The sequence below is a fragment of the Streptomyces griseiscabiei genome (assembly GCF_020010925.1).
GTDB classification, from domain to species: Bacteria; Actinomycetota; Actinomycetes; order Streptomycetales; family Streptomycetaceae; genus Streptomyces; species Streptomyces griseiscabiei.
The window spans coordinates 57,672-173,014 of record NZ_JAGJBZ010000001.1; the positions used below are offsets into that span (position 1 = coordinate 57,672).

Genomic DNA, 115,343 nt, shown 5'->3' on the forward strand with positions numbered 1-115,343 from the left:
CTCCCCAAGCGTCGGGTGACGTCCCCTGGCCATTCAAGGCGCAGTGTTTATGCATCGCTTTTTCGGTGCGGCGCCTCCCGCGCGCCACGGGAGAAACAGGTCAGCGTGCCCGAGGGCCGCAGACCGGGAACAAGCGCGAGGTGCGGCGATGCGCACAACGCCTGCGCGCGTGCCGGTCATCTGCCGGTCGCGGCCGCCCACCGGACACCCGCACCGTCCAACCGGCCCGGAACCGGCAGCAGATCCCACACCGGGAACCACGTGGCATCGCTCGTGTCCGAGCCCTACCGTGCGTCCAGGGCTGCCTGTTCTCGCCGACCGTCGGCGACGGCCGGCAATCTCCGGGGCGGCTCTCCGCCCCGGCCGAGATCGTCCCCGACGTCCTCAGTGACCGCGACATCCCGGTCCTGGGCAACGTCGAGGTCGGGCACGCAGGACCGAATGTCGTGGCCGGTCGGCTGTGCTCCCGCACCAGTCGGCCGACGGAAACCGGCGTCAGCCCGATACGGGCATACGCGGGCATATGCGGGCAGATACGCTCTTTCGACGCGGAAGTGGAGGGTGGTGCTTCACCCTGCACCCGCACAGTGGAGAATCGTCGTCATGAGTGAGCAGGTCTACTTCCAGGTTTCCGCGAACGGCGAGTCCCTCGGCCGCATCGTCTTCCAGCTGTTCGACGATGTCGTGCCGAAGACCGCACGGAACTTCCGCGAGCTGGCCACCGGCCAGAACGGCTTCGGCTACAAGGGCTCCCCCTTCCACCGCGTCATCCCCGAGTTCATGCTGCAGGGCGGTGACTTCACCAACGGCAACGGCACGGGCGGCAAGAGCATCTACGGCGAGAAGTTCGCCGACGAGAACTTCCAGCTCAAGCACGACCGTCCGTTCCTGCTGAGCATGGCCAACGCGGGCCCGAACTCCAACGGCTCGCAGTTCTTCGTCACCACCGTGCTGACCCCGTGGCTCGACGGCAAGCACGTCGTCTTCGGCGAGGTCGTCGAGGGCCAGGACATCGTCAAGGCGATCGAGGCGCTCGGCAGCCGCAGCGGCAGCACCGCCAAGAAGATCGTCGTCGAGGAGAGCGGCATCGTCTCCCCCGCCTGACATCCCCTCGCCCCGGCCGCCCGGACAAGCGCCGCCGACCTTCACGGGTCGGTCCGCTTGTCCGGGCGGACTGCCACGGTCCGTCCGTCCTCGCAGAACGGGCCGGGAAAGAGCCGGGAAGGGCCCAGCGGCTCATCAGACCGGAGCAGACCGCTCCCGTCGCTCATGGCCTCGCCCGTCGGCAACACATCACCACGTGGCACAGATCCCATGCCGTCCAAGCCGGCGATGGCCACTCCGAGTACAGCGGGGGCCGGTCGGTGGGCCTTGGTGGGCCATGGTGGGCCATGGAGAAAACGGCTCGCGAGGCTCGTCGGACGGATGACAGGGTGCGGCGCATGGCCCCCCTGTTCCAGATTCGTGCCGACTACGACGCCCACACGATCGTGGTCTACCAGGCGTATGCGCCCGCCATCGCCGACGCGGCACTGCGGGCGGGCCGCTTCGTCGCGCCGTTCTCGTTCCACAGGATGACGTGGATCAAGCCGTCGTTCATGTGGCTGATGCACCGCAGCAACTGGGCTCGCAAACCGGGCCAGGAACGCGTGCTCGCGGTGCGGATGACGCGCGAGGGCTGGGAGGAGGCCCTGTCCCGGGCCGTGCTCACGACCACGGACCGGGCGGTGGTCGCGCAGGCAGCCGTACATGTGCAGTGGGACCCGGAGCGCTCGCCGCGCGGAGCGGCGCTCAACCACTACAGCATCCAGGTCGGTGTCGGCCGCCAGCTGACGCGCACGTTCAGCGACGACTGGATCGTCGGCCTCACCGACCTCACCCCGCAGGTCCACAAGGCTGCTTCCCTGGTACAGCGTGGGCATGCCGCGAAGGCTCGGCGCCTGTTCCCGGCAGAGCGCGCCTACCCGCTGCCCCGGGCACTGGAGAGCCGCCTTTCCCCGACGCGCGGCACTCACTGAGCAGCTGTGACCCGCGCTGTTCAAAGGGGGCGTTCAGGTGAGGAGTTCGGCGAGTCGAGCCATCTCGGTCGGCGGGTCGATCACCGGTTGGATGAGGAGTTCGTCGACGCCTGCCTGCTCAAGGGCGGCGATGCGGGTGCGGAGGTCTTCCCGGGTACCGACGAGAGCCAAGGTGTTCATCAGGGAGAGCAGGACCAGGTCCCGGTCCTGCGGTGCGATGCGTTCGAGGTAGTTGGGGTAGAGCTTGGTGTACCGGTCCGGCGCGGTGGCGGTGGTGCCGCGTCGGTCCAGGAGTTGTCGCACCGCATGGCGTTCGTCGGGGCCGAGTTGTGCCGCGACCGCCGGTGTGTCGGCGGCGAAGTCCAGCAGCGACAGGACGAGGTGGCCGGTCGCGTCCCGGGCCGCGTCGCTGTCGGCGTCCTCGTCGTCGCGCAGCAGGTGGAGCGCGGTGACCACGTAGGAGTCCGTGGAAGAGTCCATGTCCGTGGAGGAGCCGGAGCCGTGGAGCGTGGTGGGGGCGGCTCGGCGGCGGGCGTCGTGCAGTGAGTGCCAGGCGGTGGGGTCGAGCAGGCCGAAGGAGATGAGGCCGGCGCCCCGGCGGCCGGCGACGGCGGCGGCTCTGGGCCCGAGCGCGGCCACGACGAACTCGATCGGGTCGGTGGTGTTCACATGCGCCCCGGCGTGCAGGAACCGGATGTCGCGGACCCGGTCGCCTTCGCGGTACTCGGTCGAGCGCCCGGCACACAGATCCTGCAGTGCCGCGGTGAAGGCCTCCAGCGCGGCCACCGTGGTCGGCGGCATGCCCAGAGTGCGCCGCGCGGTGTTCCCGGTGCCGATCCCGCAGATGATCCGGCCCGGTGCCAGGGCATTGAGGCCGGCGAATCCGCTCGCCGCGGCCGGGGCCGAGCGCAGTAGCGGTGAGGTCACGCCGATACCGAGCCGGATGCGACGGGTGGCCTTCGCACACAGGCTCAGGGCCACGAAGGGGTCGCCGTGGACCATCGGGGTGTCGTTGACCCAGAAGCTGCGCAAGCCCAACTCCTCGGCCTGTACGGCGAGTTCCTCCACCCCGGGCTGCGCGGCCACCACCACACCCGCGCGCATCAAGCCTCCCGAGTACGGGGATCGGATCGAGCTTGCTCATGCTGTCAGGTCCCGAGGCCGAAGCCCATGGGCCGCGACGGTGTCGGCTGAACCACCGAAGCACCGCTATGTGCCCCGCATATGGAGGGGCAGCTCCGGTCAGCCCCGCCGGACGGGTGGCCCGTACCCGCGTCATCGGCGGGCGAGACCGGGATCAGTCCCTATGCGGCGCGGGTGCGCGCACGTCCCGCACCGGTCTGCGGTCGGCGTGCGGCGCTGACACGGTAGGTGGTCTTGGCCGGGTCGGTGACGGGCTCGCCCAGCGTGATGCGTCCGGTGGAACGGAGTTCCTCGCAGACGTCGGTCGGCAGAGCGGCGTAACAGCCGCCCCGGCCGGTGGCGGAGTCGATCGCACGCCAGTAGCCGTAGCGCAGCCGCCCGCCCGGGTGTGCGGTGACGAACACCGGGGTGCGGGAGTCCGAGACGAGGCGCAGCACGTCGGCCGCGGACCCGCCGCGCGGGACCGGTACGAGGGAGGGGGCGTGGGCGTGGGGCATCGGCACGGCCTTTCGGCAGGAGGAACGGACACCACGCGCCCCGACCGGGCCCGGTGTTGATCTTGCGGTACTCATTCTTGCGTCCGCCACTGACAACGCGTCCGTGCCGCCTGTTTCCCTGGGCGGCACGGACGCTGACGCGGGGTCGTACTCCCGAGTCGTCTCAGTGGTCAGTGGTCGGCTCAGCGACTCCGTCCCCGCAGACGGCCCAGCAGCCGCCGTGCCTGGGCCCGGCGCCGCGGGTCCGCGGAGGCGCGGCGCACCTGCTCCACAGCTCGCCGCCCCTGCGGACTCCTGCCGAACTGCCTGATCCTGTCCAACATGCCTGCCACGGCGTCCTCCCCGATCGGCCACACCAAGGCCCCTCCGGCGAGGACCTGGTACGTACGCGGTTACCCCGGCCTCGCCGTCCCACCCCCACCTCGTGAGCCCTTCCTCTGCGTGGGCGTGGGTTCGGGGGTGGCGGCCCTCATCGGTGTCTGGTGCCGTCGACAAGGGTGAGCCGCGTCGCATCGAACCCGGCGAGGCTTGCTATGCAACGAGTTGCATAGCACGATCGGTGTCCATGGCGCTCGAACACGCGATCCTGGTGTCGCTCTTGGAGAAGCCGGGATCCGGCTATGAGCTGGCCCGGCGTTTCGAGCGGTCCATCGGCTACTTCTGGACCGCCAGCCACCAGCAGATCTACCGCGTGCTCAAGCGCATGGAGAACGACGGCTGGGTCGACGTCCGGGATGTCCCGCAGCAAGGCCGGCCGGACAAGAAGGAGTACTCCGTCGCCGATCTCGGCCGGGCCGCGCTGTCCTCGTGGCTGCACGACCCGATCGAGCCGGACAGCGTCCGCCACGAGCTGGCGGTGAAGATCCGGGGTGCCGCCTTCGACGACCCTGCCGCACTGATCCGCGAGGTGGAGCGGCACCGGCAGGCCCACCGGTCCCGCCTGGAGCACTATCTCGCGGGCGAGGAACGGGACTTCACGGGCCCCGAGGCGAGCACGGCCGCCGCGCGGACCCCGCTCGATCCGGAACGAGAGCTGCAGCACGTCGTCCTGCGCGGCGGCATCGCGTACGAACGCATGATGATCGGCTGGCTGGACGACGTGCTCACCACGTTGGCCCGGTTCGACCCGGGCCACTGACCGCCGCCACACCCCAGTCCCCCGCCGTCACACCTGACTGTTCCCATCCACCCGCCGGCCGAAAGAGACCTCACCATGGCTGACCAGCTGCTCTTCAACCCGCGCACCTACGACCCCGCGCACTTCGACCCCGAGACACGCCGTCTGCTGCGTGCCACCGTCGACTGGTTCGAAGAGCGTGGGAAGCGGCGACTGATCGAGGACTACCGGACCCGGGCCTGGCTCGGGGACTTCCTCGCCTTCTCCGCGAAGGAGAACCTGTTCGCCACCTTCCTGACGCCGTCCGCCGCCGGGGAGGGAGAGCCGGACAAGCGGTGGGACACCGCCCGTATCGCCGCGCTCAACGAGATCCTCGGCTTCTACGGACTGGACTACTGGTACGCCTGGCAGGTCACCATCCTCGGCCTCGGCCCGGTCTGGCAGAGCGACAACGCCGCCGCCCGCGCCCGCGCCGCCGAACTCCTCGCCCAGGGTGAGGTGTTCGCGTTCGGGCTGTCCGAGAAGGCCCACGGCGCCGACATCTACTCCACCGACCTGCTCCTGGAGCCCGACGGCGACGGCGGCTTCCGCGCCACCGGCTCCAAGTACTACATAGGCAACGGCAACGCCGCCGGACTCGTCTCCGTCTTCGGTCGCCGCACCGACGTCGAAGGCCCCGACGGTTACGTGTTCTTCGCCGCCGACAGCCGTCACCCGAACTACCACCTGGTCAAGAACGTCGTCGACTCCTCCAAGTTCGTCAGCGAGTTCCGCCTGGAGGACTATCCCGTCACGGCCGCGGACGTCCTGCACACCGGCCGGGCCGCCTTCGACGCCGCCCTCAACACGGTCAACGTCGGCAAGTTCAACCTGTGCACCGCCTCGATCGGCATCTGCGAACACGCGATGTACGAGGCTGTCACCCACGCCCACAACCGCGTCCTCTACGGCCGTCCCGTCACCGCCTTCCCGCATGTGCGCCGCGAGTTGACCGACGCGTACGTCCGGCTCGTCGGCATGAAGCTGTTCAGCGACCGTGCCGTCGACTACTTCCGCTCCGCCGGTCCCGACGACCGCCGCTACCTGCTCTTCAACCCGATGACGAAGATGAAGGTGACCACGGAGGGCGAGAAGGTCATCGACCTCATGTGGGACGTGATCGCCGCCAAGGGCTTCGAGAAGGACAACTACTTCGGCCAGGCGGCCATCGAGATCCGCGGTCTGCCGAAGCTGGAGGGCACGGTCCACGTCAACCTGGCGCTGATCCTGAAGTTCATGCGCAGCCACCTCCTCGACCCGGCCGGGTACCCGGCGGTGCCGACCCGTCTCGACGCGGCCGACGACGACTTCCTGTTCCGTCAGGGCCCGGCTCGCGGCCTCGGCTCGGTGCGCTTCCACGACTGGCGCCCGGCCTTCGAGACGTACGCCCACCTCCCCAACGTCGCCCGCCTGCGCGAACAGGCCGACGCGCTCTGCGAGTTCGTCGCCACGGCCGGCCCCGACGCGGACCAGAGCCGCGACCTCGACCTCGTCCTCTCCATCGGTCAGCTCTTCGCCCTCGTCGTCCACGGCCAGCTCGTCCTGGAGCAGGCCACCCTCACCGGACTCGACGAGGACGTCCTCGACGAACTCTTCGCCGTCCTCGTGCGGGACTTCTCCGGGCACTCCGTGGAACTGCACGGCAAGGACTCGGCGACCGAGCAGCAGCAGGAATGGGCGCTGGCCTCGGTCCGCCGCCCGGTCGTCGACACGGCACGCACGGAGCGTGTCTGGCAGCGGGTCGAGGCGCTGTCCGGCGCGTACGAGATGGCCCCGTAGGGCGCGCCGTACGCATCACCGGTGGCTGGGTCGGGCGGGACCGGCCCGGCCCGGCCACTGGCAGTTCGGGCAAGTGGCCTGACACGGTAGGCCGTCGGTGTGGGTGCGGTGGCCTTCCCTTTCGGTGTCAGGTTCGGTGTCAGGCGGAGACCCGAACCGGATTGCCCCGCGCCCGTCTGCCCGACGGTTCGGTCAGGGCCGGCAGCACTTCTTCCACGGGCAGGCATCGGCCGGCCGTCATCGGATCTACTCGTCATCGGATTCACTCGTCGTCGGCGGCCATGGTCGGAAGCCGCCCTGTCCGACTACTCGCCGGTGGCGCCGTCGGCGAGTTCGCGGACCACGTCGAGTTGGCCGACATGGCGGGCGTACTCCTGCAGCATGTGGAAGAGGATCCAGATCAGGGCCGGGTGGTGGTCAGGAGGGTTGAAGCCGCCTCTGCTGCGTGCGGCTTCCTGTAGTCCGGCGGCCGCCACAATCTCTCGGGACCGTGCGCACTCGTCCAGGAAGAGGGCTCGGATCGCCTCTGTGGACTCCTCGGCTCCGACCTGCCACTTGTGGGTGTCGGGGTCTTCCTCGCCCCAGATGGGATCCACTGGTTCGGCGGCGAACCCCCAGCGGAACCAACGCCGTTCCACGAGCGCGAGGTGTTTGAGGAGGGCGAGGGGGACCCAGCCGGATGGGAGTCTGCTGGTGCGCAGATCCTCCTCGGACATGCCGTCGAGCTTGCGCAGCAGGGCGGCACGGTAGTAGTCGAGGTAGGCGACCGCCAGTTCGCGAGGATCGGTCAAGTGGTCCGGTGGCTCGGCTGCGGACTCAGGGGAAACGACCATGCGCCGGACGGTAGCGTCGCGCGGGCTCGGCGGACCACTCGATATCGCCGCGAGGGCGGGCGTCGGGTCAGGTGTGTGCGATGTTGCCGACCGCGGTGCGCAGGTCGTCCTCTCCGGGGCGCAGCGGGGGCAGGGGGGTCGCGTTGGCCGGGTTCAGGGAGTCGAACAGCAGGGCGATGAAGCGGGCCCGCATCGAGGGTGTGGTGCCGGGGATCGCGAGCCCGGCGACGGCCATGACCAGAAAGCGCGGGATGTCTTCCGCGGTGAGGTCCTGGCGGACCTCGCCCTGTCGCTGCGCGCGAAGCAACAAGGGGTGCAACGACTCGCTGAAGCGCTGAACGGCGTCCACGGCGACGTCGGAGAAGTTGCTGGCGAAGGTGACCAGCCCCTTCTCCTCGGTGATCAGGTCGAGCAGGCGCGTGGCGATGTCCTGGAGCGACTGGCGGGGGTGGGGGGCCTCGGCGGCGTGGTCGATGAGGGGGAGCAGGTCGGTTTCGAGGATGTCGTCGAGGACGGCCCGGACGATGGCCTCGCGGTTGGGGAAGTGGCGGTAGAGCGTGGCGATTCCCACGCCGGCCTCGGCCGCGATCTGCTCCAGGGAGGCTTCGCCCGTACCGAGGACGGTCCGTCCGGCGGCAATGATGCGCTCGATCGTGGAGCGTGCGTCCACTCTGCGTCGCGGGGCCCGGTCGCCCTTGGTGCTGGCCATCTGTGGCTCCTTCCTGGTCTGCGCCGAAGCCTATCCGCCTGCCGAGTGACCGATAGCCATCTATCGCTTCGATAGTCACCTATCATTTTAATAGTAGCCTCTCACTTCGTACCGGTGCGGCCTGCGGGGCGCACGAGGACGCCTGACGATGGGAGAGAGCTGTGTCCGTTCTGCTGTATCGGCTGGGAGGGTTCGCCTACCGCAAACCCTGGTACGTCATCGGGGGCTGGCTGGCCGTGGTGGCTGCCGTGGCGGGGCTCCTGGTGGCCGCTCCGGTCAAGTTGAGCAGCGAGGTCCGCATCGACGGCACCCCGTCCCAGCAGGTCGTCGACGATCTGGCCGGCTCCCTGCCGGAGGCGTCCGGAGGGCAGGGCATGCTGGCTTTCAGGGCGCCGGACGGTGCCCGGATCGGCGACGAGAAGGTCCAGGGTGCTCTGCTGGCGGCCGTGGACGCCGTCTACGGCCACGACCACGTCGTCGATGTCCGAAAGACCCTCGCGAAGGAAGCCGCGAAGGGCGACAGCAGCCCGCTGTTGCGGGCGCAGGCGGCGGTTGCCCAAGCCGCGGGACAGCCGTCGCCCGGCAGGACACCTGTCCCGTTGCAGGTGGACGGGCAGCCCGTGCCCGGCATCGTCGTGTCCGCCGACGACTCCGCCGCACTGATGCAGTTCCAGTTCGACGAGCAGACGTACGAACTGCCCTCCGGGACCATCGACAGCACCGTCGAGGCCGCCGAGCGGCAAGCCGCCCGCGGCGGCCTCGAAGTCCTGCCCTCCGCCTCGATGATGGAGATTCCGGAGGTCGTGGGCGTCGGAGAGATCGTCGGCGTCGCCGTGGCGGCCATCGTCCTGCTGGTCACCCTGGGGTCGGTCGTGGCGGCGGGTCTGCCCCTGGCCATCGCCCTGGTCGGCGTCACGGTGGGCGTGGGCGGAGCCTTCACCCTCTCCACCGTCTTCGAGATCCACTCGCTCACCGCGGTCCTCGCCCTGATGCTGGGGCTGGCCGTCGGCATCGACTACGCCCTGTTCATAGTCAACCGGGAACGCCGCCTGATCCTCGACGACGGCCTGGACGCGTACGAAGCGACCAGCCGCGCCATCGGCACCGCCGGAAGCGCGGTCTTCTTCGCCGGCAGCACCGTCATCATCGCCCTCACCGGGCTCCTGGTCGTCGGGATCACCCTGCTCAGCACCATGGCGATCGTCGCCGCCGCCACGATCGGGATCGCCGTCCTGCTCGTCCTGACCCTGCTGCCGGCCCTGCTGGGACTGGTCAAGGAACGCGTCTGCCCCGCCCGCACACGGCACCGGGTGGAGCGGGCGGCCGACACCGAGCACCCCTCCCCCACACGCGCGACCCGGTGGGGAACCCGTCTGATCCGCCACAAGTACCCGGCGCTCGCGGCCGCGTTCCTGATCCCCGTGATCCTGGCGGTGCCCGCCGCCGACATGAGGATGGGCCTGCCCTCCGGCGCCAGCTACAACTCCGACACCGCGCAGCGCCAGAGCTACGAGCTGGTCAGCGAGGCCTTCGGACCCGGCTACAACGGCCCGCTCATGATCGCCGTCGACTCCGACACCGAGGGACGTCCGCTCACCCCGGCGACCCTCACCACGGTCACCGCCGGTCTCAAGGACGTCAGGGGCGCGGCCGCCGTGTCACTGGCCGGGATGAACAACGCCGGGACCACGGCCATCCTCGTACTCGTTCCCGGCAGTGGCCCCAACGACGACGCCACCAAGGACCTCGTCACCGCCGTACGGGACGAGAGCGCGCAGATGAGCGAGGCCACCGGCACCAGGATCGGCGTCACCGGCTTCACCGCTCTCGCCATCGACGTCTCCGACCGGCTCGGCGATGTCCTGCCCCTCTACGTGGCCACCGTTCTCGGGCTCTCCCTGATCGTCCTGCTCCTGGTCTTCCGCTCCGTCATGGTCCCCGTGACGGCGACGCTCGGCTTCCTGCTGACGATCGCGGCCACGTTCGGTGTCACCACGGCCGTCTTCCAGTGGGGCTGGCTGCAGGCCCTGATCGGGCTCGATGCCACGGCGCCCGTCGTCAGCCTGCTGCCCATCATCATCACCGGCGTCCTGTACGGGCTGGCCATGGACTACCAGATGTTCCTGGTCACCTCCATGCGCGAAGCGCACGTCCACGGCGCCACCCCGCTGAACGCCACCGTCAACGGCTTCGCACGCGCCGGCTCCGTCGTGGTGGCGGCGGCCACCATCATGGTCTCCGTCTTCGCCGGGTTCGTCTTCAACGCCCACCCCATGATCAAGCAGGCCGGGTTCGCGCTCGCCGCCGGCATCCTCATCGACGCCTTCGTCATCCGCATGACACTCATCCCGGCCACCATGGCGCTGGCCCGGGAGAAAGCCTGGTGGCTGCCCGCCTGGCTGGACCGGCTGCTGCCGGATCTCGACGTGGAGGGCGACAAGCTCGCGCAGAAGATCCCGCTCCCCCACCCCGTCGCCGTCCAGCCGCACGCCGCCTCGGCACAGAGGGCCGACATCACGTCGTGAGACCACCCAAGGGGGAGCGCGGAGCGCCCTGGACCGGGTCTCGCCGTCGGCCTTCTGCGAGGCCACCCCTCAGCGCACGCCTGCCGCGTCGAGCAGGGTGATCACCGTGGGCGCGATGAGACCCGTCAACTCGTCCGCGCCGATGCCCGCGCGGGCGCTGGCACCGTCGAAGACCAGGCTGAGCTGCCGGGCCAGCAGAGCGGGGTCGCCCGCCCCGCCCTGCTCGGCCTCGGCGCGGAAGAAGGAGGTCAGGTTCTCCTTGACCCCGTGGGCGACCCGGCTCGCGGGGTGGCTCTGGTCCTTGAGCTCGACCTGCGCGGCCAGGAAGGGGCAGCCGTGGAACTCGGGCGCGCGCGACTGTGATTCCACCTGCTCGAAGACATGGAGGATCCGCTCCCTGGGCGAACGGTCGTCGTCCGCCGCGGGCAGGAGCGCCGCCGCGTAGGTGGAAGTGCGCCGCTCCAGGCTCGCCGCGAGCAGTTCGTCCTTGCTCTGGAACAGCTGGTACATGGAGCGCTTCGACACTCCCGCCGCCTTGCACAGCGCCTCGACGCCGATACTGACGCCCTCTCGGTAGGTGAGCGCGGCCGCGGCGTCCAGCAGTCGCTCCCTGGGGCTTTGCTTCACTTCGGTGGTCATACCGCGAGGTTAACCCAGAGGGAAGCAAATGAAAACCGATCGGTTTCCACCGACGGCTCGACGTTCACGGCGTACGTCGCTCCGGGTCGGCGGACGCGGAGCGACTCGCCGGGGGCTGCCAGCCGCCGGCGACCTCCTTGACGGGCTTGTGGGGGAAGCGCCGCCGGGCGTACTCCTGCGCGGGCGAGCCCGGCAGGACGTAGAGCGTCTCCTCCTTGCCCTGGAGCGGTCGCAGCACGGTGTCCATGAACGACTTGCGGTCGTCCAGGTACGGGCCGAGGACGTCCTCGCCGGCGGGGCAGACGGCCAGACAGTAGCCGGACTTGTAGCCGGGCGGTGAGGACAGGCTCTGCCACATGGAGGCGCTCTCGGAATCGGTGACGCGGGAGCGGTAGTCGGCGGCGTCCTCGCTGTCGGCCACGGTCTGCGCCCAGTCGGTGAACCCGCTCATGAACTCACGGTAGTTGTGCGTGGTGCAGGCCAGCCCGTCGAAGGCGCCGTCCTTGGCGATGGCGCCGACCGGGCAGGCCGCGACGCACAACTTGCAGTCGATGCACGGGTTGTAGTCCAGCGCCTGTCCGTACTCGCTCACCTCCGCGTCCACCAGGACGGTGACCAGCAGGACGAAGCTGCCGAACTTCGGGTGGATGACGTTGCGGTGGAGTCCCATCACGCCGAGTCCGGCGGCCACCGCGACCGTCTTGTGTGCCACCACCCAGATCCGCTCGTGGGGGAAGCGGTCCATTTCCTGGGGGAAGCCGACGGACGGGTTGAGCGCGCGGTAGCCGGCGTCCTGGAGTGCCCGGGTGACGCCGCGGGCGGCGTGGTTGGCCTGTTCGTCGGCCTGGTGGAACTCCTGGTTGGCCACGCTGCGGGCCGGGGAGCGGCAGTTGTCGCGGTTCATCCGGACCGCCATCGCGATCAGACTGCGGGTGCCGGGCAGCGCCGACTGCGCGTACTCGCGCTCGCCGGCCAGGTCCGGGTGGTCCAGGCTCACCGCGGCGGCGTCGTCCGCTCCGACCGCCAGGCACAGCTCGCGCAGCCAGGCCGCGTCGATCACTCCGGGCGGGCGGCCCGGGGCGCCGGTCGCGCGCCGGGCGAGTACGGCCTGTACGGAGGGGTGGGCGGCGAGCTTCGCCGGAAGCCTAGGCGGCGGGGTCGTCGGTTGCCCCTCGGCGTTGCGCGCGGCGGTCATCCGTACTCCTCGGGGTTCGGGGCACCGGCTCTCCCGCACAGAGAGAAACCGATCGGTTTCACCACCGTAAACCGATCGGTTTCTGCACGCAACCCGCGAGACTCCCGCGGTCGCCGGACCCCCCGCAAGCGGCACAGGGCAGGGGCGTGACGGCCCTTCAGGTCCGCCGGTCGCCGGTCGCCGGTCGCCGGTCGCCGGCCGCCGGAAAGTCGGGGGCGCGCGGCGCGTCAGCGCATGCCCGCCGCATCGAGCAGGACGGCCACGGTGGGAGTGACGAGCCCGCCCTGCGTGTCGGCCCTGACTCCCGCGCGGGCGCTGGCGCCGTCGAAGACCAGGATCAGCTGACGGGCCAGCAGGTCCGGGTCGCGCGCCCCGCCCTGTTCGGCTTCGGCACGGAAGAAAGCCGTCAGGGTCTCCTTGACCCGACGAGCCACCCGGCTCGCGGGGTGGCCCGGGTCCTTGAGCTCGATCTGTACGACGAGGTACCGGCAGCCCTGGAAGTCGGGCGCGCCCGCCTGCGCCTCCGCCTGCTCGAAGACGTGCAGGACCCGCTCACGGGGTGGACGTTGGTCGTCCGCCACAGGAAGGAGTGCCGTCACATAGGCGGAGGCGCGTTCCTCCAGGCTCGCCGCCAGCAGGTCGCCTTTGCTCTCGAACAGCTGGTACATGGAGCGCTTGGACACTCCCGCCGCCTTGCACAGCGCGTCGACGCCGATGTTGACGCCGTCTCGGTAGGTGAGCGTGGCCGCTGCCTCCAGCAGCCGCTCTCGGGAGCTTGGCATTGCTTCGGTGGTCATACTGCGAGGTTAACTCGATTCCGATCCACTGGAAACAGATCGGTTTACGGATGGACGCCGCGAGGAAGCGGTGGAAGCCCGGCGGCGCCTCGAAGGGGGTGGAACCCCCGATGGCCGATGTGCCCACCGGCCTCGGTCCACCGGCCGCGGTCCACCGGCCGCGGTCCACCGAGGTCGGTCCACCGGCGTCGGAAGTTCAGCCCACATCGTGTGCGTGCCCTCTCCCGGCGATGACCGGCGCGCAGGGCATTTCGTGCCACGCCGGATGCGGGCTCAGTGGGCGATCACAGGCTCGCCCTCCGACGGCGCGAGAGCCGAATTCGGCATCAGGAACAGTGTGAGCACCGCGCCGACCACGAAGATCCCGGCGCCCCACGCCAGGGTGGCCGTGTAGCTCTCGACCCCGGCCTGGGCCATGGTCAGCGCGCTGGGCCTGTGCGAGGACAGGTAGTCGGTCGCGGCCGTCGAGGCGACGGTGGTCAGCAGCGCCGTACTGATCGAGCCGCCCACCTGCTGACTGGTGTTGATCAGCGCCGAGGCGACGCCCGCGTCCTCGTGGTGCACGCCCGCGGTCGCGCCCTGGAAGGAGGTGGTCATCACCGCACCGATACCGAGCCCCAGCAGGATCATGCCCGGCATGATGTCGGCGACGTAGGCACTGTCCAGCGTGAGCCGCGTCAGCAGGGCCATACCGGACGCGGAGATCAGGAAGCCGGCGCTGACCACGGCCTTCGGGCCGACCCTGGGCAGCAGCAGTGCGGGCACCGTGGTCGACGAGGCGACGATGCCCGCGACCATCGGCAGGAAGGACAGACCGGCCTCGATCGGCGAGTAGCCGATGCTGGCCTCCAGGTAGTAGGTCAGGAACAGGAAGATCGAGAACATCCCCATGCCCAGGACGAACACGGCCAGGAACGCACCGCCCCGGGTCCGGTCCAGCACGACGCGCAGCGGCAGCAGCGGATGCGCGACCCTCGACTCCAGCCGGGCGAACACCGCGAGCAGCACCACGCCGCCGATCATGGAGCCGAGGGCGACCGGGTCGGTCCAACTGGTGGATTCGACGTGCGCGAAGCCGTAGACAATGCCGAACAGCGCGGCGCTCACCACGACGGTGCCAGGAACGTCGATCTTGGGTCGCTCGGTGACCGCGGGCTTGGCCAGCAACAGCAGCGCACCGGCCAACGCGACGCCCGCGAAAACGACGTTCACGTACATCACCCAGCGCCATGACGCCCATTCGGTGAGCATGCCGCCGAGCAGGAGTCCGACCGCGGCGCCCGCACCGGACAACGCGCTGAAGATGCCGAACGCCTTCGGCCTCTCGGCCGGGTCGGTGAAGGTCACGCTGAGCAGGGAGAGCGCCGCGGGCGCGAGCAGCGCGGCGAAGACACCCTGGGCCACGCGTGCCGCGACGAGTATCTCGAAGCTGCCGGCCGCGCCGCCGACGACGGACGCGGCCGCGAAACCGATCAGGCCCGTCACGAAGGTCGTACGCCGGCCGAACAGGTCACCGAGTCGGCCCCCGAGCAGCAGCAGACTGCCGAACGCCAGGGCGTACCCCGTGATGACCCACTGCCGGCTGCCGTCACTGAACCCGAGGTCGTGCTGCGCCTCGGGGAGCGCGATGTTCACGACGGTCGCATCGAGCGTCACCATGAGCTGCGCCACGCCCAGCACGACAAGCACCCACCAGCGCACGGCATGTGAGCCGCGGCGGCCCGAGTCTGTTTTCCGGGAGGCGGGCGCTCCGCGGTCGAAGGTGGTACTCACTTTTCCCCTTAGTCGCTGGTCATGGGCCGACCATCAGTCGGAAACCGATCTGTTTCCACTTAGGTAAACAGATCGGTTTCCGCTGCGCAAGTGACGCCGGGTGCGGGCCCGGACGCACGGAACCCTTCAACTCCCCCGAGCGGAAACGGATCCGCTTCCACGCCACCGCCTCGATGAGCTTGCGCTCGGAAACCGATCGGTTTACCTTGATGGAACCGATGGAACCGATCGGTTTCCAATATCTGCGTGGAGGTAGTCATGACGACTTTGAAGGCCGCGAACGTCTTCGTCACCGGTGGCAGCCGGGGCATCGGCAAGGCGCTGGTGGAGGAGCTGTACGCGCGCGGCGCCGCCAAGGTCTACGCCACGGCCCGCGACCCGCGCACCGTGACGCACCCCGACGCGGTACCGGTGGCCCTGGAGGTCACCGACCCGGCCTCGGTGGCGGCCGCCGCCGCTCAGGCCGAGGACGTCATCGTACTGATCAACAACGCGGGTGCCTCGGTCGGCGCCTCCTTCCTCGACTCCCCGGTGGACGACGTACGCAGCGAGTTCGAGACCAACTTCTACGGCCCGCTCCTGCTCACCCGGGCCTTCGTGCCGGTGATCGAGCGCAACGGCGGCGGCCACATCCTGAATGTGCACTCCGTGCTCTCCTGGCTGGCCCTCGGCAACTCCTACAGCGCCTCCAAGGCCGCCCTGTGGTCGCAGACCAACTCCCTGCGCCTGGAGCTTCAGCCGCGCGGAATCGCCGTCACCGGACTGCACATGGCGTACGTCGACACGGACCTGGCGGCGGGCGTCGACGCGCCCAAGTCCGACCCGCGTGCCATCGCCTCGCTCGCCCTCGACGGCATCGAGTCGGGCGCGTACGAGGTCCTCGGCGACGACCTCACCCGCCAGGTCAAGGCGGGCCTGGCCGGAGACCTGGCCGGAGACCTGGCCGGGCTGTACGCCCAGCTGGCCAAGTAGAAAAGGAAGACAGAGACAGATGTCCAGCCAGGAACCGCGTCCCACGATCCAGATCCCGGGGACCACCAGCCACACCATCGCTCCACGCGCGGGAGGCCACGGCGGCGAGGGGACACTGCGCTACCTCAAGGCGGGGACCGGAGCGCCCCTGGTCCTGCTGCACACCGTGCGCACCCAGGCCGAGCACTTCCGGCTCCTCGTCCCGCTGATCGCGGACCGGTACACCGTGTACGCCCTCGACCTGCCGGGGATGGGCTACTCCGAGATCGTGCCCGGGGCGTCGTACGACGAGCCCGCCATGCGCGCCGGCGTCGAGCGGCTCCTCACCGAACTCGACCTCCACGACGTGACGCTGGTCGGGGAGTCCATGGGGGCGGTGCTCGCCCTGACCACCGCGGCCGACCTTCCGGAGCGCGTCCGGCGCGTCGTCGCGGTCAACACCTACGACTTCCCCGGCGGCATCGCCCGCTCCAGCCTCCTCGCCCGCGTGGTGGTCAGCGGTGTCCTCACGCCCGGCGTGGGCCCGGTGATCGCCGGGGTGGAGCCCAAGCCCGCCCTCACCAAGATCTTCCAGGGCGGCCTGGGCGACAAGAGCGCGCTGCACGAGGACTACGTCGACGAACTGCTCCGGGTGGGCAAGCGTCCCGGTTACCCGGCCGTCGCCCGGGGTGTGTACCAGGCCCTGCCCAGCCTCATCGCGGCCCGCTCCCGCTACCCCGAGGTCAAGGCACCCGTCCACCTCGTCTACGGCGAGAAGGACTGGTCCCGCCCCTCGGACCGGGAGGCCAACAGGAAGCTGCTGCCCGCCGCCGAGTTCACGCAGGTATCGAGGGCCGGCCACTTCATCGCCCTGGAACGGCCCGATGTGCTGGCCGACTTGCTCAACTCGGTGGCGTAGGCAGAGGCGGGGCACCTGACGGGGATCCGGATCGACATCGACGGGCTCGCCGAGATGTGTGACGGCACGGGGATGGGCAGCTGTCCCTGGCGGTCGCGGTCCTTGTTCCGCCGCTCTTCACGCGGCGCGAACGGCTCCCTCGGCCTGATCGGTGTCGGCTACTACGGCGGCACGCAGTGGATTGCCCGTCCCGCTGAGCGTTGCCGGGGCTGAAGCAGGTACTTCGGTCAGGGCGCGGTATGCGTCTGCCGAGCGCCGTCACTGCCGGTCCTGGGCCGGTTGCCGCGAGGCGGCGGGGCCGGACGCCGACGCCGGTCGGCGTGAGATGGCAGCGATGTGCCAGGCGGCGGAGTACAGCAGCAGGGCGACCGTGAACGAAGCGCCCGCTCTCTTGGCGGCTCCGGTCAACACGCCTTCGGCGAGGGTCCCCCACGGGGCTCGGACCGTCCTGGAGGGATAGGTGGTCTCGCTCGCGCCGTCGCCCAGGTCGACGGTGGTCGGTCGGCTGTAATCCACTTCGGTGACATGGCGGTAGGCGTTGAAGTCGGCACGGGCGTCGACGGCGCCGCCCAGCACGGGTGCCGCGACCAGCAGGGCCACCGCACTCCACCGCGTGACGGGACCCAGGCGGGCCACCGTGTCGGTGCCGGTGCCTCCGTGGGTGCGCAGCCGGGCCCGGCGCCGCCAGAGATACCGGCCGACGGCCGCCAGGCCGAAGGCGGTGCTCGCGTACTGCAGGAGTCGGGCGACCGTCAGGCCTCCGAGGACCGAGGCGCGCAGCGGCTGTGCGTGCGCGACCAGGAAGCCGTCGCCGTGGGTGAAGGAGTCCCAGGCGAGGTGGGAGGCGATACCGATCAGGGCGGAGAGCAGTAGCCACAGGATGTGGCGGGCCTTGGCCGGGAGGCCGGTCCTCCGTTCGGGTTCAGGAAGGCGGAGGCCGGTGGGGAGCAGTGCTGTGATCGGCGCGCGCAGCATCCGGTAGGCGGCGACCAGGCCGAGCGCGAGGGGCAGGCAGACCGCCGGGCCCACGCCGGGCGAGTGGGTCTCCGAGGCGTTGAGGAACGGCCCGTACCAGTCCTGGGGGCTCGTCTCGGACACGCCGAGGGCGCCCAGGAAGTACGGGACGTCGGGTGCCATGGCACCCGCGACCAGAGACGCCGGAACGAAGGGCCGGCGCATCAGCGGCAGCACTGCCGCGGGGTGGGACAAGGTGAACGGCAACTCGATGATCTTCTCTGCTCGGAAGGGACACCGGGCAGGGGTGCGCGTCGCGCCGCGGGCGCCCTTCGCCGAGGGCACCCGATATCGCGCGGCCGGCCCAGACAGCACTCCCGGATAGAACACCGGAGAGAGTATTCATCTCAACGGAGTATCGCAAGGTGGGCGCGGCACGGCGAAGCCGGCCGCCCGTCGGCGGGCGGCCGGCTCGGAAAGGCGGGATCAGTCAGCGTCGGTGGCGCACTGCCTGGACCAACGCGGTGAGCCCGGTCACGACCGACAGCAGGAGAAGGGTGCCGAGGACGGGCGGCCGGGGGTCGCCCCAGGCGGTCGCGTAGGAGTGGGCGACCAGGGGCGGACAGGCCACGGCCATCGCACCCATCTCACGCAGGCCCGAGGAGCGCGCACGGAGGGCGAGGACGGCCCCTGTGCAGGCAAGGACCAGCATCGGCCAGGCACCGTAGTCCGTGGTCACACCGAAGGCCCCCGTATAGGCACCCGCATGCACGACGACGATGGGAAACCAGCCCGCGGCGGCCATGGCGCCGGCCGCCGCCGACAGTCGCCTGTCACCGCGTCGATCCGGCGGACAGGCGAGGACGACGGCCACGGTCAGCAGCGCCACGACCGGAGTGAGGGCCCCGTCGTCGTGCGCGGGTGCGCCGGCAGCCCCCTGTACGGCCGTCCCCAGCAGCCCGCACACGGCCACCCCCGCGCCCGTCCCCCACCGGCCGGTCAGGGCGATGACCGCGCCGACGCACACCAGCAGCGAGAGCAGCAGGGACAGGGTCGACGCAGCATCCATGGCGGAGAGCTGGACCCGTACGGGGGCCGGTGAGAGAACAAGCCCGGCGTACCAGCGCGTCAGATGCAGACCGCCGGCCACCGCACCGGCCGCCAGTGCGAACGGGGCGGCCAGGGCGAAGAAGCGCCCCGCGGGCGACGCCGAGTCAAGCCCCAGCCGAACCCGCAGGGCATGCGCGACGAGGTCGGCGTCGGCACGCAGCCGGGCGGCACACGGCATGTCCGCCGTCATCTCCCGGTGCACGTCCATGATTTCCTGCCCGTGAGCAGCCCGGTACGCGGCCGGGTACAGACGGACGAGGGTATCTCTCACGCCGACGCCGACGCTGACGCCGCCGTGCCGTCGGCCAGGCGCCGCCTGACCTCACGGGCGGTCGCGGCCAGCCGCTCGGCCTCGGCCTCCAGCCTCTCCCGCCCGGCGGGAGCGAGGGCGAAGACACGACGAGCCCGGCCGCCCACCACCTCCTCACGCTCCACCTGGATGAGCCCCTCGGCCAGCAGCCTGTCCAGCGCTCCGTAGAGCGCCCCGGTACGCGGCACCACTCGGCCGTCGGTGATGGTCTTGACTTCCTGGGCGACGGCGTACCCGTGCCGAGGGGCATTCGCCAGCGCCGTCAGCAGCAGCAGGGCCAGCTCCTGCATTCCTCGTTCGCTCATACCGACAGAGTATTCCGCCCGACGGACCGTCGGTGGGCCGGATGCGTCGATGAAGCGACTCGCCCGGGAGCCGGGTGTCAGGCGTCGGTGCCCGCCCCTGCCCGCGCTGACGCGGACCCACCGGCGCGGTCCCGGGTGCTCAGGGGAGGAACGCCACTGCCGGAAAGGCCGGGGACGGCCCGTCGAGCAGGTGACTGCGTCGGTGGCGCAGGTGCTCGTCGAAGAACGCGAGCGGGTACGCCTGCTGGATCCTCACCCCCTGCTCAGGATCCAGGGTGCCGATGACGTCCTGGAGCTGTTGTGGGCTCCAATCGAACAGCTTCGCCACCTGGGGGAACAGCGCCTCGTTGTCGCCGTACGAGGCGTGGGCGGCGCCCTGGGCCTGGATGTCGAGCCGCCGGCCCCGTAGCAGCGACCAGAACGCGGCGATCTCGGGATCGGTGGACCGGGTGAACACGGCGGACATCAGCATGAACGGCCGGTCCAGGCCGCCGGACAGCGGCGGGTTCATCTGCATCGGGCCGTCGAGGCTCAGCCCGGCCCGGATGCGCTCGTCCGCGAGCATGGCGCAGGCGGTGGCCGTACCGCCCTTCGACCAGCCGAACGCGCCCACGCGCCGCGGGTCGAGGGAGCCGAGCAGCCCGGACGGCAGCTCCCGCCTGCCGGCATCCGGATTGCACCCGGCGGCGAGTTGCTCGACGCCGTCGAGAACGAAGCACAGGTCCTGGGCGAAGTCCCCGGGCAGGGTCGGCGCCGTCCGGTCACGGAGCGGGACGGCGACCCGGCCGTCGGGAAACTCGGTGTACGTGTCGTACTGGTGAGCCACCGTGATCGCCGCGTATCCGTGGCTGGCGAGCTCTTGGACCACGACGGTGTGGTCGCCCTGATGGCTGTGCGCGCCGTGCGAGAACACGACGACGGGCAGCCGCCGGGCCGACCGCCGCACCGGAGCACCCACGTGGCCGGCGGTGAGCGGCGCCCGAGGGACCAGGGCGCTGAATCCCGCGTCGGCGAGGAACGCCTGCAGCGCGCCGTCCGGCATCCAGGGGGCCACCGGGTACCGCTCGACGTCCCGCGCCGGGTACCAGACGGTGGCCATCAGCTCGCGGAAGTGCCCCGGTCCCGCGATGTCGTCCGGGCGCGAGCGGTCGACGAGGTGCAGTTGGACCGTGCCCACCGGGTACGGCCCGGTGGGCACGGGCAGTGTGAGCCGCGTCGGAGCGTGGGCGGGTCTGCCCTGGTCCGCCCGCGCGGGGCCGGCGACGGCGGTGAGCGGTACGGCGGTGCCGGCCGCCAGCGCGGCTCCCAGCATGTGGCGGCGCGTCATGCCTGTCCGGCTGATGTACGGCGTGGTGGTGGTCATGGTTCCCCTCCCTTGATCACGGATCGTCAGTCGTGCCGGGACGGCCGGTCCGTGGGCACAGCGCAACGCTGTCACCCGCCCTCCCCCGCGGCATCGGCCCACCGATTGATCAGCCGCGCGGCATCGGCCCACGGGTCTACATCCCCGGGCCGATGCGGATCGGATGCTTCGAGAACGTCCCGCGCCTGCCCCCTTCGCGGCGCTCCGCCCGAAAACCGATGGCAGAGCGAACCACCGCCGTGTCAGGCTCCAGTCATCGAAGGGGCGTAGCTCAGCCCGGCCAGAGCAGCGGATTCCAAACCCGCACGCCGCAGGTTCGAATCCTGCCGCCCCTGCTCGAACGGCACGGCGGCCGGGGCCTCATGGGACCCGGCCGCCGGCTCGTTCCACCTCGCCGGTACACCGGCTCGGGCACTCCCTGACGGCCCGTGACGAAGGGGTCCGCCGCGTCGGCGGGTTCCTCGCGCTATCCCACGGAGGGGTCTTCAAGCGTCGGGACGCATGGCGACAGCAGCGGCTCGGTATGCTCGGTCACGCTTCCGCGGGCCAGCCTCAGGACCCGGACCTCGTTGTCATGAGCGGGATCTTCGTCGTCGCGCAGGTGGAGGAGGCCGTAGGAGCCGGGAGCGATGGTGCCGACGTGGCTGAACAGTTCGAGGATCTCGGGTGAGGTGCGGTGGTTGGAAAAGCCGCCCATGTGGAGGAAGGGCTCGCCGTTCATCCATCGGAGGTCGAGCAGGTAGGGGCTGGCGATTTTCTGGACACGGTGCCGCAGGCTCTCGACGATCTCCGCCAGTCGGCTGTCGTCCTCGTCGTCCGTGGCACCGTCACAGATGGTGATCCAGCCGTGGTATTCGAACATGACCGGAGCCTATCGGCGTGCCAGCGGCGGTCCGGCGGGATGCGGGCGGAGAGGCCGAGCGACCGCGATGCCGCCGTCGGTCTGCCGCACAGTGCGTTCGAGCAGCGCGTCAGCCGGCCCGGAGGCCGACCGCCAGCGTCAGTTCGAGGACCCGGTGCGGCGCTGCGAGATCCGGAAACAGCTCCCGCAGCTGCGACATCCGGTACCGGACGGTCTGGGGATGGACGAACAGCGCCGCCGCCACCTCCTCCCGCCTGCCCTGGTGCAGCAGCCAGGCCCGCAGGGTCTCCTCCAGCCGCCGCGCGGTCGCGGCGGGCACGGTCCGGAGCGGGGCGAGGGCCCTGGCGCGCAGGTCCGCGTGCGCGTCCGCGTCGGCGCTCAGCACCAGCTCTGGCAGGTGGTCCTCGGTGTCGCGGATGTCGGAGGAGAGGGAGCGTGCGCGTACGGCCCGTTCGTAGGAGGCGGACGCACGGGTCCAGGGCCGGGCCGGGCCGACCACGGCGGTGCGGTCGGTGAGCTGCCTCAGGAGACGTGACCGGTCGGCGTCGGGGACGAGCAGCACGCCGAGGGCGTCCGGCAGATCGTCGAGGACGAGGGTCCCCGGGTCGAGCGCGCGGTGGGCGGGCCGGGCCTGGGCGGCGGGCAGCAGGACCGCGGTCAGCGAGGCCGGCGGCTGCCACGCGGCTCGCTGGGCGGAGGCCAGCAGGACGTCCGGGCTCGCTCCGGCGAGGAGGTCGCGGACCAGTTGTTCCAGGTGGCGCTCATGAACCCGGCCCCGGGCGGCCAGTTCGTCGGCGTGGCCGGCGGCGCTCGCGGCGGAGAGCTCGTCGATGTAGGCGAAGGTCAGCTCGGCGAACTTGGCGACCTCGGCGGCGGGCAGCCCCGCGGGTACGGCACCCGCGGCCAGGCCTCGCCAGGCCACGCGGGCGCCGACGCGGTAGGCGCTGAGCAGGGCGTCCATCGAGCGGCCGTCGCGTACCTCGCCGCGGCCCAGCTCGTAGGCCGCGTCACCGGCGTCGCCGCCCGTGGCGTTCCCGCTCGCCACGTCCAGGTAGTGGCCCAGGGCGGTGCGGACGGCCCGGCGGATGGTGCCGCCCATGCGGCCCGACAGGGCGTTGGCATAGGGCGGGACCTCGTCGATGATGGCCTGGACGACCTCGTCGGCGGTGGTCCTCAGCGCGGCCCGAAGGGCGGTGACCGTCGTCTCGTCCAGGGCCAGCTCGGTGGCCCTCCGGATTACATGGCTCATGTTTTGTTCCCTGCGAACAATTCGGCCGACCAGATTCACGTCTTACGGACAGGACTTTACGCCCTGAGGCGCATCAAGCTGGAGTCATGACGAGTGCAGCCCTCCGCAGCAGGGCGTGGAAAATGCTGGAGATGGTCACGACGCCACTGCTGCCGTCGGACTACCTCGACCTGGTCAGCCCGCTGCGCGCGGGCGCCGACCTGCGCGGGCGCATCGAGGCCGTGCACCCCGAGACGGCTGACGCCGCGACCATCGTGATCAGACCGGGACGGGGCTGGCGCGGCCACACGGCCGGTCAGTACGTGCGGATCGGGGTCGAGGTCGACGGGGTGCGCCTGTGGCGTGCCTACTCGCTCACCTCACCGACGAACCGTCCGGACGGCCGCGTCACGATCACCGTGAAGGCGATCCCGGACGGCAAGGTCAGCAACCACCTGGTCCGCAGGGCGAAACCGGGCACGCTGATCCAGCTCGACCAGGCGACCGGTGACTTCGTACTGCCGCGGGCCAAGCCCGCCAAGGTGCTCTACCTGACGGCCGGCAGCGGCATCACGCCCGTGATGGGCATGCTGCGCGACACCGAGTTCGACGACGTCGTCATGGTCCACTCCGCGCCTCGGCCGCAGGACGTGATCTTCCGCGACGATCTGCACGGCCTGGTCGCGGCCGAGAAGCTGCGTCTCACCGAGCTGCACACCGACACGGACGGCGTGCTCGACATCTCCCGTCTCGACGAACTCGTGCCCGACTGGGCCGAGCGCGAGACCTGGGCCTGCGGGCCCGCGGGCCTGCTCGACGCCGCCGAGAAGCACTGGAGCGAGCACGGCGTCCCGGAACGCCTGCACACCGAACGCTTCCGCCCCACCATCGTCGCCACCGGTGACGGCGGCGAGGTCACGTTCAGCACCACCGGCAAGACCGTCGACGCGGACGGCGCCACGCCGTTGCTGGACGTCGGCGAGGAGGCGGGCGTCCTCATGCCGTCCGGGTGCCGCATGGGCATCTGCTTCGGCTGCGTCACGCCGCTCAAGGCGGGCGCCGTCCGCGACCTGCGTACCGGCGAGATCACCGAGGCCGAGCCGGGCGTCCTCATCCAGACCTGCGTGTCCGCCGCGGCGGGCCCCTGCGACATCGAACGGTAGGAGCACCTTGACCGCCATCGACCCCACCGCCCACCTGACCGCGGAGCAGATCGAGGAGCTCGGCCGCGAGCTGGACGCCATCCGCGACGAGGTGATCGCCGACCGCGGCGAGAAGGACGCCGCCTACATCCGCAAGGTCATCTCGGCGCAGCGCAAGCTGGAGCTGGTCAGCCGGGGCGTGCTGCTGTTCTCGTTCTTCCCGCCCGCGTGGATCATCGGCACCGCCGGCCTGTCCGTGGCGAAGATCATGGACAACATGGAGATCGGCCACAACATCCTGCACGGCCAGTGGGACTGGATGCGGGACCCGAAGATCCACTCCACCACCTGGGAATGGGATCACGTCTCGCCGGCCGACCAGTGGAAGCACTCGCACAACGAGCTGCACCACACGTACACCAATGTGATCGGCAAGGACAACGACCTCGGCTACGGCATCATGCGCGTCGACGAGGACCAGAGGTGGCATCCGTTCCACCTCGGCCAGCCGGTGTGGAACTTCATCAACGCCTGCTTCTTCGAGTACGGCATCGCGGCGTACGACCTGGAACTCGGCAAGAACCTGCACAAGCGCCGGCGCAACAACCCGGAGTTCCGCGCGCGGGCCAGGGCCGTGGGCCGCAAGATCCGCAAGCAGGTGCTCAAGGACTACGTGATCCACCCGCTGCTGTCGGGCCCGTCGTTCCTCACCACGCTCGCCGCGACGTTCACCGCGAACCTGGTCCGCAACCTCTGGACCCACTCGGTGATCATGTGCGGGCACTTCCCCGAGGGTGTGCAGGTCTTCGAGCGCCGGTCGATCAAGGGCGAGACGCGCGGCCAGTGGTACCTGCGCCAGATGATGGGTTCGGCGAACATCAGCGGCAGCAAGGCCATGCACTTCATGTCCGGCAACCTCTCGCACCAGATCGAGCACCACCTCTTCCCGGACCTGCCGAGCAACCGGTACGCCGAGGTCGCGGTGAAGGTACGCGCGCTGTTCGAGAAGTACGAGCTGGAGTACGTCACCGGACCGCTGCCCAAGCAGGTGTTCTCCGCGTGGCGCAAGGTCTTCCGGCTCTCCCTGCCGAACAGGAAGCCCAAGACCAGGACGCCGGACCGCGAGCAGGAACTCGTCGCGGCCTGACATCCCGGTATCGGTCCAGACCCTCTCGACCGTATCCGCCGAGGTGGTCAGAGCCGCCAGGAGCGGATGCGGTCGGCGGCGTCGTACCCGTCGGCCCGCCCGGTGTCGATGTCCCGGGCGAGGTCGATCAGCGCACCGTACGGCGGGTCGACCGCCTCGCCCACGGCGTCCATGTACGCGACGACGATCGCGGCGCCGTACAGGGCGTTCCGGGCGGGAAGCGGGCGCAGCCGGATCACGGCGTGCAGCAGCGCGGCGGCGCGCCAGGCGTTGTCGACCCTGGCGCCGACCCGCGGGGTGTTGACGCGGTGCCGGGCGACGGCGGCCACGAGGTTGGAGAAGTCGTGGACCTCGGGGTGCTTGGGCAGCACCTCCGCCTGGCGCTCCAGCAGCCACCGGATGTCGATGTGGAGCTCCACCTCAGGCCGCCCGCCCCGGAGCCTCGGCGGCGTCCAGACGGGCGGGGGCGTCCTCGGGGAACGCCGCGTCGAACGCGTCCGCGTTCGCGGTGACGTACTGGCGGAAGACGTCTGCGGCGCCTTCGAGCCGGGGATCGCGGACCGCGTTGCGCGCGGCCTCGGTGATGAGCGCGGTCACCGTGGTGCCCTCGGTCTCGGCACGCTCCTGCAACTGGGCGTGGAGATCCTCGGGGACTCTGATCGTCACTGATTTCGACATACCCACGACCGTACAGCAAGCTGTACAGCACATGGGGGGAATCTCCGTCCCGCTCTCCCGGGAGTACGGGACTCAGTCGTGCGGGACGACGGCGACGGGGCAGCGTCCGTGGTGGATGGCCGCGTGGGCGACGTGATCCAGGTGGTGCGTCGCACCGTGCCGGTGCACGCGCCGTCCGACGACCAGCAGCGCGGCACCCTCGGCCGCGTGCACGGCGGCCTTCGCCGGGCTCGTGAGACGGATGTCCTCGTCCACCTCCACCTGCGGGTACTTCTCGCGCCAGGGCTTCAGCGCCCTGTCCAGTTCCTCCCGCGCCTCCCGCGTCAGCTCCTCGGTGACTCCGTGGTCCACCCCCCAGGGCATGCGCGCGTGGAACGGCACGCTGCGCCCCTGGACGGCGAGCAGGGGAACGTCCCGGGCGGCGGCGCTGTGGAACGCGAAGTCGAGCAGTTCGTCGGCGGAGCCGTGCGGTGCCGGCGCCACGACGACCCTCTCGGTCGGGGCGGGGGCCGACGGCTCCCTGGCCTGTTCCAGACGGACCAGGACCACGGGCCGCCCGGCCCGCGCCACGACCTGCATGCTGACGTCACCCATGAAGTAGCTCTCGGCGGACCCCAGCCCCCTCGAACCCAGCACCAGCACCTCGGACTCGGCGGCGGCCCGGAGCAGAGCCTCCTGGGCGTCGTCGGCGACCAGGCTGCCGACGACGGACAGTCCCGGGTGGCGTGCGCTCAGCTCCGCCTGCGCGGTGTGGACCAGGCGCTTCGCCCAGTAGTTCTGGTCGACCTCGGAAGGGGCGCGGGCCGGCTCCGGTGCCAGCAGGGGCCACGCGTGCAGCAGCCGCAGGGTGAGCTTGCGTTTCTCAGCCTCCACGGCGGCCCAACGGGCTGCGGTGAGGCTCGCGGGTGAGCCGTCCAGGCCCACGGTGACGACTGGTTCCATGGCTGCGGCCTCCGTCTCGTACGAAGCCCCTCCTTCGAGAATGACCCCAATCCCCTCGGCCTCGCATGTGGACCGGGGTCGAGGACGCGGAGAACGCGGGATTCCGGCCGGAGAGCCGGCCGGGCGACGTCATGTCCCGTGCCGTGCCACAGGCCGGTCTTCAGGGGGCGGAGGGGTTTACACAGACGGTTCGTTCCGCGCTGCGCCGATTCTCGCGCGTCCCGGACTCCCGGTGGCCGCGCTCGTCCCGCCGGGCCCTCGCTGAGGACACCCCATCCCTCCGGCCGACACCGGATGGCAGTGAAACCAAGGTGCTTCGACGGATACCGGTCGGGTAGCGTGCGGGCCATGTCGAGTCCTGAGTCGGACGAGGTGGGGGCTTTCGGTCACGCCGTCAGCCCCCTGAACCACTGAGCTCGTAGCCCTGCGTCGCACCGCTTTCCGTGGTGGAACGAGTAGGGCGGTCGGGGCTGGCCGCGGTGACGAGATGACCCTCTCGTGCCTCTCCTCACCTCGGAGCCACTCGATGCCTCTCCCGCTGTACCTGCTTGCCGTGGCGGTCTTCGCCATGGGCACCTCGGAGTTCATGCTCGCCGGTCTCCTGCCGGACATCGCCTCGGATCTTGACGTCACCGTCGGGACAGCGGGCGTCCTCACCTCGGCCTTCGCGATCGGCATGATCGTCGGGGCCCCTTTGGTGGCCGCGCTCGCCCGTGACTGGCCCAAGCGCTCCGGCCTTCTCGGGTTCGTCCTCGTGTTCGCGACGGCTCACGCCGTGGGCGCCGTCACCACAAGTTTCCCCGTCCTGTTCGCGACCCGGATCGTCGCCGCGCTCGCGAACGCGGGGTTCCTCGCCGTCGCTCTCACGGCTGCCGCCGCGCTGGTCCCGCCCGACAGGAAGGGACGCGCGCTGGCCGTGCTGCTGTCGGGCACGACGGTGGCCACGATCGCCGGTGTCCCTGGTGGGTCGGTGCTCGGCACAGTGTTCGGCTGGCGGGCCGCCTTCTGGGCTGTCGCCGTTCTCTGCCTGCCGGCCGCTCTCGGCGTCCTCAAGGGAATCCCCGCAGGACGTGACGAGGATGCGACGACCGGCAGGCCGGCGTTGCGAGCGGAGCTCGCTCAACTCACACGGCCTCGGTTGGGTCTGGTGATGCTGCTCGGCGCGTTGGTGAACGGGGCCACCTTCGGAAGTCTCACGTTCCTCGCCCCCGTGGTGACCGACAGTGCCGGGCTGGGCGAGTTGTGGATCTCTGTCGCGTTGGTGCTCTTCGGCATCGGTTCCTTCGTGGGCGTCACCGTCGCCGGCCGCCTGTCCGACCGGCGTCCCGGTCCGGTCATCGCGGTCGGCGGTCCACTGCTGCTCATCGGCTGGCCGGCCCTGGCGATGCTGTCCGACGAGCCGGTCGCCCTCTTCGTCCTCGTGTTCGTGCAGGGCGTGCTGTCGTTCGCGCTGGGCAGCACCCTGATCACTCGGGTTCTCTACGAGGCGGCAAGCGCCCCCACCCTGGCCGGCTCGTACGCGACCGCGGCACTCAACGTGGGCGCCGCCGTCGGCCCCGTCATCGCCGCAGCCGCCCTCAGCACGGACGCCGGAACACTCGGGCCGCTCTGGGCGAGCGGACTCCTCGTCGCGGTCGCGCTGCTCGTCGCGTTTCCCCTCCGCACCGCCGTCACGGCCGGCCGAAGCAGCGAGGTGCCGCGGTGACACCCTGGGCCGAGAAGGGCCGTGCGGCAAGCGGCTGTTCATATGAGGGGGCGGGGATCGTGACGATGGCTGGTGAACGGGAGCGTTGGGAACTGCTGCCCGGGCTCGGTGTCGGGCCGCTGCGGTTCGGGATGAGTCGGGCCGAGGTCGCGGAGGCCCTCCAGGCCTCCGGACCGCACCAGAAGGTGGGCGGCCCGTACGCGCAGGAAGACTTCGCCGACGGAGTGCAGGTCTTCTACGGCGAGGGCAGGCTGGCATGCGTGGCGATGGACGCCGTCGCAGGCCCGCAGGTCTTCCTGACGGACTTCGCCTTGGCCGGTCGTGATCCCGAGGAGGCGTACCAGTACCTCCTGGACCACGCCGCCGATCACGGCCACTGCCTGGCCTACACCCCCGACGAGTCCCTTGCCCTCACTGATCTGGGGCTGCTTCTGCGGGTCCAGCAGATCGGGGACGTGCTGCTGTCGCGCCCGCTCTTCGTCATGGACGAGTGGCTGGAGTCCGAGTACTACTGCGCCCGCGGCCACCTGCCGCTCGAAGGAGCCCCGGTCGCACACGGGCCTGGCGAAGGCTTGTAGGAGATACGTGCACCCCTGTCATCGACGTGCGGCTTCCTGTCGTACGTCGGGGGCGTACCCACGGCATGAGACCGCGGGAGCCGGCGGATCGGGTGTCCGGGCCGCCGGCTTCCTGGGGAGCGCGGGCCGTCGTCAGTTCTTGGCCGTGAGGTTCTTGAGCGCGATGTTGAGTTCGAGGACGTTCACGCGGGGCTCGCCGATGAAGCCGAGGGTGCGGCCGTCGGTGTGGGCGTCGACGAGATTCTGGACCTGGGCGACGGGCAGGCCGTTCTTCTCGGCCACCCGGTGGACCTGGAGGTCGGCGTAGGCCGGGGAGATGTCCGGGTCAAGGCCGGAGCCGGAGGAGGTGACCGCGTCGGCGGGGACCTGGGACGGCTCGACGGTGTGGCCGGGCACGGAGTTGTCCTTCACCACGGCGGCCTTGGCGGCGGTCACCCAGTCGATCAGCTCCTTGTTGTCGGCGGACCGGTTGGTCGCGCCGGAGAGGATCAGTTTGTACCGGGTGTTGACGGTGTTGGTGCCGAGGCCGTTCTGCGGGCGGCCCTGGAACCACTTGAGGTCCGGTTCCGGGGTCTCCTGGCCCTTCTTCAACGGCAGGTTGTACGCCTGGCCGATGAGGGAGGAACCGACGACCCTGCCGTCCGCCTCGATCTCCGAGCCGTTCGCGCTGTCGTGGAACAGTGCCTGGCCGACACCGGTGACGGCGAGCGGGTAGAGGACGCCCGTGAGCAGCGTCAGCACCAGCAGGGCGCGCAGCCCGGCCCACAGCAACCGGCCCGTGTTCGCTACGGAGTTGTTCATGGCGTTCAGCCGATCCCGGGGATGAGGGAGATGAGCAGGTCGATGAGCTTGATGCCGACGAAGGGGGCGATCAGGCCGCCGAGGCCGTAGACGGTCAGATTGCGGCGGAGCAGCTTGTCCGCGCTGACCGGGCGGTACCGCACGCCCTTCAGGGAGAGCGGGACCAGCGCGATGATGATCAGCGCGTTGAAGATGACGGCGGAGAGGATCGCGGAGTCGGGTGAGGACAGGCCCATGATGTTGAGCTTGTCCAGGCCCGGGTGGACGGCGGCGAACAGGGCGGGGATGATCGCGAAGTATTTCGCGACGTCGTTGGCGATGGAGAACGTCGTCAACGCGCCCCGGGTGATGAGGAGTTGCTTGCCGATCTCGACGATCTCGATGAGCTTGGTGGGGTTGGAGTCGAGGTCGACCATGTTGCCGGCCTCCTTGGCGGCCGACGTGCCCGTGTTCATCGCGACGCCGACGTCCGCCTGGGCGAGGGCCGGCGCGTCGTTGGTGCCGTCGCCGGTCATCGCGACGAGCTTGCCGCCCGCCTGTTCGCGCTTGATGAGGGCCATCTTGTCCTCGGGGGTGGCCTCGGCGAGGAAGTCGTCGACGCCCGCCTCCTCGGCGATCGCCTTCGCGGTCAGCGGGTTGTCGCCCGTGATCATGACCGTCTTGATGCCCATGCGCCGCAGTTCCTCGAACCGCTCGCGCATGCCGTCCTTGACGACGTCCTTGAGGTGGATGACACCCAACACCCGGGCGCCTTGGGCGTCTTCGACCGCTACGAGCAGCGGGGTGCCGCCCGCCTCGGAGATCCGGTTGGCGGCCGTGTCCGCGTCCTCGGCGACCGTGCCGCCACGCTCCTGGACCCACCTGGCGACCGACCCGGCCGCGCCCTTGCGGACCTTGCGCCCGTCGACGTCCACTCCCGACATCCGGGTCTGCGCGGTGAACTCGATCCAATCGGCTCCCGCGAGTTCGCCCTGGCTCCGCTCGCGCAGCCCGTACTTCTCCTTCGCCAGGACGACGACGGAACGGCCCTCCGGGGTCTCGTCGGCCAGTGACGACAGCTGCGCGGCGTCGGCGAGTTCGGCCCCCGTCACCCCGCCCACGGTGACGAACTCGGCGGCCCGGCGGTTGCCGAGGGTGATGGTGCCGGTCTTGTCGAGCAGCAGGGTGGAGACGTCACCGGCGGCCTCGACCGCGCGGCCGGACATCGCGAGGACGTTGCGCTGGACCAGGCGGTCCATGCCCGCGATGCCGATCGCGGAGAGCAGGGCGCCGATCGTCGTCGGGATGAGGCAGACCAGCAGCGCCACCAGGACGACCATCGTCAGGTGCGTGCCCGCGTAGTCCGCGAACGGGGGCAGGGTCGCCACCGCCAGCAGGAAGACGATCGTCAGCGAGGCGAGGAGGATGTTGAGCGCGATCTCGTTGGGGGTCTTCTGCCGGGCCGCGCCCTCGACCAGGTTGATCATCCGGTCGATGAAGGTCTCGCCCGGCTTCGTCGTGATCTTGATGACGATCCGGTCGGAGAGGACCTTCGTGCCGCCGGTGACGGCGGAACGGTCGCCGCCGGACTCCCGGATGACGGGCGCGGACTCACCGGTGATGGCGGACTCGTCGACCGAGGCGACGCCCTCGACCACGTCACCGTCGCCGGGGATGATGTCGCCGGCCTCGCAGACCACCAGGTCGCCGATGCGCAGTTCGGTGCCGGGGACCAGTTCCTCGCCGTCCTCCACGACCCGGCGGGCCACCGTGTCCGTCTTGGCCTTGCGCAGGGTGTCGGCCTGCGCCTTGCCCCGGCCCTCGGCGACCGCCTCCGCCAGGTTCGCGAAGACGACGGTCAGCCACAGCCAGACACTGATCGTCCAGCCGAACCAGTCGGTCGGGTCCTTGAAGGAGAAGACCGTGGTCAGCACGGACCCGATCCACACCACGAACATCACAGGCGACTTGACCATCACCCGGGGATCGAGCTTGCGGAAGGCGTCCGGCAGCGACTTCACCAGCTGCCTGGGGTCGAACAGGCCCGCGCCGACCCGGCCCTCGGGGGACTTGTGCCCGGTCGGTACGTCGCTGTGCGGCGCCCGGGTCGCAGTGGCTGTGGACATCTCTTCGCTTTCGGTACGGGTGGTCATGACGCCAGCCCCTCGGCCAGCGGCCCCAGCGCGAGGGCGGGGAAGTACGTCAGACCGGTGATGATCAGGATCGCGCCCACCAACAACCCGGTGAACAGCGGCTTCTCGGTGCGCAGGGTGCCCGCTGTCACCGGCACCGGCTTCTGCTCGGCGAGTGAGCCGGCCAGCGCGAGGACGAAGATCATGGGCAGGAAGCGGCCGAGCAGCATGGCGACGCCGAGCGTGCTGTTGAACCACTGGGTGTCGGCGTTGAGCCCGGCGAAGGCCGAGCCGTTGTTGTTGGCCGCGGACGTGTAGGCGTAGAGGATCTCGGAGAAGCCGTGCGCGCCGCTGTTGGTCATCGAGTTAGCCGGGGTGGGCAGGGCCATCGCGGCGGCGGCCAGGACGAGCACCAGGGCCGGGGTGACGAGGATGTAGCAGGCGGCCAGCTTGATCTCGCGGGTACCGATCTTCTTGCCCAGGTACTCGGGGGTGCGGCCGACCATCAGTCCGGCGATGAACACCGCGATGACCGCCATGACCAGCATGCCGTAGAGGCCCGAGCCGGTGCCGCCGGGGGCGATCTCGCCCAGCATCATGCCGAGCATGGTGATGCCGCCGCCGAGACCGGTGAAGGAGGAGTGGAAGGAGTCCACCGCGCCGGTCGAGGTGAGCGTGGTCGCCACCGCGAAGATCGACGAGGAGCCGACGCCGAAGCGGACCTCCTTGCCCTCGTACGCCCCGCCCGCGATCTGCAGCGCCGGGCCGTGGTGGGCGAACTCCGTCCACATCATCAGGGCGGTGAAGCCGAGCCAGATGGTGGCCATGGTGGCGAGGATCGCGTAGCCCTGCCTGACCGAGCCGACCATGATCCCGAAGGTGCGGGTCAGGGCGAACGGGATGACCAGGATCAGGAAGATCTCGAACAGGTTGGTGAAGGGCGTCGGGTTCTCGAACGGGTGGGCGGAGTTGGCGTTGAAGTAGCCACCGCCGTTGGTCCCCAGCTCCTTGATGGCCTCCTGCGAGGCGACCGCGCCGCCGTTCCACTGCTGCGAGCCGGCCATGCCGTGCCCGTCGAAGAACTGGCCGACCTCGTGGATGCCGGAGAAGTTCTGGATGACGCCGCACGCCACCAGCACGACCGCCGCGACGAACGCGCCCGGCAGCAGGATCCGGACCACACCGCGCACCAGGTCCGACCAGAAGTTGCCCAGCTCACCGGTACGGGCCCGGGCGAACCCGCGCACCAGCGCCACGGCCACCGCGATGCCGACCGCCGCCGACACGAAGTTCTGCACGGCGAGACCGGCGGTCTGCACGACGTGGCCCATGGCCTGTTCGCCGTAGTACGACTGCCAGTTGGTGTTGGTGACGAAGGAGACGGCGGTGTTGAACGCCTGGTCCGGGTCGATGGAGGCGAAGCCCAGCGAGCCGGGCAGCACTCCCTGGAGCCGCTGCATCAGGTAGAGGAAGAGGACACCGACGGCCGAGAAGGCGAGGACGCCGCGCAGGTACGCGGGCCAGCGCATCTCGGTGTCGGGGTTGGCGCCGATGCCCTTGTAGATCCACTTCTCGACCCGCCAGTGGTGGTCGGAGGAGTAGACCTTGGCCATGTAGGTGCCGAGGGGGATGTAGGCGAGAGCCAGTGCGCCCATGAGGGCCAGCAACTGGAGGACGCCCGCGAGTACGGGACCCATCTCTGTCTCAGAACCTCTCCGGGAAGATCAGGGCGAGGACGAGATAGCCCAGCAGGGAGACGGCCACGACGAGGCCGACGATGTTCTCGGCGGTCACAGCTTTGTCACCCCCTTGGCGACGAGAGCCACCAGCGCGAACAGCGCGATCGTGGTGACGACGAAGGCCAGATCGGCCATCGCAAACTCCTGGAAGGTGTTCGGGAGAGACGCGGACACCTAGAGGAAACCTCGCCCCCGGACGAGATCGACCGACCGTTGACGAGTCCCTGACGCGGGCGCCCCCACCTTTGACGGGTCTCATACGGCGCCGGCCCGGGGCGCCTACGGCACGGCACCGAGAGTCGAGACACGAACGTCGCGCCACCGTCGCAGTGCCACGGCGCGGAAGGTCATGCGCGTACGCGGGTGGCCCGGATGAAGCGGGCGCCCCACCCCTGGACGTGCGCGGCGAACTCCGGCGGCCCCAGGACCTCGAACTCGGCGCCCACATTGCCCAGTGCCTGGGTCGGCCAGTCGAGGGAGGCCGAGGTCATGGTGAGCCTGCAGCTGTCCTGGGCGAGTGGCTCGACCGTGCCCCAGCTGCCGACCACGCGCCGCACCCGCGAGGAGGGCGCGTGCACAAGGACCTCGACCGTGTACGGAGCCTGGGCCCCGCTCGCTTCCTGGACGAAGGACACGGCGTCCTCGGCCGGGAGCGGGCGCGGCCGGAAGCGCGTACCGGTCGCCGTCGGCTCGGTCAGCCGGTCGAGGCGGAAACTACGCCAGTCGTGCCGCCCCAGGTCGTAGGCCACCAGGTACCAGCGTCCACCGAGTGCGACGACGCGGTGCGGCTCGACCTCGCGCTCGGTGGGTGCGGAACCCCTGGCCGTGTAGCCGAACCGCAGCCGCTCCTCGTCCCGGCAGGCCTGGGCGACCGCGGTGAGGACCCCCGCCGCGACGACCGGCCCGGACCCGCCGGCGGAGAGGGTCATCGCCCGCAGGGCGTCCACCCTGGCCCGCAGCCGGGGCGGCAGGGCCCGCACCACCTTGGTGAGTGCGCGCAGCGACGCCTCCTCCAACCCCGCGATCCCGCTCTGCGCCGCGTCACCGATGCCCACCGCGAGGGCCACCGCCTCCTCGTCGTCCAGCAACAGCGGCGGCAGGACGGCGCCGGGCGCGAGCTGGTAGCCGCCGTCGGTGCCCCGGGCCGCGCCGACCGGGTAGCCGAGCTCGCGCAGCCGCTCGACATCGCGGCGCAGCGTCCGCTCGGAGACCCCGAGCCGGTCGGCCAGTTCCACGCCGGACCAGTGCCGGTGGGTCTGCAGCAGCGCGAGCAGTCTGAGAGTCCGTGAGCTGGTGTTCGCCATGGCGCCATCGTGCCTCGACTTCCGGTCAGAAAGTGACCGGAAGCCTCCCTAGAGTCGATCTCGACGGCCACACCCGAGGCAAGGGACAGAACCATGATCACCCGTGAGATCCAGCTGACCGCCCAGGTCACCGGCGCCCCCGCGCTCGAACATTTCACCGTCGCCGAGACCGAGGTGGACGGTGAAGTCCTGGTACGCACCGACCGGCTCGGGCTCGCCGCGACCTACCTGGAGCTGATGCGGGCCGACTGCACGATCCCGGTCCCGGCCTGGCAGCAGGGGCAGCGGGTAGGGGTGGCCGCCATCGGCACCGTGGTCCGGTCCGACAGTCCCGAACTCGAGGTCGGCGACCTGGTCCAGTCGATGACCGGCTGGAGCGAGTACTCGGCCGGCCCGGCCGGCTCGTACGTCAGGCTCGACCGCGAGCTTTTCGCCGACCCCGGCTACCACCTAGCCCAGGGCCCGACCGCCTACTACGGGATGGCCGAGGTCGCGGCCGTCGGCGAAGGCGACGTGGTCTTCGTCTCCGGCGCGGCGGGCGGTGTCGGCTCGCTGGCCGGGCAGATCGCCAAGTGCCTCGGCGCGGCGCGGGTGATCGGCAGCGCCGGGAGCCCGGCGAAGGTCGACTACTTGGTGAACGAACTCGGTTACGACGCCGCCTTCGACTACCACGACGGCTCTGCGGCCGACCGGCTCGGGGAGCTCGCGCCCGAGGGCATCTCGGTGTTCTTCGACGTGGTGGGCGGCGAGCAGTACCGGGCCGCACTGCGGGCGGCCCGGCCCGGAGCGCGCTTCGCGCTGTGCGGCTCGCTGTCCAGTCAGCTCGGCGGCGCGGCGCAGCGCTTTCCGCGGCCCGACCGCGCGGCGGCCGAGGCCAGGGGTGTGGAGCTGCTGCCGTTCTCCTGCCACCACACGCCCGATCAGATCGCGGCCTGGCGTGAGCATTTCGGCCGCTGGCTGGGCGAGGGCCGCTTCGTCTACCCGCAGACCGTCGTCGAGGGCGGGATCGAGGACGTGCCGCAGGCGTTCCTCTCCCTGCTGCAGGGTTCCTACCAGGGCAATGTCTCGGTGCGGCTGTCGTGACCACACTCTCCCTCCGAGCCCTGAACCGGGCGTTGATGGACCGCCAGTTCCTGCTGGCCCGCACCGATCGCACCCCGCTGGAGGTGATCGGGCGACTGGTCGCACTGCAGGCACAGGAGCCCAACTGGCCCTATGTCGGGCTGTGGAGCAGGATCCGCGCCTTCACGCAGTCCGAGCTCACCGCACTGCTGGAGGACGGGCAGGTGGTCCGCTCCGGTCTGCTGCGCAGTACCCAGCACCTCGCCACGGCCGACGACTTCCGTCGGCTGCGGCCGTTGCTGCAGCCCGTGCTCGACCGCACGGCCGGCTCGCCCCACTTCACCCGGAACAGCACCGGCTTGGACGCGGCGTCCTTGGTCGCCGAGGGACTCGACCTGCTCGCGGGAGGGACCCTGTCGCGCAAGGAGCTGGCCCGGCGGCTGGCCGAACGCCATCCGGGACGCGACGGGCGGATTCTGGCCGGGGAGGTGGAACTGCGCACCCCCCTCGTCCATGACGCGGCCACCGGCGCATGGGGCTCCTGGGGCAACCGGTCGGCGGTCCTGGTCACGCCCGCCGAGGTCCGGCTGGGCCAGCCGATGGCCACGGCGGCGACGCCGACTGCCGCCAAGGATTCGGCGAAGGAGCTGATCCGCCGCTATCTGGCCGCCTTCGGCCCGGCCGGAGTGAAGGACGTCCAGGCCTGGAGCGGACTGACCCGCCTGACCGAGGTCGTCGCGGAGATGCGCACCGAACTGCGCCGCTACGGCGGCCCCGACGGCAGGGATCTGCTCGATCTGGCCGACGCGGAGCTGCCCGACCCCGAGACCCCCGCCCCGGTGCGGCTGCTGCCCGCCTTCGACAACGTCCTGCTCGGCCACGCCGATCGGACCCGCGTCATCAGCGACGAGGACCGAAAGCGTGTGATGCCCGGCCAGGCACGAGTACGGCCCACCTTCCTGGTGGACGGCCGAGTGCACGGAACCTGGTCCCTCGACGCCGGGACGCTGCGGCTCACCCCGTTCCGACCGCTCCGCGTAACCGATCGGGCAGCCCTGGAACAGGAAGCTGACCGGCTGCTGCCGTTCGTGGGAGTCACGATGGTGTCCTGGAGCGACCCGGTCGGGACCCGGTCGTCCTGAGATTCCACCCCGGGATCCCCCGCTGGAACGAGGCCGGGCGGGACGAGCGCCCGATGGGTGATCGCAGGGCAAGCCGCCGCGTCGTCGCAGCCGCGAGCCGAAGGCGCAACCCCCACACCACAGGGGCGGTCATGCGGCCGACGTGGCAACACCTGTCCGCGCGGATTCTAGGAAAACCCGACCCCCGACCAGTCGTCCACGGCGCACCGGCCGTCGGCGTCGTTTCCCGTGGACACGACTGTCCCGTCCGCGCGCAGACCGAGGGTGTGCGTCGAACCGGCCGCCACGGCGATGATGCCGCGCCAGTCGCCGACCTCGCACTGTCCGTGACCGTTGTCCCCCACGGCGAGGACGCGCCCGGAAGCGGTGACCCCGACCGTGTGATAGCTGCCCGCGTCGAGCGCCACCACCTCTTCCCACCCGTCGACCTCGCACGCCCCGGTCGTCCGGTCGCCGGTCGCCACCGCCCGCCCGTCGGCCCTGAGGCCGACGGTGTGGACGTAACCGGCGGCGATCGCGGTCAGGTCCCGCCAGCCCTCGACGGCGCACTGACGTCGTCGGTCGTTGCCCGCGGCCAGTGCGGAACCGTCCGACCGGACGCCGACCGAGTGCCAGTCACCGCACGAGAGGGCGACCACCTCGCGCCAGGACCGTACGTCGCACTGCCCTTCCGCGTTCCGGCCGACGGCCAGCACGCGGCCGTCGCCGAGCAGCCCGAGGGTGCGGCGCCAGCCCGCGGCCACGGCTGTGACTCCACGCCATCCGGCGACAGCGCACTGCCCGTCGCCGTTCCACCCCGTCGCCAGCACCGTGCCGTCCGACCGGAGCCCCACCGTGTGGGACCGGCCCGTGTTCCTCGCCGTATGGACGTTGCCGACCGCCACGGAGACGACCTCCGCCCAGCCGTCGACCCGGCATTCCTCGGCCGCGGCGCGGCCCACGGCGAGGACGGTTCCGTCCCGGCGCCGTCCGACCGAATGACGCCTTCCCGCCGCCAACGCCGATGGATCGGCGAGCATCGTGCCTCCTTGTCCTCGCGCCGGGGCGAGTTCGCCGCACGCGACCCACATACGACCCAATCGCGACAGGGGATCCACTGAAGCAGACATGTCGGCCGCGCGACGGGATCTCCGGGGAGGTGGCCGCTCGTCGCGGCCGAACCTGCCTCGACGGTTCGGCGATCTCGGTCAGGGCTCGCGTGACTCTTGATCAAGGGGGCGCCCGGTTGGTTCACTTGCCCCTTGTGGAGAGCATGCTGGCGGCGCTGATAGCGGTGGTGGGAACACTGCTCGGTGTCGTCGTAACAAACCGGCAGCAGAACAGACGTGCCGACCGGAGCGAGACGATCGCCGCCGCCGAGCGGCTGCGGCAGGAGAGGATCACGGCCTACGCCGAATTCGCCCGTACGGTCATGGAGTTCAGGTCGTCGCAGTACCAGCGCTGGCGCCATCGCCAGGACGGACTCGACAGCCCTGCCTACGAAGAGGCCCGGTACGAGTCCCATCAGCGCAGGGCCCAGGCGTGGTACGCGCTGTACCGCGTCCGTCTGGTCGCGGCGGGCGAACGCGGCCTGGTGGAGCTCGGCAAGACGGCCATGACCCTCGCGACGCGTATCGACGAGGCGAACGACGTGGAGGAGCTCAGGGACATCGGCTCCAGGACCCGGGTCGCGGTGGAGGAGTTCATCGACGCGGCCACCCCGCACATCTCCTGATCCACGGATGGGGTGAATACCGGTGCTACGGGCGTGCGAAGGGGACGGCGCCGCTAGTTTGGAACGGCCCCCGGCCGGAGCGCGAGGGGGCACACGGCGGAAGGGCGGTCGATGGGCGGCGCGGTGCACGAGGACGAACCCGAACCGGAGACCGGGGAGGTGAGATTCGGGGTCGAGGGCGAGGTGGAGGTCTTCGACGGGACGGGATGGACTCCCTACCGGGGTCTGCCCGGTGACGATGCCGGAAGTGCCATGCGGGAGGACCCCGAGACCGACGCCGTGACGCGCCCGCCCGGCAGTGGCTGAGGACCCCGGCGCACCACCCGGGCCGGACCACGGGGATGTGCCGCGGCGGGTACGGGACCCCCACGCCCGCCGCACGCTGGAGGAGTGGCTGGCCCGGACCGGAACGGTGCTGTCCTACGCGGGCTGGGAGGACGCGGGGAACTCCGGCGCCCAGGTGTTCGCGGTCTACGCGCAGCGCCTCGCCCAGGGGCGGCTCACCGATGCCCGCAAGCTCGTCGTCAAGGTGCTGCCACCGCGCGCCGCCACGGTCCGCGAGCCCCAACGGCACGCCTGCGCCGAGAGGTTGTCGACGCCCTACTTCGTCGAGCGCCGACTCGCACGGCAGTTGCCCGACTATCCGCCCCAGCCCCTCGACGGCAACGGCTGGATCATGTTCCAGGAGATCGCGGGCGGCAGTCTGACCGACTACCGGTCGCTGGCGGCGCTCATGGAGGCCGGAACCGTGGGCGCGCCCACGATCGCCGCGCTCTGCGGGCAGGTCGTCGAGTCGGTCCTGAACGAGTGGAACACGCCCCGGACCCTCAGCTTTCGCCGGGGGACGGCCTCCGAGATCCTCTCCCAGCTCCTCGGGCCCCGTATCGAGAAGGGCGGAACCCTTCACACCTGGGCACGTCACGACCCCGGGCTGCTGGAGAGACCGCGCCGGTCCCTCTCGCTGCCCGGTGAGACACGGCCCTTCCCCAATCCCTTCGCCCTGGTGACCGGGCCCCGTACGGCCGGCGACGAGAACCTGGCGCTGCTGGCGGGTCTGGGACACGGCGATCTGCATCCGGGCAACGTGGTGTGCCGTCATCGCTCCGCACACGAGGCGGACGCCCACCGGTTCATCGATCTGTCGAGGTTCGGCGAGGACGCGCCCCTGGTGTGCGACCCCGCCCACTTCGTTCTCTCGATCGTGGCCTCGCGGCTGGCCTCGGAGCGGGCTCCCGAGGTCCGCACCGACCTCGCCCGGTATCTCATCGACCCCGACCGGCATCCGGGGCAACAGGTGCGCGGCGGCCTGCGCGAGGTGATCCGGTCGATCCACGAGGCGGAGAAGGGCTGGGCCGAGCACAACGGCCGCGGACTGTACGCGGAATGGCGGAGCCACCGGCTGCTGGCCCACCTCGCCTGCGCCCTGGTCTTCACCGGGCGAGCCTGGCTCCGCCCGGAGGACCGTTGGTGGTTCTTCGAACTGGCCGCGCGCGCGGCCGAGGCGTATCTCGCCCTCCAGGGCGAACGGACCGCCGCTCCGGCGCGCCCGGCCGACCCCCGTGCCGCCGCTGCCCGGGACGCCCGGTCCGGCGCCACGACGCCTGCCCCGCCCGTGGTGTTCTGGCGGACCGCGCGCCCCACGGCCCCCCTCGCCTACCACGTGCCCCGCGAGCGGGAACTGGACGCCGTCGACCGGCTCCTCGCCCAGCGGGAACAGCCGGTGATCATCACCGGGCCACCCGGTACCGGCAAGTCCCAGCTGGCTCTGGAGTACCTGGACCGGCACGGCGGCGCGTACGACTTCGTCGCCTGGCTGCCCGCCCGACGCGAGGAACTGCTGTCCCAGGTGGTGTCCGACCTGGCGCGGCTCTGCGGCGTCGAGACCGACGCCGCCGCCGGGACCGACGCCGTCATGGCGGCCCTGGGCCGGATGGGCAGCTGGCTCGTCGTGCTCGACGACGCCGACCGGCCCGCCGCCGTCCGCCGTCACCTCCCGCGCCCCGGCTCGCGCTTCACCGTACTGATCACGTCACGCAACCCCCTGTGGTCCCAGCTCGGGCCCCAGCATCCGCTCGGTGACTTCGACCGCGCGCAGTCCACCCTCCTGCTCACCCGACGGGCCGGGCAGCTGTCCGCGCACGACGCCGACCGGGTCGCCGCCGCGCTGGGCGATCTGCCCCTCGCCGTGGACCAGGCCGCACAGCAGCTGGAGGGCTCTCCGATGAGCGCGGAGCGATACCTCGCGCTCATCGAGAAGCACGCCGGGAGCACCCTGGCCCGCGGGCTCGACGAGGACGTCTACCCGGCGTCCCTGGCCGCCGTCGTACGGATCGCCGTCGAACGGCTGGAGGAACAGGAACCCGACGCGGCTCGTCTCGTCCGGCTGATCGCGTGTTTCGCGACCGCCGCACTGCCCTTCTCGCTCCTCGACGAAACAGCCGCGCTGCTTCCCCCCGCCCTGCGCGGCGCCGTCGACCGGACGCCCGGCCTGCTCTCCGACCTGGTGAAAACCGCGTCCCAGGTCGGCCTGGTACGGGTCGACCGCGGTGACCTCCACATGCATCAGCTGTTCCGCAGACTCGTCCGTGAGGAATGGACACCCGAGGTGGCCATGGACCGTTCATGGGCGCGACGCATGCTGTCGGCCACCGATCCGGGTGATCCCCGCGACCCCGGCACCTGGCGGACGTACGGTGCGCTGCTGCCGCACGTCCTCGAACTCGACCTCCCCGCCGCCCCGGAGGCCGCCTGCCATCGGATGTTCCTGCGCATGGTCCACTTCCTCACCGTGAGCGGCGACGCCCGCACCGCGCGGGACCTCGTCCGGGCCGCGATCGAACGCTGGAGCACCGAGTACGGGGCCGACGTCGACCTCACGCTGTCCGCGACGGAGCACCTGGCCCGTGCCCATGTACAACTCGGCGACCACCGTACGGCGGTGGAGCTGGACCGGCGTGTGCTGGACCACCACATCCGCCGGTCGGGCGCCCGGAACGCCGAGACCCTCACCGCCGAGCACAACCTCGCGGCCGACCTCATCAGTCTCGTCTCCCACACCACGGGGCTGTACAGCGACGACGGCCGCGAGGTACTGCGGCTGCAGCGCGAGGTGGTGGACCACCGCACCGAGCTGCTCGGGGCGGACCATCGCGACACCCTCCTCTCGTTGCACAACCTGGCTCTGGTCCTGCGGGGCACCGGGCACCTGGTCGAGGCCCGGGACACCCATCGCCGCGCGTACACGGCACTGGTACGCCTGCTCGGCAACGACCACCCCGAGACCCTCCGGGCGGCCCACGGTCTCGCCGTCGGCCTCAAGGACACGGGGGAATCCGAAGAGGCCAGGAACCTGCATGAGGACACCCACCGGCGGCGCCGAGCGGTCCTCGGCCCGCATCATCCCGATGTGGCGCAGTCCGCCTACAGCCACGCCCGCGCCCTCGGCGCCGGCGGGGACCACACGGCGGCGCTCGCACTGCTCAGGGACGCGCACGGCCGGGCCCTGAGCGTCCTGGGCCCGGACCACCCCGACACCCTGCGCTACGCCCACTGGCTGGCGGTGAGTCTGCGCCGCACGGGCGAGGGGGAGCGGGCCGCCCAGCTCATCGAGGACACCTACCGGCGCCGGCGGCGCCTGCTGGGCGAGTCGCACCTCGACACCCTGCGCTCGGCGTCCGTCCACGCGGCGGAGCTGCGGTACGCCGGTGACGTGGACGCGGCCCGCGAACTGGAGCGGGCGACACGGACCGGGCTGGCACGGCTGACCAGCGGCACCGCCTGAACCGGGCCGTCCGCCGCCCCCCGGGCGACTCCGGCGACGGGTAACGTCTCAGTCCGGGTCCCCGAAGTCCTGTGCCGTGCGCACGGCTTCGACGACGGCGTCCGCCTCCGAGGGCTCCAGCGACCCCGCCAGCAGTTCCCGGAACCGGTCGTCCCCCACCTCCCTTGCCACGTCGGCTAGTTCGTACAGGGCAGTCGCCGCCACCGGTGTCCGTGGTCCGCATTCGAGCCCCGCGACGAAGCCGCGCAGGGCCAGGCCGAAGGCGGTCTCGGGGCTCCCCGCGAGCCGCTCCCGCTCGCTGAGCGCGGACAGCGCCCTGGCCTGTCCGTCGTGGTCCTCGATCGTCTCGAAGGTGTCCAGGGCCTGCCGGTGCCAGACCCGCGCACCGGCCGCGTCGCCCTCGGCGGCAGACAGCAGTCCCAGCTGGTGACGGGAACGGCCCGCGCCGTACCGGTCGCCGCAGTCCTCGGCGACGGCCAGCGCCCGCAGGTACAGGTCGCGGGCGCGCCCGGTGTCGCCCGTGCCCTGTGCCAGCACGCCCAGTTGGTGATGGACGGTGCCCACCCCCGCGCGGTCACCGGCGAGAGTCAGGAAGGCCAGGGCCCGCTCGTAGTGGGCCCTGGCCTGTCCCGGTTCGCCGGCGTCGTCGGCGATCATGCCCAACAGGTGTTCCCCGGCGGCGGTCCCGGCCACATCGCCCACCTCGTCCCCGATGCGCATGGCGCGCCGGCACAGGACGGTCGCCTGTGCGCGGTCGCCCTGTTCCTGTGCCAGCAGGGCGAGCTGGAGGTATCCGAAGGCGGTCGCCGTCCGGTCGCCGAGCCGTTCATGCACGGTCAGCGCGCGCCGGTAGTGACCCTCCGCCACGTCCAGCCGACCGCAGTTGTGTTCCACCACACCCAGTTGGTGCAGGGCGGCGGCCGTCCCCGCCGGGCTCTCCGCGTCGGGTTGGGCGGTCTCCAGGTCGAGAAGCGCCTCGTAGTGGCCCCGGGCCGCGGCCGTGTCACCCGTCGCGATCGCCACACTGCCCAGGAAGTGCCGGGCGCGCTTCACCTCCGCCGGGTCGTCGGCCCCGGTGAAGGTCACCAGCGCTCGCTCGTAGCGCTTCCTCGCGGCCGGGTACTCCCCCATCGCCTCCTCCAGTGTGCCGAGTTCGAGGTCGGCAATCGCAGCGGCGTCTTCGAAGCCGACGCGGGTGAACAGCTCCAGTGCCCGCTCCCGGTGTGCCCTGGCCTCGGTGAAGCGCCCGGCGTCCTGTGCCGCGCAGCCCAACGCGTCGTACAGGACGGCGGCGGCATGGTCCTCCAACGGTGTCCACGCCAGCGACTCCCGCGCCACGCGCTCCATCTCGGCGAAGGCGCCGGTGGGCCGCAGCCGGTCGACCAGTGCCACGGTCATCGTGAACGCCTCGTCGATCAGGCCCGCTTGCCGGAAGTGGTGTCGGCTCTCGGTCAGATCGAGCACGATCCTGGCGGTGTCGCCCTTCGACCGCTGGATGTCCAGCCAGTGCCGTGCGGCTTGCTCGTGGACGGCGGCCATCCGCTCCGGCGGCTCGGAGCCGGCCAGCAGCGAGGCCAGCCAACGGCACACGAAGTACGTGGGCCGATCGGCGACGGCGGAGGAGTGGGTGGCGTGGGTGGCGGTGCATTGCGTGGCGGTGGCGTCGGCGGTGGCCAGCAGGCCTCGGCTCTCCAGCAGGTCGATCGTCACGCGCGCCGGAACCGTACGGGTCTCCGGCCACTCCGCGAGGGCGTCCGGATGGAGGGGGTGCCGGTGGACCGACAGCGAGACGAGCAGCGTGTGCTGAACGGGCGTGAGGTCCCGCAGCAGCCGGTCCACCCCCGTGTCGCGGGCCAGCAGCCGGTACGTCGAGCGAATCGCGGACCCCAGTCCGGCCGAGCGGACCTCCGTACGCGAACGGCCCTCGGCGGCCAGCCAGTCGGACAGCCGGTCGTCCAGCCCGGGCAGGACCGGCGCGGCGCCGCGTACCAGCGCGTCGAGCAGCCCCAGGCCGGCGGGATGGCCGCCGATCTCGGCCAGCACCCGCCGCACGGCTTCGTCGGGGAACCGGCTCAGGCCGGGCAGTCGGCCGATGAGCAGTCTCGACTCGCCCGGTGACAAGGGGCCGAGGTGGTAGGACGCCGGCGCGCGGCCGGTCCGGGTCGGGAGTCGGAGCCGGTGCCGACCGGTGATGATCAGCCGGCACCGGTCGGAGTCGTCGGCCCAGTCGGCCAGCTGCCGGGCGAGCACGGGATCGGCGCAACGGGCGTACGGCTGACCCGGTACCGGTTCGGTCACCAGGTCGTCGACGACCACGATCGGCGGCGGGCCGCCCGCCGGGTGTTCGGCCACCTTCCGGCGCGCCTCGGCCAGGACGGAGGCGTCGGCCGCGCCCGCGATCCGCACCACGTCCTCGTCCGGGGCGGCGAGGCGCTGGAGGAACTGGGTGACGAGCGTCGACTTGCCCACCCCGGCCTGTCCGTGCAGGACAAGTCCCCCGCACCCGTCGTCCCAGAGCCGCATCAGGTCACGCAGCACGGCGCGGCGGGCCACCGGCCGTACGTGCGGGCCCGGGCCCGGGGCGGTCACCGGCGTGGTGCGGGGCACGGCGTCGCGGGGCGTCGACCGGGGCCCTGCGGGCAGCGGCGGCGCTCCGAGGAACAGCGCCGGAGTGGGCCATTCGCACAGGTCGGCCGGGCCGCCGTGGTCCTGTGGGTGACGTTCCTCCAGCCGCTGCCGGGCCTCGGCGACCGCGTCGAGGACGGCCGACGGGTCCGCGACTCCGTCCGCGGGGTCGGGGCGGCCCAGGAGGGAGTACAGCTCGGCGCAGAAAGCCGCGGCGTAGTCGTCGCTCACCGCCGCTGTCATGGCCAGTACGGACGGTACGCCGGACGCGACGAGTTCGGCGGCGAGGCCGCTGAGCCGTTCCTCCTCCCCCGCGGCCGGTGCCGGGTCGTCCGGGGAGCGCCCGGCCCCCGTGGAGCAGCCCGCCAGCACCACGAGCCGGGGCATGCCGCCGACCGGGACGGCGTCGGCGAGGTCCCGCGCGGTCACCGGGTGGGTCCGGCCACGGCCGTCCTCCAGCAGCAGTGCGTCCGCGCGCGCATGGCAGGACAGGTGCAGGATGTCGCGGGGGCGGCGCCCCATCGCCCGGCGGATCTCGGTGAGCGTGTCGGGGCCGTCGATCATCTCGACGTCGATGTGCCGCTGCCGCACGCCCGCCTCGACGGCGCCGACGATCCGTCGTGCGTCCGCCTCCAGGTCCAGCGCGACCCCCTCGACCTCGTCGAGGGGGTCCGCGAAGGCGGCCAGGATCCGCAGACCGTGCGCCGGAGCGGGTTCGTGGACGGGCTCCCGCCGCACCGTCGGCACGCGGTAGAACCGGACCCGGGGCGACAGCGCGAGCGGTGCGGGGGCCCCGGGCAGCAGCACGGTCTCCCACGGCAGCCCGGCGAACTCCGGTACGGACACCGCGACTCCGATCCACACGGGCCGCTCGGGACCGCTCGTGTCCAGCGCGTGGGCGACGGCGTCCGCGGCGGGCCCGCCGAGGAACGCCTCGCCGAGTGCGATGCCCAGGGCGTGGACGGCGTACCGGGACGCGGTGGACGCCGACGTGGTCCTGCTCGTGGCCGGGTCGAACCTGGTCAGCGACGGGCGCCGGCCCCGGGCGAGCGTGAGCCTCCACAGTCGCTCCAGCACGGCGCGGGTGAGTCCGCGATGCTCTTGGGTGACGACGCAGGTGCCGTCGACCTCCACGGCGGTCTCCTTGCGGGTCACCGTCACCAGGACGGAGACCGGTCGCACGGTGGTGTCGGAGCCGGTCGCGGACCTCACGCGGGTTCCTGCGGACCGCGGGAGTGGTAGCGGCGCGCCGCCGCGGGCCGGCCCAGGTCCTGGAAGCAGTCGCCGATGACGCGGTAGGTGGCGGGCCGCTCCCGTGTCTCGTCGGTCCGGCGGTACAGGGCCAGTGCCTCCCGGGCGTGGGCCAGTCCCGCGAGCGGCCGGCCCCGTCCGCGGGCGAGGGAGGCGAGCCGGGTCAGGCACTGGGCCTGGCCGACCACCCGGCGCAGTTCCCTGTTCAGGTCCAGCGCGATCCGCACATGCTCCTCCGCGATGTCGAGCGAGCCCTGGCGCTCCGCGCAGATGCCCAGGTGCTGGTGGGAACGGGCGATCTCCTCGGTGGCGTCGCGAGCGGTGGCGATGCGCAGCGCGGTGTCGAACTCGGCGTGTGCCTCGTCGAGTTCGCCCGCGATCACGTGCAGGCTGCCGACCTGGTTGTGGATCTCCATTTCCTGCATCTCGTCGCCGATGTCCCGGCACAGGCCCGCCGCGGTGCGGCAGTGCGCCATGGCGGTGGTCATGTCCTGGGCGTCCTGGGCGACATAGGCCAGGCTGCGCAGACAGGCGACGACGGCACCGGTGTCCCCGGCCCGTTCGAAGGCGGCCAGTGCCTCCTCGTAGCCGGTCCGGGCCTGGCCGGCGCTGCCCCGGTACTCCTCCAGCATGGCCAGTTGGTAGCGGGAGGCAGCGGCGTCCCGGTCCAGGCCGAGGCGTTGGAACACCTCGAAGGCGCGGCGGTAGCGTCGCTCGGCGTCGGCGTAGTCGCCGAGTTCGTGGAGCACCGAGCCGAGCTGGTGCTCGGCGAAGGCGATCCCCTGGAGGTCGCCGGCCGCGTCGCTCACCGTCAGCGCGCGCTCCAGGTGTTCCCGCGCCGGATGCATCGTGCCTCGGTCGCGGGCGATGAGACCGAGCTGCCGATGGGCCTGGGCCGACTGCCCGGAGCCGGGTTCGACCCAGTCCAGTACCCGTCGGCACAGGTTCTCCTCGGCGGTCCAACGGCCCATCCCGTGCAGCAGCCGGCACAGGCGCTGTGCCACCTCGGCGGCCCGTGCGGGCCGGTCGACGGCCTCGTGGTGGTCGACCGCCTCGAACCCCGCGTGGACGCGTTGCCGCTGGGGAAGCGTCTGCCGGTCGAGGACGTCCGCCCAGTGGGCGGCGGCCCGTTCATGGCCCCGATGGGTCGACGGGGCGTCCAGCGCGGCCAGTTCGGCCGCGGTCCAGCGATGCACCGACCACAGCGGCTCGCCGTCCGGCCCGATGCCGTCCGGGGCCAGGAGTCCGGCGGAGACCAGTTCGTCGAGGGCGCCCGCCACGTCCTCGGCGTCGGTGAACGCCTGTTGCGGAACGGGTGAGCGATGTACCGCCGCGTACGTGAGCAGGCTCCGGGATTCGGCGTCGAGGGTGGCGACGAGATCGCCGAGCAGTGTGTCGGCTGCGGTGATCCGTAAGGCCTCCCGCAGGGCGCCTCGCGTGCGTCCCGCGATCCGGCCCCGGGTGGCGGCGATGCCGTCGGTGAGTTCTTCGAGCCGGCGGGCAAGATCGGTGTCGGTGACGGAGGTGCGGCTGAGGAGGGCGTCCAGATAGCCGTAGGTCCGGGGGTGGCCGCCCACGGCTTCTTTGAACCGGTCCCATTCACCGGACGGCAGTCGACGGGTCTGCGGAAGTCTGAGGCGCAGCAGGTCCGTCTCGGCCGGCGTCAGCGGTGGCAGGGCCAGATGTGGCAGCCGTGCCGCTCCGTGTCGGCCGGGCGGGAGGGGGTGGCGGGAGGTGACGAGGACGGGCGGTCTCGGGTCGAGGGCCGCCCAGGATTCCAGGAACGCGCCGAGTTCCGGATCGGTGAAGCCCGTGGGCCGGCCCGGGCGGCGGGCGAGATTCGCCTCGAACTCGTCCAGCACCAGGACCGGCGCCGAGGCCGGGAGGTCGGCTGCCGTGCGGGCGAATTCACGCAGCCGGTCCGGCCATGGGCGCCGGGCGTCGGTGAGCGGATGGGTTTCGTCCACCGGCCCGGGCAGGACGGCCGTGATCGTGTGCAGGACCTCCTCGACGTCCGTCCTGCCCCGCACCAGGGCGACAGGACGGCCGGCGCCGTGGAAGCGCAGCAGTTCCCCCACGAAGGCGGACTTCCCTCCTCCGCCGACGCCGTGGACGACCAGCCCCGTGCCTTCCGTGCCCAGTGCGCGCGCGGCGATGCGCAGTTGGGGCCGGCGCCCCACGAACGTGCCCAGCGGCAGGGCGAGGGGTGGCTGCGCCAGGGGTGGCCGCGCGAGGGGTGTCGCGGTCGGGCCCGTACGGATGTGGCGTTCGTCCGGGACGGCTCCGGGGTCCGCGGTCCGTGGACCGGGCGCGGACGGGGACCCGGAACTGGGCGTGGCTGCCGTTCGGGCGGTGGTGTACAGGACCGGGATGTGCCACTCGGGCAGGGCGGCGTCACCGCCGACTGTCCGCCGGGCCGTCTCCAGGGCGAGGCGTGCCGAGTGCAGGGCGTGCAGCGGGCCGACCCCGGAGGCGAGTCCGGCGTGGAAAGCGGCGGTCAGCCGGCCCGCGTAGGCGTCCCGGACGGGTGCGGACATGGCGAGGACCGCGGGCATTCCGGAGGCGGCCAGTTGCTCGGCCATGCCGGGCAGGAAGGCCGTGCCGCCACTCTCCTGACCGGGCAGGCGCCGTGCGGAAGCCGTCGAGCAGCCTGCCAGGACCAGCACGGGCGACGACCGGGCGGCGGTCAGCGCCCGGTACAGGTCGTCGGCCGTGACCGGGTGCGGGGTCCCGTCGACGGTCTCCAGCCGGAGGTGCCCGGGGCGGGCGTGGCAGACGATGTGGACGATGTCGGCGGGTGCTTCCCGCAGCGCGGCGGCCAGGGCGTCCAGGCTGCCCGAACTGAGCAGCCGCAGGTCGACGGTGGCCGAACCGGTCACCGCCGCGGTCAGACGGGCTGTCTCCGCCTCCAGGTCGAGCAGCCCCTCGTGCGGGGTGTGCGCGGAGGAGGGACCTGCCAGCAGCGCCACCAGCCGCAGGGGCCGCGCCGTGCCCGGCGCGGCCACCTGGGTCGGGTGTCCGCCGCCGGGGCCGGTGCGAAAGGGGCGGATGACGGGGTGCAGCGCGAGGGGGTCCGCCTCTCCGGGCAGCAGCAGCATCTCCCAGGGCAGTCCGGCGAGCGACGGTGACTCGGCCGCCAGTGCGAGCGGCAGGGTGTCTCCGCTCCGCAGGGCGTCCCGCGCCGCGTCGCTCAGTGCCCGGCACACGGGGCTCCCGGCCCGTTCCCCGAGGAGGCGCCCCATCCGCTGAGTGAGCTGGATCGCCTCGCCGATCCGTTCGCGATCCAGTGACTCCCGCGAGCGCTCGTGCAGCCGGGTCACGGCACGCGCCGTCTCCACCAACGAGAAGTCCGAGACGGTGCGCGGCGCGCGGGCGACCACCTGCCCGCCGGCCGACAGGGTGACGTCCGCAGTCGTCACGGTCAGACGGTGGTGCACCGGGTCGCCGTCGTATGCCTCGCTCGTGTGCTCTTGGTTCACAGATCGACTCCTCGACTCGGCGGGAGGAAGTGGAGCATCGCCGGGTGCGCGCGGACACATCCGCCCATTGTGGGGTGCGCGGGCGTGGCAGTGCGCCGACTGCCCCCCGATTACGGGAAGTTGATCGGGTACGGCCGATGCCCTGCGAGGCGAGGGGCGGGGCGGGGGCGGGCATGGCGAGGGACGGGGTGGCGGGAGCCCGAGGAGCCGGGTGATCTCCGGCCTTCAGAGGGGGAGGGAAGTCGAGCATGATGACGGGATGAACCACAGCGACCAGCGCTTCCATGTCATCGTGCTGTCGAACTTCGCGAGGGGCTTCGACAAGTACGCGTTCGCCTACGGCAAGGCGGGGATCCCGGAAAGCACCTATCCCGACCGGTTCCATCTGCTGACCCGCGCGGAGTTGGGGATCGGCGTCGGCAAGGCGCGACGCCTGCTGGACCGGCTGGCGGTTCCGGGCGACCGGCTGTTGGTGCTGGAGACCACGGTGGACCCCGACAGGCTGGTGCCCAATGTGTCGACCGGGCTCGGCATGGAACTGCGCGAGGCTCGCATCCGGTTGTCAGCGGTCCATGAACTCGACCACGAGGGCGACGAGTTCACTCTGCGGCCGACGACCGTCGAGGACGCGATGGCGGCCTCGCTGCACCTGCACGGCTCGGCGCTGCGTCGCTACGCCGACACACGGCCGCGCTCGGTGTCGATCCTGCCGGTCGCCTCCGCCTGCCAGGCCCGCTGTTCGTTCTGCTTCTCCTCGGCCTCGATCTCCAGCGACCAGCCGCCCGCACGGGTCCCCTGGGACGCGGTCGCCCACTGGCTGGAGCGGGCCCGTGCGGCGGGCGCCGAGCGTGCGGTGATCACCGGCGGCGGGGAGCCCACGCTCATACCGTTCGAACAGCAGCTGCGGCTGGTGTCCGCCTGCTCGGCGGCCTTCCCGAAGGTCGTCCTGATCACCAACGCGCACACCCTGGCCAAGGGCGGGCACACCGACCGGGCCGACCGCCTCGCCGCCCTGGGCGCCGCGGGCCTGAGCGTGCTGGCGGTCTCCCGGCACCATCAGGACGACACCGTCAGCGAGCGGCTGATGATGCTTCGCACACCGGTGACCTCCGTGATCGACACCTGGCGCACGGAACGCGACCGCTGGCCGGGCTTGCGGATGCGGCTGATCTGCGTGCTCCAGCACGGGGGCGTCGCCGACGCGGCCGATGTCGCCGACTACCTTTCGTGGGCCGCGGCCCGAGGTGTCGAGGAAGTCTGTTTCAAGGAGCTCTACGTGTCCACCAGCACGGAGTCGCTCTACTTCGACCGCACCGCCAACGTCTGGAGCCGCGAACACCAGGTCTCGCTGTCCGTCGTCACCGAATTCGCCGAGCGGCACGGCTTCGCGCTCGCGGACCGCCTGCCCTGGGGCGCGCCGGTGTACCACGGCAGCTGGGACGGCCGGCCGATACGGATCGCCGCCTACACCGAACCCAGCCTGCTCTGGGAACGCACCCACGGGATCGCGCGCAGCTGGAACGTCATGGCCGACGGACGGTGCTACGCCTCCCTGGAGGACCGGGCCAGCGAGATCGTGCCGGAAGGCGCGACGGCATGAGGTCCCAGGAGTTCGAGGAGTTCCAGGCATTCCGGCAGCGGCAGCTCAGCGCTTCCGCGTCGCTCCTGGACGCCGCCGAGACGAATGTGTACCGGGCGCTTGCCCCGATGCGACCGGAACCGCCGGCCGACACGCAGAAGGTGTACCGATGCGACCTCGCCCGAACCTGGCTGCGGCGCTTCGAACTGCCGGAGGAGTGGTCCGGCCGCGCCATGGTCTGCCGAGGGGTCCGGCACGGGCTCGGGGTGGTGTTCCCCTGGCTGCGCGCCGTCGGGGCACGGCTGTGGCTGCCCGGCGACGTGTACCCGGTGTACTTCGAGCTGGCCCGCGCGGCGGGGCTGGCGCCCGGCTCCTACCCGACGCTGCCGGCACCGACCCTGCCGACGTCCCCGGCCTCCCCGACACCTCCGTCCTTCCCGATGTCGCCGCCGGACCAGCGGCCCGAGTACCTGCTGCTCGCCAACCCCAGCAAGCCGCTCGGCCGATACCTGTCCGACGACGAGTGCGCAGCGGTGATCGCGTGGTTGCGGGAGGCACCGCATCGCCACATTCTGATCGACAGCGTCTACGACCTGGGAGCCCCGTTCGCCGCCGGCACACGGCGGCTGCTGGACACCGGTCGTGCGATCCTGCTGCATTCGGTCACCAAGGGATGGCTGTGGCCCCGTACGTTCGGCGTGGTCCTCCTGGGTCCGGCGCACACCGAACTGGCCGAGGCGTTCCGGGCGGATCCGCCGGCGCCGGCGCAACTGGGGCTCGCCGACCGCCTGCTGACCGAGCACGGTGACGTACCCCGGCGCGTCGGCGACGAACTGACGGCGCGGGCTGAGCGGCTGTTCGAGCGGTTGCCGGACGACGTGCTCAAGGCGATTCCCACGGCGAGCCGGACGTGTCCCGGCAACTACTTCTTCCCGGCCGACATCCCCGCGCAGACGCTCCAACGCGAGTACGGCGTACTCGCGCTGCCGGTCGGCGTGTTCGGTGAGAGCACCTGGTCCGGCTCCGTCCTGACCAGCCTCGGTGACGCGCTCTCCCCCACGCCGACGGGCACAGGGAACCGCTGAAGTACCCGGCCGTAGCGCGGGCGTGGGGTTCCATCCGTGACAGGGACCCCACGCCGCGAGCCGTGCATCGGAGAATCAGTCACCGCTGCGTTCAGTCAGCGGGGACTCCCGCCCCTCGGACACGGGCGACTCCGCCGGGCGGCCGTCCAGTTCCCGCTCTCTGGCGGCCAGGGCCCTCGCCAGCATCTTCGCCCGGTAGGGATTCGAGGTACTGAGGGCCTTCGCCACCTCCACGGCCTCGTCCAGCAGGGCCAACCGCTGCCCGGGCGACTCCCGCACCAGAGGCGAGGCGCTCGCCTCCACCAGGACGTACGCCAGCTTCGACCCGTACACCTCCGGCTCGACCTGTGTCAGTAGCCGGTAGATCCACAACCCCTCGGCACCACGCACCACCCGCCGGTTGGCACTCAGCAGTCTGACCCTCGCCAGCAAGAGCATGCCCTGATCCATCGATCCCCTTCGTCAGGCCCCCTCCGGCCCGCGCACGTCACACGGTGCGACAGCACGGCGACCACGCCGACAACCGGGAACGGCTGCCGACGCGTTGGCCGGAGTGGGGATGACGACGAGTCTGACGCGCGGCATCAACGGCCACAAGAACAAACGGACGTGCGCTGCGTCCTACCGAAAACCACCTCCGAACAGGCATGATGGATCTGACACTCACTCCGGCGAGGGGTGATCGGTGCGGCGGCGGTAGGCCCCGGCGCGTAGGGCGCGGTGCGGGATGCCGCTTCGCGGCGTCACTGCGATGCCGGCCGCGGGCGCCATGTGCCGTCGAGCGGAATGCCGGCGGCTGCCGCGATCCGGTCGCGTGAGGCGAGCAGTCGGGTGCGGAGTGCCGCGAGGTCGACGTCCACCAGGGTGCCGTCGCGTTTGACCGTGCGGCCGGCGACGAGGACGGTGTCGACCAGGCCGGGGTGACCGTGGCTGACGACGGTGGCGACCGGGTCGGTGACCGGGAAGACGGTCAGGTCGTCGGTGCGCAGGAGGATGATGTCGGCGTCCTTGCCGGGGGCGATGCTGCCGGTCCGGGCGTCGAGTCCGCAGGAGGCGGCGGCGTCGAGGGTGGTGAAGGCGAGCAGGTCGCGGCAGCGCAGGCCGCCGTCCAGGCCGCGTTGGACGGCGAAGGCGGTGCGCATCGTGGAGAACAGGTCGCCGCCGGCCGAGGGGACGTCGTCGACGGACAGCGTCGGGCGCAGCCCCGCGGCGAGCGCCCGGCCGGTCATCGGCCAGCCGAAGCCCATCTTCAGCTCGACGTCCGGGCTGATCGACAGCGAGCTGCCCGCGTCGGCGAGCATCCGCAACTCCTCGTCGCCGAGCCCGTTGCCGTGCACGAACGTGGTGGTGTCCCGCAGCAGTCCGTGCGCGCGCAGCTCGGCGACCGCCCCGCCCACGAGGTCCACGTGCAGGCTGGTGCGCAGGCCGAGTTCGGCCGCTAGTTCCAGTTCCCGGGCGACGGTGTCCATGCCCGTCGCCTCGGGTCCGCGCAGTCCGAACGCCATGGTGACCAGGCCGCCGTCCTCGCCCAGGTCGGCGCGGAGGCGGCGGACGGCGGCGTCGACGGGGTCGGCGGTGCCCCATCCGGCGCCGAGGCAGAAGACCGACCGTCCCGGCGCGTCCCGCAGCGCGGCGACGGCGGCGTCCTCGTGCTCCGGGGTCTGTGCGACGTGGTACCAGTCGAGCATCGTGGTCACACCGGAATGCAGGGCCTCCAGACGGCCGAGCAGGGTGCCCGCGTAGACGTCCTCGGGCCGGTAGTGGGGTTTGACCGTGCCGTGCATGGCCACCGCCCACTCGGGGAACGTCCAGTCGGCGCCGACGCCCCGGAACGCGGTCTGCCAGGTGTGGCGGTGGTTGTCGACGAAGCCGGGCATGACGATCCGGTCGGTCGCGTCGATCACCTCGGCGCCGTCCGGTACGGCGAGGTGTTCGGCGACCTCGACGATCACGCCGTCCTCGATGAGCACGTCGCCGCGGGCGAGATCGCCGACAGCCGGGTCCATCGTGACCACGGTGCCGCCGGTGAGCAGGGTTTTCATCGGGTGTACTCCTTCACGGACGTTTCGGATGTTTCGGATGGTTCGGGCTCGTGCCGTGGCGGGGCCGAGGTCGGCGCTCATGCGGGATCGGATCCGGGCGGGCGGTCCGGGCCCTCTGCCGCAGATGGCCGACGAGGGCGAGGGCCAGGGTCAGGCCGCCGGTGAAGTACAGCTGCACACGGGTGTCGGGCCGGCCCGCCATGAGGGCCAGGACGGTCAGCACTCCGGCCAGGGCCACCCAGGTCAGGACGGGGAACGCCCACATCCTCACGACCAGCTTCTCGGGGGCCTCCCGCTCCAGCCGCCGGCGCGTCCGCAGCTGGGCGGCGGCGATGAAGCCCCACACCACGAGCACGGCCGCGCCCACCGTGTTGAGCAGCCAGGTGAAGACGGTCTCCGGCCACCGGTAGCTGAGCAGCACCGCGAGGAAGCCGAAGCCGGAGGAGGCGATGACCGCGGGTCTCGGTACTCCTTTGGAGACCTTGCCGAGGGCTTTGGGGCCCTGGCCGCGGGCCGTCAGCGAGTACGCCATGCGGGAGGAGCCATAGATGTTGGCGTTCATCGCGGAGAGCAGGGCGATGAGCACGATCACGTTCATCACCTGTCCGGCGGCCGGTATGTCGAGATGGTCCAGCACCGCCACGTAGGGGCCGCTGGTGGTGACGGCCGGGTCGCCCCACGGGATGAGGGTGACGATGACCAGCATCGAACCGACGTAGAAGACGGCGATCCGCCACATCGCGGTGCGCACGGCCTTGGCGACTCCCCTGACCGGGTGTTCGGACTCGGCGGCGGCGATGGTGACCGTCTCCAGGCCGCCGTAGGCGAAGACCGAGGTGAGCAGGCCGACGACCAGGCCGTTCGTGCCGTGCGGCAGGAAGCCGCCGTCCCCGGTGAGGTTGGCCGCGCCCGGGGCGTTCGTGCCGGGCAGCAGGCCGAGGATCGCGAGGCCGCCCAGCAGGAGAAAGAGCGAGATCGCGCCGACCTTCAGGGCCGCGAACCAGAACTCGAACTCACCGAAGTTGCCCACGGCCGCGAGGTTCGTACCGCAGAACGCGGCCATGAACAGCAGGACCCACATCCAGGACGCGGTCTGCGGGAACCAGCCGGTCATGATGGTCGCGGCGCCGATCGCCTCGGCGGCGACGCCCACGCACAACAGCGTCCAGAACATCCATCCGGCGGTGAAGCCCGCCCAGGGGCCGATGGCCCGCTCGGCGTGCACCGAGAACGATCCGGAGGCGGGGTCGGCCGCCGACATCTCGCCGAGCATGCGCATCACCAGCATGACGAGCACGCCGGAGAGGGCGTAGGCGACGACGATCGACGGTCCGGCCGCCGCGATACCGGCGCCGGAGCCGACGAACAGCCCCGCGCCGATGACACCACCGAGGGCGATCATCGACAGGTGACGCTGTTTGAGCCCCCGGGAGAGCGGGGTGCCGCCGAGGGGCGAGCCGCCGGCGGTCGCGGGAACGGATGCGGGAACGGATGCGGATGCGGGGTCGGCGAGGCGGTGGTCGTGCGGGTCGGGCATGAGGATGCACCTCTTCATCGAGCTGCTGGGCGCAGGGGCCGGTGGTGTCGGGAACCGCGCCGGTCACAGGCGCGCGCCCATGGACGGCGTCGCCGCACGGTGTGACCGGCGCTCTCCGGGTGATTCAGGCGGTCGCTGCCGCGGTGTGTACGGCGTCGGCGGCGGCGAGGGCGTCGGCGACCAGGTCGGCGGTGTCCTCCGTGCCCGCGGCCAGCCGGACCAGGCCCGGCGGCACCGACTCGGCGATCTGGTCCTCGCTGAGCATCCCGCGCCACATGGACGCCGGGTGCACCGCCAGGGACTCCACACCGCCGAGGCTGGCCGACCGCAGCGAGTAGCGCAGTCGGCCGAGGAAGGCGTCGGCCGTCTCGAAGCCGCCGGTGAACTCGATGCCGAGCACCCCGCCGAAGCCGCTCATCTGACGGGCCGCCAGCTCGTGCTGCGGATGCGACGCCAGGCCGGGATAGTGCACCCTCGCCACGGCCGGATGTCCGGCGAGCGCCTGCGCGAGGGCGAGGCCGTTGGCGTTGTGCCGGGGCATCCGCAGCGGCAGGGTGCGCATCCCGCGCAGCAGCAGCCAGGCGTCGACGGGGCCGAGGGTGGCGCCGGTGAGGAGGCCGACGTCCCAGATCCGGTCCAGGAGTTCGGCGGACCCGGCGATCACTCCGGCGGAGACGTCGGAGTGGCCGTTGAGGTACTTGGTCGCGCTGTGCCAGACCAGGTCGATGCCGAGGTCCGCCGGACGCTGGTTGAGCGGGGTGGCGAAAGTGTTGTCCGCCATGGTCGGCACGTTGTGCGCGCGGGCCAGGTCCGCGACGGCGCGCAGATCGGTGATCTGCAGCAGAGGGTTGCTCGGCGTCTCCACCAGGATCAGCCGGGTCCTCGGGGTCAGCGCCTTCGCGAACGCCTCCGGGTCGGTCTGGTCGACCTGGGTGGTGGAGACGCCGAGGCGCGGCAGCAGGTTCAGCAGGACGGAGCCCGTGCCGCCGTAGGTGGACCGCTGCCCGATGACATGGTCGCCGGCGGACACCAGGGCCAGCACGGCGGTGGTGAGCGCGGCCATCCCGGACGCGGTGACCATGGCCGCCTCGGTGCCCTCCAGCGCGGCGACCACGGCGGCGACCTGGGCGTGGTTGGGGTTGCCGAAGCGGGTGTAGAAGTCCCTGCCGCGCGGTTCGACGGCGCCGCGGGCGAACGTCTCGCCGTCCTCGGCCCAGAACGCCGCCGTCTGGTAGATGGGCGGTGCCACGGCACGGGTGGGGTGGATCCCTCGGTCGGCGTGGACGGTGATGGTGCTGTTGCCCGGCATGGCTGTCCTTCCGTGGACATCGGTACGACGCCATGAAGCGTGGCCGACCATCGGTCCGAGACGGACGGATCTCGGCAACTTTGGCAGCAAATTGCGCTCACCACGGGCGCACGATTGTGGTACTCCACACTCAGGAGCAATAATCTGCCACCATGGATGAGGTGGACCGGTCGATCCTGGCCGTGCTGGAGAAGAACGGCCGGATCAGCAACAACGAACTGGCCGCCCGGGTCGGGCTGTCACCGTCGCCCTGTCTGCGGCGTGTACGGCAGCTGGAGGAGGCCGGGGTCATCCGCGGCTACCGGGCGCTGGTCGACCCGGTCGCGGTCGGGCGCGCTCTGCGCGTGTTCGCCGGGGTCCGGCTGATGCGGCACACCCGCGCGGACGTGGTCGCGTTCGAACGCGGGATCATCCGACTGCCCGAGGTGGTCGCCTGCCACCACATCACCGGCAACTACGACTACCTGCTCCAGGTCGAGGTCGCCGACCTGCCCGCCTACGAGGACTTCCACGCCAACCAGCTGGCCGCCCTGCCCGGCGTGGCCACGGTGACCAGCTACGTCACCATGAAGACACTCTCCGCCGACCCCGCCTGACGGGGCCCCTCCCACCCTGGGGCCGGGCACGAGACCGAGCGCCCCACCGACGTGCACCGGTCCCGTGCGATCGCCGTCGCGGTCACTCGGCCCGCCGCTACGCAGTCACGCCGGCAGTCGTTCCGCCACCCGCGTGTGTGCGGACCGGCAGGGACCGCACGCCGCGGTGCAGCATGCTGGGCCGCACGTTCAGCTCCGCCGGGTCGGCCGCCAGGTGCAGGACGGGGAAGCGTGCGAGCAGGCGTGCGAAGGCGATCTCGCTCTCGGCCCTGGCGAGCGGTGCGCCCACGCAGTGGTGGATGCCGTGGCCGAACGCGAGATGACCGGTCGCGGCGCGGGTGATGTCGAGTGCGTCCGGGGCGGGGTAACGGGCCGAGTCACGGTTCGCCGCCAGGAGGCCGACGAAGACGAACTCGTCGGCCGGTATGGTCACGTCCCCGACGGGGACCGCGGCGGTGGTGCGCCGGAAGTGACTGATGTTGGCGGAGCCGTCGAAGCGCAGGAACTCCTCGACCGCGCCCGGCAGCAGCGACGGATCGGCCCGCAGACCGGCGAGCTGGTCCGGGTGGCGCAGCAGGGCGAGAGTGCCGTTGCCGATGAGGTTGACCGTGGTGTCGAAGCCGCCGACGAAGAGGACGACGGCGAGGGAGACCACCTCCTCGTGGCTGAGCCTGTCCTCGCCGTCGGCCGCGAGGATCAGCGAACTGAGGAGCCTGTCGTCGGGCTCGGCGCGCTTGGCCTCGACGATGGCACTCACCAGGGTCAGCAGTGCGTTGGACGCCTTGTTCACCAGGCTCCGGTCCGCGTCGGAGGTCAGGATCTCGGAGGTTTCGCGGAACTCGGCGCGGTCGCCCTCGGGGACCCCCAGCAGTTCGGAGATCACCGTGCTGACCAGAGGGGCCGCGTAGTCGGCGACGACGTCGAACTCGCCGCGGTCGGCCAGGGAGTCGAGGATCTCGTCCGCGATCTCCTCGATCCGGGGGCGCAGCCGGTTCACCTGCCGCATGGTGAACGCCTTGCCGACGAGGCCGCGCAGCCGGGTGTGGTCCGGCGGATCCATGTTGATCATGGACTGCTGGATCGAGTGGGAGTAGTCGCGCTGACGGTTCATGTCGGTCTGGTGAAGCTCGAAGAGGTGCCCCGCGTCGGCCATGTTCTTGCTCACGCGCGGGTCGGCGAGCAGGGCCCGGCCCTCCTCGTAGGAGGTGATCAGCCAGACCTTGAGGCCGGTGGGCAGAATGGCCCGGTGGACCGAACCCTCCTGGCGCAGCCGGTCGTAGACGGCGTGGGGGTCGCGGACGAAGTCGGCGCCGAGCACCACGGGTTCGGTCGTCGGGGATGACATGGGGTGACCGCCTTTCAGGGAGGTTCTCACTCAAGGGGGCGTCCCGGGCCGGGAGTTGCCGGAGGGCTCGGGGGGATCCGGGGACGGCCGTGGTCCCCGGGGTCCGCTCAGCGGAGGCGGTCGCCGAGGCGGAGCGCGATCCGGTCGACGGTTCTCGTCATCCGGGCGGTGTCGAGGGGCCGCGCCCAGATCAGGACGCGGTCGACTCCGGCGGCCTCGTAGGCGTCCACGTCGCGGGTCTCACCGCCGAAGAGGGTGACCGGGAGGGGTTCGTCTCTGCCAGGTCTCCGGGCGGTCTTCTTGAACTCGGCGATCCGGTCGAGGACCCCGGGGCGGGCCATGGGGATCCACTCGTCTCCGTAGGCCAGGACGCGCTCGGTGACGCGGGGGCCGTTGCCCGCGACGAGGATCGGTGGGTGGGGCGTCCGGACGGGCTTGGGCCAGGAGGTGATGTCGGAGAAGTCGACGAACTCGCCGTGATAGGAGGCGATGTCCTTGGTCCAGATCTCCCGCATGGCCCGGACGCGCTCCTCCATGACCTGCCAGCGGTCGTCGGGGTCCGTGCCGTGGTTGCGCAACTCCTGCTTGATCCAGCCCGGCCCCACCCCGACGTTCATCCGGCCGCCGGAGAGCACGTCCACCGACGCGACCGCCTTGGCGGTGACGATGGGATCGCGCTCGGGGACCAGCAGGATCGCGGTGCCGATCTGCAGCGTGGACGTGGCCTGCGCGAGGGCTCCCAGGGTGACGAAGGGGTCCATGCCGTTCCTGAACTCGGGCGCGAGGGCCGCGACGTCGTCCTTCTCGGGTGTGACGGCCGGGATGTGGGTGTGGTCGGGCACGAACAGGGACTCGAAGCCCCGGTCCTCCAGGAGGGTGCCGAGGTCGGCGAGGGGGATGGCGTCCCGCGTGGGGAACATGACGAAGCCGAACTTCACGACGGGCCGCCCTCCTTCAGCCCGCGTGCGCCGGCATGGTCGGGGAGGTCTCCGTGGCCGCCCGGGACGATGTGTACTCGGTGGCGAGCCGTTGGCGGCCGAGCTTGCCGCTGGGCAGTACCGGCAGCTTCTCGACGATGTCGATCTCCGCGGGGTGCTTGTACGCGCCGAGCCGGCCGGACAGGTGCTCAAGCACCGCCGCCGGCTCGATCCTGCGTCCCGGCTCCGGCTCGACGAGCGCGACCGCACGCTCGCCGGTCGCGGTGTCGGGGACCCCGAAGACGAGGGCGGCGGCGACATCGGGGTGCGCGGCGATCGCCTGCTCGATCTCCAGCGGCGAGACCGGATAGCCCTCGACCATGATCAGGTCCTTCTTGCGGCCCACGAACAGCAGACAGCCGTCCTCCCGTCGCCGGACGATGTCACCGCTGGCCAGCCACTCCGTACGGTCGAAGCGCTCCACTCCGCTGCCGTTCCACGACCCGACGGGCCGGGAGGGGGTGCGCAGCAGCAACTCCCCCGACTCCTCGCCCTCCTCGGCGTCGACCCGCACCTCCACACCGGGCAGCGGCCAGCCGATGGACGGGACGTCGACGGCGTCGATGCGCGGCTGTTCGATGACGGGCGCGGCGGTCTCCGTCATGCCGTAGACACCCGTCAGGGAGGCCCCGAAGGTCTCCGCGAAGTCCCGGCTCAGCTCGATCGGGCAGGCGTCGCCTCCGGCCACGCACCGGGTCCCCGCCAGATCGGGTGCCGGTTCCGCGGCGGTGCGGGCCTCCGTGAGCAGGGTGCGGAAGGTGGTGGGCGCGCCGCCGATCCAGCCGAAGCGATGGGTGCGCAGCATCCGCAGGACGACGTCCGGGGTGTTCGTCGCCGTCAGGGCCAGGGGCCTGCCCCGGCGCAGTGAGGTGAGCAGGACGAGGATTCCCCACGGGTTCATCAGATTGATCATGTAGTAGGTGGCGTCGGCGTGCCCCACGCCCTGGGCCTGCGTCAGGTCGAGGCCCGCTTCCAGGGTGGCCTGGGACAGTACGAGGCTCTTGGGCCGTCCGGTGGTGCCGGAGGTGTAGAAGATGGCGGCGAGTTCGTCCGGTCCGATGTCGTCGGCGGATACGGGGGTGTCCGCGAGGAGACTGCTCCACGGCCGCGTGATCGCAGTGTCGCTGGAGTCGGTGGAGTCGGTGGAGTCGGTGGAGTCGAGGATCCAGCTGTACTCGACCGTCCCGTGCTTCTCGATCACCTGGGCGCACGGCTCGTGGACCTCGGCCTCGCCGAGATAGAAGCGGGGTGCGCTGTCCTCGATCAGCTGGTCCACCTCGCCCGCCGACAGCTTGTGGCTCACCGGCACGATCACCGCGCCGACCCGCAGGCACGCGTAGTAGACCGAGACCAGTTCGTACCGGTTGGAGAGGTGCACCGCGACCCGCTCGCCCGTGCGCAGGCCGGCCCGCAGCAGCCCGGCGGCGACCTGGTGGGCGAGATCGAGGACGGTTCCGTAGGACACGGCGTCGTCGAAGGTGACCAGTGCGGGCGCGTCCGGTTGCCGGAGCGCGACCTGCTGGAAGTCCGAGAAGATTGACATGAGTTCCTCCGGTGAGTCTCCGAGGGGCCCTCGGGCCGTGCGGTGCGGGTGTTCGTGGGGTCGGGGCGAGGCCGTGGTGCGGTGGTTCAGCCGCGTGGGGTGGCCCGGTCGGCGCCGAGCAGGTCGGTGAGGGTGCGGGCCGTGTCGGCGACATGGTCGGTGAGCAGGCCGAAGTGGCTGCCCGGGGTGGTGGTGCGGGTCGCGAGGCCCTTCCACAACCGGGCCCATGCGCCGTCGGGCGCGGAGGGCACCTGCCGGGCCGCCTGGACGAGGTGGACGGCCGTGTCGAGGGCGTCCGGTGTCCAGTGGTTGCCGAACAGGTCCAGGTACCAGCCCATGGCGGTGAGTCCGGTGTCGTCGCGGGACCAGAACTCGCCCTGGGCGTCGGCCCATTCGCGCAGGATGTCGGTCGCCGCCGCGGTGGTGAGGGTGCCCGGCGGCAGTGTGTCGATCAGGACGAGTGCCTCGGGCCGGATCCCTCGGGCCGCCAGCCGGTGGGCGACGGCGTGCGCGACGAGACCTCCGGTGGAGAAGCCGGCCAGGGTGAACGGCTCGCCCTCGGCGCACCCCTCGACGGCGGTGGCCACGGCCTCGGCCACCGCGTCGGCGGTGTCGGGCAGCGGCTCGCCTTCTCGGTAGCCGGGCAGCGGGACGGCCGCGACGTCGTACCGGCCCTCCAGGGCGACGGCCAGCCGCTGGTAGGTGAGATTCGCCGTGGCGGGGATGAACGAGTCCACGCAGATCAGCGCGGGTCGTCCGACCCGGTGCAGCCAGAGCGCGGCGGGGGTGTGTCCGGGTAGCGGGGGGTGGGAGAACGCGGGCCGCAGGCGCGCGACCGCCGCCAGCACACGCACCCCGTCCGCGATACGTCCCTGCGCGACCGCCTGCCGCAGCAGTGTGCCGAGGGGGCCGTCCGGCCGTTCCTCGGGGGCGGCGGCCGACGCTGTGGGGTTGGCCGGGGACGTGGCGTCGGCCAGTCGGTCCGCCAGGTGGCCCGCGAGCGCGGCGGGGGTGGGGTGGTCGAAGACCGCGGTCGCCGGGAGGCTCAGCCCGGTCGCGGCGGCCAGCCTGTTACTCATCTCCACGGAGGTCACGGAGTCGAATCCCAGGGACCTGAATCCGGCGTCGGCGGTGAGCGTCCCGGGCTCGGGACGGCCGAGGACGGCGTCGGCGTGATCGGTGACCAACTCCAGCAGAATCCGCCGCCGTTCGGCCTCCGGCAGCTCCCCGAGCCGATGGGTGACGGCGGGCGCCGACGTCGGCCGGGACGCCGCGGGGGCGGTCAGGTCCGACAGCAGCGGTACGGGGTGCCGGGCCCGCAGCGCGGCCAGGTCGAGCCGCGCGGGGACCAGCGCCGCGAGGTGGCTGTCGGCGCCGGTTCCGACGGCGGCGTCGAACCGGGAGAGCCCCTCGGCGGTGGGGATCGGCGCGAGCCCGGCGCCGAGGACCTGACCGATGCCGTCCGCGCCGAGCCGCTCACCCATCGCGGAGCGTTCCCCCCACATCCCCCAGGCCAGCGCGGTGGCCGGCAGGCCGGTGGTACGGCGATGGGCGGCGAGGGCGTCGAGGAAGGTGTTGGCGGCGGCGTAGTTGCCCTGGCCGGCGAGTCCGAGGACGCCCACCGACGAGGAGTAGAGGACGAACGCGGCGAGGTCGAGCGGGCGGGTCAGCCGGTGCAGGTGCCACGCGGTGTCGGCCTTGGGCCGCAGCACGCCGTCCAGCTGATCGGTGGTCAACTGTCCGACGGGACCGGGGTCCACGGTTCCGGCCGCGTGCACCACGGCCGTCAGCGGGTGCTGGGCGGGGACGGCGCGCAGCAGCGCGGCGAGGGCGTCGGGGTCGGCCGTGTCACAGGCGGCGACGGTGACCTCGGCACCGAGGCGGGCCAGTTCGGCGCGGAGTTCCACGGCACCGGGGGCGTCCGCGCCCCGGCGGCTCACGAGCAGCAGATGCCGGACCCGGTGTTCGGTCACCAGGTGCCGGGCGAGGAGGGCCCCGAGGGTTCCGGTGCCGCCGGTGACGAGGACGGTGCCGTCCGGGTCGAGCGGACGGGGAACCGTGAGGACGACCTTTCCGGTGTGGGCCGCGTCGCGCATGAGCCGCAGGGCCCGGGGAGCCTGGCGGATGTCCAGGGCGGTGACGGGCAGCGGGGCCAGGGCGCCCGCGCGGAACAGTTCGGCCAGGCGGGTGAGGGTGCCGTGGACGTGCTCGGGGTCGATGCGGAGTTCGTACGGCAGTCGGCGTGCGTCGGGGTGGTCCCCGGTGTCGTTCGGGGTCCTGCCGAGGTCGACGAGGCGGCCTCCGGGGGCGAGCAACCGCAGTGAGGCGTCGGTGAGTTCGCCGCTGAGGCTGTGCAGGACGACGTCGACGCCCCGGCCGCCGGTGGCGGCACGGAACTTCCCCTCGAAGGAGGTGTCCCGTGAAGAGGCGATGCGGGAGTCGTCGAGGCCGAGGGCGCGCAGGGTGGCGTGCTTGCCGGGGTGCGCGGTGGCGTAGACGTCCGCGCCGAGGTGCCGCGCGATCTGGACGGCGGCCGTCCCGACCCCTCCGGCGGCGGCGTGCACGAGCACGGTGTCGCCGGGCCCGAGCCCGGCGACGTCGACCAGGCCCTGCCAGGCGGTGACGAAGGCTCCGGGCACGGTGGCGGCCTCGGCGAACGTCCAGCCGTCCGGGGCCCGGACGAGCGTGCGCCGGTCGGTGACCGCGAGGGTGCCCACGGCCCCGCCCTCGACCAGGCCCATCACCCGGTCACCGGGACGGAGGCCGTCGTACGCGCCAGGCGCCGACTCGACGACCACGCCCGAGATCTCGGTGCCGATCCGCCCCTCCCCGGGGTACATGCCGAGCGGGATGAGGACGTCACGGAAGTTGAGCCCGGCCGCCCGTACGGCGACCCGGACCTGTCCTTCGGCGAGGGGCGCCTCGGACGCGGCGCAGGGGGCGAGTCGGAGGTCGTCGAGACTGCCGGTGGGGTCCTCACGGAGGGTGAGGTGCCAGGCCCGTTGTCCGGTGGGGGGTACGAGGACGTCCGCGGGGTCGGCGCCGACCAGCCGTGGCGTCTTCATCACGCCTCGGCGCAGGGCGAGTTGGGGTTCGCTGTCGGCGAGCGCGGCTGCCACGGCCGTGGGTACGTTCCGCCAGGAGTCGTCGTGGTCGTCGACGTCGAGAAGGACGAAGCGGCCCGGGTGCTCGGTCTGGGTCGTACGCAGCAGTCCCCACACCGGTGACTGGGCCAGCCCGGGGACGTGCTCCCCGGCCTCGGTGGCGACCGCGCCCCGGGTGAGCACCACCAGGGTGTGCGCGCGGGTCCGCTCGTCGGCCAGCCACGCCTGGACGGACGCGAGGAGGTCGCGTGTGACGTAGTGAGTGTCGGAGGGCAGGCGCGCGGCGTCGTGTGCGCCGTCGCGGTGCTCGGCACACCCTGGGGACACAAGGACCGTGACCGCCGGTCCGGTGCCCAAGCTGTCGAGGGCGTCGCCGACGCTCCCGAGGATCGGCGCGTCCGCGTCAGCGAGGGCGTGCGGCGGCCGGGGAGCGCTCTTCCCGGAGACGATCCAACGGACGTCCCGCTGGGGCGCGTCGGAGGCGGGCGCGTACGGGCGCCAGTCCAGGTGGTAGGGCCGTGGGCGGGGTGGTGTCGTGCCGGTGGTGAGCGGTCTCAGCTCCAGCGAGCGGACGGTGGCGACGGGGCGGCCGGAGGAGTCGGCCAGCCGGAGCGAGTGGCGGCTGTGACCGGCCGGGGCCGAGGCGTCCGTCGTGGTCGACAGATGGCCGCGTACGGCGGTGACGCCACTGGTGTCGTGGAGGGTCAGGCCGCCGAGGGAGAAGAGCATCCTGAGCCGCCGTTCGTCCTCGGCGGTGGAGAGGGTCGCTATGAGGCCGGCCTGGAGACCCGCGTCGAGCAGGGTCGGGTGGAGGGCGTGTCCGTCCCGCGTCCACGGGGTGTCCGCGGGCAGGGCGGCCTCCACATAGACGTCACCGTCACGTCGCCAGGCCGCCGTGATCCGCCGGAAGGCGGGCCCCAGGACGATGTCCTGGCCGGCAAGACGTGTGTGGAGCGCGTCGAGGTCGACGGGCTCCGCGTCGGCCGGCGGCCAGACCCGCAGGTCGGGCCAGTCGGGAGGAGAGACGTCGACGGGGGCGAGGACGCCGGTGGCGTGCCGGGTCCACGGCGGTGTCCCGTCGTCGGGCCGCCCGCCGTCGGCAGGCTGGACACGGTCAGCCCGGCCGGCGGGCAGGCGGAAGTGGAAGTCCACCGGGCGCCCGCCGTCGGCCGTGGGTGGTCCGACGCGGACCTGGATGTCGACGGCGCCGCGCTCGGGCAGCGGCAGGGGCGTGTACAGGGAGAGTTCGTCGAGGCGGGCGTGTCCGAGCGTCCGTCCGGCGTGCAGGACGATCTCGGCGGTGGTGGCCCCGGCGATCGTCGCCGTACCGGCCACCACGTGATCGCTCAGCCAGGGGTGGGTCTCGGTGGACAGGCGCCCGGTGAAGACCCGGTCCGGCTGTGCGGCGAGATCGAGTTCCGCCGTGAGGAACGGGTGGGCCGGCGGGGTCGGACCGCCGGCTCCGGCCTGCTGCCGGGGTGGTGGGGTGCGCAGCCAGTAGCTCCGGCGCTGGAACGGATAGGTGGGCAGTTCCACGTGGCCGGCCCCGGCGGTCCGGGGCAGCAGACGGGGCCAGTCGAGTTCGGCTCCCCGGACGTGGAGTCGGGTGAGCGCGGCGCCGAGGACACGTACCTCGTCACGTCGCCTGCGCAGGGTCGGCGTCCATACGATGTCGGGCGCCCCGGAACGGGGATCCCCGGCGGGAGCGGTCTGCCCCTGGCCCAGCGCGGTCAGTACGGCGTCCGGTCCGATCTCCAGGAACGTGGTGGCGCCCCGGTCGCGCAACCGGGCGACGGCGTCCGCGAAGCGCACGGAGCCCCTCGCGTGGCGGCCCCAGTAGTCGGGAGAGCAGGCCTCGTCCGCGGTCAGCGCGGTGCCGGTCAGGGTGGACACGATGGGGACGGAGGGCGGCCGGAGGTCGAGTTCGGCGGCCGTCCGGACGAGTTCGTCGAGCACGGTGTCGACGTGCGGTGAGTGGAAGGCGTGGCTGACGCGCAGCCGGTTGACGCGGCGTCCCCGCTCGCGCCACTGGTCGGCGATCCGGGTGACGGTGTCACGGTCGCCGGAGATCACGGTCGAGGACGGCGCGTTGACCGCGGCCACGGAGACCTGCCGCTCATGACCGGCGAGCGTGGCCAGGACCTCCGCCTCGCCCGCGCCGATCGCGATCATCGCCCCGGTGTCGGGCAGCGACCGCATGAGCCGCCCGCGCGCGGCCACGAGCCGGGCCGCGTCCGTGAGGGACATGACCCCGGCGACATGAGCGGCGGCGATCTCCCCTATGGAGTGCCCGGCCACGAAGTCGGGGCGGGGCCCGAGCTGTTCGACCGTCCGGAACAGCGCCACTTCGAGAGCGAACAGGGCTGCCTGGGTGAAGTCGGTACGGTCGAGGAGGGTGGGCTCCTCGACCGTCCCGACCTCGGTCCCGGTCTCGATCTCGGTCTCGGCGAACATCACCTGCCGCAGCGGGTGCGGCAGGAACGGGTCGAGGTGGGCGCAGGCCTCGTCGAGCGCCGCGGCGAACACCGGGGAGTGCGCGTACAGTTCGCGCCCCATGCCCGCCCACTGGGAGCCCTGGCCGGAGAACAGGAACGCGGTCCGGCCGGTCACCACGCGCACACCTCGGACGACGCCGGCCGCCGGCCGGTCGCCCGCGAGGGCGTCGAGGCCGGCGAGCAGTGCGGTGCGGTCGGGCGCGGTGACGACGGCCCGGTGCTCCAGGTGCGCACGGGTGGTGGCCAGGGCATGGCCCACGGCTGGGAGATCGGCGTCCGGGGTCTCCGAGGCGATCCGGGAGAGCTGCGCGGCCTGGGCGCGCAAGCCGCCCGGCGACGCGGCGGAAAGCGGCCACACGAGCCCGTCCGGGGCGAGCACGGCCCCCGGCCCGCCGGGACCGCCGGGAGCCGCCGTGTCGGCCGCGGTCCCGAAGGCCGGGGTCGCGCCGTTGTCCCGCCGCGTGGACCGGTCCCCGGCTCGGCCCGCAGGTGCCTGGGTGGCAGTCGCTTCCCCGGCGTCCTCCTCCCCGGTGGCCTCCTCCAGCACGAGGTGGGCGTTCGTACCGGAGATCCCGAACGAGGACACGCCCGCCCGCCGGGGTCGCCCGGGGTCCGGCCAGGCGCGGTGGCCGGTCAGCAGCCGTACCGCTCCCCCGGACCAGTCGATCTTGGCGGAGGGGACGTCGGCGTGGAGCGTCCTCGGCAGCTCGCCGTGGCGCAGGGCCATGACCGTCTTGATGACCCCGGCGACACCGGCCGCCGCCTGGGTGTGACCGATGTTGGACTTCAGCGAGCCCAGCCACAGGGGCCGGTCGGCGGGCCGGTCCCTGCCGTAGGTGTGGAGGAGCGCGGTCGCCTCGATGGGGTCGCCGAGCGCGGTGCCGGTGCCGTGCGCCTCCACCGCGTCGATGTCGTGCGGGGTGACGCCCGCGTCGGCGAGGGCCTGGCGGATCACCTGTTCCTGGGCGGGGCCGCTCGGCGCGGTCAGGCCGTTGCTGGCGCCGTCCTGGTTGATCGCGCTGCCCCGGATCACGGCGAGCACGGGGTGGCCGTTCGCCCTGGCGTCGGACAGCCGCTCCAGGAGCAGCAGACCCACGCCTTCGGCGAACCCGGTGCCGTCGGCGCCGTCGGCGAACGCCTTGCAGCGCCCGTCCACGGCGAGTCCCCGCTGCCGGCCGAACTCGACGAACACCTCCGGGGTGGCCATCACCGTCGCTCCGCCGGCGAGGGCGAGCGTGCACTCCCGGGAGCGGAGCGACCGTACGGCGAGGTGCAGGGCCGTCAGGGACGAGGAGCAGGCGGTGTCCACGGTGACGGCCGGCCCGTTCAGGCCCAGGGTGTAGGCGATCCGGCCGGACGCGATGCTGGTCAGGCCGCCCTGGAGGCGGTATCCCGCGATGCTCGGCACCGACTGCTCGACCGGGGGCAGATAGGCCTGGGCCGCGGTGCCGACGAAGACGCCGGTCCGGCTGTTGCGCAGCGCCGCCGGGACGATCCCGGCGCGTTCGACCGTCTCCCAGGCCGTCTCCAGCAGCAGGCGCTGCTGCGGGTCCATCGCCAGCGCCTCACGGTCGGAGATCCCGAAGAACGTGGCGTCGAACCCGGCCGCGTCGTCGATGAAACCGCCCTGCCAGGCGCGGCCGTCGTCCGGGTCGGTCATCCCGTCGAGGTTCCAGCCGCGGTCGGCGGGGAAGGCGCCGACCGCGTCCGTGCCGGTGGCGACCAGTCGCCACAGCTCCTCGGGCGACCGGACGCCGCCGGGCAGGCGGCACGCCATGGCGACCACCGCGACGGGCTCCCGGGCCGCGGACACGAGCTGGTGGTTCCTCCGCCTGAGCTGCTCGTTGGCCAGCAGGCTGCGCCGCAGCGCCTCGGCGAGGTCGGGCTGGGGCACGGTCGACTCCGTCGTGTCGTTCGCCGAGGACCGGGCACGGGCGGGTCCGTTCTGCGGCCGGGGCGTCATTCGGCGTCCTCCGTGGCGAACGACATCGCGACGAGTTCGTCGAGGCTCGCCGTCCTGATGTCCTCCATGCCGTCGTGGTCGTCGCCGGTCGCGGTCTCGATCCCCGCGATCTGGAGGAGGGTGTCGAGCAGGCCGAGTTCGCGCAGGCGTACGAGCGGAATGGCGGCGATGGCCTCCTGGATCCGGGTGTCCTCGGGCTCGTCGGCCTCGTCGTGTCCGGAGTCGGGGAAGAGTTCCGCGTCGAGGTGGCCGGCCAGCGAGAGGGGCGTCGGATGGTCGTAGGTGAGGGTGGCGGGCAGCTGGAGTCCGGTGGCGGTGGCCAGCCGGTTGCGCAGTTCCAGTGCGGTCAGCGAGTCGAAGCCGGACTCCCTGAACGGCTGGTCGGGGGCGAGGGAGGTGGCCGCGTCGAGGCCGAGGACGACGGCGGCGTGCGCGCCGATGAGGGACTCCAGGGTGCGCAGCCGGGCGTCGGGCGCGAGGTCGGCGAGACCGGCCGGCAGCTCCGACGCCGGTGCGGACGCGGTGGCCGCCCGGGGGCTGCCGGTCGCGGTGGTCAGCTGCCTCAGCAGGGGGTGCAGGGTGCCGTGGGTGCTGTTGGTGCGCAGGGTCTGCTGGTTGAGGGGGGTGGCGGTGACCGCCGCGTACGGCAGTTCCAGGGCGGTGTCGAGCAGGGTGTGGCCGTGCTCGGCGGTGATGGGCGCGAGGCCGGTTCGCGCGATGCGGGTGTTGTCGGCGTCGGTGAGGGCGCCGGTGAGCCCGGTGACCGGCTGCCACCAGCCCCAGGCGACCGAGGTGGCGGGCAGGCCCTGCCGGTGACGGTGGCGGGCCAGGGAGTCGAGGAAGGTGTTGGCGGCGGCGTAGTTGCCCTGACCGGGGTTGCCGAGGGTGCCGGCGGTCGAGGAGTACAGGACGAAGGCGGCCAGGTCGAGATGGCGGGTCTGCTCGTGCAGATGCCAGGCGGCGTCGGCCTTCGGCGCGAACACCCGGTCCAGGTCGTCGGGGGTCAGGTTGGGCACGGTGCCGTCCGCCAGGACGCCCGCCGTGTGGAACACGCCGGTGAGTGGATGTGCGGACGGTATCGAGCCGAGGAGGTCGCGCAGCGCGTCCGGGTCGGTGACGTCGCACGCGGCGACGGTGACCTGTGCGCCGAGTTCGGTCAGCTCGGCGGCGAGCCGGCCGGCCCCGGCCGCGTCCGCTCCGCTCCTGCTGGCCAGGAGGAGCCGGCGGACCCCGTGCGCGGTGACGAGATGCCGGGCGAGGAGTCCGCCGAGGGTGCCGGTGCCGCCGGTGATCAGGACGGTGCCGTCCGGGTCCAGGGGCCGGGGCAGGGTGAGCACGATCTTGCCGGTGTGGCGGGCGTCCCGCATCAGCCGGAAGGCGTCGGCGGCCCGCCCGATCCCGTAGGCCGTGACCGGCAGCGGTGTCAGAACACCGGCGTCGAACAGGCGGCGCAGCTCGGCGAGGATCTCCGCCGTGCGTTCGGGGCTCGCGCTGTCGCGCCGGTCGAAGGACCGGTAGGTGAGGTGCGAATGGGTGGCTTCCAGCCGCCCGCTGTCCCTGATGTCGGTCTTGCCCAGTTCGATGAACCGGCCTCCGGCGGCCGTGAGGTCCAGTGACGCGTCGGTGAACGGGCCCGCGAGGGCGTTGAGCACGACGTCCACGCCGCGCCCGCCGGTGACCTCCCGGAAGTGTTCGGCGAAGTCGAGTGTGCGGGAGTTGGCGATGTGCTCCTCGGCGTAGCCGAGTCCGCGCAGGGTCTCCCACTTGTCGGGGTGGGCGGTGGCGAGGGGCAGAGCCCCCAGATGGCGGGCGAGTTGGGTGGCCGCCTGGCCGACGCCACCGGCGGCGGCGTGGATCAGCACGGTCTCGCCGGGCCGGATCCCGGCGAGGTCCACGAGGGCGTGGTAGGCGGTGACGAACGCCACGGGCACACTCGCGGCCTCGGCGAAGGACCAGTCGTCGGCGATGCGGGTCACCATGCGGCGGTCGGCCACGACGACCGGGCCGAAGGCCTTCTCGGTCAGGACGGCCACCCGGTCGCCCACGGCGAGGTCGACGCCCGGCCCGGCCTCGGTGACGACGCCCGCGGCCTCGGCCCCGGAGTCGTGTTGGACGGCGATGAGGCCGAGAGCGGCGGCGGTGTCGTAGAAGTTGACACCGGCGGCCCGTACGTCCACCCGGACCTGGCCCGGCCGCAGCGCGGCACCGGCCTCGTCGGCGGGCAGGAGGGCGAGGTCGTCGAGCCCTCCGCCGCCGGTGGTGTCGAGCCGCCAGTGGGGGGTGTCGGCAGGCGGCGTGAGCAGGCCGTCCGTGGAGGTCCGCGCCAGATGGGGAACGTACACCTGGCCGCCCCGCACGGCCGACTGCGGGTGACGGGCGGCCAGGACCGCCGGGAGCACGCCCGGGGTGTCGGGGTGGCGGTCGGTGTCGATCAGGACGATCCGGCCGGGGTTCTCGTTCTGCGCGCTGTGCAGCAGGCCCCACACCGGGCCGTGGACCAGGCTCGGCGGGTCGTGGGGGCCGGTGGAGACGGCGCCCCGGGTGACGACGGCCAGCACGGTGCCGGAGAGCGTGTCGTCGGCGAGCCAGCCCTGGAGAAGGTCCAGGATCTCCCGGCACCGCTCGCGTACGGCGTCGGGCAGGTCCTTCGGTGCGGCCGGCTCGGGTACGGGCAGCACCCGGACGAGAGTCCGTGGCGGCGGGGCCCCCGCCTCGACGGCCGCGGTCAGCGCGGCCGGATCGGCGTAACGGGGCAGGTCGTCGAAGGCGGCGGCGGGCGCGGGGCTCGGGTCGAGCAGCACGCGGGTGCCGGTGCCGACGGGATCGGCGGTCACGGCGGGATCGATGGGCACGGCGGTCCAGTCCAGACGCAGCAGATCGTGCTCGGGACCGGTGCGCGTCAGGCGGCGCAGATGGTCGCCGGTGGTGGCCCGCAGGGTGAGCGCCTCGACGCTGAGGACGGGGGCGCCGGTGTGGTCGGTGGCGGTCACGCTGACGGTGCCGGGCTTGACGACGCGCAGGTGGACGCGCAGCCGTGTGGCGGCAATCCCGGTGTGGGTGATGTGGCCGAAGGTGAAGGGCAGTTGCGGCCCGGTCCGTCCGTCCGCCGAGGTGGCCGCAGGTTCGGGTACGGCGATGGGGTGCAGCGCGGCGTCGAGCAGCGCCGGATGCAGGGTGTGGCCGGTGGCCGTGAGGCTCTCCGGCAGGTGCGCCTCGGCGTAGAAGTGGTCGCCCCGGCGCCAGGCTGCGTGCAGGCCGCCGAAGGCGGGGCCGTAGCCGTAGCCGGCCGCGGCGAGGCCGGCCCGCAGGCCGGTCAGGTCGATCGGGTCGGCGTCGGCGGGCGGCCAGGAGGAGGGGACGCTCTCCGGGGGCGTTTCCGTGGGTCGCGGGCTCAGCCGGGCCGTGGCGTGCAGGGTCCAGGTGGGCGGGGTGGAGTCGTCCGTGCCGTGGGGGCGGGCGTGCAGGGTCAGCGGCCGGTGGCCGTGGTCGTCGGTGGGCCCGATCCGCAGCTGCAGGTCCAGGGCGTCCTGTTCGGTCAGCACCATCGGGGTGTGGAGGGTCAGTTCGGCGATGTGGGGGCTGTCCGCCAGGGCTGCCGCGTGCAGGGCCATGTCGACGTAGGCGGTGCCGGGGACGATGACCACTCCGGTGGCCGCGTGGTCGGCGAGCCAGGGCTGGGAGTCCAGGCCGACCCGGCCGGTCAGCAGCAGCCCCTCGCCGTCGGGCAGGTCGATCACCGCGCCCAGCAGCGGGTGTGCGGAGGCGCGCTGCCCCGCCGTCACGGCGCCCGGGGCCGGTGCGGAGGCGAGCCAGTGGCGGCAGTGCTCGAAGGGATAGGTGGGCAGGTCGACATGACGGGCCGTCGGATGCCCGGCGGTGCGGCCCGGGGCGTGACCGTGGGCGTACAGACGTGCCCGGGCGGCGGTGAGTGTGCCGGTCCGGGGCTTGGCGCGGTGCAGGGTGCCGGTGACGAGCACGTCGTGGTCGAGGCTCTCCTCGATCGGCGGCACGAGGACCGGGTGCGGGCTGCACTCCAGGAAGGTCCGGTGGCCCTGTCCTGCCAGTGACCGGAGGGTGTCGGTGAGGCGGACCGTGTGACGTAGGTTGGCGTACCAGTACGCCGCGTCCAGCGAGCCGCCGTCGAGCGGGCCGTCCTGGAGTCGCCCCTGGACCGTGCTGTGGAAGGCGACAGTGGTGGGCCGGGGGGTGATGTCGGCGAGCCGCTGGAGAAGTCCCTCGCGGAGGGGGTCGATGTGCGGGGAGTGGCTGGCGTAGTCGACGTCGATGCGCCTGGCCCGGACGCCCTCGGCCTCGCAGCGGTCCAGCAGGTCGGTCATCGCGTCGGTGTCGCCGGCGAGGACGGTGGAGGCGGGGCTGTTGACGGCGGCGACGGAGATCCGGCCGTCGTACGCGGCGAGAAGTTCCCCAGCCCGGTCGGCGGGCAGCCCGACGGTGGCCATGGCCCCGCTGCCGGACAGCCGCACCAGGGCCTGGGCGCGCAGGGCGACCAGCCGGGCCGCGTCGGGCAGGGTGAGGGCACCGGCGATGTGGGCCGCGGCGATCTCGCCCTGGGAGTGCCCCACGACGGCGTCCGGCACGACGCCGAAGGACTCCCACAGGCGGGCGAGCGACGTCATCACCGCGAACAGCGCGGGCTGGACGACGTCGACCCGATCGAGCGCGGGGGCGCCGGGCACGCCCCGCAGCACGTCGACGACCGGCCACCGGGTGTACGGGCGCAGCGCCTCGTCGGCGCGGTCGAGAGCCTGCCGGTAGACCGGGTACGCGTCGTACAGGTCCATCCCCATGCCGGGCCACTGCGAGCCCTGACCGGGAAAGACGAACACGACCTTGCCGGCGCCCGTGGCGGGGACGACGCCCCGGACCAGGCCGGGATGGTCCCGCTGCTCGGCCAACGCGCCCAGCGCGGCGAGGAGTTCGTCGCGGGAGCGCCCCCGGGCGACGGCCCGGTGGGCGAACCGGCTGCGCGTGCCGGCCAGCGCGTGCGCCACGTCCACGGGGTCGAGGCCGGGCCTGTCGACGAGGTGGCGGCGCAGCCGGGTGGCCTGGGCCAGCAGTGCGGCGGGGGTCTTCGCCGAGAGGGTCCAGAGCACCTCGGGGGACGGGTCTGCGGGGTGTTCGGGGACGGGGTCCGCCGGGTCCGGTGCCTGTTCCACGATCAGGTGGCTGTTGGTGCCCGAGACTCCGAAGGAGGACACGGCGGCACGCCGGGGGCGGCGGTCGGCCTCCGGCCAGTCCTGCGGTTCGGTGAGCAACTGGACGGCGCCGCTCGACCAGTTGACGTGAGGGGAGGGTGCGTCGATGTGGATGCTGCGGGGAAGCTGCCCGTGCCGGAGTGCCATCACCAGCTTGATCAGGCCCGCCACGCCCGCGGCGGCCTGCGTGTGGCCGATGTTCGACTTCACCGACCCCAGCAGCAGCGGCCGGTCCTCGGGCCGATCCCGTCCGTAGGTGGCCAGCAGGGCGTGGGCCTCGATGGGGTCGCCGAGGCGGGTTCCGGTGCCGTGCGCCTCGACCACGTCGATGTCCCGCGGAGTCAGCCCGGCATTGGCCAGGGCGTGGCGGATGACCCGCTGCTGTGCGGAACCGCTGGGCGCGGAGAGGCCGTTGGAGGCGCCGTCCTGGTTGACCGCGCTGCCCCGGATCACCGCCAGCACGGGGTGCCCGCTGGCCTGTGCGTCCGACAGCCGCTCCAGCACCACCATGCCGACGCCTTCGGCGAGGCCGATGCCGTCGGCGGAGGCGGAGAACGCCTTGCAGCGGCCGTCGGGTGAAAGGACCCGCTGCCGGGAGAACTCGACCAGTACACCGGGGCCGGACATCACGGTCGCCCCGCCGGCCAGCGCCAGTTCGCAGTCCTGGTCGCGCAGTGCCTGGCAGGCCTGGTGGATCGCCACGAGGGACGAGGAGCAGGCGGTGTCGAGGGTGATCGCCGGCCCTTCGAGTCCCAGGGTGTAGGCGATCCGGCCCGAGGCGACACAGAGCGCGGTCCCCATGAAGGCATGGCCGGCCACGTCGGCGGTGGTCTGGTGGAGGCGGGGGCCGTACTCCTGGGCGATGACCCCGGCGAAGACCCCGGTGCTGGTGCCGCGCAGGGTGTCGGGGTCGATGCCGGCGTGCTCGATCGCCTCCCACGACACCTCCAGCAGGAGGCGCTGCTGCGGTTCCATGGCGGTCGCCTCACGGGGCGAGAGCCCGAAGAAGCCCGCGTCGAAGTCCGCGGCGTCGTACAGGAAGCCGCCCTTGCGGGAGGAGATCTTCCCCAGTTCGCCCGGGGTGGGGTCGTACAGGCCGTCCGTGTCCCAGCCCCGGTCGGCGGGGTGGTCTCCGATCACGTCACGGCCGGCCGCCACCAGGTCCCACAGGGACTGCGCGTCGGTCACCCCTCCGGGGTAGCGGCACCCGATGCCGATGATCGCGATCGGTTCGTCCGACGGCCCCCGGCGGGGGCGACGGATGCGCGCGCCGGCCTCCGCGGTCGCGGGGTCGTGTTCCACGAGGCCGAGTTCGTGCCGCAGGTGCTCGGCGAGTGTCGCCGGTGTGGGGTGGTCGAAGACGAGGGTGGTCGGCAGGTCGAGGCCGGTGGCGGCGGCGAGGGCGGTGATCAGCTCGACCACTCCGAGAGAGGTGAAACCGATCTCCAGGAAGGTCCGGGTGCCCGCGTCGAAGCCGTGCCCCAGCACCCGGCCCGTCTCCGAGGCGATCAGGTCGACCAGGGTCTCCCGCTGTCTGTCCGGTGGGGCGCCGCGCAGGGCGGTGGTGTCGAGCGGGGCGGTGGGCTCGAAGTCGGGAGTCCGCCGCGGCCGGTCTGCCTCCGGGGCCGCGTCGGTCCGCGGGGCGGGGTCGGTCCGCGGGGCCGCCTCTGTCTCCGGGGCCGGATGCGTCACCGTCGCCCGGGGCCGGGTGACGAGCTGTCCGTACGTCGCCTCCCAGCGGACCGGCAGCCCGTTGACGAATGCCTGGGTGAGCGCCTGGCGGATGCTTTCCCCGTCGCTCCTGCGGTGGTCCAGCGTGGGGACGACCGCGCCGGTGACGTCGGCCGCCCGGAGGATCTCGCCGATGGCCGTGGTGAGCGTGGGGTGGGTGCTCACCTCGATGAACAGCCGGTGGCCGTCGTCGATGAGCGCTCGTATCGCCTGCTCGAACAGGACGGTGCCGCGCATCGACCGGTACCAGTAGTCGCCGTCCAGGCGCGTGCCGTCGAGCCGGGTGCCGGTTGCGGTGGAGTAGAAGGAGGCGCGCGAAGGGCCGGGCGGTGTGTGCGGTGCTCCCGCCGCCAGCACCTGCCGCAACCCGTCGACCTGGGGCGAGTGGCCGGCGACGTCGATGCCGGGGACCTTCCAGGCCCAGATCCCCTGCTCGGTGAGCTCGGTGAGGAGTTCCTCCACGGCGTCGGTGTCACCGCTGACGGTCACGTTCCGGGCGCTGTTGACGGCCGCGACATCGAGCCGGCCGCGCCACCGGTCGATCAGGGGGCCGATCCTGTCGACGGGCGCGGCGATCGACGCCATGGTCCCCCGGCCCTCGATCCGGGTCAGGGCACTGCCGTACCGGACGAGCAGCCGGGCGGCGTCCTCGGTGTTCAGCGCTCCGCAGGCGTGGGCGGCGGCGATCTCGCCGACGGAGTGTCCGACGACCGCCGCCTCCTGGAGTCCGTGGGCGCGCCAGAAGTCCGTGAGCGCGCCGGACAGGACGAACTGGACCGGCTGGATGGTGCCGAGCCGGGTGAGTTCCGTTCCGGCGGTGAGCGCGGCGGCCGGGTCCCAGCCGTCCAGACGGGCGGCCAGCACGCTGCCGTAGGTCTCGGCCCGGGCCCTGAAATCGGTGGAGGCGGCGAGCAGTTCCGTCGCCATGCCGGGTCGGACGGCGCCCTGGCCGGGGAAGACGAGGACCGGTCGGCGGGCCGTCGTCGCGACGCCGGTGAGGACGCCCCGCGCGGGGCGGCGCCGGGCCAGAGCGGTGAGTCCGCGCAGGAGCGCGTCCCGGTCCGTCGCCAGGACCGCGCCGCGGTGGTCGGCGTGCGTGCTCGTCAGCAGCCGGTGTCCCAGGTCCGGCAGCGCCTCGTCCGGCGTCGCCTCGACCTCTTCGCGGAGCCGGTCGGCCTCGGCCGCGAGCGCGTCAGGAGAGTCCCCCGAGACCACCAGGGGTGCGTTCTGCAGTTCCATGGTCAGCCTTCGCTACTTGGCTACGGACTTGCGCCAGCCCAGATGGGCGGCCGGGTGGACCAGTACGCGGTCCGGCTGTTCGCTGCGGAGCAGGACCTTCGCGAGCCGCCGCCGGATCTCCTGGTCGTCGACGGAGGTGTCCGCGCAGTAGACGTCGAGGGTGAAGACGACCTCACCCGCGTCGTTCTCGTGGGTCCACGCCTGTGCTCCCTGGACGTCGGGGAGCGACTCGGCTATCTCGCAGACGGACCGGAGCGACACCTTCTCGCCGCGGCTCATGACAAAACTGGGCCGGCGGCCACGGAAGTAGAGGTAGCCGTCGTCGTCTCTCTCGAACAGGTCGCCGGTACGGATCGCGGTCCTCACGGATTCCCGTGTCGCGGCCGTCGTCCCGGCGCTGTCGGGCGCGGGACCGCTGTCGCCGGGGCCTGTGTCCGTCTCGCTGGTTTCGGGCCCGGTGTCCGTCTGCCGTCGCCCGACCCTGCGGAGCATCGCCGTGTCGGTCTCGACGATCAGCTCGCCGATCCGCTCCCCCGGCTGCTCCGTGCGCAGGCGGACCTCCACACCGGGAAGCGGGAGTCCCACCGAGGGGTGGCGCCGGGGCGGCTCGCGATGGGCCGCGAGTGTGGACACCCGGGGGCCCGCCTCGGTGAGTCCGTAGGTGAGGTAGAGCTCCAGGCCGGGGTTGTGCGCCAGCAGGTCCGCCACGGACGCGGCCTCGAAGGCGTCCCCGCCCACGGTGAGCCGGCGCAGGGGTGCCGGAAGCGGGCGGCCCGTCCGGCGCCAGGTCTCGACCAGGGCCGGTGTGAGCGAGGACACCGTGACACCGTGCTCCTCGATGGTCCGGCGGTAGTTCGCCGGGGTGAACGGAGGGCCGGAGATCACCGCTCTGCCTCCGGAGACGAGGGCCCCGAGAAGCTGGGCGACGAACGCGTACGAGTAGTGCATCGGGAGGTTGATCAGTGTGGTGTCGTCGGCGGTCTGCCCGATCGATCCCGCGTGGCGGGCCGCGTTGCGGAGCAGGGAGTCGACGTGGTGCAGACAGCCGCTGAACACGCCGGAGGTGCCGGAGGTGAGGAGGATGATCTCTCCGGGGCGCTGTGCGCGGGTGTCGGGGTGGGGCAGGGCCGCGAAGCGGGCGATCCCGCCGAGGGGGTGTGAGGTGCCGTCCCTCAGCAGCTCCGCCGGGATGCGCGGCGCGACGAGGGCGTCGGCGCCCAGTGCCCTGGCCATCCGGTCGATCCTGGACGGCGGAGCCGACGGCGGGAGGAGCGCCGGAACCGCGCCCTGGGCCAGCAGCGCCAGCACCACGGCGGTGAACGCCCCGCCGTTCGGCATCGCCACCATGACGGTCCGTCCGGGCGCGACGCCGAGTGTGCGCAGTTCGTCCGTCAGGGTGTCGAGCGTGGGTGGACGTGCCGTGGGCTGGTCGGCGTGGACGAGGTGGTCGAGGAAGTGCTGTACGGCGCTCGCCGTGAGGGTGCCGACGGTCTTCACGTCAGTCCTGCCGTCGGGTCCGAGGTGAGGATCGTGCTGGTGACGTGGTGACCCGACGCGTCCGCCCGGTGGGTCGTGACGATCACATGGCTCGCGGAGTCCTGGCGCAGCCAGGCGCGGGCCACCAGGAGCGCGGGGGGCAGACCCTTGTCCGGGGGCATCGACAGGGTCATGGTCGGTCCGCTGAGTCCGAGGAGCTGGGAGGGGAGGCTGCAGATCGAGCCCGGGTTGGCCCCCGAGAAGCGCAGCGGCGAGATACGTCCCGACGGGATCGCCTCGGCCAGTTGCCGCATGGTGTGCGTGGTGCACTGGTCGCTCACGGCAATGTGACCCACGGACCGCCGGGCCGACACGTCCGTCGGGGTGAGGACCCCGCCGCACGCGCCGAGTGCCTGTTCGACGGCATCGAGCACGAGCCAGGAGAGCGGGTCGGCGTACAGGGATGCCTTCCGCCTCGGCGGGGTGGCGGACAGGTCGCGTGCGACGGCGACCCCCTCGCCAACGGCTTTCAGGGCATGGGTGTGCGGGGCGGGAAGTCTGTTCATGCCGCCGCGCCTTCCGGCCCTCGCAGGACGAGGCAGGTGTTGAAGCCGCCGAAGCCGAGCGTCACGCTGATGCCGTACCCCTGGGCGATCTTCATGGGTTGCCGGGCCGGAGCCGGCAGAGCGAGCTGCGGGATCGGGTCCCGCAGGCCGTGGACGGGGGGCGCCATGGAGGTGGCGAGGGCCTGGAGCACAGCGACCGCCTCGATGGCCCCGGTCGCGCCGAGGGTGTGCCCGAACGCCCCCTTGGTCGCGAACACCGTTGGTGGACTGGGTACTTGGGCGAACAGACGGCTGTAGGCGCGGGCTTCCACGTCGTCGTTCACCGGGGTTCCGGAGCCGTGTGCGTTGATCACGGAGATGTCCGCCGGGGTGATGTGGGCTGTGCGCAGGGCGCGTTCGACGGCGAGGACGACGTTGGCACCGGACGGGTCGGGGGCGACGGCGCTGGCCGCGTCGTTCGAGGATGCCGCGCCTGCGAGGGTCCCGCGGGGACGGGCGCCCCGGGCGCGGGCACGTGCCGCCGGTTCGAGGACCAGGAAGGCCGCGCCCTCGCCGAGGACGGTGCCGTTGTGCCGGGTGTCGAAGGCACGCAGTGCGTCGGGGGACAAGGTGCCCAGCCGTGAATGTCCCAGCCGTTTGCCGAGGGTGAGCACGTCCGCTCCGCCGCACACGCACAACTCCGCGGCGCCTTCCTGGAGAAGGGCGAGTGCGGTCAGTACGGCGTCCGATCCCGCGGAGCAGGCGGTGGTGACCGTCACCGGTTCCGCCACCAGTCCGACGTCCCGGACGGCGGCCGCGGACCACTGCGAGAGGGAAGCGGTTTCCGTCTGGTCGAGATGGGCGCCGTAGCTGGTTCCGAGGACCGGTACGAGGGCCGGGTCCCCGGGCTCCGTCCCCGCGTCCGTCAGCGCGGCCGACAGAGTACGGCGCGTGAGTTCGTGCTGGCGGTGCGCGGGGGGAGAGTCCAGCGGAAGGCCGGAAACGACCGCCGCCCTGGTGCTGCGCAACGGTAACGGGGAGGCGGCTTCGGTGACTCCGGAGACCTCGTCGAGAAGAAATTCCCAGACCGGATCGAGTGCCGTTCCCAGAGCTGTGGTCCACGCCATTCCCGTGACCCAGATCGGGGAAACGGGGTTCACCACAGTTGCTCGCCCAGATCTGCGACCTTTGTACGTACCAAGCTGCCCCGGGTCATGGCGACAGGCTTGCCCGAGACCTCCGCGCGACAGGCGAACGTGAGGAAATTCCCACGCAGGCTCTCACACGTCGTGTTGAAGACGATCTGGTCGCCGGGAACCACGACACGAGTGAATCGGGATTTGACCGACCCGATGAGGGTGATTTCGTCGTCAGACAGTCTTGAGGTGGACAGCTGGGCCAGAATGATGGCCGACTGGGCGATCGCCTGCATCATGTGACTGGCCGGAAAGACGGCCCGTTCCGGGAAGTGGCCGGAGATGGCGTCCGTCTGACCGGAGACGGCCATGAGGCTCTTCACGTATTCACCGGGCTCGTAGTCCAGAATCCTGTCGAGGTAGACCATGGGGTGGCGGTGCCGCAGCCAGCCCTTGAGCTCCGTGAACCCCATGGTCCTCGGCTGGCGTTCCTTGCTGTCGGTCTCCTCGGTCATCGGCTGCCGGCTCCGTCCGGAGCCGGCCCGCCGAGACGTCGCACCAGCTGTGTCAGGCCTCGCACCGAGGAGAAGTTCTCCGGTCCGAAGTCTTCGTCCGATATTTTTATGTCGAAGACATATTCACACTGGGCGCGGAGTTCACTGAATCCGAGCGAGTCGAGACCGAGGACGTCCCGAAGGCCGTCGTCGAGTTGTATCTCGGCTGGCGGAACACTCACGAAAAGGTCGTCGACCAAGATTCTCTTGATGGTTGCCTCGATGCTCATGAGCAGTCTCCAGGATTACCGACCGGGACGGGCGGGCGAACGGCGTGGCCGGCACCCGCACCCACCGGCAGGAATTCGGTCAACGGTCGCCCGCGAGGACATGACTGACGGCATACGCGAGCGATTGGAAAACGGAGTTCTTCGGCGAGATCGATGCGACCTTACAAGGTTCAAGTAGCGGGTGGCGACTACGGAAATCCTTAGTCCCGGGCGACAAAATTACCCAAACCGGACCACTTCTCCCACGATGGAAGGCATTCTTCGATTTCGCAAAGATTATGCCAATTTGTTGTCGCCGGGTAGGTCTCGCGGCACCACGACCCTCTTGACCAACTGCTACTGCGGCGAGGCAAAATGATCCGGCATCACCCGTCGGGCGGTATGACGGCCCGCCCGACGCTGCTCCCGGCCGCCCCGCGACGGCCCTCCGGGTCAGGAGAGACACAGCCCATCCCATCCCTGTAGCCACGCACCAGCGCCGGCGGGTTCCGTGGGCCCCCGAGTGAAGCGGTTACCCCGGCATCCAGGCCCCTGTGCCGCACACCGGGACACCGACAGGACCGCGGCGGCGCGCTGCACCACTGTGCGCCGCGCGCACCCTCGCACCACCAGGAGACCTCGCATGACTGCCCCCCGAGCGGTCGGACGGCTTTTCCCCACCTCCGTTCTCCGCACGCGAGCGGGGAGCCCAGGATGAAGTTCGGACGGACCGTCAGCCTCGGCACACCACCGGTCGCGCCACGCGCCCCCCGTTTCGCCCTGCCGGAAGAGACGAGCCCTCCCCCGTACCCGATGTTCCACCGGCGCCGGCGGAACGTCGCGCTCCCGGGCTTACTCCGGCTCCCCCGAAAGAGGTAATGCCTTGCCCACGCTGCCCAAGGTCACGACTCTGGCCCCAGAGCCCCCCACCGCGAACCCCCGGGACCTGCCGACACCCGCCCTGCCCCCGGCGGTCGCCGCGATACTGGGCATGGTCCACCTCGACGCCGAACTGCGGGTGGTGGAAGCCAACGACACGTTCTGCGAGCAGTTCCGGCTGACACCCGCCGAGGTACGGGGAGTGTCCCTGTCGCGGTTCTTCCACCCCACGGGACGCTCCAGCCTCCAGGAACAGTTCTCCCGGCTCGTCGCGGGGCAACTGGGTGACTTCAGCGCCCCCATGACGCTCGTGGACGGAAACCTCAGGGACCGGGACTGCCTGGTGACGGGCATCGCGCTCAACAGGGTCCCGCACGTCTACTGCACCACCGAGTGCGTCGCCGTCGCCCTGGTCGTCCCGGACACGGTCCACAGCCCTCCACTCACGCTGGCCGCCGCACCCGCGGCGCTCGCCGAGGTTCCCAGCCGCGTTCTGGAGGGAGTGGCCGCCGGGCTCTCCACCCAGCAACTGGCCACGCGGCTCGGCCTCAGCAGCCACGGCGTCGAGTACCACATCAGCGTGATGCTGAAGAAGCTGAAGGCTCCCAACCGCTCCGCGCTCGTCGCCCGCGCCTACGCGCTGGACATCCTCGTCGCGCACTGCTGGCCGCCCCGGGTCCGGCCCCAGTACATGGCGCGGTTCCAGGTGGGCACGTCCGCCTGTGCGACAGAGGCACCCGTGCCGGCCGACCGCGCCCCAGCGGCGGCCACGCACCGGTCCGACGACCTCACCGAGGTGGGCCGGCTCGCGCCGGTGTCCGCCGACGACACGGACAGTCGGCCGGAAAGGGAACACGCATGAGCCGGACATCCTCCCGTTCCGTCTCCCCCGCCGGGGCCCTGGGCTTCGTGTCGCCGCCGTCGCAGGACGGTCCCACGGTGCGCGTCCGAGCGAACGGAGCCGGTCATGGGCGCTGACACCCACCGGGCCGACATCGAAGCGGCGGCGGCCGGGGCCGAGGCCGTGAGCCGCAATGCCGACATCCTCGGCGAACGGGAGCAGGCGGCGGTGCGCGCCGCGACCGTCCTGATCGCGGGGTGCGGCGGCGGGGGCGGGGTGGTCGAGCCGCTGACCCGGCTCGGGGTGCTGCGCTTCCGGCTCGCCGACCCCGACCGCTTCGACGTCTCGAACCTGAACCGGCAGGCCTGCGTCCGGGCCGACGTGGGCCGCTCCAAGCCCGAGGCCATCGCGGACCGGGTGCGCGCGCTCAACCCCTCGGCCGACGTGACCGTCTACGCCCAGGGTCTGACCCTGGAGAACCTCGACGAGGCGCTCGACGGGGCCCACATCGTCTTCGACGGAATCGACCCGACGATGTCGGCCTGGGTCAAGTACCAGCTGCACGAGCGGGCGGCCCGGCGGGGCATTCCCGTCCTGGCCGGCATGGACTTCGGCGGGAAGCCGACGCTGTACGTCTTCGACTACCGGCGCAATCCGGTGCCGTTCTACGGCAGGGCGAGCGCCGAGGCGCACCGTGAGAACCGCCTCTGGGAATCCATGCGTTGGACCGGCAGCACCCATGTCCCCAGTGATTTCCTGCCCGTCCAGGCCAATCGGTTCACCCACGGGGGCACCTGGCCCCAGATCGGCTACTGCGTCCTCGGCCTCGCCACCCTGACCACCAGGACGGTCGTGGACGTGCTGATGAACCGCAGGACGCGGCACGTCGTCACCATGGACGTGCACGCCGCGGTCATGTCCCGCCCGGCCGCCCTGATCCACCGGGCGCGGATGCCGGTGGAACTGGTGAGAACCCGTCGGGCGCTACGTGCGGCGGCCCGGCGCGGCCCGCGCCCGGAGCCGGTCTCACCACAGCTCCCGCGCCCACTGCCCGAGCGGCTGGCCACGGTGCTCGGCGGTGCCCGGCTCGCGCCTTCCGCCTACAACGCGCAGCCCTGGCGGTTCGAAATCCTCGACGACCGCACGGTCCGGCTCGCTCCCGACCCGGAGCGCTGGCCCGCCGCCGACCGGGACCCACTGGGCTGGGCGGAAAGCCTCGGCTGCGCTCTGGGTTCCATGACCTACCTGGCGCACGGCGAGTGGGAACCCCGGCCGGACCGCCGGGACGAGGCGCGTGACAGTGTCGGCCGGTTCCACTGCGACCGTCTGAGCGACGATGTCCTCCCCCGGCAGGGAGCGGTCGGCCTGCGCGCCACCCATCGGGAGGACCTGCTGCGCAGCCCTCTGGACCAGGCCACGGCCAAGCGGATCGAGTTGCTGTGCGGCGAACGGAACCTCACCCTCGACGTGGTCAGCGGGCCTGCCGCCCTGACCCGGCTAGCCCGGACGCGGCTCGACGCGTCCCTGGCCGACGATCAGGTGCGTGATGCCCGGCTCCGGGCCTGGCTGCGCGCACGCGCGCGCGGTGAGAAGGGCCGCTCCTCCTTCGGGGATGCGAAGGACCTGCTCGGCCGCTCGGGCACGACCGGCGCCCTGGCCCACGCCCTGACGGGTGAGGTGCTGCCGCGCGCGCTGGCCCGCCCGCTGGGCGCGGCGGCGGCGCGCGCGGAGGCCCGGAGGCTGCGCAACTGCGGCGCCGTGCTCGTCCTGCGCGGTCCTCGCCGGACCGTCGCCGACCGCGTCGACGCGGGAGCCGCGCTGATGCACATCTGGCTCACCCTGACGGAGGCCGGATACGCGGCCCAGCCGCTGGGGGGCGAGTTCGGCCGCGAGGTGGCAGGACTCGACCCGGACGGGGACGACGAGATCCTGGCGGTCCTGCGCGCCGGACGGGCCACGGCGACCCCGCTCCACCGTGTCACGCGCTGCCCGGTCGAGGCCTCCGTGCGGTGGGACACGTAGCCCGCGCGACCAGCGGCTCGTCGTGAACGGCACCCTCCGTCACGGCTGCTGACGACATGGGGTGCCCCGCGTCGGGGACCGCGGACGCGGGGCACCCGCTCCGAGGCAGGGGAACGCGGCCCGTAGTGTGGCCCCACCTCGTCCGGCGCGAGGGGCGGGCGCCCGCCCCCCGGCCGGTCTTCGTCCACCGGCTGGGGGCCACGCGGGCCCGCCCCGCTGGTGCGGGCCGCCCGGCCGGCACCCGGCCGACTCCGTACGGCAAGGCGCGGCCGGCGTCGCCGAGTTGCCGGTGCATCCCGAGCTCCCGATGCCCGGAGTGCGTCTCTTTTCAGCCATGCCGCGTCCCTGCGCGGAAAGGTACTTCCATAGAGGGGCATGCACCTGACATTTTGCTTCCACCATTCGTTTCGTACGGCCCGGCCGGTGCGCTCCGCACGGCCGGGCCGTCTCCGGAGGACGCATTGATACCCCACATATCCAGCCGGTCCAGACGCACGCTGGTGCTGGCGGCCACGCTCGGCGCCGCCCTCGCGTTCGGCACGCCGGGCGCCCTCGCGGGCACGCTCCCCGTACCCCCCTCCACCGCGCCCGCCGCCAAGGCACACGCTCCGGCCGCCGCGCCGGCCGCCCGGAGTGCGGACTGGGTGGCCGGCACGCGTGCGTACCTCGTGATCACCGCCCCCGGTGACGGTGCGGCGGTCCGCTCCGCGATCACGGCCAACGGCGGCACCGTCTTCTCGGACTTCGACGCCATCGGCGTGATCGTCGCCCACTCGGCGTCCAGCGGATTCGCCGCCACCATGCGCGGCGTCGCCGGAGTGCAGCAGGTCGGCGCCACGCGCACCTCGGACGTCCCGGCCGACGCCTACAACCCGGCGCTCCCGGCCAATCCGTCCCAGTCCTCGACCCCGGCCGGAGAACCGGTCCGGGCCGACATGAGCCAGATCAAGGCCGACCAGGCCTGGGCCGTGAACCCGGGCTCCGCCTCTGTCAAGGTCGGCATCCTGGACACCGGTGTGGACGACCAGCACCAGGACATCGCGCCCAACTTCAACGCGGCCGACTCGGTCTCCTGCGCCTACGGCAAGCCCGACACCCGTGCCGGTGCCTGGCGGGACGTCGACACGCACGGCACCCACGTGGCGGGCACCGTCGCCGCGGCCAAGAACGGCAAGGGCGTCGTCGGCGTGGCCCCCGGGGTGAAGATCTCCGCGGTCCGGGTCGCCGAGCCGGGCACCGCCCTCTTCTTCGCCGAGAACACCATCTGCGGCTTCGTCTGGGCCGGTGACCACGGCTTCAAGGTCACCAACAACAGCTATTACACGGACCCGTGGCAGTTCAACTGCCCGGACAACATCGACCAGGCCGCCATCATCGAGGGCGTCGAGCGCGCCCAGGAGTACGCCGAGAGCAAGGGCTCCCTCCAGATCGCCGCCGCGGGCAACGAGAACTACGACCTCGCCCACAAGACGACCGACTCCGCGAGCCCGAACGACTCGACGCCGGTCACCCGCACCATCACCAACGCCTGCCTCGACATCCCGACCGAGCTGCCGGGCGTGGTCACCGTCGCGGCCAACGGCACGGGCGTGACCAAGGCCTCGTTCTCCAACTACGGCCAGGGCGTCATCGACATCGCGGCGCCGGGCAGCAACGTGTACTCCACCGTCCCCGGCGGCGGCTACGGCAGCAAGAGCGGCACCTCGATGGCGACCCCGCACGTGGCCGGCGTGGCGGCGCTCATCGCCAGCGCCGACCCGGGCATCACCCCGGCGCAGATCCGCGCGAAGCTGGCCGCCCAGGCCAACGACATCGCCTGCCCCTCGGACAGCCGCTGCACGGGCACGACGGCCAGCAACGCGTTCTTCGGCGAGGGACAGGTCGACGCCCTCAAGGCCGTCGGGGCCACCCCGCCGCCCGGCACGTTCTTCGAGAACCTCGCGGACTTCGCCATCGCCGACAACGCGACCGTGGAGAGCCCGATCGCCGTCACCGGCGTGACCGGCAACGCCCCGGCCACCCTCAAGGTGGGTGTGGACATCAAGCACACCTACACCGGGGACCTGAAGGTCGACCTGGTGGCACCGGACGGCACCGTCTACACCCTGCACAACCGCGCCGGCGGCAGCGCCGACAACATCGCCCAGACCTACACCGTGAACGCCTCCTCGGAGGTCGCGAACGGCACCTGGAAGCTGCGCGTCAACGACAACGCCGCCTCCGACACGGGCAAGATCGACGCCTGGAACCTGACCTTCTAGCGCAGGACCCGGCAGCGCCCGCGTCCAGCACGCACAGCGCCGGCGACAGCCGCGCGCCGTGGCCGGGCCGTGCTCGGCGCAGCGGGGTGACACGTCGGGCTCCGGCCCTTCGTGTCACGACCGAGTCGATCAGGGTGGCCGCGGTGAACCCGACGGCGTCCTCGTCGATCGGTCTGGCCCTGTCCCCCGTGACCGCCCACTCCAGGTCCCGGCTCAGGCGGGGCTCGGAGGCGGGGTCGAGCAGCGCGGCAAGCATCCAGTGCTCCGCGTTCAGCACGCGCCGCGCCTCACCGGGCAACGCCTCGGGCAGCATCCTGCGCCTGCCGACCTCGCCGTTCCAGACCTCCGCGGCGGACGCCGTGTCGGGGCCGTCCGTCCACAGCAGGGCCGGGTCCCGGGGCAGCAAGGCGGCGACGACGGCCCTGAGGACCGAGGAGTCGGTCCTGCGCAGTTCGTCCTTGGCCAGGGCGGCGTCCGTCACCTTCACCCGGAGCACGGCCCGCGCCCCGGGGGTGAGGAACGACTCGTCGTCGCTGTCCACCTGCGGCACTCCGCCCACGATCAGCCGGGCCATGGTCGGGGTGACGCCGGTGAGCCGGGCGAACTCCTCGGCGGCCGTCCGCATCCACGGGGCCGGTCCGCGCTCGTCCAGTTCGTGGAGGAACGCCGTGAGCCAGCCTTCCTCGCGGTCCTCACCGACCGGGGAGGAGGATGCGAGCGTGTAGGGGGCGGGGGCCTCGAAACGGCCGGACGGGTCGTGGAAGAGTGCCGTGAAGTCGCAGCCGTGCCGCTCGTGGATCGAGGTGCACCCGGTGACCGCGAGGAAGGCACCGCCGTCCAACGGCAGCACGCCCGTCCCGATTCCGTCGCGCCACTCGCCGTTCACGGTGCGCAGATGGCGCGCGTCGAGGTGGAGGGAGACCCGGCGCCAGCGCGAGTGCCCCGCCGCCGAGGCCAGCCCGAGCGCGTCGAACTCCCGCAGCAGCGTCACCAGGGCCTCCCGGTGCTCCGGCGAGGTGGTGGGTGACGCGACCCGGAACGCCGTCGCCGTGAGGAAGCCGGCCAGGGGCTCCTCGTACAGGTAGCCGCCGGGCAGTGCAGGGCCGTCGACGTGCAGGCGGACGGCCGGGGCGGGCTCGCGGGCCGTGCCCACGGGCGGTGCGGCGGGGGCACCGGCCATCGGCGCAGCCGTGGCGGGAGTACCGGCCGCCGACGTGGACGTGACCGGGGCACCGGCCGCGAGCGACACCGGCGCGAGGTCGTCGGCGGAGCGGCCGGACGTCACGGACGCGTCGGACGCGCTCAGCGCCCGCCGCAGCGCCCGCAGTCGCCGGACGACGTCGTCCCGGTCGGCCGTGTAGTGGTGGTGGGGCGCACGGGAACCGTCGAGGCCGCTGAGCGCCTCGCGCAGCAGCCGGTCGGACGGTCCGGTGGGGCCCTCCTCCCCGTGGGCGCCGGAGACTTCCCCGGTCAGCCGGGTCGCCACCGCGTCGAGCACCTTCTGCTGCCCGGCGGTGTACCGCAGCACTCCGGTGACGCCCGCGCGCAGTGCCCTGTCGGTGACCTCGGGCAGCAACTCGCTCACGGCCGCCCCGGGTTCGGGCGCCTTGAGCAGCGCCCGCGCCGTCTCGTCGGAGATCCCGCGCAGTGCCTCGGAGCCCCGCGGGTCCCGGGGCCGCAGGCAGTGCCAGTACCGCAGCGGCGGAAGGACGGGGGTGCCCGCCACGAAGTCGCCCGGGGGGCCGTCCATCCTCGCGGAGGCGTGCACGACTCCGTCCGGGTCGACGAGTTCGACGCGCCAGCCGTCCCGGACGGCGGCCATGAGCCGGACGGCACCGGGGAACCGCACCGCGGCGTACGGCATTCCCCGCTCCTGCGACACGGTGACCCGGCGTCCGGCCAGGTCCTCGCCGCACCAGGAGTGGTCGGGCAGGCGCACCGCGCGCCAGCCGAGCAGCCCGTCCACCGGCACCCCGGCGGGAGTGGCCTCGGCGAAGGGGTAGGGCGCCAGCGAGCCCGGAACCGGGGTGCCCTCCCCGTCGGGATCGTCAGGATCGTCGGGAGCGGTGAGAAAGGCGGGCACGCTCGGGCGGCCGAGCCGTCCGGTGGCCGGGTCGTACTGCAGCCAGTCCCCGCCCCAGGCCCAGTAGGAGGTGCCGTCCCCGACCACACCGGCCTCGGCGGGCACGGTGGTGTCGCCCCGTCGCAGGACGCCGGGGAAACCGGTGGTGCGTCCGCCGCCCGGCAGGGGCAGGGTCGGGACGCCGACGCCCTCCCGGTACCAGTTCAGCCGGGTGCCCCGGACGTCGCGGGTGCCCGCCAGGGGCAGGACCCGGTCGGGACTGTGGTGCCAGTACCCGCGCAGCCCGTGACCGTAGGTGTCCCAGTGGACGAGCAGTTCACCGTCCACGAAGTGGAACCCGGGGTGACCGTGGATTCCCTGGTCCGGCAGCCGCAGATCGTGGGTGAGCACGGTGCCCTCGGTGCCGATCACCCGGACCTGCGCGGCACCGGCGGTGATGAGGTACGGCCACGCGTCGGCGACGTACAGGTCCCCGACGTGCTGCCCGCTCACCAGGTCGCGGGCGGCTTCCTCCCAGGCGGGCCAGCCGAGTTCGTCGATGAGCCCGGCCCTGAGCGTGCGGGCGAGGAGCGGGGCGAGGTCGCCGGCGGCCAGCTCCCGCAGCTCGTCCTCGGCGAGCCTGAGCGCCTCGTCGGGGAGCCACTTCAGCCGGCGCATCGTGTCGGGGAGGCCGGGCAGTCCGGTGGCGGTCGGGCGCCGCGCCACCTCGCGCACCCAGTCGGCCAGCATCAACCGGCCGCCGGGCGACTGGGCGAGGACCCGGATCGTGTCCAGGTCGTCCTCGTCGTCGCCGAAGGTGTCGGCCGCTTCGTGGAAGGCGTGCCGGAACCGCTCGTCGGCGGCGAGGGCGAGCAGGTCGCGCCGGCCGTCGCCCTTCGCCCAGCTCCGTGGTTCGATCCGGCGGTGGATGCCGGTGGGCACGTCCAGGGTGAGCAGCAGGTCCAGGAGATCCAGATCGTGCCCTGCCCGCAACTCCCCTCCCGAAGCGGCGAGTTCGGCGCGCAGCCGGTCGGCGGACAGTTCCGTGATCCGGTACAGGGCGGGGAGTCGCGTGGTTTCGAAGTAGCTGTGCGACCGCGCCTGGAACTCCAGGAAGCGGGCGAACCAGCCGGCGGTGCCGTCCTCGGGCCGCTCCTCGTCCGGCAGCGTGTCGTCCCAGAGCCCCACGAGGGCCCCGGACTCCTCCAGGATGTCCAGCCACAGCAGGAGTACAGCGCGGTCGCCGGAGTCGGGCATGACGTTCAGCAGCCTGCCGCGCACCTCGGGTTCGCGCCGGGCGAGGGCGATGACGGCCGTGCGGTGGCTCTTCCACCAGCCTGGCGCCGCCTTCGCCGTGGCCGGCAGCGCGAGCAGGTCGGCCAGATAGGCCTGCTCGACCTCGCTCCCCTGCGCTCCCGCCGCGCGGGTCAGCCTGCGCACATCGGTCGCCAGCTGGGCGGACGGTACGAGTCCGCCCGCGGTGCGCCGCACGCACAGCCGGGTGAAGCGCCCCAGGGCCTCGGCCGCCGGAACCCTGGCGGCCAGTTCCTTGGCGTACCCCGACAGCGCGGTCGCCGTGAGCGCCCCGGCCAGGGCGAACTCCAGGAAGACGGCGTCCAGTCGCTCCTCGTCCACGGTGAGCCCGTGCGCGGCCTCGGCCTCACGGGCCCGGCCGAACATCTGCCCGGCGTAGGTGGGGTTCTCCACCGACAGGAAGACGCGTCCGGCCTGTTCGTAGAAGGTGGGCAGGAAGTGCGGTACGGCGGCGGCCAGTCGGCGGGCGGTCTCCCGGCAGGCGTCCAGGGCCGTCTTCGGCCTCGTCCTCGCCCGGCTCGCGATCCGCTCCAGCTCGGGGACGACACCGAGCGCGTACGGCGCGTCCTCGGGGTGGTGCACCAGCACCCACGCCGGGAAGCCGAGCGCCTGCCGCGCCCCCAGGCCGACCTCGACCGGTTCCGCGGCCGGCGCGAGGCCGAGGTGAGAGGCGGCCTGGTCCTCCGCCGCGCCCAGTTCCCCGGCGACCAGACGCACGATCACGCGGTCGTCGAGTCCCGGGTGCGTGTACGACCGTGCCGTCAGTGGTACCGCCCGCTCGCCGGCCCCTGCCGTGCCGAGTGGCAACACCGCCCCGGCCGCCAGCAGTTCCTCGTACGACACCCGCACTCCCCCGCTCACCCGCCCGTCCCCTCTTCGAACGCCCGCCCGGCGTACAGCGCCGCCGTCCTCCGCGTCCCCTCCGACCAGGCCACTCGCTCGGCGTCACGCACCCGGCAGATGGCCAGGGAGCCGGAGACCCGGTGGTCGAGGGCAGTGTCACGCGCGGCGCGTACGGAGCACCGGAACAGGGCCCCGGCGAACTCCGGGACGTCCGTCGCCCTGGAGTCCGGGTCCGCCGGCTTGCCCGCGGCCTCGTGCCGCTCCAGCCACGCGGCGAACCCGCGCAGCCGCTCCACCTCCGGATGGCCCCTGGGCACCTTGGGCAGCGACCCCACCTGCCGGCCCGCCGCCCGGCCGGACACGGTCCCGGCCGCAACTCGCCCCTCCACCAGGGCGACTTCGTACGCGCCGCCCGCCGCAAGCCAGCCCACCGGCTCCGCCTTCCGCACCAAGAGCACTCGAAGAGAACCAGGAGAGACCCCGGAGAGAACTCGAATCGTCACACCGTGCGCCGGGCTCCGGCACTCGGTGTGACGATGAGCGGAACACTAGAAGCAGCCACTGACAATCACCCCGGGCGACTCCCTCCGGCGTACGCCGAGTCAAGCCCGGCGACCTGGGGCGACGCATCCGGGGAACCACGTAATCGCGGTACGTACTACCGGCCGGTCATCAGGAGGGAGTTAAGTTGTTCTCCTGCTGCCCGGGAGAAGACGTACGTGCCCCTCGACGACCGACCCGCTCGGGATCTGCTCCGTCAACTCGACGACCCGGACCACCTGGAATTCCCACGCGGATACGATCATGCCGCCGCGCGAGCGAGGTTCGACCGGCTCGCGATCCGCCTGGACCGGCGATTCCGGTGCATCTGCAGCGTCGACCGGGGCGTCCAGGATGCCAGCCACCACGGGACGATCGTCATCCCCGACACCGCGGCGGCCAGTGGAGAGCGCATCACCGTGACCGTCAGCAACTTCGGGAACCTGACAGCGGTGGCCCTGGGCAACCCCGGCAGCTACGACGAGGACGAGGAGAGCATCCTCTTCGAGACCGCCGACCGTCGCCGCATCGAGGACGAACTCGAAGCGCTCGGCTACACGGCCGTCTCCGAGCATCTGCTCCGGGCCCGATACGACGGCGTCGGCAAGCTCGGCTCCTCCGTCGTCCGGACCTGGTGGGACCGCTTCTTCGACTACCTGTGAGATCACTCCGGGCGGCGCCGGCCATGTCGGCCGGGCGCCGGCCGTGGCGTGGTACGGCCGGGGGCGAGGACCGTCGAGAGGAGCCGGGGCGGGAACTTCCGGGTGGGTCCGGGCGGCTTCGGCCGCGAAAATGGCAGCTCTATCATCTCGTCCATGTCCGACGGCCCGGGCGCTGACCTGCCCTCCCGACTTCGGTCCACCCTGACCGGCCACGAACACGGCGTCTGGTCGCTGGCGACCGCCGTGGTGGACGGCCGTCCTGTCGCCGTCACCGGCGGCCACGACGAGACGGTCCGCATCTGGGACCTCGCCGACGGCCGACCCGTGGGCGGTCCCCTGGTCGGCCACAACGGCCTGGTTCACGACGGCGAAGTGTGGGCGGTTGCCACGGCCACGGTCGACGGTCGTCCCGTCGCCCTGTCCGGTGGCGGAAGCACGCGCATACACCTGTGGGACCTGACCACGGGCCTGCACATGGCCGAACCGCTGGACCACGCCGTCGGCCACATGTGCGCGGCGGCGACGACAACTGCGGTGGACGGACGCCCTGTTGCCGTCACGGGTCATGCCGACGGCGCGGTACGGATGTGGGACCTGGCCGGCGGGAATCAGATCGGTGAGCCCCTGGCTGGCCACACCGACTGGGTGGAGGCGGTGGCGACAGCCGTGGTGGACGGCCGGCCCGTCGCCGTCACGGGCAGCAACGACACCACCGTACGGGTGTGGGACCTGACCGACCGGACTCAGATCGGTGAGCCTCTGACAGGCCACACCGACGAGGTGCGCGCCGCTGCGACAGCCGTGATCGACGGTCAGGCCGTCGCCGTCACGGGCGACTCCGACGCAACGGTACGCGTATGGGACCTGGCCACCGGTCAGCCCGCAGCCGAACCCCTGGACGTGCACTCCGCGGTGGGCTCGCTGACGACAACAGTGGTGGGGAGCCGTCCCGTCGCCCTGGCCGGCACCGCGGACGGCACGGTACGGATCTGGGACCCGGTCACCGGCCGGCCGATCGGTGAGCCCCTGAAGGGGCACCGGGGCATGGTCTGGGGAGCGGCGACTGCCGTGCTGGACGGCCGACCCGTCGCCGTCACCGGCGGCAACGACAGGACCGTACGGGTCTGGGACCTGACCGGGCTCGCGGCGCCCGACCGAGCTGAGCACCGCCCGGTCACCGGACACGGCGGGGCCTTCGCCGCGGGTGGGTGAGACGCTGTCGCCGTGATGGAACGGAAGACTTTCCGGACGCATCTCCGGCAGTCCGCCACCGGCCTCCTGGAGCGCGTCCCCGACCGACTGAAGGGCGAGATATACGTCCTGGCTTTCAATGTCTGGCGCCTCGACGCCGACAACCGCCACCCGTACGTGGAGATCGGCTACAACACCGAGAGCCGGTACGAGGAAGCGATGCGCCGGGGTGATTCCGATCCCTGGGAGGTGCGCTGGAACTATGCCTTCTGGATCCTCGACGGCTTCGACAGGCTCGGGAACGTCCCCGAGGACCCGGCCGGCGGCCCGCTCCACGAGGAGGAGGCCCGGGAGCTCGGCATCTGGTACGACGGCGACTTCGATCTCACCCGGATGCTGGCGGACGATGAGCTCCGCGCCAAGTCCCGCCTCCTCGAACGCCACTTCCAGGACGCCGTTGTCGACCTCGCCCGCCATCTCCACGCGAGCGGCACCCTCCGGAGGATCTTCGGCCGCCCGCTGCCCGTGGTCGTGTTCGACATGGACTGCCCGGGCTGGGAGGAAGAGGCCACCAAGGCCTCCAACCCGCCCGAACTGATCGAGGACTTCTTGGGGTGAACCCGGTCTCCCGCGCCTGCTCCCGCGCCTTCGCGACGGAGCACGAGTGCGAGTACGTGGAACTACGTAACTCGCTACGGGGACCCGCTTGGGAGGGTTTCCGCAAGCGAGAAGGAGCCGCGGGCACAACTACAGTGCCGGTCATGTCTGGTGATCTTCGGGGTGGCGGGCAGGGCGGCGATCCTGGCCTGGCGGATGAGTTGCTGGCGGATCCCGGATACCTGGTGACCGCGGATCCGGAGCGGGTGGTCGCGCTGCTGGATCTGGCGTCGGCACCCGAGGGGCGCCTCGCGGCGGCGGTGTACCGTGCGTCGGCGGGTGCGCACCATGACGCCGGCGCGGCTGCCCGGAGGCAGATCCTGTCGGTGGACGCGGCCCGCTACGGGAGCCGGGACCTGTCCGATCGCATCGCCGCCGTCGAGATACCGGGCGTACCGAGCCTGCGGTGGCGGGTGGAGTGGGCCACCGGATCGCAGGTCCACCCCGGATTCCTCGGCCATCTCGGCCACCTCCACGACGACGTCGGCGACTGGCCGCCGCCGGTCGTGGCGGTCGACGGCCGACCGGCCACGATCACCCGCGTTGACGGCGCCTTGCGCCTGTGCGACCTGGCCACGGGCGAGGAGGTCGCCCGGGCCCCCCTCACCGGTTCCGCACGCGGCACGGCGACGACGGCCGTGGTCGACGGCCGGACGGTCGAGGTCAGCTGCGACGGACCCGGGAACCTGCCGCGGGTTCTCGACCCTTCCACCGGCGAACCGCTCGGCGTGCTGCCGACCGACGGCACGTGCGGCCCGGCGATGTACCACCTGGACTCGGTCACGGTCCACGGCAGGCCCTACGTCCTCGGCGGTGACGAGAAGAGGGTGGCCGTGTGGGACCTGACCACCCGGACACTGGTCGGTGAGCTGGAGACCGACAGTGACGATCTGCTGTCATGGGCGGTCGTGACGCTCGACGGCCGGCCTCACGTGGTCACCGGGAGCTTTCTCGGCAAGGTCGAAGTGTGGGACCTCGCCACCTGCGAACGGATCGGCGCGGGCCAGGGCGAGGACGGCGAGCTGCGGCTGACGGCGGCGGCGACGATCGGCGGACGCCCTCATGTGCTCACCGTCGGCTGCAACCCGTACGTGGGGACGCCGCTGGACACGATCGGCGTGTGGAGCGTCGACCCGCTCCGGCAGACCGGCCGGATCCCCGCCGAGGCGCAGACGGTGGAGACGACCGCCCTCGGCGACCACTGCTATGTCGTCGCCGACGCCGGCGTGGTGTGGGCCCTGTCCGCCGCCGAACCGGTCGGCCCACGAGCCCCGGGCCACAGCGCGACCGTGACCGCCGCGACGACGACGGTGCTCGACGACCGGCCGGTGGCGGTCACCGGCAGCTATGACGAGACCTTGCGTCTGTGGGACCTGGCCACCGGCTGCCCCGTCCGCCCGCCGCTGTCCACCGACACGGAGGAATACGACGGCGTGACGCAGGTGCACACGACACTGATCGACGGCCGCCCCTACGCCGTGACCGCCCACGACAGCGGCTACGACGAGTACGAACGGGTGTGGGACCTGGCCGCCGGCGAGGAACTCGCCGACGGCTCCCGGCCCGCGGGGATGAGCGAGCCGATGCTCGGTGACGACCGTTTCGCGCCGTCGCTGCCGGTCAACGGCCGTACGTACGCCGTGTCGTTCTCCGCCTACGCCGTGCCCGCCCTCCGGTTCCGTGACCTGGACACCGGGCGGGAGGTTGAGGAGGGCCCGCTCGGTCCGACGGGCAGAGTGACCGGGTTCGCCGCCGGCAGGATGGACGGCCGCCCGGTCGCGGTGGTCGCGGCCCCGCGCCAGGTACGGGTGTGGGACCTCAGCGGCGAGAGGGCCGCTGTCACCGACGAACTCGTCTTCCCGCAGAACGTCGGCGCGGTGGCCGTCACCCCGCGGGGACAGCTCCTGGTCGGCTTCGGCAACGACATCGCCGTACTTCGCCGTCATTGACCACAGTGGCCCCTGGCAGCGCGGTCACGGCACAGGTCAGCGGCGCAGCAGGTCGCGGAATCCGGTGAGCAGGGCCCGCAGCCCGAGGTCGAAGGCGAGGGTGGCGCGGCTGCTGTCGGCGGGGGTCCGGTCGAGTACGGCGCTGAGATGCGGGGTCGTGTCGCGGGCGACGTCGGGGACCATCACGGGCGGCGCCACCAGGTCGAGGGCGGAACCGAGGACGAAGCTCTCCAGTGCGGTGATCAGCGGCATGACCTCATGCGTGGCGAAACCGGCGTCCAGGAGCAGCTCCGCGACCTTCTCGTACATGGCGTGCATGAAGGGTTCGGCCAGCGGCGCGGTGGCGAGCAGGGGTACCGCCCCGGGGTGGGCGGCGAAGGCGGCGAGGTAGGAGCGGGCCCAGCCTTCCAGGGCCTTCTCCCAGGGCTGTGACCAGTCCTGGTCGTCTCCGGTCGTCAGGGCCAGTTCCTCGCGCATCAGCGAGATGATGTCGTCGCGGCCGGCGACGTGGTGGTACAGCGCGGACGGGGCGACGCCCAGCGCTCTGGCCAGGGCCGGGATGGAGAGCGCGCCTTTCTCGTCGGCCAGGCGCAGTGCCGCGGCACCGATGCGCCGACGGTCCAGCAGGGGTGTGCGCGGCCGTCCCACGGTGGCTCCTCGTCCTCGTCTGTCGTAACCCAGACGTTACCGAATGGCATTCAGTAAAACTCTTCCCAGTCGCCTGGGCGGCGCCTACATTACCGGAAACCGAACACCTTTCAGTTAGGTGGTCGGCCGAAGGAAAGGCACCGCCACACGCCATGCACGCCGACATCGTCTTCACCGGAGGGACCGTCCGGACCGGGGCATCGGACGCCCCCGCCCACGACGCCCTCGCCGTCACCGGCGGCAGGATCACCGCCCTCGGCGCACAGGCGCTGGCCGCCCGGGGACCGCGTACCACCGTCGTCGACCTGGCCGGCGGGGCGCTGCTGCCGGCCTTCGGCGACGGACACGCGCACCCGGTGATGGGAGGACTGGGGCTGGCCGGGGTTCCGGTCCGGGACCGCGGAAGCGTCGAGGAGATCGTCGAGACCGTACGGGGCTGGGCCGCCGAACACCCGGAGACGGAGTGGATCACCGGTGACGGCTTCGACCCGTGGCTCGCCCCCGACGGCCGGTTCGACGCCCGGTGGCTGGACGCCGCCGTACCCGACCGTCCCGTCGTCCTGCGCACCATGGACCACCACACCGCCTGGGTGAACAGCGAGGCGCTGCGCCGGGCCGGGTACACCGCCGCGACCCCGGATCCGGCGGGCGGGGAGATCCTGCGCCGCGACGGATCCGCCGAGCCGCTGGGCACCTTGCGCGAGTTCGGTGCCCTCGGCCCGGTGCTCTCCCTCGTCCCCACGGCGTCCCACGAGGCGCAGGTGGCGGCGCTGCGCGAGGCCGCCGCCCGGTTCGCCGCGGCCGGCGTGACCTGGGTGCAGGACGCCTGGGTCGAACCGCACCAGGCCGACGTCTGGGTCACCGCCGCGACCACCGAGCCGGGACTTCCGCTACGGGCCGACCTCGCCTTCGTCCTGCAACCCGACGGCTGGCGCGAGCGCGTCCTGCGGTTCGCGGCGGACCGGGACAGGGTGGAGAGCTCCGCTCCCGGGCTGCTGACCGCGCGGAGCGTGAAGTTCTTCACCGACGGCGTCATCGAGGCCGGCACCGCCGCCCTCCTGGAGCCCTACACCGACTGCCCGCACTCGCACGGCATCGCCAACTGGTCCCCCGAGGAACTCGCCGAGGCCGTCACCGCCGTCGACGCTCTCGGCTTCCGCGCGCACCTCCACGCCATCGGCGACGGCGGAGTCCGGGACGCCCTGGACGCGATCGAGGCCGCCGCCCGTGCGGGCGGCGCCCGCGACCGCCGTCCGGTCATCGCCCACGCCCAGCTCATCCACCCCACCGACCTGGCCCGGTTCGCCGCACTCGGCGTGGTCGCCAACCTCCAGCCGCTGTGGGCCCAGCCCGACCCCCTCATGACCGAGCTGACCCTGCCGAGGATCGGCCCGGACCGCGGCGGGCGGCAGTACCAGATCGCCGCCCTGCTCGCCTCCGGCGCCCGGCTCTCCTTCGGCAGTGACTGGCCGGTCACCGCCCATGAACCCCTGCGGGGCATCGCCACCGCTGTCACCCGCCAGACGCCCGAGGGTGTTCCCGAGGGCGGCTGGCTCCCCGAGGAGCGGATAGACATCGACACCGCCCTCGCCGCCTACTCCGCGGGATGCGCCCACCAGGCGTTCGAGGAGAAGGAATGGGGCGTACTGCGCCCCGGAATGCGCGCCGACCTGGTGCATCTAGCCGCCGACCCGGCCGGGACCGCCCCCCGTGATCTCGCGAACCTCCCCGTCCTCGGCACCTGGCTCGCCGGCAGGCGTACCCACGATGCCGCCACTCCCCACAGCATGCGCGCCGGGAGACGATAGACCCACGTCGTCGTCACGACCGGTCCGCGTCTCCCGGACATCCGCCCGCTCCTCGACCACCCACACCACGCGGAGACCTCCATGACCGAGCCACTCGTCCCCACCGCTCCCCAGCAGTCCCCACCGGCCGCCGGGAGCGATCAGAGCCACCACCTCCAGCGCGGCAGCCTCGGCGTGACCGACATCGTCTTCTTCGTCGTCGCCGCGGCCGCCCCGCTCACGGTGATGGCCGGCGTCGCACCCCTCGCCATCCTCTTCGGCGGCATCGGCGCCCCGGTCGCCTATCTCGCCGTCGGTGTGCTGCTGGTCCTCTTCGCGGTCGGCTTCACCGCGATGACGCCGTACATCCGCAACGCCGGTGCCTTCTACTCGTACATCGCCCGAGGTCTCGGACGTCCGGCGGGGCTGGGGGCGGCCTTCCTCGCGGTGTTCTCGTACAACTCCCTCCAGATCGGCATGTTCGGCGCCTTCGGCTTCTTCGCCTCCACCACCGCCAACGACATCCTCGGTGTCGACCTGCCCTGGCCGGTGTACGCCTTCGCCGGGATCGCCGTCGTCTGGTTCCTGGGCTTCCGCTCCATCAACCTCGGCGCCAAGGTCCTGGCCGCGCTGCTGATCGCGGAGACCGCCATCCTGGTGCTGCTCGCCGGCGCGGTCCTGGTCAAGGGCGGCGCGAACGGGCTGAGCCTCGACTCCTTCGCCCCCTCGAACGTCTTCGTCTCGGGGATGAGCGGACCGCTCGGTCTCGCCGTCGCCGCGTTCATCGGCTTCGAGGCCACCGCCATCTACCGCGAGGAGGCCCGCCACCCCGACCGCACCGTGCCCCGCGCCACCTATCTCGCGATCGGCTTCCTCGGCCTCTTCTACGCCTTCATCGCCTGGATCATCGTGCAGGCGTTCGGCAGCGACCAGGCCGTCGCCGTCGCCGCGCAGAACCCGGCGGAGATGTTCTTCACCGCCATGACCCAGTACGTCGGCGGCTGGGCGACCGACGTACAGCGCGTCCTGATCGTCAGCAGTGTGCTCGCCGCCCTCCTCGCCTTCCACAACGCCATCACCCGCTACCTGTACGCCCTGTCCGCCGAGCGGGTCGCCCCCGCGGCGCTGGGCCGCGTGCACCCCCGGCACGGCTCGCCGTGGGTGGCCGGTATCGCCCAGAGCGGCCTGGCCGTCGTGGTCGTCGCCGTCTTCGCCGTCATCGGCGTCGACCCGTACACCAAGTTCTTCCTGTGGGTGAACACCCCCGGTGTGGTCGGCATCCTCGTCCTGCAGGCACTGGCGGCCTTCGCCGTGGTGGCCTTCTTCCGCCGCAACCCCGCCGAGCACGGCGAGGGACGGACACGCACCCTGTTCGCGCCCGCCGCGGCCGGTGTCCTGCTCACCGCCGTCACCGTGCTGGTCTGCAAGCGCCTGGACCTGTTCACCGGCGCCGACGCGACCGTCAACTGGACACTGGTCGCGCTCACCCCGGCGGTGTTCCTGGCCGGCATGGCCCTCGCCGCACGCATCCGCCGCGCCCGGCCCGACGTCTACGCCAAGCTCGCCACCACCGACGTCGACGCCACCTGACGTGCGCACGGCGGCGGTCCCGGCCCCGGCTCGCGGGCCGGAACACGGGACCGCCCCGCACGCACGCCGACCCCACGAGACGCCCCACGAAGAGGGTGAACGGTCATGATCCTCGGCCTGGGCAGAAAGCCGGCACCGCGCCTCGCCCCGGAACTCGACGACACCGAACTGGGCCGCGCATGCCGGCGACTCACCGGCAGGGGCACCTCACGAACCCTCGCCGCCCCGATCATCGAGCGGCTTCTCGGGAACACCGGCCGCGACTGGGACCGCCGGGCCCATCGGCTGGCCGCCCTGGCCGCCGTGACCCGCCCGAGCACCCAGCGCTCCTGGGCCGAGCTGTGTCCCGACCGCCCCGAGGCACACACCCTGTCGGCCTGGGGAACCCTGTCCCGCGGCACACGCACACCCTTGTCCCACGACGAGTTCGAGCAGGCCTTCCGGTCCTGCGCGGCGGCGGCCCGCCTCGACCCCTACGACCCCGGCCCGTGGGTGGTACGTCTCGGGCTGCTCCGCCAGTGGCGCAGGCCGCGCACGGAGGTCTTCCCCGTCTGGCGGGAGATCGTCGCACGAGACCCGTGGCACCGCGAGGCTCATCTGCAGATGTACGGCTACCTCTCGCCCCGGGAATGCGGCTCCCTCTCCCAGGCCATGGACTTCGTCGACCAGGTGAGGGCCACGGCACCGCCCACGGCACCGACAGCCGGCCTCCCGCTGCTGCCGTTGATCGACCGCTACCACACCGCCCGGTCCAAGGGCGGTGTCCAGGCGCTCACGGCCGACCGCCTCTGGAGCGGGTACGAAGCCACCAGGTTCCTGGAAACGGCACAGGCCTCCTGGCCCGAGCCGGGCCACCTGCCGTACGCGGCGGCCGTCGCCGACCTCAACCTGCTGGCCTACGCCCTCTGCGCCGCCAGAGAACCGGCCCGCGCCGCCCCGGTCTTCCGCGCCATCGCCGGCATCGTCACCCCCTTCCCCTGGGGACACGACGGCGCCGACCCCGTCCTGGCCTTCTCCGCCGCCCAGCGCTGACGCTACGGACGACGGTGTCCGTTGCGGTGATCGGGGTGCGGCGGCCGGGACCGCCACGGGTCGAGGGGTTCTTCCGGGGCGAGCCGGGACAGCGCCTCGGTCAGGCGCTCGCAGGCCTCCCCGATCTCCCGGAGTGTGCGTTTGCGCTCGGTGATGAACGCCGAGAGCACGAGCGCGGTCAGTGACACGGTGCCGTTGAAGGTCTGCAGGATGACCATCTGGGCGAGGAGATCGTGACCGGCGAAGGGACCCACCCCGGCGGACCCCGCGCCGACGGCGATCACGGAGGCGATCAGCGCGCAGGGCGCGGCTCCGGCCAGCTGGAAGCGGAAGGCCGCCCAGATCAGGAAGGGCCCTACGAGGAAGAGAAGGTTGACCGTGCTGTGGGTGGCCACCATGGTGACCGCCGTCGTCCCGCCCAGCAGGGCGACCGCCTCGGCCCAGCGCAGAGCGGGTACACCGCGGGGCAGGCGTGCGGTCCGTACGGCCAGCAGGAACGGCGCGATCACCAGCACTCCCATCGCGTCGCCCGTCCACCACACCGCCCAGGTGGGCCAGAACTCGTGGGCCGCCAGCGCGCCGGAGACCGTCAGCGCGCCCGTGCCGACCGTGGCGCTGACCAGCATTCCGCCGAGGGCCCCGAGGAAGACCAGCGCCAGCGCGTCCCGCAGCCGGTCGAGGGCGGTACGGAAGCGCACACGCCGCAGGAGAAGGCAGGCGCACACCGGGGCGAGCGTGTTGCCGACCGTGATGGCGAGCACGGGAAGGATCGACGGTCCGAGTTCCACGTTCACCAGGAACGCTCCGAGCGCGATCCCCGGCCACACACGCGGTCCCCACAGCAGCAGGGCGACGAGCGCGATGCCGGTGGGCGGCCAGAACGACGTGACCTGCCCGCGCACCAGCTCCTGCTGGAGCCCGATCCGCCCGCTGACGTAGTAGGCGCCCACGACGGCAGCCAGCCGCAGACCCTCGGTGACGTACGGCCGGAGCCGCTGCCCGCGGGCCGCGTCGGTCATCCCCGGCCGCCTCGGCGGCGAGCGCGGACGGGGCCCGCGACCCCGTCGTCGTACGGGCTGAGCATGCCGCTCACCCTTCGTCCTGCCGCTGTCCCCGAAGCCCTCCGTGGCGGAGGACGAGGACCGCGGCATCGTCGCGGTGGCCGGTGCGACCCGCCACCTCGACTATTCTCCCGGCCAGCTCGTCAGGATCGCCACGGCAGGCGTCGCGGGCGAGCGAGGCCACGCGTGTGAGACCTTCCTCGATCGGGTGGCCAGGGCCTTCCACGACCCCGTCGGTGAGCAGCACGACCACGCCCACGCCGGTCAGCGGACGGCGGGTCGACGGGTAGGTCTCGCCGGACTGGATGCCCAGCGGCAGACCACCGTCGCTCAGCACGATGTCGCAGCGGCCGTCGGCGTCGGCCCACACGGCGGGGACATGTCCGGCGCGGGCCTCGGCGAGTTCGCCCGTGACCGGGTCGAAGCGGAGGAAGGAGCAGGTCACGAAGAGTCCGGAGTCCATGGCGACGAGCAGGTCGTTGGTACGTCGGAGCACGTCAGCCGGATCGGTGGTGGCGGTCGCGACGGCGCGCAGACAGATACGCACCTGCCCCATGAGTGCCGCCGCCTCGACATCGTGACCCTGCACGTCCCCGATCGCGAATCCCACCGAGCCGTCCGACATGGGGAAGCCGTCGTACCAGTCGCCCCCGATGTCCAGTCCCACCCGCGCGGGCGCGTACCGTCCCGCGGCGTGCAGGGAGGGCAGGACCGGCAGCCGGGCGGCGAGCACCTGCCGCTGCAGCTCGGTGGCCAGCTCGACGCGGGCCTGCTGGAACGTGACCCGGTCCAGGACCCGCCCGGTCAGATCCTCCAGCTTCCGCAGCAGCTCCCCGGTGTCGATGGACGAAGCGGTGCGTCGGTGAGGCACGGCATCACACTCCGGCCTTCTCTCGGAGTCGCGCCCTATGTCAGATCTTCACGGTACCCCTGATGCCGCTCCCCCTCGTGTGCCGTCAGCCGAGGGGGCCCACGGGGTCGCGCAGGACGGTCAGGGCGGGCGCGTACATGCGGGCCTTGATGGTGCCGAGGGTGTCACCGGCCTTGTTCACCTGGGCCTGGGCGAGTTCGACGGCGGTCGCGCGGACGGCGTCCTCGGCGACCGCGTGGTCGACGATGCCGGCGGCAGCGGCGTCGGCGCCGCCGTAGCGGTGGGCGGTGACCATGGCCCGGTGCGCGGTCTGCGGAGCCAGCCGGGCCTGGATCAGGGCGGCCATGCCGGGGGTGAAGGGGATGTTGATGTCCGCCTCGGGCAGGCACCAGTAGCCGCGGTCGGCGCGCATGACGCGGAAGTCGTGGGCCAGGGAGAACATCGCGCCGGCGGCGAAGGTGTGGCCCTGCAGCGCGGCCACGGTGATCAACGGCAGCGACAGCGTCCGGGCGAACAGTCCGTGGACGGAATCGACGTAGTCCTGGTACTGGTCGGCGTGGGCGAACAGCCAGTCCAGGTCGAGGCCGTTGGAGTAGAACTTGCCCGTCGCGGCGGTGACCAGGGCCCGGGGGCCGTCCGCCTTCTCCACCTCGTCCAGGGCGGCGCCGACGGCGGCGAGCCAGTCGGGGTGGAAGCGGTTCTCGCCGTCTCCGAGGTCGAGGACGAAGACGTTGTCGTGACGTTCGAGTGTGGGCATATCGGCTCTCTCACAAGGGGGTCGGACGGAAGTCGGAAGTCTGTGCTCACTGCCCGGGTCCGGTGCCGGGCCGGTCGCGCAGGGCGCCGGCCAGGAGGTCGTGGATCTCGGTGGCGGCCGCCTCCAGCGGGGCCGTGCTCCGTTCGGCGCGGCACATGATCACCGCGCCTTCTACCGCGGCGACGACGAAGGCGGCGAGCCGCTTTCCGCGCTGTTCGGGCAGGCCGTGCCGGAGGAAGAGGGCGGCCAGTGCCTCCTGCCAGCGGGCGAACACGGCGGCGGCGGAGCGGGCGAGGTGCGGGGCTTCGTCGTTGGTCTCCACGGCCACCGCCACGATCGGGCAGCCCGCCCGGAAGTCGCTCTCCACGAGGCGCTCGCGCCACAGCCCGAAGAACGCGTCGACCGCCTCCACGGGGTCGTCGGCCCGTGCGGCGGCGTCGATCAGACCGGCGATGAAGTCGCCGGCGAGCGCCACCGCCTCGTCGATCAGCTGCGTCCGACCGCCGGGGAAGTGGTGGTAGACCGAGCCCCTGGGGGCACCGCTGTGTGCCAGTACCCGGTCGATGCTCGTCGCGCCGGCGCCGTACACCCGCAACAGCTCGGCGGCGCTGAGCACCATCCGCTCACGGCTGTCGCTCCTGCGGGGGCTCATGCGGCCACCGGCCCGGCAGCGGCCCGGTACACGGCCATGCGGCCGGCTGTCGCACCACAGGACATGGCGAGTACCACCCTTCCTCGACTCCGGCGACGAGGCGCCCTCAGCGGGCTACCAGGTAGTAACTTATGGTCTATGGCATAGAACATGCAAGTGCCCACAGCAGCCGTCTGGCCACGCGCTCGAAAGTCGCGGGTGTCAGTAGGTCGCCCGCCCTCCGCTGATGTCGTAGACCGCGCCGGTGGAGAAGCTGACCCGGTCCGAGGCGAGGAACGCCACCAGTTCCGCCACTTCTTCCGGGCGGCCGATCCGTCGCATGGGGATGAGGCCGGTGATGTGGTCGAGCACGTCGGGGGCCGTGGCGGCGTTCATGGGAGTGGCGATGACCGCCGGGGTGATGACGTTGACGAGGACACCGCTGGTGGCCAGTTCCTTGCCGGCCGACTTGGTGAGGGCGATCACGGCGGCCTTGGAGGCGGAGTAGGCGGAGAGGTTCGGGTTGCCGTCCTTGCCCGCCATGCTGGCGAAGTTGACGACGCGGCCCCAGCCCCGGTCCCGCATCCCGGGGAGGAAGACCCGCATGGTGTTCACCGTGCCGAGGACGTTGACGTCGAGGACGCGGCGCCATTCCTCGGTGGTGGTCTCGGTGAGGGGTTTGTTGGGGCCGACGATCCCGGCCGAGTTGATCAGTACGTCCACCGGACCGAGCTCCTCGCGGAGGTGGCGCAGTGCCTGTTCGTCCGTCACGTCCGCGCAGACGTCGGCGCCCTCGATGTCCAGGGTGGTCACCCTCACTCCCTCGGCCCGGAGCTTTTCGGCGGCGGCTGCCCCGAGTCCACCGGCGCCTCCGGTGACGAGGGCTGTCCTGCCGGCTGTCATGACTCTCCCGTGGCACGCGAGGGACTTGGGGTGGCGCTCGTCCGCTGCGGGTCGGCGCCCCGGGCCGCGCTCTTCCGGGTGGCCATGGTGTCGGGCACCAGCAGGCGGTGCGAGGCGTCGGCGGTGAGGAGATCGTCAGTGCGACTCACGGCTGACCTCGGAGCCGCTGGAGCCGGTGAGGAAGTCGAGGTCTGCGCCGGTGTCGGCCTGCAGGACGTGGTCGACGTAGAGGCGTTCCCAGCCTCGGCGGGGTGCGGCGAAGCCGTCGACGGTGGCCTGGTCCGGCTTGCGCGCGGCGAGTTCGGCGGCGGGTACGTCGACGTCGATGCGGCGGGCCTCGACGTCGAGGGTGATGACGTCGCCGGTGCGGACGAGGGCGAGAGGGCCCCCGGCGGCGGCTTCCGGGGCGACGTGCAGGACGACCGTGCCGTAGGCCGTGCCGCTCATCCGGCCGTCGCAGACCCGGACCATGTCACGGACGCCCTGTTCGAGGAGCTTTCGCGGCAGGGGCATGTTGGAGACCTCGGGCATGCCCGGGTAGCCCTTGGGGCCGCAGCCGCGCAGCACGAGGACGGAGTCGGCGTCGACATCGAGGTCAGGGTCGTCGATCCGGGCCCGGAAGTCCTCGATGGAGTCGAAGACGACGGCCCGGCCCCGGTGCTGGAGGAGGTGCGGGGAGGCGGCGGCCGGTTTGACGAGCGCGCCGTCGGGGGCGAGGTTGCCGCGCAGGACCGCGATGCCGCCCTCGGCGACCAGGGGTTCGGCGCGCGGGCGGATGACCTCTCGGTCCCAGATCCCGGCGTCGTCGAGATGGTCGACCAGCGGCCGGCCCGTGACGGTCAGCGCGTCGGGGTCGAGCAGGTCGCGGACCTCGCGCAGTACGGCGAGCAGGCCTCCGGCGCGGTGGAGGTCCTCCATGAGGAAGCGTCCGGCGGGTTGCAGGTCGACGAGGACCGGCACCCGGGAGCCGATGCGGTCGAAGTCGTCCAGCGACAGCTCCACGCCCAGACGGCCGGCGATGGCCAGGAGGTGGACGACGGCGTTGGTGGAGCCGCCGATCGCGGCCAGCGCGACGATCGCGTTGTGGAAGGAGGCCTTGGTCAGGAAGGTGCCCGGCCGCCGGTCGGCGCCCACCAGTTCCACGGCCAGCCTGCCGGTGTGGTGCGCGGCCTCCAGCAGCCTGCTGTCGGGGGCGGGTGTGCCCGCCACACCGGGGACCACCGTGCCCAGCGCCTCGGCGACCAGCGCCATCGTCGACGCCGTCCCCATCGTGTTGCAGTGCCCCCGGCTGCGGATCATCGCCGACTCGGAGCGGGTGAACTCCTCCTGCGACAGCGTGCCCGCCCGGACCTCCTCCGACAGCTGCCACACCCCGGTGCCGCAGCCCAGCAGCCCGCCGCGGAAGGTGCCGTTGAGCATCGGCCCGCCCGGCACCACGACCGCCGGGAGGTCCACCGAGGCGGCGGCCATCAGCAGCGAGGGGATCGTCTTGTCGCAGCCGCCGAGGAGGACGACCCCGTCGACGGGGTTGGCCCGCAGCATCTCCTCCGTGGCCATCGCCGCCATGTTCCGCCACAGCATCGCGGTGGGCCGCACGTTCGTCTCGCCCAGCGACACCACCGGCAGGTCCAGCGGGATGCCGCCCGCCTCGTAGACACCGTTGCGCACCGAGGCCGCGACCTCGTTCAGATGCGCGTTGCAGGGGGTCAGGTCGGAGGCGGTGTTGGCGAGGGCGATCTGCGGCCGTCCCGTGAAGGCGTCGCCCGGTACGCCCCGCCGCATCCACGCCCGGTGGATATAGGCATTGCGGTCCTGTCCCCCGTACCACTGCGCGCTGCGGAGCGTCACCCGGAATTCCTTCCAATAATCGGTACGGCGATCTAAGGTTTGGAACGCCATGAAGCATACGCAGACAGACGACGGATCGACAGACCCCGGCGAGGACCGCGCGGCAGGCGCCGACAGCGGTCGGCTCGTCGGCTCGGACCGCGTGCTCGCCGTCCTCAGGGAGCTCGCGCGCCACCCCGGCGGGGTGGGCCTGGACGAGCTGACCCGGGTGATCGGCAGCCCCAAGCCGACCGTGCACCGGGCGCTCGGCGCGCTGCGCCGGGCCGGGCTCGCCGGCCAGGACGCGAACAGCCGCTATGTCCTCGGGGACGAGTTCCTGCGGATGGCCTTCGCCCACCACGAGGCCCGCCCCGACCATGTCCGGGTCCGTCCGGTACTGGAGGCGCTGGCCCACCGGTTCGGGGAGACCGCGCACTACGCGGTGCTCGACGGCCGGGAGGTCGTCTACCGCGCCAAGGTCGACCCGCCGACCGGTGCCGTCCGGCTGACGTCCACGATCGGCGGGCGCAACCCCGCCCACACCACCGGAGTCGGCAAGGTCCTGCTCGCACGGCGGTTGGTGTCGGCGGCGGAGGTCGAGCGCTGGATCGGCGACGCCCCCCTGGAGCCGAGGACACCGCGGACGCTCGTCATGACCGCCGATCTGGACCGGGAGCTGAGGGCCACGCGGGAGCGGGGCTACGGAGTCGACGACCAGGAGAACGAGCAAGGGGTCAACTGCCTCGCCCTGCCCGTCTATCTGACCTCGCCGACCGTGCCGTCCGGAGCCGTGAGCATCAGCGCCCTCGCCTACCGCACCCCCCTGGCATCGCTCGTCGACTCGCTCGACGAGATCCACGCCCTGCTCGGCCCTCTCGGCGAGCCCCACAGCTGACCCCCGACCCGCCTCGCCCCGCCCGGCAGTTCGTCCGGCGCCCCTCCCCCTGGAGTAAGACCCGTGTATCTCATGCGTATCGGCGCCCCCGGCGCCGAGAAGCCCGTCGCCCGCCTCGACGACACGACGTACGTCGACCTCTCCGACGTCGTCGCCGACTTCGACGAGGCGTTCTTCGGATCCGGCGGCCTCGACCGCGTCCGCCCCGTCGTCGCCGAGCGGGCGGCGGCGGGCCGGGTGTCCCGCTTCGCCGGAGAGCGGATCGGCGCCCCGATCGCCCGGCCCCACCAGATTCTCTGCATCGGCCTCAACTACCGTGACCACGCGGCCGAGAGCGGTATGCCCGTGCCCGACGAGCCGATCCTGTTCACCAAGTCGCCCAACACCCTGATCGGCCCCCGTGACGACGTGCGTATCCCGCGTGGCTCGACCAAGACCGACTGGGAGGTCGAACTCGGCATCGTGATCGGCCGGCGCACCAGCTACCTGGACTCCGTGGAGGAGGCCCGCGACGCCATCGCCGGGTACGTCGTCGTCAACGACGTCAGCGAACGCGCCTTCCAGCTGGAGCGCGGCGGACAGTGGGCCAAGGGCAAGTCCGCCGAGACCTTCAATCCCGCCGGGCCGTGGCTGGCCACCGGCGACGAGATCGCCGACGTCCTCGACCTCGGCATGTGGCTGGACGTCAACGGGGTACGGCGGCAGACCGGCAGCACCAAGACGATGATCTTCGACCCGTACTTCATCGTGCACTACCTGAGCCAGTTCCTGGTCCTGGAGCCCGGCGACCTCATCAACACCGGCACCCCGCCCGGCGTCGGCATGGGCCTCACCCCGCCCGTCTACCTCCGGCCGGGCGATGTGATGGAGCTGGGCATCGACCGGCTCGGCACCCAGCGCCAGCACGTGCTCGGTCCCCGGTGAGCCCTCGCCTGATGCGCGCGTTCGTCCTCACGGCCGCCGGCGCCTACGAGGTCCTCGACCTCCCGGCGCCGACGCCCCTCCCCGGCGAGGTGGTCGTGGAGGTCGAACGGGTCGGCGTGTGCGGCACCGACGTGGAGTTCTTCACCGGTGACATGGCCTACCTGCACCAAGGGCACTCGACGTACCCGATGCGGCTGGGCCACGAATGGGCCGGGCGCGTGACCGCCGTCGGGGACGGCGTCGACCGTGGCTGGCTCGGCCGCCGGGTCATGGGCGACACCATGATCGGCTGCGGCGCCTGCCGCCGCTGTCTGCGCGGCCACCAGCATGTGTGCGAACACCGTACGGAGGTCGGCGTCCGTGGCCGGCCCGGCGCCCTGGCCGAGCAACTCGCCGTACCCGACTCCTCGTTGCACACACTGCCCGACTCGGTCGACCCGACCCTCGGCGCACTCGTCGAGCCCGGCGGGAACGCCCTGCGCGCCGCGCGGGCCACCGGGGCGGGGCCCGGGGACCGCGTCCTGGTCCTGGGCCCGGGCACGATCGGCCTGCTGGTCGCGATGTTCCTCCGTGCCACGGGCGCCGAGGTACATCTGATGGGTGCCACCGAGAGTTCCCTGTCCTTCGCCCGCTCGCTCGGTTTCGGGCACGTCTGGGCCGAGGACACCGTCCCGGACCTGCCGTTCGACTCCGTGGTGGACGCCTCGAACGCCGCCCGGCTGCCGGCGCGGGCGCTGGAGCTGGTCGAACCCGGCGGACGGATCGTGTACATCGGGCTCGCGGGACAGCCGAGCACCATCGACACCCGTGTCCTCGCGCTCAAGGACGTCACGGCCGTGGGCATCCTCTCCGCGTCCCCGGGACTCGCCGCCACCATCCAGGCCTACGCCGACGGATCGGTGGACCCGAGGCCCCTGGTCGCCGCCACGGTGGGCCTCGACGAGGTGGGCCCGGTCCTCGCCGGTGAGCGCCCGGCGGGGACCGGGCCCGGCCCCAAGATCCATGTCGATCCCCGTCTGGGCCGGACGACGACGGACCGGTGAGCGACGTCCACGACGTCGGAGCGATCGTCACCGGCGGCGCCGGCGGTATCGGCGCCGCCACGGCCGCCCTCCCGCGGGAGCGCGGTGCCCGCGTGGCCGTTCTGGACCTGCGCACGGACGGCGCACCGGCCGGGGTGCACGCCCTGCCCTGCGCATCACCGACCCGGCAGCGGTCGACGAAGCCGTCGCCACCGCCGCGGGTCCGCTGGGCTCACTCGACGTGCCGGTGAACAACGTGGGGATCGGGGCGGTCGGTGACATCGCCGACAACGACGACACCGAATGGGCGCGCGTCCTCGACGTCGACGTCACCGGAATCGCCAGGGGCACCCGGGCCGCGCTCCCCCGTATGCTCCACTCACCTGTAGAGCCGCGACCGCCGCACGGCTGTCGCCACCACCGCGCTACCTGCGCGGTTGTGCCCCCGGGATGTCCGTGTCCTCATCTTCCCGGGCGAGGACACGGACGTCCCAGGGCCCCAGTTCCAGGACGTCGTCCTCGGTGAGGGCTCGAGCGCCGACCACGTCCCGGAACCGGGCGGGAAGCCGGACGTGCTCGGGCCTCCAGGACCAGTTGTGCAGGAAGTGGACGCGCCGGCCGTCGGACGCGGTGGCACCCGTTGCGGTCACGCTCGCTGGCAGGTCCGGCCAGGCCCCGAACGGCGCCGGGCACGCCCAGGCCATCAGCGTCCTGGCGAAGGTCTCGTCGGGCACGGTGCCGACGTAGGTGATGCGGCCCTCGCCGACCACGCGCGTGGTGGCGGCGGGCCAGCGGCCGAAGTGGGGGTGGTCGTAGCGCGCGAGGACGGTGGCGTCGTCGACGACGAGGCAGTCGGCCCACCGTGTGGCCGCGGCCGTCCCGTCGAACGCCAGGCCCTCATGGGCGACTACGGGCACCGGCCCGTCCAGGTTGCCGAACTCCTCGTAGCGGACACCCGAGGCGGTGGCCAGCCGGGCCGGCATGACGTCGGTGCGGGCACGGCCCTCCTCGTCGCCGTACCCGGTGCGCGGTCCCAGGATCAGATGGCCGCCCTCCTCCGCGTAGGCCCCGAGCCAGTCGAGCGTCCGGTCGTCGGCCAGGTACAGGCCGGGCACGACCAGCACCCGGTGCTGCCGAGCGGCCCGCGCGGGAGGCGTGTCGGCGAGTTCCCGGGCGTGCACGACGCGCGCCTGGAGCCGGGCGTCGAACGCGCCTCGGTGGAAGGGGTCGAACAGGGCGTCGTACGCGTCGGGGTCGGGGCTGCCGTCCGGGTGGGCGAGCGGGGGGTACTTCTCCATCAGCCACTTGGTGGGGCGCGAGAAGACCAGGGTGACGTCCGCGTCCGGGACCAGGTCCACCACCAGGTCCCCGGCCGCCTCGAACTCGGCGCCGATACGGGCCACTTCCTTGTGGATCCGACCCGGTCGGCCGCTGTGCGGCAGCACACCGCCCCAGAAGGTCTCACCGCCGAAGTGCAGGGTGTGCCAGTGCCAGTACTCGATCATCCGCGCGCCCCGGGACACGAACGCCCATGCGGCCTGGCGGAGCTGCCCGTCGTACGGGGGACGGTTCTCGAACGGGCCGCCCACGCCGCCCGCGTTGGTCTCGGTGACGAGGAAGGGTTCCTGGCGGGAGGCGTACATGCGGTCGGCCTTCAGATACAGGCCGCTCGGGCCCATGGCCTTCCACGGGTGCCGGGCGGGGACGTCCGCGCCGGGCAGGGCCAGTGCGTCCTGGGTCTCGTAGTAGGCGTTGCCCGAGGAGACGTCGAGGGCGTCGGTCATCGTGTCGTCATCGACCGCGGGGCGACCGTAGTCGATGCAGGTGGTGACGAACTGTTCCGGGCGCGCGTACTCCCGTACCAGGTCGGCCTGCCAGGCGATGTACTCGTTGACCTGCCGGGCCTGGAACTGCCGCCAGGCAATGTCGTACTGGGGCTGGGCGTTGCCGTCGGGCGTCCAGAGGTCGGCCCAGGTGGAGAGCCGGTGCGACCAGTACACCAGGCCCCACTCACGGTTGAGGGTCTCCACGTCGCCGTACCTCGCCCGCAGGTGGTCGACGAAGCGCTCGAACACCCCGTGGTTGTACAGGAGTTCGTTGCCGGGTTCGTTGTCGACCTGGAAGCCGATGACCGCCGGGTGGCCGGCGTACCGTTCGAGGATGCGGCGGATCACCCGCTCGGCGTGGAAGCGGAACGCCGGATGGGTGATGTCGGCCTCCTGCCGGGCGCCCCAGGGGATGCGCCGGCCGGTGCCCCGCTCCCCCGCGATCTCCGGGTACTGCCGGGCGAGCCACGGCGGCACCGCGTACGTCGGGGTCCCCAGGAGGACGGAGATGCCGCGCTCGTGGGCGCCGTCCAGGACGGGCTGGAGCCAGTCGAGGTCGAAGCGGCCGTTGTCCGGTTCCCAGGTGGACCAGACGGACTCGCCGACCCGGATGACGGTGAAGCGGGCCTCGGCCATCAGGTCGAGGTCGTCCTTGAGGCGGTCGTACGGCTGGTACTCGTGGTAGTAGGCCGCGCCGAACAGGACGCGGCGAGGCAGCGAGGTCATGAGGAGCCCTCTCCGTGGTAGCGGAAGTCGGCGAAGTGGACAGTGCCGTGCTCGGCGAACACGCCGGTCACCCGGCCGGTGAAGGGGGATGCCAGTTCGACGGACCAGAAGCGGCCGTCCAGTTCGGCGAGGGCCGTCTCGGTGCCGGACTCGTCCACGGCGACGAGCCGGATCGTGTCGCCCGGCGGGAGCCAGGGCACCCGGTGCGGCTCGGGGGCTCGGGTTTCGAGCCGCAGGAGTACCTGCCGGCCCGGCACCTCGGCGGTCCAGGTCCGGGTCAGTGACGGCAGGTTGCCTCGTGCCGTGACCAGGAGGCCGTCGCCGGACGGTGCCCGTTCGGCGACCAGGGTGACCGTGTTCCGCTCGTCGAAGCGCAGCCCGAGTCCACCCCTGCCGTCAGCCGGGTCGACGCGGGCCTCGAACACGCTGCTCAGATGGCGCTGCCGGCGGCCGACGAAGTCGGGCCGGAAGGTGTCCAGGCCGCCGGAGTCCGCGCTCACGGTCAGGTGACCGGGCCGCACATCGGGGGAAGCGACGTCGGCGGGGGCTCGCCCCACCGCCAGCCAGCCGGGGTCGGCCAGTGCGGCCGGGTCGGTGAACTCGAAGTACTCGTCCAGTGGTTCAGGGCGTGGGCTCACCTCCACGGGCGCCGGGCACGGCCAGTCGTCGACCCATTCCACGCCGGTGACGTACGTCTCCCGGCCCAGGGGCGAGGCCTTGCCCGCGATGCGTGTGCCGAGCAGCACCAGGACGTCCTCGCCGTGCGGGCCGCGGACCAGGTCGGCGTGGCCGGTGCACTGGACGGAGCGGGCGGTGCCCGAGGCGCACAGGACCGGGTTTCCCGGGGCTCCTTCGAACGGCCCCTCGATGCCCGGCCCCCGGGCGACGCTCACGGCGTGGCCGTACCCGGTGCCGCCCTCCGCGATCATCAGGTACCAGTGGTCGCCGCGCCGGAACAGGTGCGGTGCCTCGGGTGCGACCAGGCCCGTTCCGGACCACAGTTCCCGGGGTTCCTCCAGCGTCCGTCCCCCGGTGAGGTCGACACGGGCCTGGAGGATGCCGCGGTTCTCGACGACCGTCGTCCCGTCCAGGTGCAGGCCGCTGTAGGTGACGTACGCGGCGCCGGTCTCGTCCCAGGCCAGATCCGGGTCGATGCCGGTGATTCCGTCGAGGGTGGTGCCGTCGCTCCAGGGCCCGGCCGGGTCTGCGGCGGTGAACACGACGCAGCCGCGAGGGCTGGTGGCCACCGTGACGATCACATGGAAGAGGCCGTCGTGGTGACGGATGGTCGGGGCCCACACGCCCCCGGAGTCCGGCACGTTCGCGATGTGGACCTGCTCCTCGCGGGTCGCCACGTTGCCGATGTGCTCCCAGGTGACGAAGTCGGTGCTGCGGTAGAGCGGCAGTGCCGGCAGGTACTCGAACGACGAGGTGACCAGGTACCAGGTGCCGTCGACGAGGACACAGCTGGGGTCCGGGTTGAACCCCGGGATCAACGGGTTCGGAAACGTCCCGGGTGTGGCCGGTCGTGTCATGGGTGGTCGTGCCTTTCCGTGTGGGGGACGGTTCCGGGAGGAGCGGGCGGACGCTCCGCGTCGTCCGGTGACGCCGGGGGCCGGTCCGTGCCGCCGGTCTCCGTGCCGCCGGTCCCCGCGCCTTCGGGTGAACCGGGAT

87 protein-coding genes and 1 tRNA gene (1 of these 88 only partly in view) are annotated in these 115,343 nt (G+C 72.1%); 35 read left to right on the forward strand and 53 right to left on the reverse strand.

Annotation, left to right across the window (positions count from 1 at the left end):
- Positions 1-603: 603 nt before the first annotated feature.
- Together J8M51_RS00250 and J8M51_RS00255 are read left to right on the forward strand one after the other, a co-directional pair.
- Positions 604-1,104: a peptidylprolyl isomerase gene (locus tag J8M51_RS00250; protein WP_086755316.1), complete on the forward strand. Its 501-nt coding sequence runs from the start codon at positions 604-606 to the stop codon at positions 1,102-1,104.
- 338 nt (positions 1,105-1,442) lie between these two features.
- A complete protein-coding gene (locus J8M51_RS00255; RefSeq protein WP_086755315.1) occupies positions 1,443-2,018 on the forward strand; it encodes a DUF4291 domain-containing protein in 576 nt (191 codons plus the stop codon).
- Positions 2,019-2,051: 33 nt separating this feature from the next.
- Here J8M51_RS00255 and J8M51_RS00260 read toward each other — a convergent pair whose 3' ends face one another.
- Together J8M51_RS00260 and J8M51_RS00265 are read right to left on the reverse strand one after the other, a co-directional pair.
- A complete protein-coding gene (locus tag J8M51_RS00260; protein ID WP_086755314.1) occupies positions 2,052-3,122 on the reverse strand; it encodes an LLM class flavin-dependent oxidoreductase in 1,071 nt (356 codons plus the stop codon).
- Between the two features lie 200 nt (positions 3,123-3,322).
- Positions 3,323-3,658: a hypothetical protein gene (locus J8M51_RS00265; RefSeq protein WP_086755313.1), complete on the reverse strand. Its 336-nt coding sequence runs from the start codon at positions 3,656-3,658 to the stop codon at positions 3,323-3,325.
- 565 nt (positions 3,659-4,223) lie between these two features.
- Between J8M51_RS00265 and J8M51_RS00270 the strand changes: the two genes are divergently transcribed.
- Positions 4,224-4,796: a PadR family transcriptional regulator gene (locus J8M51_RS00270; protein WP_086755312.1), complete on the forward strand. Its 573-nt coding sequence runs from the start codon at positions 4,224-4,226 to the stop codon at positions 4,794-4,796.
- A gap of 75 nt (positions 4,797-4,871) precedes the next feature.
- Positions 4,872-6,593, forward strand: a complete 1,722-nt coding sequence (locus tag J8M51_RS00275; RefSeq protein ID WP_086755311.1) for an acyl-CoA dehydrogenase family protein — start codon at positions 4,872-4,874, stop codon at positions 6,591-6,593.
- Between the two features lie 305 nt (positions 6,594-6,898).
- On the opposite strand, the gene J8M51_RS00280 is transcribed toward J8M51_RS00275, so the two are convergent.
- Positions 6,899-7,426, reverse strand: a complete 528-nt coding sequence (locus tag J8M51_RS00280) for a DinB family protein (protein ID WP_107473700.1) — start codon at positions 7,424-7,426, stop codon at positions 6,899-6,901.
- Between the two features lie 67 nt (positions 7,427-7,493).
- On the reverse strand, positions 7,494-8,135 hold the full coding sequence (locus J8M51_RS00285) for a TetR/AcrR family transcriptional regulator (RefSeq protein ID WP_086755309.1): 642 nt from the start codon (positions 8,133-8,135) through the stop codon (positions 7,494-7,496).
- A 161-nt stretch (positions 8,136-8,296) separates the two neighbouring features.
- Between J8M51_RS00285 and J8M51_RS00290 the strand changes: the two genes are divergently transcribed.
- On the forward strand, positions 8,297-10,660 hold the full coding sequence (locus J8M51_RS00290; RefSeq protein WP_086755308.1) for an MMPL family transporter: 2,364 nt from the start codon (positions 8,297-8,299) through the stop codon (positions 10,658-10,660).
- Positions 10,661-10,729: 69 nt separating this feature from the next.
- Here J8M51_RS00290 and J8M51_RS00295 read toward each other — a convergent pair whose 3' ends face one another.
- The 4 genes from J8M51_RS00295 to J8M51_RS00310 form a co-directional block, all read right to left on the reverse strand.
- A complete protein-coding gene (locus J8M51_RS00295; protein WP_086755307.1) occupies positions 10,730-11,299 on the reverse strand; it encodes a TetR/AcrR family transcriptional regulator in 570 nt (189 codons plus the stop codon).
- A gap of 64 nt (positions 11,300-11,363) precedes the next feature.
- Positions 11,364-12,494 carry a 4Fe-4S binding protein gene (locus tag J8M51_RS00300; RefSeq protein WP_086755306.1) on the reverse strand — a complete coding sequence of 377 codons (1,131 nt, stop codon included), beginning with the start codon at positions 12,492-12,494 and terminating at the stop codon, positions 11,364-11,366.
- 227 nt (positions 12,495-12,721) lie between these two features.
- Positions 12,722-13,291, reverse strand: a complete 570-nt coding sequence (locus tag J8M51_RS00305; protein WP_086755305.1) for a TetR/AcrR family transcriptional regulator — start codon at positions 13,289-13,291, stop codon at positions 12,722-12,724.
- A 273-nt stretch (positions 13,292-13,564) separates the two neighbouring features.
- A complete protein-coding gene (locus J8M51_RS00310; protein WP_086755304.1) occupies positions 13,565-15,064 on the reverse strand; it encodes an MFS transporter in 1,500 nt (499 codons plus the stop codon).
- Positions 15,065-15,322: 258 nt separating this feature from the next.
- Between J8M51_RS00310 and J8M51_RS00315 the strand changes: the two genes are divergently transcribed.
- Both J8M51_RS00315 and J8M51_RS00320 read left to right on the forward strand, forming a co-directional pair.
- Complete coding sequence (locus tag J8M51_RS00315; protein ID WP_086755303.1) at positions 15,323-16,036, forward strand: SDR family oxidoreductase; 714 nt, start codon at positions 15,323-15,325, stop codon at positions 16,034-16,036.
- A 19-nt stretch (positions 16,037-16,055) separates the two neighbouring features.
- On the forward strand, positions 16,056-16,934 hold the full coding sequence (locus J8M51_RS00320) for an alpha/beta fold hydrolase (RefSeq protein WP_086755302.1): 879 nt from the start codon (positions 16,056-16,058) through the stop codon (positions 16,932-16,934).
- 258 nt (positions 16,935-17,192) lie between these two features.
- Here the strand turns inward: J8M51_RS00320 and J8M51_RS00325 are convergent, their stop codons facing one another.
- From J8M51_RS00325 to J8M51_RS00340, 4 genes are all read right to left on the reverse strand, one after another.
- The gene (locus J8M51_RS00325; protein WP_218781429.1) at positions 17,193-18,155 is read right to left on the reverse strand and encodes a DUF4184 family protein; all 963 of its coding nucleotides are present in this window, start codon (positions 18,153-18,155) and stop codon (positions 17,193-17,195) included.
- Positions 18,156-18,378: 223 nt separating this feature from the next.
- The gene (locus J8M51_RS00330; RefSeq protein ID WP_086755301.1) at positions 18,379-19,206 is read right to left on the reverse strand and encodes a hypothetical protein; all 828 of its coding nucleotides are present in this window, start codon (positions 19,204-19,206) and stop codon (positions 18,379-18,381) included.
- Positions 19,207-19,265: 59 nt separating this feature from the next.
- A complete protein-coding gene (locus tag J8M51_RS00335) occupies positions 19,266-19,613 on the reverse strand; it encodes a PadR family transcriptional regulator (protein WP_086755300.1) in 348 nt (115 codons plus the stop codon).
- Positions 19,614-19,752: 139 nt separating this feature from the next.
- Complete coding sequence (locus J8M51_RS00340; RefSeq protein WP_086755299.1) at positions 19,753-20,976, reverse strand: alpha/beta hydrolase family protein; 1,224 nt, start codon at positions 20,974-20,976, stop codon at positions 19,753-19,755.
- 260 nt (positions 20,977-21,236) lie between these two features.
- Here J8M51_RS00340 and J8M51_RS00345 point away from each other — a divergent pair.
- Positions 21,237-21,311, forward strand: a tRNA-Trp gene (locus tag J8M51_RS00345).
- Positions 21,312-21,442: 131 nt separating this feature from the next.
- On the opposite strand, the gene J8M51_RS00350 is transcribed toward J8M51_RS00345, so the two are convergent.
- Positions 21,443-21,838: an Imm7 family immunity protein gene (locus J8M51_RS00350; protein ID WP_086755298.1), complete on the reverse strand. Its 396-nt coding sequence runs from the start codon at positions 21,836-21,838 to the stop codon at positions 21,443-21,445.
- Positions 21,839-21,947: 109 nt separating this feature from the next.
- Positions 21,948-23,087: a PucR family transcriptional regulator gene (locus J8M51_RS00355; RefSeq protein WP_086755297.1), complete on the reverse strand. Its 1,140-nt coding sequence runs from the start codon at positions 23,085-23,087 to the stop codon at positions 21,948-21,950.
- A gap of 86 nt (positions 23,088-23,173) precedes the next feature.
- Between J8M51_RS00355 and J8M51_RS00360 the strand changes: the two genes are divergently transcribed.
- A complete protein-coding gene (locus tag J8M51_RS00360; protein WP_086755296.1) occupies positions 23,174-24,229 on the forward strand; it encodes a ferredoxin reductase in 1,056 nt (351 codons plus the stop codon).
- 7 nt (positions 24,230-24,236) lie between these two features.
- The gene (locus tag J8M51_RS00365) at positions 24,237-25,355 is read left to right on the forward strand and encodes a fatty acid desaturase family protein (protein WP_086755295.1); all 1,119 of its coding nucleotides are present in this window, start codon (positions 24,237-24,239) and stop codon (positions 25,353-25,355) included.
- Between the two features lie 47 nt (positions 25,356-25,402).
- On the opposite strand, the gene J8M51_RS00370 is transcribed toward J8M51_RS00365, so the two are convergent.
- From J8M51_RS00370 to J8M51_RS00380, 3 genes are all read right to left on the reverse strand, one after another.
- The gene (locus tag J8M51_RS00370; protein ID WP_086755294.1) at positions 25,403-25,774 is read right to left on the reverse strand and encodes a toxin Doc; all 372 of its coding nucleotides are present in this window, start codon (positions 25,772-25,774) and stop codon (positions 25,403-25,405) included.
- A 1-nt stretch (position 25,775) separates the two neighbouring features.
- Positions 25,776-26,033, reverse strand: coding sequence for a YlcI/YnfO family protein (locus J8M51_RS00375; RefSeq protein WP_086755293.1), 258 nt, complete (start codon positions 26,031-26,033; stop codon positions 25,776-25,778).
- A gap of 72 nt (positions 26,034-26,105) precedes the next feature.
- Positions 26,106-26,975, reverse strand: a complete 870-nt coding sequence (locus tag J8M51_RS00380; RefSeq protein ID WP_086755292.1) for a universal stress protein — start codon at positions 26,973-26,975, stop codon at positions 26,106-26,108.
- Between the two features lie 526 nt (positions 26,976-27,501).
- Here J8M51_RS00380 and J8M51_RS00385 point away from each other — a divergent pair.
- Together J8M51_RS00385 and J8M51_RS00390 are read left to right on the forward strand one after the other, a co-directional pair.
- Positions 27,502-28,680: a Cmx/CmrA family chloramphenicol efflux MFS transporter gene (locus J8M51_RS00385; protein WP_086755291.1), complete on the forward strand. Its 1,179-nt coding sequence runs from the start codon at positions 27,502-27,504 to the stop codon at positions 28,678-28,680.
- 65 nt (positions 28,681-28,745) lie between these two features.
- Positions 28,746-29,258 carry a hypothetical protein gene (locus tag J8M51_RS00390; RefSeq protein WP_086755290.1) on the forward strand — a complete coding sequence of 171 codons (513 nt, stop codon included), beginning with the start codon at positions 28,746-28,748 and terminating at the stop codon, positions 29,256-29,258.
- A gap of 132 nt (positions 29,259-29,390) precedes the next feature.
- On the opposite strand, the gene J8M51_RS00395 is transcribed toward J8M51_RS00390, so the two are convergent.
- The 6 genes from J8M51_RS00395 to J8M51_RS00420 all read right to left on the reverse strand — a co-directional run bounded on the left by J8M51_RS00395 (position 29,391) and on the right by J8M51_RS00420 (position 35,213).
- Positions 29,391-30,059: a potassium-transporting ATPase subunit C gene (locus tag J8M51_RS00395; protein ID WP_086755289.1), complete on the reverse strand. Its 669-nt coding sequence runs from the start codon at positions 30,057-30,059 to the stop codon at positions 29,391-29,393.
- Positions 30,060-30,064: 5 nt separating this feature from the next.
- Positions 30,065-32,164: a potassium-transporting ATPase subunit KdpB gene (gene kdpB / locus J8M51_RS00400; protein WP_086755319.1), complete on the reverse strand. Its 2,100-nt coding sequence runs from the start codon at positions 32,162-32,164 to the stop codon at positions 30,065-30,067.
- A 23-nt stretch (positions 32,165-32,187) separates the two neighbouring features.
- Positions 32,188-33,867, reverse strand: coding sequence for a potassium-transporting ATPase subunit KdpA (gene kdpA, locus J8M51_RS00405; RefSeq protein ID WP_086755288.1), 1,680 nt, complete (start codon positions 33,865-33,867; stop codon positions 32,188-32,190).
- A 7-nt stretch (positions 33,868-33,874) separates the two neighbouring features.
- Positions 33,875-33,964: a K(+)-transporting ATPase subunit F gene (gene kdpF / locus J8M51_RS00410; protein ID WP_037722934.1), complete on the reverse strand. Its 90-nt coding sequence runs from the start codon at positions 33,962-33,964 to the stop codon at positions 33,875-33,877.
- The gene (locus tag J8M51_RS00415) at positions 33,961-34,083 is read right to left on the reverse strand and encodes a hypothetical protein (RefSeq protein WP_256964436.1); all 123 of its coding nucleotides are present in this window, start codon (positions 34,081-34,083) and stop codon (positions 33,961-33,963) included. The genes kdpF and J8M51_RS00415 overlap by 4 nt, the downstream gene beginning before the upstream one ends.
- A gap of 173 nt (positions 34,084-34,256) precedes the next feature.
- A complete protein-coding gene (locus J8M51_RS00420) occupies positions 34,257-35,213 on the reverse strand; it encodes a helix-turn-helix transcriptional regulator (RefSeq protein ID WP_086755287.1) in 957 nt (318 codons plus the stop codon).
- Positions 35,214-35,306: 93 nt separating this feature from the next.
- Here J8M51_RS00420 and J8M51_RS00425 point away from each other — a divergent pair, with 93 nt between their 5' ends.
- Both J8M51_RS00425 and J8M51_RS00430 read left to right on the forward strand, forming a co-directional pair.
- Positions 35,307-36,296, forward strand: coding sequence for an MDR family NADP-dependent oxidoreductase (locus J8M51_RS00425; protein ID WP_086755286.1), 990 nt, complete (start codon positions 35,307-35,309; stop codon positions 36,294-36,296).
- A complete protein-coding gene (locus tag J8M51_RS00430; RefSeq protein WP_086755285.1) occupies positions 36,293-37,417 on the forward strand; it encodes a winged helix DNA-binding domain-containing protein in 1,125 nt (374 codons plus the stop codon). The genes J8M51_RS00425 and J8M51_RS00430 overlap by 4 nt, the downstream gene beginning before the upstream one ends.
- 167 nt (positions 37,418-37,584) lie before the next feature.
- Here J8M51_RS00430 and J8M51_RS00435 read toward each other — a convergent pair whose 3' ends face one another.
- On the reverse strand, positions 37,585-38,436 hold the full coding sequence (locus J8M51_RS00435) for an RCC1 domain-containing protein (protein ID WP_086755284.1): 852 nt from the start codon (positions 38,434-38,436) through the stop codon (positions 37,585-37,587).
- A gap of 206 nt (positions 38,437-38,642) precedes the next feature.
- Here J8M51_RS00435 and J8M51_RS00440 point away from each other — a divergent pair, with 206 nt between their 5' ends.
- From J8M51_RS00440 to fxsT, 3 genes are all read left to right on the forward strand, one after another.
- Complete coding sequence (locus J8M51_RS00440; protein WP_267298881.1) at positions 38,643-39,131, forward strand: hypothetical protein; 489 nt, start codon at positions 38,643-38,645, stop codon at positions 39,129-39,131.
- A 111-nt stretch (positions 39,132-39,242) separates the two neighbouring features.
- The gene (locus J8M51_RS00445) at positions 39,243-39,437 is read left to right on the forward strand and encodes a hypothetical protein (RefSeq protein WP_086755282.1); all 195 of its coding nucleotides are present in this window, start codon (positions 39,243-39,245) and stop codon (positions 39,435-39,437) included.
- A complete protein-coding gene (gene fxsT, locus J8M51_RS00450; protein ID WP_267298882.1) occupies positions 39,430-42,912 on the forward strand; it encodes an FxSxx-COOH system tetratricopeptide repeat protein in 3,483 nt (1,160 codons plus the stop codon). The genes J8M51_RS00445 and fxsT overlap by 8 nt, the downstream gene beginning before the upstream one ends.
- 48 nt (positions 42,913-42,960) lie before the next feature.
- On the opposite strand, the gene J8M51_RS00455 is transcribed toward fxsT, so the two are convergent.
- Both J8M51_RS00455 and J8M51_RS00460 read right to left on the reverse strand, forming a co-directional pair.
- On the reverse strand, positions 42,961-46,749 hold the full coding sequence (locus J8M51_RS00455; protein WP_267298883.1) for a tetratricopeptide repeat protein: 3,789 nt from the start codon (positions 46,747-46,749) through the stop codon (positions 42,961-42,963).
- Complete coding sequence (locus J8M51_RS00460; RefSeq protein ID WP_267298884.1) at positions 46,746-50,267, reverse strand: tetratricopeptide repeat protein; 3,522 nt, start codon at positions 50,265-50,267, stop codon at positions 46,746-46,748. Before J8M51_RS00460 ends, J8M51_RS00455 begins: the two co-directional genes overlap by 4 nt.
- A 259-nt stretch (positions 50,268-50,526) precedes the next feature.
- Between J8M51_RS00460 and J8M51_RS00465 the strand changes: the two genes are divergently transcribed.
- Positions 50,527-51,867 carry a radical SAM protein gene (locus J8M51_RS00465; protein ID WP_086761312.1) on the forward strand — a complete coding sequence of 447 codons (1,341 nt, stop codon included), beginning with the start codon at positions 50,527-50,529 and terminating at the stop codon, positions 51,865-51,867.
- Complete coding sequence (locus J8M51_RS00470; protein WP_086761310.1) at positions 51,864-52,931, forward strand: aminotransferase class I/II-fold pyridoxal phosphate-dependent enzyme; 1,068 nt, start codon at positions 51,864-51,866, stop codon at positions 52,929-52,931. The genes J8M51_RS00465 and J8M51_RS00470 overlap by 4 nt, the downstream gene beginning before the upstream one ends.
- A 75-nt stretch (positions 52,932-53,006) precedes the next feature.
- On the opposite strand, the gene J8M51_RS00475 is transcribed toward J8M51_RS00470, so the two are convergent.
- The 4 genes from J8M51_RS00475 to J8M51_RS00490 all read right to left on the reverse strand — a co-directional run bounded on the left by J8M51_RS00475 (position 53,007) and on the right by J8M51_RS00490 (position 57,819).
- Positions 53,007-53,369, reverse strand: coding sequence for a hypothetical protein (locus J8M51_RS00475; protein WP_256966034.1), 363 nt, complete (start codon positions 53,367-53,369; stop codon positions 53,007-53,009).
- Positions 53,370-53,674: 305 nt separating this feature from the next.
- Positions 53,675-54,973 carry an amidohydrolase family protein gene (locus J8M51_RS00480; RefSeq protein ID WP_086761308.1) on the reverse strand — a complete coding sequence of 433 codons (1,299 nt, stop codon included), beginning with the start codon at positions 54,971-54,973 and terminating at the stop codon, positions 53,675-53,677.
- A 13-nt stretch (positions 54,974-54,986) separates the two neighbouring features.
- Positions 54,987-56,510 (reverse strand): amino acid permease, encoded by a 1,524-nt coding sequence (locus tag J8M51_RS00485; protein WP_086761306.1) that lies wholly within the window; start codon positions 56,508-56,510, stop codon positions 54,987-54,989.
- Between the two features lie 124 nt (positions 56,511-56,634).
- Positions 56,635-57,819: a trans-sulfuration enzyme family protein gene (locus tag J8M51_RS00490; RefSeq protein ID WP_086761304.1), complete on the reverse strand. Its 1,185-nt coding sequence runs from the start codon at positions 57,817-57,819 to the stop codon at positions 56,635-56,637.
- A gap of 152 nt (positions 57,820-57,971) precedes the next feature.
- Here J8M51_RS00490 and J8M51_RS00495 point away from each other — a divergent pair, with 152 nt between their 5' ends.
- Positions 57,972-58,415, forward strand: a complete 444-nt coding sequence (locus J8M51_RS00495) for an Lrp/AsnC family transcriptional regulator (protein WP_086761302.1) — start codon at positions 57,972-57,974, stop codon at positions 58,413-58,415.
- Positions 58,416-58,512: 97 nt separating this feature from the next.
- Here J8M51_RS00495 and J8M51_RS00500 read toward each other — a convergent pair whose 3' ends face one another.
- The 10 genes from J8M51_RS00500 to J8M51_RS00545 all read right to left on the reverse strand — a co-directional run bounded on the left by J8M51_RS00500 (position 58,513) and on the right by J8M51_RS00545 (position 81,969).
- Positions 58,513-59,760 carry a cytochrome P450 family protein gene (locus J8M51_RS00500; protein WP_179203375.1) on the reverse strand — a complete coding sequence of 416 codons (1,248 nt, stop codon included), beginning with the start codon at positions 59,758-59,760 and terminating at the stop codon, positions 58,513-58,515.
- 107 nt (positions 59,761-59,867) lie between these two features.
- Positions 59,868-60,698 (reverse strand): LLM class F420-dependent oxidoreductase, encoded by an 831-nt coding sequence (locus tag J8M51_RS00505; RefSeq protein WP_086761300.1) that lies wholly within the window; start codon positions 60,696-60,698, stop codon positions 59,868-59,870.
- A 16-nt stretch (positions 60,699-60,714) separates the two neighbouring features.
- A complete protein-coding gene (locus J8M51_RS00510) occupies positions 60,715-62,280 on the reverse strand; it encodes a class I adenylate-forming enzyme family protein (RefSeq protein ID WP_179203374.1) in 1,566 nt (521 codons plus the stop codon).
- A gap of 86 nt (positions 62,281-62,366) precedes the next feature.
- Positions 62,367-69,773, reverse strand: a complete 7,407-nt coding sequence (locus tag J8M51_RS00515; protein ID WP_267298885.1) for a type I polyketide synthase — start codon at positions 69,771-69,773, stop codon at positions 62,367-62,369.
- A 65-nt stretch (positions 69,774-69,838) separates the two neighbouring features.
- Positions 69,839-78,028, reverse strand: a complete 8,190-nt coding sequence (locus tag J8M51_RS00520; protein WP_267298886.1) for a type I polyketide synthase — start codon at positions 78,026-78,028, stop codon at positions 69,839-69,841.
- Positions 78,029-78,040: 12 nt separating this feature from the next.
- Complete coding sequence (locus J8M51_RS00525; RefSeq protein ID WP_086756673.1) at positions 78,041-79,525, reverse strand: class I adenylate-forming enzyme family protein; 1,485 nt, start codon at positions 79,523-79,525, stop codon at positions 78,041-78,043.
- Complete coding sequence (locus J8M51_RS00530) at positions 79,522-80,070, reverse strand: coronafacic acid synthetase (protein ID WP_086756671.1); 549 nt, start codon at positions 80,068-80,070, stop codon at positions 79,522-79,524. Before J8M51_RS00530 ends, J8M51_RS00525 begins: the two co-directional genes overlap by 4 nt.
- Positions 80,067-81,077 carry a beta-ketoacyl synthase N-terminal-like domain-containing protein gene (locus J8M51_RS00535; protein ID WP_398855280.1) on the reverse strand — a complete coding sequence of 337 codons (1,011 nt, stop codon included), beginning with the start codon at positions 81,075-81,077 and terminating at the stop codon, positions 80,067-80,069. The genes J8M51_RS00530 and J8M51_RS00535 overlap by 4 nt, the downstream gene beginning before the upstream one ends.
- Before the next feature lie 128 nt (positions 81,078-81,205).
- A complete protein-coding gene (locus J8M51_RS00540) occupies positions 81,206-81,700 on the reverse strand; it encodes a 3-hydroxyacyl-ACP dehydratase FabZ family protein (RefSeq protein ID WP_086756669.1) in 495 nt (164 codons plus the stop codon).
- Complete coding sequence (locus J8M51_RS00545; RefSeq protein WP_086756668.1) at positions 81,697-81,969, reverse strand: acyl carrier protein; 273 nt, start codon at positions 81,967-81,969, stop codon at positions 81,697-81,699. Before J8M51_RS00545 ends, J8M51_RS00540 begins: the two co-directional genes overlap by 4 nt.
- An 862-nt stretch (positions 81,970-82,831) precedes the next feature.
- Here J8M51_RS00545 and J8M51_RS00550 point away from each other — a divergent pair.
- The 3 genes from J8M51_RS00550 (at position 82,832) to J8M51_RS00560 (ending at position 87,951) form a co-directional block, all read left to right on the forward strand.
- Positions 82,832-83,689 carry a LuxR C-terminal-related transcriptional regulator gene (locus J8M51_RS00550; RefSeq protein ID WP_216586932.1) on the forward strand — a complete coding sequence of 286 codons (858 nt, stop codon included), beginning with the start codon at positions 82,832-82,834 and terminating at the stop codon, positions 83,687-83,689.
- A gap of 105 nt (positions 83,690-83,794) precedes the next feature.
- Positions 83,795-85,690, forward strand: coding sequence for a ThiF family adenylyltransferase (locus J8M51_RS00555; RefSeq protein WP_267298887.1), 1,896 nt, complete (start codon positions 83,795-83,797; stop codon positions 85,688-85,690).
- A gap of 500 nt (positions 85,691-86,190) precedes the next feature.
- Positions 86,191-87,951 (forward strand): S8 family peptidase, encoded by a 1,761-nt coding sequence (locus J8M51_RS00560; protein WP_086756420.1) that lies wholly within the window; start codon positions 86,191-86,193, stop codon positions 87,949-87,951.
- Here the strand turns inward: J8M51_RS00560 and J8M51_RS00565 are convergent.
- Positions 87,893-92,188 carry a DNA-binding protein gene (locus tag J8M51_RS00565; protein WP_256964867.1) on the reverse strand — a complete coding sequence of 1,432 codons (4,296 nt, stop codon included), beginning with the start codon at positions 92,186-92,188 and terminating at the stop codon, positions 87,893-87,895. The genes J8M51_RS00560 and J8M51_RS00565 overlap by 59 nt on opposite strands.
- Positions 92,185-92,601, reverse strand: a complete 417-nt coding sequence (locus J8M51_RS00570) for a hypothetical protein (RefSeq protein WP_267298888.1) — start codon at positions 92,599-92,601, stop codon at positions 92,185-92,187. Before J8M51_RS00570 ends, J8M51_RS00565 begins: the two co-directional genes overlap by 4 nt.
- 288 nt (positions 92,602-92,889) lie before the next feature.
- Here J8M51_RS00570 and J8M51_RS00575 point away from each other — a divergent pair, with 288 nt between their 5' ends.
- The 4 genes from J8M51_RS00575 (at position 92,890) to J8M51_RS00590 (ending at position 97,169) form a co-directional block, all read left to right on the forward strand.
- Positions 92,890-93,372 carry a hypothetical protein gene (locus J8M51_RS00575; RefSeq protein ID WP_086754869.1) on the forward strand — a complete coding sequence of 161 codons (483 nt, stop codon included), beginning with the start codon at positions 92,890-92,892 and terminating at the stop codon, positions 93,370-93,372.
- 153 nt (positions 93,373-93,525) lie between these two features.
- Positions 93,526-94,584, forward strand: a complete 1,059-nt coding sequence (locus J8M51_RS00580) for a WD40 repeat domain-containing protein (protein ID WP_086754868.1) — start codon at positions 93,526-93,528, stop codon at positions 94,582-94,584.
- Between the two features lie 15 nt (positions 94,585-94,599).
- Positions 94,600-95,181, forward strand: a complete 582-nt coding sequence (locus tag J8M51_RS00585) for a hypothetical protein (protein ID WP_086754867.1) — start codon at positions 94,600-94,602, stop codon at positions 95,179-95,181.
- Positions 95,182-95,324: 143 nt separating this feature from the next.
- Positions 95,325-97,169 (forward strand): WD40 repeat domain-containing protein, encoded by a 1,845-nt coding sequence (locus J8M51_RS00590; RefSeq protein ID WP_143673132.1) that lies wholly within the window; start codon positions 95,325-95,327, stop codon positions 97,167-97,169.
- Between the two features lie 36 nt (positions 97,170-97,205).
- On the opposite strand, the gene J8M51_RS00595 is transcribed toward J8M51_RS00590, so the two are convergent.
- Entirely contained in the window at positions 97,206-97,817 is a 612-nt protein-coding gene (locus tag J8M51_RS00595; RefSeq protein WP_086754865.1) for a TetR/AcrR family transcriptional regulator, read from the reverse strand.
- Between the two features lie 152 nt (positions 97,818-97,969).
- Between J8M51_RS00595 and J8M51_RS00600 the strand changes: the two genes are divergently transcribed.
- The 3 genes from J8M51_RS00600 (at position 97,970) to J8M51_RS00610 (ending at position 102,226) form a co-directional block, all read left to right on the forward strand.
- Entirely contained in the window at positions 97,970-99,625 is a 1,656-nt protein-coding gene (locus J8M51_RS00600) for an amidohydrolase (RefSeq protein ID WP_086754864.1), read from the forward strand.
- Positions 99,626-99,706: 81 nt separating this feature from the next.
- The gene (locus J8M51_RS00605) at positions 99,707-101,194 is read left to right on the forward strand and encodes an APC family permease (RefSeq protein ID WP_086754863.1); all 1,488 of its coding nucleotides are present in this window, start codon (positions 99,707-99,709) and stop codon (positions 101,192-101,194) included.
- Positions 101,195-101,299: 105 nt separating this feature from the next.
- On the forward strand, positions 101,300-102,226 hold the full coding sequence (locus J8M51_RS00610) for a hypothetical protein (protein WP_086754862.1): 927 nt from the start codon (positions 101,300-101,302) through the stop codon (positions 102,224-102,226).
- Positions 102,227-102,228: 2 nt separating this feature from the next.
- On the opposite strand, the gene J8M51_RS00615 is transcribed toward J8M51_RS00610, so the two are convergent.
- The 7 genes from J8M51_RS00615 to J8M51_RS00645 all read right to left on the reverse strand — a co-directional run bounded on the left by J8M51_RS00615 (position 102,229) and on the right by J8M51_RS00645 (position 108,297).
- On the reverse strand, positions 102,229-103,245 hold the full coding sequence (locus tag J8M51_RS00615; protein WP_086754861.1) for an MASE1 domain-containing protein: 1,017 nt from the start codon (positions 103,243-103,245) through the stop codon (positions 102,229-102,231).
- A gap of 70 nt (positions 103,246-103,315) precedes the next feature.
- Complete coding sequence (locus tag J8M51_RS00620) at positions 103,316-104,158, reverse strand: PP2C family protein-serine/threonine phosphatase (RefSeq protein ID WP_086754860.1); 843 nt, start codon at positions 104,156-104,158, stop codon at positions 103,316-103,318.
- Positions 104,159-104,243: 85 nt separating this feature from the next.
- On the reverse strand, positions 104,244-104,915 hold the full coding sequence (locus tag J8M51_RS00625; protein WP_086754859.1) for an enoyl-CoA hydratase-related protein: 672 nt from the start codon (positions 104,913-104,915) through the stop codon (positions 104,244-104,246).
- A gap of 46 nt (positions 104,916-104,961) precedes the next feature.
- Positions 104,962-105,567 carry a TetR/AcrR family transcriptional regulator gene (locus J8M51_RS00630; RefSeq protein ID WP_256964247.1) on the reverse strand — a complete coding sequence of 202 codons (606 nt, stop codon included), beginning with the start codon at positions 105,565-105,567 and terminating at the stop codon, positions 104,962-104,964.
- 201 nt (positions 105,568-105,768) lie between these two features.
- Positions 105,769-106,449 carry an SDR family NAD(P)-dependent oxidoreductase gene (locus tag J8M51_RS00635; protein WP_086754857.1) on the reverse strand — a complete coding sequence of 227 codons (681 nt, stop codon included), beginning with the start codon at positions 106,447-106,449 and terminating at the stop codon, positions 105,769-105,771.
- On the reverse strand, positions 106,446-106,598 hold the full coding sequence (locus tag J8M51_RS00640; protein WP_179203012.1) for a hypothetical protein: 153 nt from the start codon (positions 106,596-106,598) through the stop codon (positions 106,446-106,448). Before J8M51_RS00640 ends, J8M51_RS00635 begins: the two co-directional genes overlap by 4 nt.
- Positions 106,585-108,297, reverse strand: a complete 1,713-nt coding sequence (locus tag J8M51_RS00645) for an IlvD/Edd family dehydratase (RefSeq protein WP_086754856.1) — start codon at positions 108,295-108,297, stop codon at positions 106,585-106,587. Before J8M51_RS00645 ends, J8M51_RS00640 begins: the two co-directional genes overlap by 14 nt.
- Before the next feature lie 49 nt (positions 108,298-108,346).
- Between J8M51_RS00645 and J8M51_RS00650 the strand changes: the two genes are divergently transcribed.
- From J8M51_RS00650 to J8M51_RS00670, 5 genes are all read left to right on the forward strand, one after another.
- On the forward strand, positions 108,347-109,171 hold the full coding sequence (locus J8M51_RS00650) for an IclR family transcriptional regulator (RefSeq protein WP_086754855.1): 825 nt from the start codon (positions 108,347-108,349) through the stop codon (positions 109,169-109,171).
- Positions 109,172-109,234: 63 nt separating this feature from the next.
- Entirely contained in the window at positions 109,235-110,095 is an 861-nt protein-coding gene (locus tag J8M51_RS00655; RefSeq protein WP_267298889.1) for a fumarylacetoacetate hydrolase family protein, read from the forward strand.
- Positions 110,096-110,106: 11 nt separating this feature from the next.
- Positions 110,107-111,138, forward strand: a complete 1,032-nt coding sequence (locus J8M51_RS00660) for a zinc-dependent alcohol dehydrogenase (RefSeq protein ID WP_086758697.1) — start codon at positions 110,107-110,109, stop codon at positions 111,136-111,138.
- The gene (locus J8M51_RS00665; RefSeq protein WP_256965457.1) at positions 111,135-111,368 is read left to right on the forward strand and encodes a hypothetical protein; all 234 of its coding nucleotides are present in this window, start codon (positions 111,135-111,137) and stop codon (positions 111,366-111,368) included. The genes J8M51_RS00660 and J8M51_RS00665 overlap by 4 nt, the downstream gene beginning before the upstream one ends.
- Complete coding sequence (locus tag J8M51_RS00670) at positions 111,344-111,643, forward strand: SDR family NAD(P)-dependent oxidoreductase (protein WP_256965456.1); 300 nt, start codon at positions 111,344-111,346, stop codon at positions 111,641-111,643. Before J8M51_RS00665 ends, J8M51_RS00670 begins: the two co-directional genes overlap by 25 nt.
- Here J8M51_RS00670 and J8M51_RS00675 read toward each other — a convergent pair.
- The 3 genes in view from J8M51_RS00675 to J8M51_RS00685 are tightly spaced (each overlapping or abutting the next) and all read right to left on the reverse strand, a layout consistent with a single transcriptional unit that may run on beyond the window.
- Positions 111,543-113,669 (reverse strand): beta-galactosidase, encoded by a 2,127-nt coding sequence (locus J8M51_RS00675; RefSeq protein ID WP_086758699.1) that lies wholly within the window; start codon positions 113,667-113,669, stop codon positions 111,543-111,545. The two genes, J8M51_RS00670 and J8M51_RS00675, sit on opposite strands and share 101 nt — an antisense overlap.
- Positions 113,666-115,204 (reverse strand): glycoside hydrolase family 43 protein, encoded by a 1,539-nt coding sequence (locus J8M51_RS00680; RefSeq protein ID WP_086758701.1) that lies wholly within the window; start codon positions 115,202-115,204, stop codon positions 113,666-113,668. The genes J8M51_RS00675 and J8M51_RS00680 overlap by 4 nt, the downstream gene beginning before the upstream one ends.
- Positions 115,201-115,343: the 3' end of an MFS transporter gene (locus tag J8M51_RS00685; RefSeq protein ID WP_256965451.1), read on the reverse strand. Its footprint extends 1,129 nt past the window's final position; 143 of the gene's 1,272 nt are visible here — the last part of the coding sequence; its start codon lies beyond the right edge, outside the window; it ends in the stop codon at positions 115,201-115,203. Before J8M51_RS00685 ends, J8M51_RS00680 begins: the two co-directional genes overlap by 4 nt.

Bases quoted from the DNA above. Each gene is read 5' to 3' on its own strand.
- J8M51_RS00275 (WP_086755311.1), top strand. From the start codon at position 4,872: ATGGCTGACCAGCTGCTCTTCAACCCGCGCACCTACGACCCCGCGCAC.
- J8M51_RS00390 (WP_086755290.1), top strand. From the start codon at position 28,746: ATGGCTGGTGAACGGGAGCGTTGGGAACTGCTGCCCGGGCTCGGTGTC.
- J8M51_RS00615 (WP_086754861.1), bottom strand. From the start codon at position 103,245: ATGACCGACGCGGCCCGCGGGCAGCGGCTCCGGCCGTACGTCACCGAG.
- J8M51_RS00625 (WP_086754859.1), bottom strand. From the start codon at position 104,915: ATGCCCACACTCGAACGTCACGACAACGTCTTCGTCCTCGACCTCGGA.
- J8M51_RS00650 (WP_086754855.1), top strand. From the start codon at position 108,347: ATGAAGCATACGCAGACAGACGACGGATCGACAGACCCCGGCGAGGAC.
- J8M51_RS00470 (WP_086761310.1), top strand. From the start codon at position 51,864: ATGAGGTCCCAGGAGTTCGAGGAGTTCCAGGCATTCCGGCAGCGGCAG.
- J8M51_RS00265 (WP_086755313.1), bottom strand. From the start codon at position 3,658: ATGCCCCACGCCCACGCCCCCTCCCTCGTACCGGTCCCGCGCGGCGGG.
- J8M51_RS00545 (WP_086756668.1), bottom strand. From the start codon at position 81,969: ATGAGCATCGAGGCAACCATCAAGAGAATCTTGGTCGACGACCTTTTC.
- J8M51_RS00330 (WP_086755301.1), bottom strand. From the start codon at position 19,206: ATGGACGTGCACCGGGAGATGACGGCGGACATGCCGTGTGCCGCCCGG.
- J8M51_RS00300 (WP_086755306.1), bottom strand. From the start codon at position 12,494: ATGACCGCCGCGCGCAACGCCGAGGGGCAACCGACGACCCCGCCGCCT.
- J8M51_RS00260 (WP_086755314.1), bottom strand. From the start codon at position 3,122: ATGCGCGCGGGTGTGGTGGTGGCCGCGCAGCCCGGGGTGGAGGAACTC.
- J8M51_RS00385 (WP_086755291.1), top strand. From the start codon at position 27,502: ATGCCTCTCCCGCTGTACCTGCTTGCCGTGGCGGTCTTCGCCATGGGC.
- J8M51_RS00585 (WP_086754867.1), top strand. From the start codon at position 94,600: ATGGAACGGAAGACTTTCCGGACGCATCTCCGGCAGTCCGCCACCGGC.
- J8M51_RS00445 (WP_086755282.1), top strand. From the start codon at position 39,243: ATGGGCGGCGCGGTGCACGAGGACGAACCCGAACCGGAGACCGGGGAG.
- J8M51_RS00495 (WP_086761302.1), top strand. From the start codon at position 57,972: ATGGATGAGGTGGACCGGTCGATCCTGGCCGTGCTGGAGAAGAACGGC.
- J8M51_RS00490 (WP_086761304.1), bottom strand. From the start codon at position 57,819: ATGCCGGGCAACAGCACCATCACCGTCCACGCCGACCGAGGGATCCAC.
- J8M51_RS00420 (WP_086755287.1), bottom strand. From the start codon at position 35,213: ATGGCGAACACCAGCTCACGGACTCTCAGACTGCTCGCGCTGCTGCAG.
- J8M51_RS00630 (WP_256964247.1), bottom strand. From the start codon at position 105,567: ATGAGCCCCCGCAGGAGCGACAGCCGTGAGCGGATGGTGCTCAGCGCC.
- J8M51_RS00520 (WP_267298886.1), bottom strand. From the start codon at position 78,028: ATGGAACTGCAGAACGCACCCCTGGTGGTCTCGGGGGACTCTCCTGAC.
- J8M51_RS00610 (WP_086754862.1), top strand. From the start codon at position 101,300: ATGATCCTCGGCCTGGGCAGAAAGCCGGCACCGCGCCTCGCCCCGGAA.
- J8M51_RS00395 (WP_086755289.1), bottom strand. From the start codon at position 30,059: ATGAACAACTCCGTAGCGAACACGGGCCGGTTGCTGTGGGCCGGGCTG.
- J8M51_RS00580 (WP_086754868.1), top strand. From the start codon at position 93,526: ATGTCCGACGGCCCGGGCGCTGACCTGCCCTCCCGACTTCGGTCCACC.
- J8M51_RS00530 (WP_086756671.1), bottom strand. From the start codon at position 80,070: ATGAACAGACTTCCCGCCCCGCACACCCATGCCCTGAAAGCCGTTGGC.
- J8M51_RS00480 (WP_086761308.1), bottom strand. From the start codon at position 54,973: ATGAAAACCCTGCTCACCGGCGGCACCGTGGTCACGATGGACCCGGCT.
- J8M51_RS00350 (WP_086755298.1), bottom strand. From the start codon at position 21,838: ATGTTCGAATACCACGGCTGGATCACCATCTGTGACGGTGCCACGGAC.
- J8M51_RS00540 (WP_086756669.1), bottom strand. From the start codon at position 81,700: ATGACCGAGGAGACCGACAGCAAGGAACGCCAGCCGAGGACCATGGGG.
- J8M51_RS00340 (WP_086755299.1), bottom strand. From the start codon at position 20,976: ATGACCACCACCACGCCGTACATCAGCCGGACAGGCATGACGCGCCGC.
- J8M51_RS00475 (WP_256966034.1), bottom strand. From the start codon at position 53,369: ATGCTCTTGCTGGCGAGGGTCAGACTGCTGAGTGCCAACCGGCGGGTG.
- J8M51_RS00635 (WP_086754857.1), bottom strand. From the start codon at position 106,449: ATGACAGCCGGCAGGACAGCCCTCGTCACCGGAGGCGCCGGTGGACTC.
- J8M51_RS00605 (WP_086754863.1), top strand. From the start codon at position 99,707: ATGACCGAGCCACTCGTCCCCACCGCTCCCCAGCAGTCCCCACCGGCC.
- J8M51_RS00320 (WP_086755302.1), top strand. From the start codon at position 16,056: ATGTCCAGCCAGGAACCGCGTCCCACGATCCAGATCCCGGGGACCACC.
- J8M51_RS00305 (WP_086755305.1), bottom strand. From the start codon at position 13,291: ATGACCACCGAAGCAATGCCAAGCTCCCGAGAGCGGCTGCTGGAGGCA.
- J8M51_RS00280 (WP_107473700.1), bottom strand. From the start codon at position 7,426: ATGGTCGTTTCCCCTGAGTCCGCAGCCGAGCCACCGGACCACTTGACC.
- J8M51_RS00250 (WP_086755316.1), top strand. From the start codon at position 604: ATGAGTGAGCAGGTCTACTTCCAGGTTTCCGCGAACGGCGAGTCCCTC.
- J8M51_RS00270 (WP_086755312.1), top strand. From the start codon at position 4,224: ATGGCGCTCGAACACGCGATCCTGGTGTCGCTCTTGGAGAAGCCGGGA.
- J8M51_RS00295 (WP_086755307.1), bottom strand. From the start codon at position 11,299: ATGACCACCGAAGTGAAGCAAAGCCCCAGGGAGCGACTGCTGGACGCC.
- J8M51_RS00660 (WP_086758697.1), top strand. From the start codon at position 110,107: ATGCGCGCGTTCGTCCTCACGGCCGCCGGCGCCTACGAGGTCCTCGAC.
- J8M51_RS00435 (WP_086755284.1), bottom strand. From the start codon at position 38,436: ATGCTCGCCGATCCATCGGCGTTGGCGGCGGGAAGGCGTCATTCGGTC.
- J8M51_RS00590 (WP_143673132.1), top strand. From the start codon at position 95,325: ATGTCTGGTGATCTTCGGGGTGGCGGGCAGGGCGGCGATCCTGGCCTG.
- J8M51_RS00355 (WP_086755297.1), bottom strand. From the start codon at position 23,087: ATGAGCCATGTAATCCGGAGGGCCACCGAGCTGGCCCTGGACGAGACG.
- J8M51_RS00555 (WP_267298887.1), top strand. From the start codon at position 83,795: ATGGGCGCTGACACCCACCGGGCCGACATCGAAGCGGCGGCGGCCGGG.
- J8M51_RS00675 (WP_086758699.1), bottom strand. From the start codon at position 113,669: ATGACCTCGCTGCCTCGCCGCGTCCTGTTCGGCGCGGCCTACTACCAC.
- J8M51_RS00425 (WP_086755286.1), top strand. From the start codon at position 35,307: ATGATCACCCGTGAGATCCAGCTGACCGCCCAGGTCACCGGCGCCCCC.
- J8M51_RS00485 (WP_086761306.1), bottom strand. From the start codon at position 56,510: ATGCCCGACCCGCACGACCACCGCCTCGCCGACCCCGCATCCGCATCC.
- J8M51_RS00510 (WP_179203374.1), bottom strand. From the start codon at position 62,280: ATGTCAATCTTCTCGGACTTCCAGCAGGTCGCGCTCCGGCAACCGGAC.
- J8M51_RS00465 (WP_086761312.1), top strand. From the start codon at position 50,527: ATGAACCACAGCGACCAGCGCTTCCATGTCATCGTGCTGTCGAACTTC.
- J8M51_RS00600 (WP_086754864.1), top strand. From the start codon at position 97,970: ATGCACGCCGACATCGTCTTCACCGGAGGGACCGTCCGGACCGGGGCA.
- J8M51_RS00375 (WP_086755293.1), bottom strand. From the start codon at position 26,033: ATGTCGAAATCAGTGACGATCAGAGTCCCCGAGGATCTCCACGCCCAG.
- J8M51_RS00680 (WP_086758701.1), bottom strand. From the start codon at position 115,204: ATGACACGACCGGCCACACCCGGGACGTTTCCGAACCCGTTGATCCCG.
- J8M51_RS00255 (WP_086755315.1), top strand. From the start codon at position 1,443: ATGGCCCCCCTGTTCCAGATTCGTGCCGACTACGACGCCCACACGATC.
- J8M51_RS00380 (WP_086755292.1), bottom strand. From the start codon at position 26,975: ATGGAACCAGTCGTCACCGTGGGCCTGGACGGCTCACCCGCGAGCCTC.
- J8M51_RS00285 (WP_086755309.1), bottom strand. From the start codon at position 8,135: ATGGCCAGCACCAAGGGCGACCGGGCCCCGCGACGCAGAGTGGACGCA.
- J8M51_RS00360 (WP_086755296.1), top strand. From the start codon at position 23,174: ATGACGAGTGCAGCCCTCCGCAGCAGGGCGTGGAAAATGCTGGAGATG.
- J8M51_RS00315 (WP_086755303.1), top strand. From the start codon at position 15,323: ATGACGACTTTGAAGGCCGCGAACGTCTTCGTCACCGGTGGCAGCCGG.
- J8M51_RS00335 (WP_086755300.1), bottom strand. From the start codon at position 19,613: ATGAGCGAACGAGGAATGCAGGAGCTGGCCCTGCTGCTGCTGACGGCG.
- kdpB (WP_086755319.1), bottom strand. From the start codon at position 32,164: ATGTCCACAGCCACTGCGACCCGGGCGCCGCACAGCGACGTACCGACC.
- J8M51_RS00500 (WP_179203375.1), bottom strand. From the start codon at position 59,760: ATGTCATCCCCGACGACCGAACCCGTGGTGCTCGGCGCCGACTTCGTC.
- kdpA (WP_086755288.1), bottom strand. From the start codon at position 33,867: ATGGGTCCCGTACTCGCGGGCGTCCTCCAGTTGCTGGCCCTCATGGGC.